The organism is Paenibacillus sp. Soil750 (assembly GCF_001428045.1).
GTDB lineage: Bacteria > Bacillota > Bacilli > Paenibacillales > NBRC-103111 > Paenibacillus_E > Paenibacillus_E allorhizoplanae.
This window is the reverse complement of the sequence record NZ_LMSD01000002.1, coordinates 812-116,154: the sequence shown is the minus strand read 5'-3', so window position 1 is coordinate 116,154 and position 115,343 is coordinate 812. Positions and strand designations below refer to the sequence as shown.

Genomic DNA, 115,343 nt, shown 5'->3' with positions numbered 1-115,343 from the left:
AGGCATGGAAGGTCATGACACAGGAATTGAAAGAAACGAAAGAACAACAGGGCTATAATCCACAAGCGATTGAACCCAAGTGGCAGGCTTACTGGGATGCGAAGAAAACATTTAAGGTGTTGGAAAATTCGGATAAGCCGAAATTCTATGCTTTGGATATGTTCCCATACCCATCAGGAGCTGGCTTGCACGTAGGTCATCCAGAAGGCTACACAGCGACAGATATCGTTTCCCGTTTTAAACGGATGAGAGGTTTTAATGTCCTTCACCCAATGGGCTGGGATGCGTTCGGACTTCCTGCTGAGCAATATGCCTTAGACACAGGGAATGATCCTCGCGAATTTACGAAGAAAAACATTGATACGTTCCGCCGTCAAATTAAGTCACTTGGCTTCTCCTATGATTGGGATCGGGAGATCAGCACAACGGATCCGGAGTATTACAAATGGACACAATGGATTTTCATCCAACTATATAATAAAGGACTTGCTTATGTTGATGAAGTTCCTGTTAACTGGTGTCCGGCACTTGGAACGGTACTTGCGAATGAGGAAGTCATTGACGGTTTAAGTGAACGTGGGAACCATCCAGTAATTCGGAAACCGATGCGTCAGTGGATTTTGAGAATTACGGAATATGCGGAGCGTTTGCTTGAAGATCTTGAGGAACTTGATTGGTCTGAGAGTATTAAAGATATGCAGCGCAACTGGATTGGTAAATCGACTGGTGCTGAGGTTCAATTCGCGATTGAAGGTCATGCGGAGAAAAGTTTAACGGTTTTCACTACGCGTCCAGATACACTCTTCGGTGCAACTTATTGTGTATTAGCGCCGGAACATGAGCTTGTAGCGCAGATCACAACTGAAGTGCAATCAGCTGCGATCAAAGAATATCAAGAGAAAGCTTCACGTAAGAGCGACTTGGAGCGTACAGATTTGGCAAAAGACAAATCCGGTGTGTTCACAGGGGCTTATGCGATCAATCCGGTTAATGATACAAAGGTGCCAATCTGGATCGCTGATTATGTCCTTGGCGGTTACGGTACTGGGGCGATCATGGCAGTTCCTGGACACGATCAACGTGACTGGGAATTTGCGAAGCAATTTGATTTGCCAATTATCGAAGTGGTTCAAGGCGGAGATGTGGAGAAGGAAGCCTATGCAGGCGACGGCAAGCATGTGAATTCCGGTCCAATCGATGGATTGAACATTGAGCAAGGCATTAGCCACATGATCGCTTGGTTGGAGCAAAATAGCAAAGGCCGCGGCAAAGTAACGTATCGTTTGAGAGATTGGCTGTTCAGCCGTCAACGCTACTGGGGTGAGCCGATTCCGATTCTTCACCTTGAAGATGGCACCATGAAACCTGTTCCTGTGGATCAACTGCCATTATTGCTTCCACAAGTGGATGAAATCAAACCGTCCGGTACTGGGGAGTCACCGCTTGCTAACGTTTCTGAATGGGTGAATACGATTGACCCAGAAACGGGTATGAAAGCTCGTCGTGAGACGAATACGATGCCGCAATGGGCGGGAAGCTGCTGGTATTACCTGCGTTTCATCGATCCAAAGAATGATGAAGCCTTCTGTTCAGATGAGCTGCAAAAGCAATGGTTGCCAGTTGATCTATACATTGGTGGAGCGGAGCACGCAGTTCTTCACTTGCTGTACGCACGTTTCTGGCATAAAGTGCTTTATGATCTTGGTTTTGTGCATACCAAAGAGCCATTCCATAAGCTTGTTAACCAAGGGATGATTCTTGGCGAGAACATGGAGAAAATGAGTAAATCACGCGGCAATGTTGTGAATCCAGATGATATCGTGAGCGATCAAGGTGCGGATACACTTCGTATTTATGAAATGTTCATGGGACCATTGGAAGCGACTAAACCGTGGAATACAACGGGTGTAGACGGAATCTACCGTTTCTTGAATCGCGTGTGGAGACTGTTCGTTGATGATAACGGTCAGGTTCACGCCAAAATTAGCGGGGATGAAACGCTGGGCAGTGACACATTCAAACGCACATGGCACCGTTCGATCAAAAAGATTACGGAAGATTTCGATGCGCTTCGCTTTAACACAGCGATTAGCCAAATGATGATTTTTGTCAACGAAGCTTACAAAACAGAGCGCCTGCCACTTGAAGCAATGAAAAATTTCGTGCAAATGCTTTCCCCAATCGCTCCACATTTAGCAGAAGAGCTTTGGGAGAAATTAGGCGGCGTAGAATCCATTACGTACGAAGCATGGCCAGCTTATGATGAAGCATGGACTGTGGATAATGAAGTTGAAATCGTTGTTCAGATCAATGGGAAAATTGTCGATCGCGTGATGATTTCCAAAGATACAGATGAAGCAGCGATGGAGAAAATGGCTTTTGAACTCGACAAAGTCAAAGAAGCGACCGCCGGAAAGGCCGTTCGCAAATTGATTGTTGTAAAGGGTAAATTAGTCAATATCGTTGTTGGTTAAGAAATGAAGGTATAATGCGTTGGGAAGGCTACTGTTTTTGCTTTAAGGTGAAAAGCTGCTCAGCCTTCTCAATGTCTTCTTCATATTTCGCATGTGTAGCACTAATTACTTGAGAAAAAACTCCGCAAAGCTCCTTTTCCAATATACGCAAGCCCTCTGCCGTAATGCCCCCAGGAACAGATACCCGCTTTTGTAAGCTAACAGGGTTGAAGCCTCCAGTTGTAAGCAACTTTCCTGTACCTAACGTCATTTCACTTGCCAGCAATGTAGCCTCTTCTGCAGAAATACCCGTTTCCTCTACAGCCGCATCAATGAATGCTTGAATAAAGCTAGCTAGAAAAGCAGGGCCACAACTAGATAAATCTGATGAAATTCTCGTATAATTCTCAGATACACGTATGGGTGTAGAGATATGTGTGAAAATATTTTCAAGCCATTCTTTATCTTCGGGCTGCATGCGATTTCCATGAATACACAACGTAGCACCACTTAAAACGTAGTTCGTGATACTCGGTATGATTTTACTAATTTTAGCTGGTAAAAGACCTTCTAAATGCTTAATCAGAATAGGACTCGTGATGGATATTATAAATTGAGAGGAAAGCACGTCCTCTTTGATTTCATCAATAACCTTTATGAATTCAGATGGTTTCACACATAAGAAAATCAAATCACTTCCACGCACGACTTCTCGATTCGTTTCAGCCACGTGCAGGCCAGGATAGTTCTCCGCAAGTAGTTCAACTTTACGTGATGTGCGATTGCTAGCAATAATTTGCTCGGGATTGAATGCCCCGGAATGAATGAATGCTTCAATCAGTATACTTCCCATACTCCCAGTACCGATGAATCCAGCTTTCATCAAGTGATCCCTCCCGATAAAATCAGTCTTTATACGAATACCAACCTATAATCGCGGTCGCTCAGCCATGAAAGGCAAGGATAGAGGTCCAAGCATCGTCTCATCCGTATTGTGACTAGTCGTGTGGTCAATGGGACGCTTTTTCATGTATATGGTTGCCGAAACGCAAATATGCTAAGAAAGAAGGTAGTATGTGGATTTATTTGGAAATAAAATAAAGAAAATTGGGCTGATTCTTGGTGCTGTCTCGCTTTTTGTTTGGGTTGTGTGGCCATTTCTACGTGGAGGACAGGCAACCATTCAAACAGCGTTCATGCCGATCAATGCCCAGATGGAAGAATTGCTTGTGCAAGGGGAGAATGAGAAAAAAGCGGCAACTGGGAAAGCTGTGCCCGTCGGTAATGAAAAAGCTAAAGTAACACCAAAGGCGAGTTCGAATGAATCATCGTCATCTTCAGAAGTGATATCCACATCCTCAAGTTCAACGGGAGCAAGCACGCAAACTTCGCCTCCATCTTCAGAGACTCATCCAACCTCCGCTGCTAGTCCTGTACCTCCTCCAATACCTGCACCTCCGTCGAATGAAGCTCAAAAGGGACTTTTAGATTTAAACACGGCTACGTTGGAGCAGTTAGATAAACTGCCTGGGATCGGTGAAAGTAAAGCGAAAACTATTCTCGAGTATCGGATGAAAAAGGGACGTTTCAAGCGAGTCGAAGAACTCAAGGACGTGAAAGGGATCGGAGATAAGATGTTTGATAAGCTGAAAGGGTTCATATATGTAGGGCCAGTCTAGCACTGTCTTTTCATTTCTAGCAAAATATGAGAAAATACTAGAAATCGTTTTAACTTCGAAAATAGTAATGGAAAATCTAGTCATCAGGAGGGAGTCAATCATCATGAGCATCCGGAAAGATTGGGATACGTATTTCCTCGATATTGCCTATATGGCCTCCACACGCTCACGGTGCAACCGTAGACATGTTGGAGCGGTACTAGTTCAAGGGAAAAAGCTGCTCGGAACAGCCTATAATGGCGCACCGATGGGCGTAGCAGATTGCACGGAAGCGGGTTGTATGCTTGTTGAAGAAATCGAGCTGAAGCTCGTTGCTGATGTAGAGGAAGTCGTAAGGAAGCACCGTTGTATTCGCACTATTCATGCGGAACAGAATTTGTTGCTGTTTACCGATCGGGAAGATCGTGAGGGTTCTACCGTTTATGTCACGGATCAACCTTGCTGGACCTGTGCGAATATGCTGGCTAACAGCGGGGTGACAGAGATCGTGTTTCATCGGGGGTATCCGAAGGATCATGAGAAAGTTAGCGAGTTAATGGGAGCTAGAGGCATCTCGTTCCGTCAGATGACCACATATGAGCCGCCTGCAGGTACGGTATCGGAGGTAGTGAATTAATTAGCACGCTGTCAGCTTTGACGAAGCCTAGAAAGCACGCGTTCATGCAAATGTGCTTGTTTGATTCGTATTCCACAGCTAGGGAAATAGTCATTGTGTTGACAATTCCCATAGCTGCTTATACGGCAGTGCCAAAGCTTGAGCGACTACGTATAAAGGTTTTACAACATTACGGCCTGTTCTTTGTGCTTTTTAAGTTGTCGCTGTATACGAATAGCGAATAAAGCGGCAATGAAGCAGGTAAGACCTGCAATAAAGAATGTTTGTGAGTAGGTGCCAAGCCAGTCTCGCATTACACCTGCTCCGTACGCGGCAAAGGAAGCCCCGATCTGATGAGCCACTACAATCCAGCCGAATATCATGCCAGATTTTTCTTTACCGAAAGTTTCTCCTGCAAGTTTAGCGGTTGGTGGTACGGTTGCGATCCAATCGAGTCCGTAAAATACGGAGAACACGACTAGCATGTACGGTGTAGTAGCTAAGGCATACGGTAAAAATATGAGGGATAAACCGCGCAGACCGTAGTACCAGAAAAGTAGCCAGCGACTGTCGAATCGGTCAGTTAACCAGCCAGATATCGTTGTTCCGAATAAATCAAACGCGCCCATCATGGCTAGTAGTCCGGCAGCGGCAACTTCCATCATCCCGTAATCTCCGCAAGCGGCAATGAGGTGTGTGCCAATCAAACCATTTGTCGAGAATCCACAAATGAAGAAGGTGCCCGCGAGCAGCCAAAATGTTTTATTTTTACTTGCAATAACGAGGTTCTGGATAGGGGTAAGAAATACATTGCCCTTGAAAGGCTCTGGCTTTACAACCTCTGTGGTACCGTATGGCGCTGCTCCAACATCTGAAGGATTATTCTTCATCCATATGGCTACCAAAATAAAGACAACTATGATAGCGGCAACCGCTGCATACATCGCATACCGCCAGCCGTAATCGGAAGTCACCTTTGCAATCAAAGGGAGGAATAGCAACTGACCCGTTGCTGCACTTGCTGTCAGTATGCCAACTACGAGCCCCTTACGTTTGACGAACCATAGATTGCTGACAGTGATACCAAGCACGTTGGCCATCATTCCACTTGCAAGTCCGGAAACGACTCCCCCACAGCAAATCGAACTGCCACAAGGAATTAATCAGCGGCGTAACGGCAAGGCTGGCACCTAGAACGGACAGTGCGAGCAGTACAACCTTGCGGATACCGAATCGTAATAACAGTGCTGCAGAAAACGGACCAACAAGTCCATATAGCAAAATTCCGATAGAGGCGACACTTGATATAGCCGCGCGGCTCCAACCGAATTCCTCTTGGAAAGGGATCATCAAGACGCTTGGCATGGAGCGTATGCCTGCTGACACAAGTAATGTGACGAACGTTAGCAACACAATAATCCAGCCGTAATAAAACTTGCTTTTTGTTTGATTCATAATCTACACCTCATCTTATATTTCTAATTTCTCACTGGCTGATTCCAAGGATTGCGTCAATAGAGTCGCGATTTCATCTCCAAGGATAGCCTTATAAGAACGAAGAAGTTCCTTCGATGCTGCACGAAGGTATGGCTCGAGTTCAATTGCTTTGTCCGTGGGGAAGACGAGTACAGTTTTTCCCTTTACTTGGCGCTCCACGAGTCGTTTGTTTTCTAGCTTATCGATAAATCTGGTGAGAGTAGATGGCGTAATATAGAGTTTTTCTGAAAGCTCTTTCTGTGGAATTCCAGGTTTTGCAACAACCAGTCTGAGTAAATAACCGTAAGCAGGTGCAAGCCCTGTTGTTGCAAATGCATCGTCGGCCATTCGGCTAATGGCCCGACTTAGCCGATTTGTAGTGAAGTATAAGCATTCATGCAGAAAAGCTGCATTGTTATCCGTTTCTGTTACTTGAGCTTTTTTGTTAGTCATATTTTGCCCTCCTCTTATTTTGTATGTACAACGAATATAATCCAAGTGATTTCGCCTGTCAATTGTAATTATGAATCAAGATGGATTTAGAAATGTGAACGGAATGTAGTTAAGGGGAAGAACCTCTTTCTATTGCAGCCATTGTGGGTGCGTTAGAAAGAGGTTTTTTGTTTGGGATCGTAAGAAAGTGAAAATGAAGGAGAGATCTCCCATGAAAAGATCAGTTGTTCAAGGATGCTGTCTGTGGATAAGTGGCTATGTACTCGCGATCTATACTGAGCTCCCGTGGCTGACATGGATGACAAGCGCGCTGCTGGTAGCCGCGCTCGTCATCCTCTACGCGCTGCGCCTGCCTGGCCGGCAGCAGCTGGGCGCTTTGCTGCTGGTCGTAATAGCCTACGGCTATTATCAAGGGACCGACCAGCGCAACATCACTGCGCTGCCGCTGGCGCAGCAGCAGATCAGCCCTGACGGCAGCGAGGCCATGCTGCTCGGCCGGTTTGCCAGCCCTGTCACCCTTGAAGGTGACAGGGCCAGCTTCACCCTGGAAGCGGAGTCCGTCCGCTTCCAAGACAACACCGCTTTCCCGCTCGGCGGGGAAAGCGTGCAGGTCTCGCTGCGCCTGATGGAGCAGGCGCAGCAGGCGATCGCGTCGGGCTGGCGCCGCGGCGACGCCATCACGCTAACGGGGACGCTGCGCAGCCCGTCCCCGGCCCGCAACTTCGGCGGCTTCGACTACCGCCGATATTTGCGCCTTCACCACACTCATTGGCTGCTTTCAGCCAAAGGGGTGGATCAGGCGCAGGTGCAGCCTGCGGCAGCGCACCTCAGCGTCGTCCAGCTGCTGCGCTGGAACGACGAGCTGCGCGCAGCGCTCAGCAGGCGCATGGATCTGATCTTTCCCGCGTCGCAGGCGGGGTTCATGAAAAGCATGTTGATCGGCCTCACGGACGATCTGGACCCAGACCGCTTCCAGCAATTTTCACAGCTAGGACTGACACATATTTTAGCAATCTCAGGCTTGAATATTGCCGTGTTTCTAGGTGTATGCATTTGGATCTTGCGCCGTTTTAAAGTCACCAAAGAAACTTATTTGCTCATCTGCATGGGCTTGCTCCCTTTCTATGTCCTCGTGACTGGGGCATCGCCGTCCATAGTCAGGGCAGGGCTAATGTCGATGATCGCCCTGTACGCAGCTCGGCGTGGAGGTATGAAAGAGGTTTTGCACATACTAGCCGTAGCAGCGTGGGCTATGCTGGTATGGGACCCTTACTTTTTGCTGGATGTAAGCTTCCAGCTTTCCTTCCTAGTCACACTTGGACTCATCCTCGGTGTGCAACGAGTAACGGTATTGCTCACACCTTACTTAACTTCTCCTACACTCCGAAACACCCTCGCCATCACACTCGTTTCCCAATCCGTCTCTTTTCCGGTCTCCATTTACTACTTCAATCAGTTTTCCTTGTTATCTTGGATAGCGAATGCCGTGTTAGTCCCCGTAATCAGCATGATTGTGTTTCCAGCAGGTTTGGTTGCGTTAGCGCTTGGTCTAGTTTACATTCCTTTAGGTCAAAGAATTGGTCAACTCATCACTTGGCTGAATCAAGCTATTTTCTGGATTACCGATCAACTTCAGCAGATACCTCATCTCACTATGATTTGGCCATCTCCTAGTATGCCTTGGATCTGTTTTTACTATGGATTCTTAGTTATGATCTATCTACTCTGGCAGCGAAGTTACCTACATTCGAAAGATGAGATACCTATTATATTGGAGGTTAGTACGAGGAAAAGCACACAGGGAATGCCAATTAAACTCAGTCTACTTCTTGCAATAAGCGGCTTTCTCATCCTGTTATGGATGGGGTATTCACCGAATCGTTTTCAACGAACAGGGCTTGTGCAATTTATCGATGTTGGACAAGGTGATGCAATTCTAATTCGAACGCCTTACGGTCGTCAGTTATTAATCGATGGAGGAGGGACACTCACATTCCGTAAGCCAGGTGATGATTGGAAAATCCGCAAGGATCCGTATGAAGTAGGGCGTAAACTGCTTGTTCCTCTCCTCAAGAAACGAGGGATACAAAGATTAGATCTTCTCGTGCTTACACATGAGGATGCTGATCATAGCGGCGGTTTACAGGCTGTTATTGAACAAATACCAGTGAAGCAATTTCTATTTAACGGAACATTTAAGGAAAGCAGCTCTATGACGACCTTTTTTTCCACATTGGTTCAAAAAGAAGTCCCCTTATTACCCGCCCAAGTAGAAAATTGGATTGACATCGACCCCGTTACGAAATTGCAGGTGATATATCCACTTGAAACGAATCCAACAATGATTGAAGTTGTCAAAGAGCAGAATGCGAGATCTGTTGTCTTCTTGCTTGAAATGGAAGGAACACGTTGGCTGTTCACTGGGGATATGGAGAAAGAATCCGAAGCGGCAGTGCTGGATTATTTACGTGATCATCCTGCTTTAGTAGATTCCTCCAACTCTGCCGCCAAAATCAGCAGCAGCAATAACAAAATCGATGTTCTTAAAGTTGCCCACCATGGTAGTAAAACCTCAACGACCTCAGAGTGGTTGACCTACTGGAAACCAGCTGTGGCAGTAATCTCAGTGGGTGCCATGAATACCTACGGCCATCCTTCTCCAGAAATTACAGATCGCTTGGTCAATGAGAACGTAGCCATATATAGGACTGATCGAATGGGGGAAGTACAGATGGAGGTGCGGAAATCAGGGATTTTCACACGAATGAAATTATGGAAATAGAAAGAGGAAGGTTTAAACTATCACTCCCACCGCAAGTATAGTCCTAGAAGCAGCATTTCCTGATGGAATGTTCTTCTAGGGCTTTTTCTGTTGTAAAAATCAACTATTGTGAAACTAATTTTCATTTTTTACGTCTAAAAGATGTTATGTGGCTCATTATTTGTTATTCTGATAGATGCAAGTTATTAATATATTTATTCTAAAAAAATTGCAACCTTATGAGATGCGAGCGCGTCTGTAAGAATGCAAGGGGGAGGGATCCCAGTGATAGCACCCGAACTGGTAAGATCAGCACAAGCCGGTGACCGTGATGCGCTCATTACCCTATTGCGAGAGATTGAGTCTCACGTTTATCGGACGGCTTTTTATATTTTGAATAATGAACAGGATGCGCTTGATGCTTCGCAGGAAGCTCTTCTTCGGATTTATACCAAAATTAATTCCTATGAAGAAAAAGCCTTGTTCAAAACGTGGGTGCAGCGGATTGTTACGAATATCTGCATCGATAAATTTCGCAGAGCGAAGCCAACGGTTTCAATGGATGAACATGAGATGACTTTTACAGCTGATAATGATGTAGAACAGGAAATATTGACAGGCTACCTAGCTCAGGATATTAGAGAGGCAATTGAAAAGCTTCCCGAACACCATCGCACTGTAGTTGTTCTACGTTATTTGCAGGACTTTTCGTATCATGAAATTGCAGAATCGCTTAATTTACCACTCAATACGGTGAAGTCTTACTTATTCCGAGCTAGACACACCTTACAGTCGTTACTCCAAGATTATCAGAAAGGAGGTGTTCGGGGATGAAATGTCAAGAGGTGATGATGTTCATGCAAAGACAGCTAGATGGAGATTTAACTCCAAAAGAAGAAAATGAGCTGCATGCTCACCTTATGCATTGTTTGGACTGTGCACAGATGTTTGAGCGTCTGCAGGCATTGTCGAACGAATTGTCCCAGCTTCCTAAGGTTATGCCGCCTTTCAGTTTGGTTGATGCTATTATGCCACAGCTACTTGAATTGGATAAACAAAATGCGATGGAAGTGGCGGATAATGTTGTTGTCTTCCCATCGAAGGTTGCTAGGATTGAATCAGTAGAAGACATGCCTAAGCGCTCAGGGGTGAGCCGATTTAAAGAACAGTTCTCGTGGAAAATCGCAAGCGGCGTTGTTGCCGCGGGATTGATTATTGGATTTTTCGCATTTAATATGCAAAAGCCTGTTATCGACAATGCGGACGGTATTATGTCTCGTTCAAGCTCTGATTCCAAAGCTGCGGCGGAGAAGCGTGTAATGGCAACTTCAGAAACGAATCAACAAATAGGCAGCGATGACATCGCTAAAACCAAGGAAACAGCTGCGACAAATGAAGGATCGCTAGTTGCACCTACGGCCGATTTATTTGCAAAAGGGGCAGACACAGCAAACACTTCTACTGGCAACGGTGGGAATTCGCCGCAGGCTACTTCCAAGGCACAGCTAGAAAAACCAGGTGCATATATTTCGCCAACGAATGGCGGTGACATGCAGACGAACAAGGTATCACCATCTACATCTGCTCCAGAGCGGTTGAGAGATCCTGATGCATCTGTTCCAAAGTCGGATAAGATGGATTCCAATGCTGAGGCCGCTACGCCTGCCGCTGGCTTAAGCGTACCGCAATCATCGTTAGAGCCGAAGTCGACGGAGTCACCAGTCAGGAAAACAGCGCCGACACCAACCGTTGATCCTTCGAGTTCAGACCGAATAAGTGCGAGTCAAGGTATTCTCTCATATACCGTTCCTCAAGGGGAGGCTAAGCTAAAGTCAACAACGGGTACTTATGAGGCAACGATTGAAGACCGACACGTGGTCATTCGAAACACCCTCACGCTTGAGCTTGTATTTGCTTCCAAGCATGTATGGCAAGCAGAAGATCAAATTAGGTTGTTGGAATGGTCGAAGGATGACAAGCTGTTCTATGAGGTTATTAGTAAAGGATTGCTTCAAACGATTCTTATCGATGTCAAAGAGAAAACAGAAGCCAATAAATAAAAAGAAATTTCGTTGCACCAATTTGGCTGAAATTGCGTAAACTATCTTAGGGAATATGGAACAGTTCATTCATCCACACGAGTTAAGGTTTCTAGGGCCTTGAATCGGTGTTTAAATAGACTGGCGAAGGGATTGCATCAAAGTCTTCGGGCTTTGACGTAATCCCTTTGTTGTTGTTAAAATAAACAGGAGGGGTGAATGCTAGTCATGGATGCCAAAAGAGCATTAAAAGATATACAAGCAGGCCGCCCAGCGCCCGTTTATTTATGCTACGGACCTGAGAAATATAAAATGCGCGAATTTATTCAGATTTTAACAGATTCATTAATGGGGCCAGAAGACCGGGAATTTGCAGTGAGTAAATTTGATTTGAGTGAAATGCCACTTTCATCTGCGCTAGATGATGCAGAAACGTTACCTTTTATGGTGCCGAAGAAACTGGTTATTGCTAAAAATGCGATGTTTTTCACTGGAGCGAAGGAAAATACGAAGCTAGAGCACAATATGGATCGCTTAACAGACTATTTGAAATCACCAGCGGAACATACGGTCGTGGTATTCACAGTGGATGCCGATAAATTGGACGAGCGTAAGAAGATTGTAAAGGCTTTAAAGGATATGGAGGCAGCTGTGCCGTTCCTTTCTTTGAGCGCAGAGGAATTGACGGATTGGGTTGCTAAACAAGCCAATACGCTTGGCTTTACATTCTCAGGTGGCGCGGCAGACCAGTTGATCTTGTATACTGGAGGCAATTTACAATCGCTATCGGCCGAACTTGAGAAGATTTCCTTATATGTCGGTGCCGAGGGAGTAGCTTCACCTGACGTTATAGATCAATTGGTCGCTCGGAGCACGGAGCAGAACGTATTCATACTTATTGAAGATATCGTGAATGTGCGGTTGGAGCGGGCATTTGTGATCTTAGAGGAGCTTCTGAAGCAGCGAGAGGAGCCGATCAAAATCGCGTCGCTTATCGCCAGACAATTCCGGATCATGTTGCAGGTGAAGGAGCTTGGCAAGCAGGGCTATTCACAGCAACAGATGGCTTCACAAATTGGCTTGCATCCTTTTGCGGTTAAAGTTGCCGAAGGGCAGGCACGAAAATACGATGGGCAGAAGCTGAGCCGAATTATGGGTGAGCTTGCTGATCTTGATTTGCAGATGAAAACGGGGAAAATTGATAAAGTGTTAGGGTTGGAATTATTTCTTCTTAGGCTGGCTGCCTAGGAAGAACAATGGAAAAAAGACTAATTCTCCTAGGAGAATTAGTCTTTTGCTTTTATGTCCGTGAATTACGCTTGAGCCGAAAGAGCGTTTAGCTTTTTAGCTAGACGGGACTTCTTGCGGTTAGCGGCATTTTTATGAATTAAACCTTTAGAAGCAGCTTTGTCTAATTTCTTAGAAGCAGAAACTAAAGCTTCAGGGGTCAAAGCTGTTTCGAAAGCTTTCACAGCAGTACGCAAAGCGGACTTGTGGGAAGCGTTGCGAAGACGACGCTTTTCGCTAACTTTTACTCGTTTAATAGCGGATTTAATGTTTGGCATGAAATTCACCTCCTACTTACAAAACACGTTCAACGTTACATTTGTATGTTTGCTGACAACTTTAAGTATTCTACCACGCAATATTTCAAATTGCAAGAGCTGTCAATAGGTTTTCAGTGGTCTTTATCTCTGCATAACGCCGCGGCATCTGTCACACAATAAGCAACACAGCGCAAGTATGAAAGGGGAACTCCAATGGACTTAGGCATATTTAACACACAGACCGATCTTGCACTCGATGCAAGGGATATGGCCCATGCAGCCAATCAGGGGCAACCGATTCCTGGTATTGAACAGGAGTTCACACGGGAAAACGGGATTCGCGTAACCAAAATAAACGTCCTAAACGAAGAAGGCTCCAAAGCGCTAGGTAAGCTTCTGGGTCATTATATAACGATTGAGGTACCCGCACTCCGGGAGAAAGACAGTCAGCTTCAAGATCGCGTGGCGACGAAGCTCGCTCAGGAGTTTGAGCAGTTTTTACGACAAGTCGGTATTCCGAAAAATGCGAAAGCCCTGATTATTGGACTTGGTAATGGAAATGTTACTCCCGATGCCTTGGGGCCACTCGTCGTTGAGAATATTATGGTGACGCGTCATTACTTTGAACTTGTACCTGAAGATGTGAGTCCGGGCTATCGAGCTGTAAGTGCTGTAGCCCCAGGGGTACTCGGCACAACGGGGATCGAAAGCAGCGACATCGTGCAAGGAATTGTGGATAAATCCAAGCCTGATTTCATCATCGCTATAGATGCGCTGGCATCTAGATCCTTGGATCGTGTTAATACGACCATTCAGATCGCAGACACCGGCATCCATCCAGGTTCAGGAATTGGCAATAAGCGTAAAGGCTTGACGAAGGAGCAACTGGGTATTCCAGTTATTGCGATTGGGGTCCCTACCGTTGTGTATGCCTCAACAATTGTGAACAATGCTTTTGATCTCATGCAGAAGCATTTCAGCGGTCAAACGAGCAATACGGGGCAGATATTCGGACTTCTGGACAATATCAACGAAGACGAGCGGCTGCAACTGGTCAAAGAGGTGCTAAACCCCGTAGGACACGACCTACTCGTTACTCCGAAGGAGATTGACCAATTTATTGAGGATATAGCCAATATCATTGCCAGCGGCTTAAACGCGGCTTTACATGACGCTGTAGATGTCGATAACGTAGCTGCGTACACGCATTAATGAAACGAGAGAACTGAGCCTACTTACGTGGGGGCAGTTCTTTTTGGCGTTCATGCTGCCTATCAAATCAAGTAGAGAACCTTCCATCCTTTCTATGATAAAAACTTCTATCGAAGCCCTTCGAGGATGAGCGACCGGGTTTTAAAGGTTGTTTTTATCGCCAATAAGAATTTGTTCTTCCGAATCTCGGAAACTTGTAAATTCTTATGTGGTCAAAAAAATCTAGTGAAAACTAGTTCTATCGTTCGGGCTCGTTTCATAGATTGAATTAAGATAGTTTAGGAGGAATCAAACTATGAAATGGACATCAGCCACATGGAATTTCAGCCAAGTTCGCAAAACCTTTCAGAGCGCCAGTTCCGTCGGGAAAACGTTTATGGTTCTTAGCACCTCGACCTTAGCTCTATTCGTACTTATTGGTCTGGGTGGCGTCCTACAAAGCAGATTAATGTCTACATCGCCTGTATCATCCATGAAAGGTCTCGCCGCCTCTGTCACGAATCAGTTTTTTATCGATATGTTGGGTATGGAAGTCCCTCATTTAAATAAGGATCAGAAAAAGTTCACTTTCTCCCAACACAACGTGTTTCACTTCGCTTTTCAGATGATGACGGATATTAATCCAAGTGATCCTAAGAGTTTAGTCGCAAGTGAAGTGCCCGGCATGGAGTTGAATAAGTCGACGGTATTAGTAAGAGGGAGCGAAACGAATCCAAGTGCCCCCTATGATCTAAATCCAATATCCAGTGATTTGGAAGCGGAAGCTAGATTTCCACAGCCAACGCCGTCAGTGGAGCCGACACCGATTAGCTCTTCAACCCCTTCTCCTAATGCAGTTGCACAACCACCGAAAACAGCTGGCGATAATATCGCTTTTATCTATCAAACACACAGTAATGAGTCCTTTCTACCAGAGCTGAAAGGTGTATCCGATCCAGATAAAGCCTACAGCGATAAAGTGAATATCATCTCCGTCGGGCAACGGTTAGCTCAGAATCTAGAAAGAGATGGCATTGGTGCTGTGCATTCTTCAACTGTTTATCCGAGTACTGTCAAAGGGTTTGAATATCCGTATTCCTACAAGTATTCAGCCAAAACGCTTCAGGAAGCGATGGCTTCGCATAAGGATTTACAGTACTTCTTCGATATTCATCGCGATTCTGCAGCGCGCAGCAAAACAACAGCAACGATCGAAGGCAAGGATGTCGCACAAGTCTATTTTATAATCGGCGGAAAAAACCCGAACTGGAAAAAGAACGAAGAATTTGCAAGAAAAATTCATCAAGTGCTGGAAGAGAAGCACCCCGGGGTCTCGAAAGGGATTCATGCGAAAGAAGCCAGCGAGGGCAACGGGTTGTACAACCAGAACATTTCGCCGAATAGTATTTTGATCGAGGTGGGAGGGCCTTACAATACCCTCGAGGAGTGCTATCGGACGACAGATTGGCTGGCTGAAGCGATATCCGAAGTAATTTTGAACGCGAAAAAAGTGGATGCACCCGTGACTACACCTAAAAACTCGTAAGCGAGTTAACATTGGAGGAGGGAATAAAATGAGGCTGAGGCACTTTTATATCAAGGTTGGCTTGTTTGGACTCTTGCTGTTGTTTTGTATCTTGTTCGGCGTCAGTCTAGCTTCCAGCGGCATGGAACGCATAGAAGGTCCTCAGCCTTCCTCCAAAGCAGCCCAACAAGTTGCGCCAACGAAGGCACCGGGAAAAGTAGTAACGACGGTTGCCCAAGCATCGTCTACGCCTACACAAGCTAGTAAAGACACGGTTGTAAAAGGGAAACAGGCGACAGAGCCACAAGCTGAACCTGTTGCCATTCATGATAATTCATTGAATCGTGTAGGGAATAAATTAGGCGAACTTTTACAGATAACGGCGCACCATGGCATTAAATTGTTTATTTCTTTGTTTGATGCTGTTTTAGGCAAAGGCTAGGTGTGCATTGCTCCGACTTCCCACAACTGCTATAATGAAAATTATTTGCATGTAGTGGGGGTTAGTCTTTAGCATGACGGACATTCGAGAAAGACAACAAAGAATTCGCAACTTTTCAATTATCGCTCATATCGATCACGGTAAATCAACGCTAGCTGATCGCATTCTGGAATATACAGGTGCATTGTCTTCACGTGAGATGCAAGAGCAAGTTCTCGACCAGATGGATCTGGAGCGTGAACGCGGAATTACGATTAAACTTCAAGCGGTGAGATTAGGTTACCGCGCAGACGATGGTGTCGATTACATCCTTAACTTGATTGATACACCAGGACACGTAGACTTTACTTATGAGGTTTCACGAAGCCTAGCGGCTTGTGAAGGCGCATTGCTGGTTGTTGATGCGGCTCAAGGGATTGAAGCTCAAACATTAGCAAACGTATATCTCGCATTGGAAAATAATTTAGAAATTTTACCAGTTATCAATAAAATTGATTTACCAAGTGCGGACCCTGATAAAGTAAAGCAAGAGATCGAAGACGTGATCGGGCTTGACGCAAGCGATGCTGTACATGCATCAGCTAAAGCGGGGATCGGTATTAAAGAGATCATTGAGCAAATTTGCTTAAAGGTACCGGCACCACAAGGTAATCCTGACGCACCACTGAAGGCATTGATTTTCGACTCCCACTATGACAGCTACAAAGGTGTTATCGTATACGTGCGTGTTGTGGACGGCGCGATCAAAGCAGGCTCCAAAATCAAAATGATGGCAACAGGCAAAGTATTTGAAGTTATTGAAGTAGGTGCGTTCAAACCTAGAATGTCATCGGTTCCTTCCCTAGAGGTTGGAGATGTTGGTTTTATCGTTGCCGGTATTAAAAATGTTGGAGACACCCGTGTCGGTGACACGGTAACGGAAGCAGATCGCCCTTCACCTGAAGCGCTGCCAGGTTACCGTCGCATTAACCCAATGGTTTTCTGTGGATTGTATCCAATCGAAACGACCGATTATAACGATTTGCGTGAAGCGCTGCAAAAACTTGAACTGAATGATGCTTCCTTGCGTTTCGAGCCTGAAACCTCAACAGCATTAGGCTTCGGTTTCCGTTGCGGATTCTTAGGACTCTTGCATATGGAAATCATTCAGGAGCGGATCGAACGTGAGTTCAACATCCCATTGATTACAACGGCACCGAGCGTTATTTACCGGATTACGTTAACGAATGGTGATGTCATGGAAATTGACAATCCATCGAACTATCCGGATCCACAACGAATTGATTTCGTTGAGGAGCCATACGTGAAAGCTTCTGTCATCGTGCCTAATGATTATGTGGGTACCATTATGGAGCTTTGCCAAGGTAAACGCGGTGAATATATGAATATGGAATACTTAGATACGAATCGTGTTACATTGACTTACGAAATCCCGCTATCTGAAATTGTCTACGATTTCTTCGATATGCTGAAGTCACGGACGAAGGGCTATGCTTCCTTCGACTATGAAGTTAGTGGCTACAAGAAATCGAATCTCGTGAAAATGGACATCTTGCTTAATTCTGAGCAAGTGGATGCACTTTCCTTCATCGTTCACAGAGATACAGCTTATCATCGTGGCAAAATCATTTGTGACAAGCTCAAGGAGCTTATCCCGCGGCAAATGTTTGAGGTGCCGATTCAAGCGGCAATTGGACAGAAAATCGTGGCGCGTGAGACCGTAAAAGCGATGCGTAAGAACGTACTTGCGAAGTGTTACGGTGGTGACATTTCCCGTAAGCGTAAATTGTTAGATAAGCAAAAAGAAGGTAAAAAACGCATGAAGCAGGTCGGTAGCGTAGAAGTGCCGCAAGAAGCGTTCATGGCTGTTTTGAAAATCGACGAATAGATGCATGGAACTCAAAGCTGGGGTGGCAGCGTACGCTGTCCCTTGGCTTTTTGTCAATTGTGACCGTGGAAAGGAATACCCTTATGTTAGTTACTTATACAACGCCTACGGCGGTGTACATTCATATCCCTTTTTGCACAAATAAATGTCATTACTGCGACTTTAACTCGTACGTGCTCAAAGGCCAACCTGTGATGGAATATCTAGATGCGCTTGAGCGTGAAATGGAGCTCACGGTAAGGAACCATCCTCCTCAGAAGGTGGAGACGATCTTTGTCGGCGGGGGAACGCCAACGGTGTTGCTTCCAGATCAAATGGAACGTTTCTTACGTATCGTACGCACTTATTTCCCAGCGGACAGTACAGAAGTCGAATTTTCGATGGAGGCCAACCCGGGAACAACGGACGAAGATAAACTTGCTGTCATGAAAGCTGGCGGTGTAAATCGCATCAGCTTTGGTGTGCAATCGTTTAACAATGATATTCTTGCGGCGATCGGCCGTATTCATAATACAGATGATGTGCATAGAAGTATTGCCAATGCGAAAAAGCTAGGCTTCGATAATTTATCGATCGACCTGATGTTCGGGCTTCCGAAGCAAACGGTGGAAATCATGCAGGCTACATTAGATGAGGCGCTATCGCTTGATTTGCAGCATTATTCAATATACAGCTTGAAAGTAGAAGAAAACACGTTATTCCACACCTTGTTCAACAAAAATCAACTGCCGCTCCCGAGTGAAGATGAGGAAGTCGATATGTACGAGTTGATTATGAAAAGGCTGGAGGGAGCGGGTTACAAGCAATATGAAATCAGTAACTTTGCCAAACCGGGCCGCGAAAGCAGACATAATACGATGTATTGGCGCAACCGTTCTTATTACGGATTAGGCGCAGGTGCACACGGGTATATGAATGGTAAGCGTCATGTGAATGTGAAGGGCATCCAACCGTACATTGATGCAACGAAGCTTGGTTTACCGATCATGGAGCAATTCGATGTTACTCCACAAGAAGCGATGGAAGACTTTATGATGGTTGGCTTGCGCCTGCTAGAGGGTGTGCGAAGCAACGACTTCATGGATCAATTCGGAGAGACGATCGAATCCCATTTTGGAGCTACCCTGCAAAGCTGGATAAACAAAAAGCTGATTGAGCAAACGCCAGAAGGATATCGTCTGTCCAAGCACGGCATTTTGTTAGGAAATGAAGTCTTTGCCTCGTTCTTAAGCTAATCCGAAATAGCGCAAAAAACGCTTGTGCATTTATACGTATTGTTGTATATTTATACATGAATCCACAAGCGAAACAGCGGAAAGCCGCAGGGCGCTAGCGTGGCTTTTATGCATTTTTGTGCGAATGGTGGGTGGGGAAGCGTGAATACATCAACTACGGTGTCCGTAAGAAAAGCTTCAGTGGATGATATCGATAAACTTTTTGAAATTATACAGGGGTATGCCAAGCAAGGCATCATGCTGCCGCGGAGCAGGGAAATGCTCCAAGATCAAATTGATACGTTTGTTGTCGCTGAATTTGATGGCTTATTAATAGGCTGCGGTTCATTGACGAGACTAGGACCAGATCTTGTTGAGATTCGCTCACTTGGGATGACGCCTGGCTACAAGGGTCAAGGGATCGGTGGCAAGCTGGTTGATTTCTTAGTTGAAGAGGCAAGAAGTCAAGGAATTATTAAAGTTATGGCACTTACTTATGAAGTGGCTTTCTTTCTGAAAAACGGCTTTACACTCGTTCCGAAGGAGATTTTTCCTGAGAAGGTTTGGAGAGACTGCATGCATTGCAAAAAACAGTATTGTTGCGACGAAATCGCCGTACTTAAACGTTTGGATTGACTTGACAACAGACCTTAGGGTCTGTTATTTTTGTATTAGGATTTAGCACTCACTAAATACGAGTGCTAACGAAGGTGGCAAATAGTGAGAAGTGAGGAGGAGGGGTACTCATGTTGACAGAGCGCCAACGCATGATTTTAAGTGCAATCATTGATGATTACGTTCGTTCAGCGGAGCCAATTGGTTCGCGAAGTATTTCGAAGCGTGGGAATGTTGGTTTTAGTCCAGCGACCATACGTAATGAAATGTCTGATCTCGAAGAAATGGGCTATCTTGAGCAGCCTCATACGTCCGCAGGTCGTATTCCTTCACACAAAGGTTATCGCTATTATGTCGATCATTTGTTGAAGCACGGCTCCTTGCAAAGTCATGATTTGGACTCCATGAAGGGGGCTTTCGCAGAACGTATTCAAGAGATGGAAGGTGTTATTCAGCACGTTGCTGGCATGCTCTCCAGTCTTACGAATTACACGTCTATTGTGCTCGGTCCTGAAGTATTTAGCACGACATTGAAGCATATCCAAATTATTCCGATCTCGGATACAACGGCTGTTGCGATCCTAGTGATGAATACGGGTCATGTTGAAAATAAGACTGTAACGATACCCGAAGGGATTCCGATGTCGGAAATCGAGAAGGTCGTTAATATTCTGAACACTAGGCTTAAGAATGTGCCATTGGTTCAGTTTAAATCGAAGCTCTACAATGAAATTTCTAACGAGTTAAGCAAATATGTCACCGGCTATCAAGAGCTTCTTGGTTTGGTGGAAAGCGTGCTTCAAAGTGATGAGAAGGACCGTGTATTCCTTAGTGGGATGACAAATATGCTTACACAGCCTGAGTTTAAGGACGTGGAGAAAGTAAAGAGCATTTTTGATCTGCTGGAAGAAGCACCAACCCTAATCAAGTTATTTACTCCGTCAAATGAAGGCATTGAGATTAAAATTGGTGCTGAGAATAGTATTGAAGCCATATCGAATTGCAGTTTAATTACAGCTTCTTATTCCATTGGCGGTACGCCGCTTGGAACGATTGGTATTTTGGGACCTACTCGCATGGAATACGGTAGAGTCATTGGTTTAATGGAACATCTATCGAAGCATATGGAATTGGTCCTAGGACGTTGGTATGGCAAATGACAGGAGTCAAACCCATGCACGGTGAAAGTGAAGAACGGTACTCTACGTTAGTGAATAATGCTGCGGCAGTCAGAGCGATTTGTTCTGCTGTCGAAGGAACCCTAGGTCCTAAAGGACTAGATACCATGTTAGTTGGCGGCCAAGGTGATGTCATCATTACTAACGATGGTGTAACCATATTGGAAAAGATGGATGTTACTCATCCTGCTGCTAGGCTAATGATTCAAGTCGCTCGCAGTCAACAACGCCAAATTGGCGATGGCACAACGACAGCCACAGTGCTTGCCGGAGCCATGGTGCAAGAAGGCGTCGCACAAGTTACTCGCGGCGTCCCTGTTGCCAAGGTTGTCACTGGCATGCTACAGGGCATTGAATTGGCCGTAGCGAGCTTACAGGGCCGTAGTCGTCAGATTGTAGGCCTTGGAGATCGCGCGCTGCAGCGGATTGCTTATACGGCGGGGCGCGAGCAAACAGATATCGCTAAGCTTATCATTCAAGCAGCGGAAGCGGTCGGTGAGGCGAAGCTGCGCGAAGAAGGCTATCGCTTCGCGGACAGCGTGATCGCACATGAAGAAGCGAGTAGCGAGGTTTGGACCGGCATTCTGCTGAACCAGAAGCCGATGAACCTACATCTCGAGCATGAGCGGCGAGATGCGCGCATTCTCGTGCTGCATGATGCCCTGGAGCCTGAGGCGGTCAGCGAAGAATCGCTGGTAACCGAGGCAGGCTTCCAGCGCTACATGCAGCTCCGGGAGCTCTTCCGCAGCAGCCTCGGCTCGCTGCTGGAGCTTGGCGTCGGGCTGATTGCATCAGACCGCGGGGTTGACCCTGAGGCGGAGCAGTTCTGCTCCGACCATGGCATCCTCGTGCTGCAGCGGCTGTCCCGCCGGGACTTGCAGCTGCTGAGCGAGCACACCGGCGCTAGGCCGGTGCGGCGCACGGCGCTGCGCAAGAGCGCGCCGGAGCTGAGCGCTGCTCTCGGTCACGCGGGCTATGCCGCGTATGACGAGCGGTTAGAGCGCGTACGCGTGGCGCGCGGTCACGGCGAACAGCACGTGACCGTGATCGTTGGTGCCGCGACGCGCGAAGCGGCGCATGAGCGCTCGCGCATCGCGAAGGACGCTGCGTCAGCCGTCCAAGCCGCCGTGCGCGGCGGGTACTTGCCTGGCGGCGGCGCAGCGGAGATGGCCGTCGCACATGATCTGGAGCGTGTGCGCGAGACGATGAAGGGCATGGAGGGCTTTGGTGTGGCCGCTGTCGCGGGAGCACTGCGCAAGCCACTGTCGCAAATCGTCGTGAATGCAGGCTACAATCCGCTCGAGAAGGTTGAAGAGTTGAAAGCGGCCCAGCTTGCGCAGGATACGGACAGCCTAGGGATCGATTGTGATACGGGGTTGATCACGGATTTTGTGGAAGCGGGGATCATGGATCCGACAGATGTGAAAATTCACGCTCTGCAAGCGGCTGGGGAAGTTGCTGCCGCGGTGCTGCGTATCCATACAGTGATTAAGATGAAGCAGCCTTTTGAAGAGAACTAAAGATGGGCAAACTAAACCCAAATCCATCGTGTATTATGTTTAGGAGGTGAAGGACAATTGAGTACTGGAGATAACAAAACAGTCGAACAAGACATTGACACTACATACGCAGCCGATAACGAAGCAACGACTGATGAAGCTGGTGTAGAAGTTTCCGAGGAAGCTACAGTATCTAGCGAATTGGAACAGGCGCGTGTGCAAGCCGAAGAAAACTATCAGCGTTTATTACGCGTTCAAGCGGACTTCGACAACTTCCGTCGCCGTGCAAGAGCGGAGAAGGAAGATTTCGCGAAATACGCTTCGCTAAAATTGATTGAGCAGCTATTACCGATTGTGGATAACTTTGATCGCGCGCTGTCTTCAAGCAAAGAGACGAAGGATTTCGACGCATTGGTGAAGGGCTTGGATATGACATACCGCGGTATCGATCAACTATTAACTGCTGAAGGGCTTAAGCCTATCGAAGCTGTTGGTCAACCGTTCAACCCTGAATTCCATCAAGCCGTGATGCAAGTGGAATCCGAGGAGCATGAAGAAGGTATTGTTGTAGAAGAATTGCAAAAAGGCTATATCCTAAAAGATAAGGTCATCCGACCTGCAATGGTTAAAGTTAGCGTATAGTTGATCTTATTCCATTCTAAAAAACTAATGACGTTCCTAGGGAACATAAGGAGGCATCTTTACATGAGTAAAGTAATTGGTATTGACTTAGGTACTACAAATTCTTGCGTTGCCGTTATGGAAGGCGGAGAAGCTGTTGTTATTCCAAATCCAGAAGGTAACCGCACAACGCCATCCGTTGTAGGTTTCAAGAAAGATGGCGAGCGTGTAGTTGGTGAAACTGCTAAACGTCAAGCGATCACAAACCCAGACAAAACAATCAGTTCCATCAAGCGTCACATTGGTACGAACCATAAAGAGCACATTGATGGCAAAGACTACACGCCACAAGAGATCTCTGCAATCATCTTGCAAAAGCTAAAAGCGGATGCAGAAGCTTACCTTGGTCAAACGGTTACGCAAGCGGTAATCACGGTTCCTGCTTACTTCAACGATAGCCAACGTCAAGCAACTAAAGATGCTGGTAAAATTGCTGGTCTTGAAGTACTTCGTATCGTCAATGAGCCAACTGCTGCAGCACTTGCATACGGTTTGGAAAAAACAGAAGATCAAACAATTCTTGTTTATGACCTTGGTGGCGGTACATTCGACGTATCCATCCTTGAGCTAGGCGATGGTTTCTTCGAAGTTAAAGCAACAAGCGGTGACAACAAATTGGGCGGAGATGACTTTGACCAAGTTGTTATGGATTACCTCGTTGCTGAATTCAAAAAAGAACAAGGCATTGACCTTTCCAAAGATAAAGCGGCAGTTCAACGTTTGAAAGATGCTGCTGAAAAAGCGAAAAAAGAACTTTCTGGTGTTTTGACTACGACGGTTTCCCTTCCGTTCATCACGGTAGCAGACGGCGTACCTCAGCATTTGGAGTTAAACTTGACGCGTGCGAAGTTCGAAGAGCTTTCCGCTGGTCTAGTTGAAAGAACATTAGGACCAACTCGTCAAGCACTTCAAGATTCTGGTTTGTCCACAAGCCAAATCGATAAAGTTGTTCTAGTTGGTGGATCCACTCGTATTCCTGCGGTTGTAGAAGCAATCAAGAAATTAATCGGTAAAGAGCCACACAAAGGTGTTAACCCGGATGAAGTTGTTGCCCTTGGCGCAGCTGTTCAAGCTGGTGTCTTGACTGGTGAGGTGAAAGACGTTGTTCTTCTTGACGTAACACCACTTTCCCTTGGTATCGAAACAGCAGGCGGCGTATTCACGAAAATGATCGACCGCAACACAACGATTCCTACTACGAAATCACAAGTGTACTCCACTTATGCAGATAACCAAACTAGCGTAGAAATTCACGTTCTTCAAGGTGAGCGCTCCATGGCTAGCGGTAACAAAACACTTGGCCGCTTCATGCTAGGTGACATTCCTCCAGCTCCACGCGGCGTTCCGCAAATCGAAGTAAGCTTCGATATCGATGCGAACGGTATCGTTAACGTGTCTGCTTTGGATAAAGGAACAGGCAAAAGCCAAAAAATCACGATCACTTCTTCCAGCGGCTTGAGCGATGCAGAAGTTGAACAAATGGTGAAAGATGCGGAAGCGCATGCTGAAGAAGATCGCGCACGTAAAGAGCTTGTAGAAGCTCGTAACGAAGCTGATCAATTGGTGTACTCCGTTGACAAAACGATCAAAGATCTTGGCGACAAAGTAGACCAAGGCGAGATCGACAAAGCGAATGCAGCGAAAGAGAAAGTTACAGCTGCTCTTGCTGGCAACGATCTTGAGACGATCAAAAAAGCAACAGAAGAATTGACTGAAGTCATTCAACAACTTTCTGTTAAATTATATGAGCAAGCTTCCCAAGATCAAGGCCCAGGTCCTGATGCTGGCGCAGGCGAAGCACCTAAAGGCAGAGAAAATGTTGTAGACGCGGACTACGAAGTGGTTGACGAACCTAAAAAATAAACATATTCTAACTAAATAGAAGTTTAAAGAAGTTTTTTAAACACTGTTTGTTACGCATGGAACGTTAGAGTCAAAGCCCACTGGAGTTTCTCCACGGCTTTGACTTTCCGTTTGTAGTCTTGAACATGGGAGTGGAACAAGTGAGTAAACGTGATTATTACGAGGTGTTAGGTCTCGGGAAGAATGCTTCACAGGAAGAGATCAAGAAGGCTTACCGTAAAATGGCACGTCAATATCACCCTGACGTGAATAAAGCGGCAGATGCAGAAGATAAGTTCAAAGAAGCGAAAGACGCCTATGACGTTCTGAGTGATGATCAGAAGAAAGCGCAATATGATCAGTTCGGTCACGTAGATCCGAATCAAGGATTTGGCGGCGGTCAAGACTTCAGCGGCGGCTTCGGGGATATTTTTGATATGTTCTTTGGCGGCGGTGGCGGTGGCAATCGTCGTAATCCGAATGCCCCACAACGCGGTAATGATTTGCAATACACGATGACAGTGGAATTCAAAGAAGCCATTTTCGGCAAAGAAATGGATATCAACATTCCGCGTACTGAAAATTGTGATACATGTCATGGTTCCGGTGCCAAAGCTGGAACAAAGCCAGAAACATGTGGCGGCTGTCATGGTAGCGGACAACAAGAAGTGGTTCAGAATACAGCATTTGGCCGTATTGTGAATCGCCGCGTATGTACGTCATGTAATGGTTCCGGTAAAATCATCAAAGAAAAATGCGGAACATGTCATGGCGCTGGTAAAGTGAAAAAGACTCGCACCATTCACATCAAGATTCCAGCTGGGGTAGATGATGGTGCTCAACTTCGCGTTTCTGGTGAAGGTGAAGGCGGAACACGTGGAGGCCCGTCAGGTGATCTTTATGTTGTGATTCGTGTGAAAAACCATGAGTTCTTCCAACGTGAAGGTAATGATGTGTACTGTGAAGTGCCATTGACTTTCATGCAGGCGGCGCTTGGTGATGAAATTGAAATCCCTACGCTAACTGAGAAAGTGAAGCTCAAGATTCCAGCAGGTACGCAAACCGATACGTACTTCCGTCTGAAAGGCAAAGGCGTTCCGCATCTTCGTGGATTCGGTCAAGGGGATCAACACGTGAAAGTCATCGTGATGACACCGACGAACTTGTCAGAAGATCAGAAGGATTTACTGCGTCAGTTCGGCAAGCAAAGCGGCGAGCATACGCATGAGCAAAGCCAGTCTATTTTTGAACGTATGAAAAGAGCCTTCTTAGGCGACTAGATGACTAAGGCACCTCGAGTGTGTGGATGACAGATTTAATCTGTGTATTCACACGTTTGAGGTGCTTTTTGCTTTGAAGTGAATTTCTATCCATTCAGTGGATGTATATCCAATGCAAACTTCTTCGCGATTTCTACCCGAACCCGAACCCCTCTTGACTAGAAACCAATCAGAAGACACGTAGCACCCAGCAGCAGCACCGCCTAACGGACATGGCAGACGCTATTTGTTTAAAATCAGGGGAATTGGAGCGCTAACGGACACAGAAGTCACTATTGGGGTGTAAATCAGCTTATATGTGGAAATTTTACCGAAATAGCTGCAATAGTGTCCGTTAGCCATAGAAAAGGTGATTTTTAAGCGAATTAGCGTTCGCTGTGTCCGTTAGGGGATGCAATCGATTATTGAGGAACCTGAGACATTGAAGACACTATTTTGTTTAAAATCATGATAGTTGAAACGCTAGTAGCCCCAGATGTCACCTAATGAAAGTTCATCTTCTCGCACCCATTGATCATCTCTTAACAAATCCTATCAAATTTACAATACCTTCATATGATTTTGACGTTCTCCGAATCTACGAGCCTTATGCTAGGAAGGTGAAATACTATTTTTGGAGGGAAGACATTTGAAAAAAGGGTTAAAGCAATTAATGGGTTCAGGAATGGCAGTTTCCTTATTAACTCTAAGTTTAGCAGGCACAGTATCCGCTGCAGATTCAGTAACACCATCAACAGCTCCGTCATCAGTTCCTTCTAAAAATTTGATCGTACTCATCGGCGATGGGATGGGGCCAGCTGAAGTGACAGCTGCTCGTTACTACGCGAAGAAATTCCTGGGTAAAGACCGTCTGGAATTGGATGGCGGCTATTATGTGGGGAAAGCGACTACATATTCACAATCAAGTCCTTACACAACAGAGTCAGGTGCGATTACGGATTCAGCTGCAGCGGCTACTGCTTTTTCAACAGGCAATAAAACATACAACAATGCGATCAGTGTATCCAATGGGGATGTAGCTAAGCCGTATGCTTCTGTTATTGAAGCAGCGATGAAGCAAGGCAAAGCAACTGGTTTAGTATCAACTGATAATATTACTGGGGCAACTCCTGCTGTATGGGCGTCACATGTTCGCCAACGCAGCAACCAGAATGCGATTGCTTCGCAATATTTGAACAGTGGTGTTGATGTTATCTTCGGCGGGGGGAAAGTTAACTTCACGACGAAAGAGGACAAAGGTAAGCGTACTGACAAAAATATCATTCCTGATTTTCAAGCAAAGGGCTACCAAACGGCTTTTGATAAAAAAGGCTTAGATGCTATCCCTGTAACCGCGGGCAAGGCGCTTGGACTTTTCGCAGATGCCGAAATTCCTTATGTACTTGACCGTACGGATACGGTGCCGTCGTTACCACAATTATCGCAAAAAGCACTTGATATTTTATCCCAAAATAAAAATGGCTTCGTCTTGTTAGTTGAGCAAGGTCGTATTGACCACGCGGGTCATGCGAACGATCTTCCTGCGAATATTCAAGAGATGCTAGAGTTGGATGCGACATTCAAAACGCTAGTGGATTTTGCTAAAAAAGATGGTAATACATCCGTTGTCGTATCAGCAGATCATGAAACAGGCGGTTTGTCTCTTGCAAGAGACAATGTATATGAATTGAATGTTGATTTGTTTAACAAACAGAAGCACTCGTATGAGTATATCGATGGCATCTTGAAAAAAGCTCAAACCGCAGATGATATCCGCAAAATCGTAGCAGACAACATTGGCTTCACGGATCTTTCTGATGAGGAAGTACAATTGATTCTGAACGGTGACGGCTCATCCTACGGTCGTGGTGGCGGTTATAATGCAGTCGTGTCGAAGCGTCTTGCTGTAGGCTGGACAGGACATGGTCATACAGGGGTTGATGTTGGTGTTTGGGCTTATGGTCCGATAGCTGATCTTGTCAAAGGTGATGTAGATAACACGGATATTGCTAAAAGCGGTGCGAAAGTGATTGGCGCTGATTTAGCAGCTGCAACGAAAGAGCTTCAAGATAAATATCTGTACCCGATGTTCAAAGTAACACGTGACTCCAAAACTTTGTTTACGGCAAGATCATTAGCAGAATCCCTCGGAATTCAAGTAGCATGGGATGAAGCGACGGGTACAGTTACTTTTACAAAGGATAGTCAAAAGGTTTCCGTTCTAGTCTCATCTGGTGCGATCACAGTAAATGGTACTGCAAGCGCATGGGTTGGTAATGTGGATAACGGCAAGTTGTATTTGCCACTAGAAGCTTTTAATCAACTGACTGGAAAAACGTACACATGGGATTCCTTTAATGAGCGTATTGTGAAAAATTAAACAGTGGAGCAGACGGACATGGGGAGCTCCTTCCCTGTGTCCTCTTTTCTTTTGGAGTCGAATGGAAGCGAGGGCCTACAGATGATTAGTCTACAAGGAATATCGAAATCTTTCGAACTGCATGGTCAAAGATTATCTATTTTACAGGTGACCCATTGGCATATTCAAAAAGGTGAAAGAATTGCACTGATGGGAGCAAGTGGCTGTGGAAAAAGCACGCTTTTACATCTGCTTAGCGGGGTCATAACAGCTGATCAGGGAGAGGTTTGGGTGGCTGGACGCCCCGTTCATCTCCTCACCGAAAGTAAACGAGATCGCTTCCGCGCGGAGAATATCGGTTATATTTTTCAGGATTTTCATCTGATAGCTTCGTTAACTGTTAGGCAAAATATTGAACTAATCATTCCGCGCACTGGGACGAAGCAGGAAAGAAAGAAAAAGCTCGACGATTGGTTGGAGCGTGTGGGCTTGCAGGATCGGGGGCATCATCTACCTTCTCAATTATCTCGGGGTCAACAGCAAAGAGCCGCCATCGTTCGGGCATTAATCACCAAGCCTCCCTTGCTATTAGCGGATGAACCTACGGGAAGTTTGGACTGGGACACAGCGAGTGAAATGATGACGTTGCTGCTTGATATTTGCAGAGATGAGGAATTGACTTTACTGACAGTCACACATGATCGGCATATTGCAGACATGTTCCCCAAACGTGTGTATATGCATGAGCTGAACGAACTACTTAGGAGTGTTTCCGTATGAAAGTAATTTCCTTACTTTGGAGTCACATCTGGCATCGCAAAACTTTGTCACTCTTGACCATAAGCTCTGTGGCAATTACAGCAGCACTTGTTGTATTTCTACTGTTATGCAGCCAAGGTGTGGAGCAAGGTGCTGAAAAAGGCTATGGCCCCTTCGAAGTCACGATTGGCGCGAAAGGCAGCGCTTCTCAGCTTGCACTTAATACCTACTACCATATTGGTGCGCCGACGGGCAATGTTCCGATTACGGTTTTAGAAGATGTTCGCAAAAATGAATTCGTCGAGTCCGCCTATGCCATGACCACGGGGGATAATTATAATGGTTTTCCGATTGTCGGCATGGAACCCGGTTATTTCTTAACTCGTTATGGTGCAGCGAAACAAATGGCGCAAGGTAAGTTGTACGGTGCGCTAGGAGAAACCATTGTTGGTTCCTATGTGGCTAGCTCTTTGGGTCTTCATGTAGGAGACACTTTCGCAGGTGCACATGGGCTTATACAAGGTTTGGAGGAAGAAGATGGAGAGGAAGAAGAGCATAATCATGCATTCACCTATACGGTGGTGGGGATATTGCCACCATTCCATACATCGGATGATCGAGCTGTTTTCACTACATTGGACTATGCGTGGGCTGTTCACGAAAGTCAGCCAAATTCGGCTAAAGAGATTACTGCGATTGTCGTTAAACCGAAATCACTGCTAGGAGCCCAGTCAATCAAAACGGTATTCGCACAATACAACAATGTGCAGGCTGTCTATACAAGCAAGGCGATTGCCGATGTTGTAAATGTTGTAGATCAAGGGACACAAGCGGTGAAGTTCGTGACGATGATATGCATTCTGTTAGCGGCGGGATCTATTCTACTGTCTCTGACTGCTGCGGTACATGAACGCAAGAGAGACGTCGCACTGTTACGACTCATCGGGAAATCAAAGTATTTCATCTGGCTTTCGCTTATTGGTGAGGGTGTTGTTTTAACATTGATCGGCTTAACACTTGGGCTTGCTGCTGGACATATCGGAGGATATGTGAGCGGTGATGCCGTCTTTGCAAATACAGGACTACAAATACAGGCGGGAGCTTTCGTGCCAGGGGAATCCTTACTAGTTGTAGTTACCTTGTTGATCGCGATTGTCGCGTCCATAGGCCCAGCAATTCAAGCTTATCGTGTGGATCCATTGCAATTATTCCGTTCTTGAGGTGACATGAGGATGAAAAATAAACATAGAATCACTGGGCTAAGCTTGTTTGCCTTGTTCGTTATCCTTTCGGGTTGTGGTCAAAAGCAGACAGAGCTCAGAGGGCAATCCTTCGGAAGTATCGTGTCGAATGTGGAGTCTGTTGCATCTCCGATACCGAACAGTAGTGTCTCCTCTAAGGAGACACCTACCGCAGGGCCTACAGAAATGCCTGGCGCAACACCTGCTGCAACTCCCATTGTAACCCCCATAGTGACTCCAAGCCCAAGCGCTGCTGTTCAAAGTGTGACTGCATCTGCATCCTCCAATGCTGCCCCTTCCATAGTTCCAACGCCTTCCCCACGGGCTCAGATAGAAAGTGGTAATTCGAGCACTGGAGTGGTAACATCTAAGCCTCCAGAGCCTATCACAGCGTTACCAGCGAAACAACAGCAATTGTCAAACGAACTGAAATGGGATGAGTTTTTCGATTCAGATAAACAAGATACACCATCTAATAAGTTTTGGGATTTGAATGGAAAAACCGTACAGATCAAAGGCTTTATGGGAGAGGTGTTATCCTTTGATAAACATTGGTTTCTACTGATTCCTAAGCCTGGTGCCGAGTGTCCATTTGATAATGGCGATGAAACATACTGGAATAAGATCATGATTGTATACGTGCCTGATTCAATGAAACTCAGGTATACCTCCGGCCCTTTGCAACTCACAGGAAGGCTTGATGTTGGCATTAAGCTTGATGAGTCGGGTTACAAAACGATGTTTCGCCTATATGATGCTTCTTTTGAGAAAATAAAAGAATAAACGTGATCTGGCTTTTGCATAAAACGATGCCCGTTCGCAAATGATATATGGGGCTATCATGAAAGAAATTAGGAATATATTGGAGGCATGACAACATGAATCAGAAAAACAACAATCAAGGACAAAGCAATCTACCCGTTGCTAAGCAAGAGGATGTAGAATTTTCAGCGGAAGTAGCGGATAAAGACGATTTCGAAGCTGCTGAGCGCGCACAAGCGGCGGATGATCGTCAGGAAGATCAGTAATGGCGGAAAGAGGGATTCTTGCCTATTTTCATTCTCCCGAACAAGCGGAAGGTGTTGCTTCTAAATTGAAGGCCTTGCGCGCTGTAGATGTGCAGGTTGACCGCTTCACAAATGATATCGGCAGTGGATTTGAGACGTCGATGGCAGACAGTATGATTAGTCAAGATCATGAGATCGATGCGGTAGGACTTGATATTGTATTGGCAGCAGTCATTGATGAGCAGTGTTATGAACAGGCAATCCGTGTGATTGAAACAGCGGGGGGCTCGGTTTAAACAAGAAGCACCTGTTCCATTGGACCTCAAGTTTCGGGGCCGACGGGACAGGTGCTTTTTAACTGTGGAGATAGTGGAAAATTATTCAACGCTCATCAATTTGACGAGCTTATCCGGATTATTCGTAATAATGCTAGTCACACCAAGTGCCAACATGCGTCGCATCATCCGTGTATCATTAACAGTCCAAACATAAACTTCTTTATGGCGATTCTCGGCGAGTCTCATGAAAGATTCATTCACAAGAGGGTAGGCCGCAGAAATGACTTCATAATCAGAACTTTTCATTAGTTCATCGAGATTTTCTGTGTTTTGACCAACGATGAGGCCAGTCTTTATGGAGGCGTTAAGTGATTTTACTTTATGCAAAAGATCCGCATCGAAAGAGGTCACCGTACATTCTTTAACAAAATTATGCGATTGGATGATGTCCACTGTTTTTTGTGCAAGCTCCACTACATGGCCATTATTTTTCAACTCGATATTCAGCTTCATATGACCTTTGACGAGAGAAATAACTTCATCCAGCGTAGGGACATGCTCATCTTTGTAATCCTTATGATACCAATTTCCTGCACTTGCTTGTTTGAGTTCAGTTGAGGTGACATCCCACATGTTTTTGTTGATACCGGTTGTCCTATACACACTATTGTCATGCATGAGCATGACGACACCATCAGCGGTTTCTTGCACATCTAACTCTGCGTACCCTGCGTGATCAGTAATGGCTTGTTGAAATGCAGCTAGTGTATTCTCAGGTGTATTTCCTGAACTTCCGCGATGTGCAGTAACTTGACTATAATTATCAGCCATCATGGTTTTGGTAGTCAGTGGTGCGATGAGTGCCATTGCAAGGAAAATGGGAAGAACCATGAGTGTTTTGCGCATAAGATGTCTCCGTTCTTACGATACATAATGATGATGACAAATTCAATGTAACACCTAAGTGTTAGAACTGTGTTAAGAAAATAAAAAAGCGCTTACATGAATGACTTCATTTTACCCCAGAAGCGAAGTGTAGTACAATACTCTTTGTGAAAATAGACCTATTAGGTTCATTTTACATAGGGAATAACCGACAGGAGGAGCAATACCGATGCTTTGGCAAGAATTAACTGTACATACGACAGAAGAAGCGATTGAAATGATAACCAACTTTGTTCATGAATTGGGAGCCGGAGGTGTTTCCATTGAAGAATCCGGTACCTTAAATAAAGAGAGAGATACGTCGTTTGGCCAATTATACGAAACGCCATTTAACGATATCCCGGAAGGTAGAGCAGTCATCAAAGGTTACTTCTATCACGGCACTGACATGGAGCCTATTCTGGCTAATTTGAAGGCTTCTGTGGAACAATTGGCGGATTTTGATATTGATACGGGGAACCCGACGTTTGAGGTTGTTGAAGTCGATGATGAAGACTGGGCGCATGCATGGAAAACATATTTCAAACCAATTCGTGTATCCGATCGCTTGACTATTAAACCTACTTGGGAAGAATATACGGCTTCACCAGGCGAATTGATCTTGGAGCTCGATCCAGGTATGGCGTTCGGGACAGGCACGCATGCAACAACTTCACTTTGTTTGAAAACGTTGGAGAAAGTTCTTCAGCCTGGTGATGATGTGATTGATGTAGGAACGGGCTCAGGTATTCTTTCCATTGCAGCGGCTAAGCTTGGTGCGAAGCATGTACTTGCTGTGGATCTGGATCCCGTTGCGGTTACTAGTGCGTTGGATAATACGAAGCAAAACCAACTCGAAGATCAAATCACTGTGAAACTTAGTGATCTTCTTGGCGTAATTAAAGAAAGCGAGTCCGAAGGGGATGCGGGATTAGGTGTTTCCATTCCTGTTCAGCTCGTTGTTGCGAATATTTTGGCTGAGGTCATTGTCATGTTCGTTGATGATGTGTACGAGGTGTTGCAACAAGGCGGTTATTACATAACTTCAGGGATTATTACGAACAAAGAAGCGGATGTAGAAAAAGCACTGGTTGCAGCTAAATTCACGATCGTAGAGAAAAACTATGATTCGAATTGGGTTGTGATCGTAGCTAGAAAGCTGTAGGTGTTGGCTCATGGGAGGCTTATTATTTTACGAATGGAATACATTGCCGTTTGTGATTTTGGCTTTAGTTATTTCATTTACATTACACGAATGGGCGCATGCATATAGCGCCTATAAATTAGGAGATTCTACGGCTTATCAGTTCGGTCGCGTTTCCTTGAACCCAATGGTCCATCTGGACCTCTTCGGGACAATTATGCTGCTGATTGCCGGATTTGGCTGGGCAAAGCCTGTACCGGTCAACCGTGGCAACTTTAAACGCCCTCGGTTATACGGGATTATTGTTACTGCAGCTGGGCCGCTTAGTAACTTGCTTTTGGCATTTATCACGATTGTTATTGCCGTATTATTTCAGAAATACGGCTGGCTCGAGGGGATGTCCAAGGGAAGTGGAGATGCAATTATTCAGTTCCTCAATAAAATGCTGCAAATTAATATCACACTGTTTTTATTTAATTTAATTCCAATTCCTCCGCTAGATGGGTACCGAATTATTCAAGATTTGGTTGATTTCAAATATACTGAAGCTGTTCAGAAGTTTGAACAATGGGCATCAGTTATTTTCCTTCTAATCGTGTTTATTGGACCTTTGCGTAGGGTTACACTGGATCCGTATTTGAGTTTGGGAAATGATATAGTTAACTACTTCTTTAAAATTATTACAACCATCTTAGGCATGTAATCCTAACCAGATAGTTCCATATGGATTTTCGGGATCAAACGAGGTATGATGGTGTGTGGAAGTTCTACTTGCAAGAAACAAACGGTTCAAATGAAGTTCACATGAACGAAGATAGAGAGGCTTTGACTATGCAACGTTATTTTCTCCCGCCTGAGCAGTTCCATGCTGCTACACAAACGGTCACCATTGAGGGTGACGACGCGCATCATCTTGGTCGCGTCATGCGAGCAGAAATAGGAGATAAAGTGATCTGCAGTAATGGTGTGGATCGTGAGGTTCTCGTTCGGATCACTCACCTGGATAAGGGAGCTGTTACAGCGGAGATCGTGGAAGAGCTTACGATGGATGCGGAAGCGTCAGTTGACGTATGGATTGCACAGAGCTTACCCAAAGGCGATAAGATGGAGCTTATTATTCAAAAAGGGACTGAGATCGGGGCAGCCCGGTTTCTTCCTTTTTTATCGGAACGAACCATTGTACAGTACGATGCGAAGAAAGAAGCTAAGCGCACGGAGCGCTGGCAGAAAATCGCGAAGGAAGCGGCAGAGCAAGCCCATCGCAACCGTGTACCACAGATTGAATCCGTCTACTCGTGGAAGCAACTGCTGCAGCGGGCGAAGGAAGCGGATGTCGCTTGGATTTGTTATGAGAAAGAAGATGGTCAACAACTGAAACCTGCGATTCAGTCCGCGATAGCAGCAGGGCAAATCGAACCAGGTAAGCAAGTGTTGATTGCGGTAGGCCCCGAGGGTGGATTCACAGAGCAAGAAATTAAGCAAGCTGAAGAAGCTGGCTTTCGCTCGGTTTCGCTGGGGAATCGTATTTTACGGACGGAGACGGCCGCGATGGTCGGCCTTACGTGTCTGTTCTATGAAACCGGAGAAATGGGAGGATAAGCGAAAATGGCAACGGTAGCGTTTCATACACTAGGATGTAAAGTAAACTTTTATGATACAGAAGCAATTTGGCAGCTTTTCAAAAATGAGGGCTATGAGCAAGTTGATTTCGAAAATACAGCGGATGTCTATGTGATTAACACATGTACGGTTACGAATACAGGGGATAAGAAAAGTCGTCAAATGATTCGTCGTGCGATTCGTCGTAATCCAGAAGCAATTGTAGCTGTAACTGGTTGTTACGCACAAACATCACCGGCTGAAATTATGGCGATTCCAGGCGTAGACATGGTGATCGGGACGCAGGATCGTGAGAAAATCATTCCGCTCGTGAAGCAATTTGAGTCGGATCGTCAACCGATTAACGCCGTTCGCAACATCATGAAAACCCGTACTTTCGAAGAATTGGATGTGCCTGATTTTGCTGATCGCACAAGGGCTTTTCTGAAAATTCAAGAAGGCTGCAACAACTTCTGTACCTTCTGTATTATCCCGTGGTCACGTGGACTCATGCGTAGCCGGGAACCGCAAAGCGTAATAGCACAAGCGGAGCAACTGGTTGCAGCAGGCTATCAAGAAATCGTACTCACAGGTATTCATACTGGGGGCTATGGCGAAGATATTGAAGACTACAGCTTGGCGAAGCTTTTGAAGGATTTGGATAAAGTGGAAGGCTTGAAGCGCATTCGGATCTCTTCCATTGAAGCTAGTCAAATTACGGATGAAGTGATTGATGTTCTGAAATCTTCGGACAAAATGTGCCGTCATCTGCATATCCCGTTACAAGCGGGCGATGATCAGGTGCTTGCGCGGATGCGTCGGAAATATACAACTGCTGAGTTCGCTCGTAAAATTGAGCGACTGCACGAAATTATGCCGGATGTGGCGATCACGACGGATGTAATCGTTGGTTTCCCAGGTGAGACAGAAGAGATGTTCCGTGATGGCTACAAGTTTATGGAGCAAATGAAGTTCTCTGAAATGCACGTTTTCCCTTATTCCAAGCGGACAGGTACGCCTGCTGCCCGGATGGAGGATCAAGTGGATGAAGAAATCAAAAATGCGCGTGTTCACGAACTTATTGATCTATCTGAGAAAATGCAATTGGCGTATGCGCAGAAATTTGTTGGGCAAGTCCTGGAAGTCATTCCGGAACGTACCTACAAAGGCGCTCCAGATAGCGGATTGTACAGTGGTTATTCTGACAACTATGTGCAGTTAGTCTTTGAAGGCTCGGAAGAGATGATCGGTCAAGTATGCCGTGTGAAGGTTACGGAAGCCGGTGTCAATGAAAGCAAGGGACAACTCGTACGCATTCTTGAAGGCGTAGTGAATTTGTAAGTGAAGTTGTAAGGCAATTCCCCACCTCTACGCGTGGTCGTTCCTTTAGAATGACTGCGATAGAGGTTTTCTCGATTACACCGGAGCTTACAGTAATGGATGAAATGACTAAATTAGATGAGGTGCTTCATAATGACATTGAACGCGAAAGAAATTGCTAGTTATATTGACCATACGTTATTGAAAGCAGATGCGAGCACAGCGGCGATTCACAAATTGTGTGAGGAAGCTGCGCAGCATCAATTTTTCAGTGTGTGTGTGAATTCGCAGTTTGTAGCAACTGCTGCCAAAGCTCTGGAAGGGACTGGAGTTAAGGTTGCAGCTGTAGTTGGTTTCCCACTTGGCGCTAGTTTGAGTGAAGTTAAAGCATTCGAAGCGGCTAAAGCTGTTGAAAATGGGGCAGCAGAAATCGATACCGTATTGCCGATAGGATTGCTTTTGGAAGGACAATTGGATGCGGTTCGTTCTGATATTAAGCAAGTCGTGGATGCGGTAAAAGGAAAAGCTATCGTCAAAGTGATCATGGAAACGGGTTTCCTAAATGATGAGCAGAAAGCAACAGCCTGTCGTCTTTCGGAAGAAGCTGGTGCTCATTTTGTGAAAACATCGACTGGTTTTGGACCTGGTGGAGCTACGGTAGAAGATGTTCGCTTGATGCGTCAAAATGTGTCCAACACAATTGGCGTTAAAGCATCTGGCGGCGTGCGCGACGTAGAGACGGCGATTGCGATGATTGAAGCGGGAGCAACTAGACTAGGGACTAGCTCTGGTGTAGCTATTGTGAACGGAACTCAAGGCGCTTCCACATACTAAGATAGCAGAGAGGCAACGCGATTAAGGAACCTACGATGTTGAAAATGGTTTGGGACCTTGCGATTTGCGATGCTGCATCATTAGCTAATAGAGCGGAAAGACTGACGAGCCAGTGGATGAATGGATAAAAAAGGATTGCCCCTCCCACATTCAGCAGCACATGTGACCAGGCGACATAACGCCCGGCGCGCGAGCTGCTCATGCCAGCGATCACTGCGGTGACACAGGTGCCAACGTTGGCACCAATGGTAATGGCAACGCCGAGCTCAACGGGGATCGCCCCTGTGGCGGCGAGGCTCATCGCCATTGCAATGACGGCTGCGCTGCTATGCACGAGCGCGGTCACCGCTGCGCCTGCGAGGATGCCCCAGAGCAGGCTCGTTTGCGCCTGGTGCACGAACCAGGCGAACAGACCGCGGGACTGCAGGGCAGGCCCGATGGTTTGCATGATCTTGATGCCGAGCAGCACGAGAGAGAAGCCAGCCGCCGCGAGCGAGCCGTAGCGGACGCTGCGCAGCCATTGGCGACCGCCGTCATGCACGGCGGTCTGCGGTAGTGCCGCGCCTGCGTGCGCGGCGTTGGAGCGGGGCTCGCTTGCCTGAGGCAGCGGCCCGGCCAGCCAACTCGCCAGCCACACGCTGGCGCTGGCGATCAAGATCGGCACGCCGATACCACCTAAGCTGAGCCCGATCAGCTCAGTGGTGAGGCACGTGCCGATATTGGTTCCGAGAATCACGCCAAGTGTTCTCGGGAAGGACAGGACGCCAGCGCCGACGAGGCCGATGGCGATGACTGTGATGGCGGTGCTGCTCTGCAGCGCCGCGGTGAGCACAGTGCCGGTGATAAGGCCGCGCACCGGTGTTCGGGTAAACCGCTCCAGCCATAGCTGGAGGCGGGGGCCTGCCCAGGTCTGAAGCGAGGTTTCCATTAGCTTCATCCCGAGCAGAAATAAGATAAAGCCTGTTGCAACAGGCAGTATAATAGCATGAATCATGAGAGGGATCTCCTTTCCGTGAGTGTACGACGTTTTCAACCAATATATGTGACCGTAAAGACAAGCATGACAAGCCAGATGGTATAGGTGAACGGTTTCACGCAAAGGACGGCTAAAATAATGGCAGCAGTATTTTTACATAAGAAACGCAAACCTCGCTTGGAGCAAGGACATCCGTGGGTGTATAAGAGTGAAATTGAGCGTACGGATGGGGACATTGTGCCTGGACAGCTTGTATCCGTTCAAAATCACCTAGGCAAATATCTAGCAACGGGCTATTATAACGAAGCTTCACAGCTTACGGTACGTATTGTATCGTATAACCCGATTGAGACGATGACGAAGGCGTTTTTCGTCGAAAGATTCACACGGTGCTTCCTACATCGTCAGCGCTTTGTGAAAGGAGCGCAGTCTTATCGTCTCGTATATGGAGAAGCTGATTTTCTGCCAGATCTTATTGTTGATAAATTCGAGAACACATTGGTTGTTCAGCTTTTGACTTTGGGGATGGATCTCTGCCGAGACAACATCGTCGACGCACTGGTACAAGTTATGAAGCCAGTAGGGATCTATGAGCGAAGTGACGTTTCCATCCGTGAACTGGAAGGTCTGAAGCAGACAAAGGGACTTCTGTATGGAGATTGTGCGAAGCATGTTGATATTTTAGAAAATGGCCTTCGCATTCGCGTTGATATTGAGGAAGGGCAGAAGACGGGTTACTTCTTCGACCAACGTGAGAATCGTGCGGCGATCGCACCGTTGATGACTGGCTGGGGGCATCGCAGTGGCATCAATTTGACGGAAGTTGAAGAAAATGGTGTAACGCAAATGCTCCCTGTGAACGCGAATGGCAAAGTAGTGACGTTTCCACTGTGGGACGGCGCTTCTGTGCTGGAGTGCTTCTCACATACGGGAAGCTTCACGCTTAACGCGTGTCAATTCGGAGCCAAAAAAGTAACTTGCCTCGATATCTCTGAGCATGCGATTGAAAGTGCACGCACGAACGTTGCGTTGAATGGCTTTGAGGATCGCGTCGAATTCGTTGTCGCGGATGCCTTTGAGTACTTGCGTACGCAAGTGAAAGGTTTGGATGAGCGCAAGCTTCGCGCTGTGGCTGGTGCAGCAGGTCAAGCTAAGATAGACACTTCTAAGCCTGTGGGCACTGGTGGACGTACGTGGGACGTCGTCATTCTCGATCCTCCTGCCTTCGCTAAGACCAAAAGTGCTGTGGAAGGAGCTTGCCGCGGCTATAAGGACATCAATTTGCATGGCATGAAGCTTGTGAATGAAGGGGGCTATCTCGTCACAGCAAGCTGTTCCTACCATATGCATCCTGAGCTATTCCTTGAAACGATTCATGCAGCAGCAACAGATGCAGGCAAGCTGCTACGCTTAATTGAGTTCCGTGGGGCAGGCATGGATCACCCGCGTATTCTAGGCGTAGATGAAGGACATTATTTGAAGTTTGCGATTTTTGAAGTGCGCAGCAAATAAACAGATTTAAGTGAGCGAAGCCGGTTAATCTGGCTTTGCTTTTTTTTGTTGAGTTTGATGGTGTTGGTGTTGGTACTGGTGGGAGGGGGCTGGCACCCAATAGTCCGATATCGACGTCAAGCTAATGTTGTGTAGAGTTGTGAAAGGCGTGTATCAGATAGTTTTCATAGCGTATCCCTTTTTGTTTTTTGCGTTCCATGCTATACTAATAGAATGTATGTTCGTAAATGGTTCCGCCAATTAAACCCCTTAGATCCTCCTCCATCATCTACCACGCCGACTCACAACCAAAAATATGCTAGAATAGAGAGATAGAATACGAGAATTGCTTACGAAGCAAGCTTTCCGACGGAAAGTGTTAGGAGGCCTTGAATGTCCATTCGATTCGTGATTGGTAGAGCCGGAAGCGGCAAGAGTGAACGTTGTCTGACTGAAATGAAGCAGCAGCTGGCATCGGCGCCCGAAGGTGATCCGTTGATTTTGCTTGTTCCTGAACAAGCTACATTTCAAGCTGAGCATGCACTAGTATCGGATCCAAGTATTCGTGGGATGATCCGCGCGCAAGTATTAAGCTTTCACCGTTTAGCTTGGCGTGTCATGCAAGAAGAAGGCGGGACAGCTCGGCTGCCTATTGATGATACAGGAAAGAAACTGCTGTTAACGAGCATTTTACATAAATACAAGGATAAACTCCGACTCTTTGGTCATTCTGCTGAGCAAATGGGCTTTGTTGACCGATTGAATCAGCTCTTTACGGAAATGAAACGCTATTGTGTGACGGCTGAACAGCTGGAAACGCATGAAAATAAACGAGTAACTAATCTGGGTGAACACGGTTTACTGAGGGACAAAATGCATGATATTCAGCTGGTGTATCGTCAATTTGAGGCAGAGCTTGCGAGGCAGTATTTGGACGGTGAGGATTACTTAACGCTACTCGCAGAGCAAGTTCAAAGCTCAGTTTATTTGCGTTCAGCATCAGTCTGGATTGATGGATTTCATGGCTTTACACCGCAAGAATTCAAAGTGATTGGTGCGCTATTTGCTGCTTGTAAGCAAGTAACGATTACATTATGTCTGGATCGCGAACTGCAGGCGGGGGATACACCGGATGAATTGGATTTATTTCATCCCACAGCTACGACGATGGTACGTTTACAGGATTTGATATGGCAACTGGGTCTTGGTGCGGCTGAAGTTCTTCTTCTCGGTCAAGAGCGTTCACCGCGATACGAGGATAGTCCTGCGCTTGCCTATTTGGAGCAGAATTTTGACCGTCGAATCGGTGGCGGAGCTCCGAAATATAAGCCTTCTCCAGGAGAGAAGATTGGCGACCAGCTCGTCATTAGGGAAGCCGTTCATCGTCGCGCAGAAGTTGAGGGTGCAGTGCGTGATATGCTTCAGCTAGTTCGAGAACATGGTGTGCGTTGGCGTGAAATGGCTATCATGGTACGGAATATGGAAGGATATCAAGATCTGTTAAACATGGTACTAACGGATTATGAGATCCCGCACTTTTTCGATCAGAAGCGTTCGGTGCTGCATCATCCACTCGTGGAATTCATTCGCTCTGCGCTCGAGGTTATACAGCATAATTGGCATTATGATGCCGTTTTCCGTTGTATCAAAACGGACTTACTGCTGCCTCTTGATGCGACAACGCAAAGGACTGAGCTAGATAAATTAGAGAATTATGTACTTGCATTCGGGATTCAAGGTTATAGATGGACGGATGGCAAGCCATGGTCGTATAAGTTTCGTGCCAATTTGGAGCAAGCAGAAGATGGGATAAATGAACAAACCGCGGAGCTTCAAGCTTTAAATACGAGCAAATCGTGGGTCGTTGGTCCCTTGTTGGCGTTATCCAATCGCCTTACACAAGCGCGTACGGTAAAATATCAGGTCGAAGCGGTTTATGAGTTATTGGTAACCGTTCAGGCGCCAGAGAAGTTAGAAGCGTGGACGCAGCAAGCAACACTTGATGGAAAGCCAGAAAAGGCTCGCGAGCACGGTCAAATGTGGAACAGTGTCATGGATATGCTTGATCAATTGGTAGAAACCATGGGCGATGATGAACTTTCCTTAGAGCTGTTTAACGGACTGATTGAAACAGGGATGGAAAGCATGAAGCTGGGGTTAGTTCCGCCATCGATGGATCAATTGCTGATCGGAAGTATGGATCGAACTCGCTCAAGCGGGATTCGGTATGCGTATATATTAGGTGTGAATGACGGGGTTATTCCTGCGCAGATGGCTGAAAAAGGTGTGCTCACAGAAGCGGAACGTAGTGTTCTCATGGACTCTGGATTACCAATGGCGGATGGAAGCCGTCGTAAGCTGTTAGATGAGCAATTTATCGTTTATACATCGTTGACTGTGCCAGGTAAGAGGCTTTGGATGAGTTATCCATTAGCAGATGAAGAGGGGAAATCCTTATTGCCTTCGGAGCTGATCAGACAGATGCGACAGCTGTTCCCAGGAACGGAAGAACCTCTGCTTCTTGCCGAACCTTCAGCGGAAGCCCCTGAAAGTGAGCAAGCTGCCTATCTGTCGCATCCGACACAGGCGATCTCCTATTTGGCTGTACGCATGAAGCATTGGATGCTAGGTGGCCGTATTTCAGAGCTATGGTGGGATGCGTACAATTGGTACGCGGAACAACCCGCTTGGCAGATGAAACTACAATCGCTGGTTCTGGCGTTGCAATATACAAACAAAGAGAAGGGGCTTTCCACTTCTACTAGCAAACTGTTATATGGGCAGCACTTACGTGCCAGCGTTTCGCGCATGGAAAAGTATGTGGCTTGTCCGTTCTCGCATTTCATTTCTCATGGCTTAAGGCTGCAAGAACGTCGCGTATATCGTTTGGATGCTCCGGATATTGGTCAATTGTTCCACGCAGCATTGAATCAGTTCGTTCAGAAGCTGCAGCAGGACCAGCTAGATTGGGGTTCGCTTTCCGCAGAGCAGTGTATGGAGAGGTCTGCACAAGTTGTGGACGAGCTCGCACCTAGACTCCAAGGAGAAATTCTCCTTAGTTCAAGTCGTTACGCTTATATAGCTCGGAAACTTAAGCAAGTGGTTGGTAGGGCGGCTGTTATTCTCGGTGAACACGCCAAACATGGTCAATTTCAGCCCCTTGGATTGGAGATTGATTTTGGACCAGGTAAGGATTTGCCGTCGTTGACGTTTGAATTGGAAAACGGTTGTACGATGGAGATTATAGGCCGAATCGACCGGGTAGATCGAGCGGATGGTGAGAACGGTGTGCTTTTACGAGTCATTGACTACAAATCCAGTCAAACAGCTTTGCAGCTCTCCGAAGTGTACTACGGACTATCGTTACAGATGCTGACTTATTTGGACGTTATACTTACGCATGCAGAGACATGGCTTGGCGCCCAAGCGAAGCCGGCAGGTGTACTTTATTTCCATGTGCATAATCCGATGCTCCAACAAAAGAATGCTCTTGATCCTGCCTCTGTCGAAAAGGAGCTGCGTAAACGTTTCAAAATGAAGGGTTTGATTACGGCTGATGCTGAGATAGCTGGATTGATGGATGATGAGCTTATCCATAGCTCGGGGCATTCACAGCTCATCCCTGTTGCTTTAAAGAAAGATGGGAGTTTTTACTCGACTTCATCGGTAGCGACGGACGAGCAGTGGGATACGCTGCGGACCTATGTACGCAAACAAGTAAAGCAAATTGGTACGAACATTACGGACGGACACGTTGATATTGCTCCATATCGGTTAGGGAAAAAATCTGCCTGTCAGCATTGCTCGTATACGTCGATTTGTCAAATAGATCCCTTATTTGAAGGAAATGAAATCCAAGTCTTTCGACCACGTGCGAAGGATCAGGTTTGGACGGAGTTGGCTGCACAGGCAAGCCAGTCGTGAAGGTAGAAAGGAGCGTACAAGGTGACACATCAGCAAGAACCTAAGCCTATCGGTAGTACATGGACGGACGATCAATGGGACGCGATAACCCTTAAGGGGCAGAATATGCTGGTTGCCGCTGCTGCGGGCTCTGGCAAGACAGCCGTACTCGTAGAACGAATCATTCGACGGATCTCCAATGAGTGGGAGCCAATTGATGTAGACCGATTACTCGTTGCTACCTTTACGAAGGCAGCAGCTTCAGAAATGAAGCATCGGATTCGAGAAGCACTTGAGAAGGAACTCATGAAACAGCCGCATTCCCAGCATCTGCGAAAGCAACTTGCACTCATGGGTAAAGCGTCCATTACTACGCTGCATTCCTTTTGTTTAGAGGTTGTACAACGGTATTTTAGTCTTATCCAGTTAGACCCTGGCTTTCGGATAGCGAATGAAACAGAAGCTGAATTGCTTCGTCAAGATTTGCTTGGAGAGATGCTTGAAGAATATTACGCGGAAAGTAATGAGAACAGTGCGTTTTGGCAATTGGTAGACTCCTTCAGTGGTGAACGTAACGATAGCGCGATTATGCAGCTCATTCAGAAGCTATACGATGTATCTCGCAGTCATCCTTGGCCAGAGCATTGGTTAAGAGGAACAGCTTCTATGTTCGGTCCGCGAGCAGATCAAGCTGACCAAGTGAGTGTGGGTGAGGCAAACGCAATAGTTGAAGAGGCCCTGCCTTTTGTTGCCGCGGCATCTGCACCAGTGGATTATTCACTTTGGGAGCAAAGTCTTATTCGTGATCTTTCCCTTGAACTAGAGGGGGCAGCGGACTTGCTAGGACAAGCCATGTATATTGCTGAATCCCCGGGAGGACCTGCTCCTTATATCGATAATCTTCGTGATGATTTATTGCTCGTTCAGAATTTACTGGAAACAACGACATATCCCTGGTCCGTCTTGTATCTTGGTTTTCAAACGGTAGAGTTCGGCAAGCTCAAAGCCTGTAAAGGCGATGATTTTGATAAAGGACTACAAGAAGAAGTTAAAGAACTACGGAACAAGGCGAAGGATCAAATTAACAAATTAAAAGAAGAATTGTTCGGACGGACACCAGAGCAATTTCATCAAGAAATTGCAGAAATGGCTCCTTTATTGCATGTCCTTGTCGATCTTATCGTTGATTTTGGCAAAAGATATCAAGCTGCTAAAGCAGCGAAGGGTCTGATTGACTTTGCTGATTTGGAGCATTACTGCTTGCAAATTCTTAGTGCACCTGGTTCCATGCCAGGTGAATTATACCCTTCAGAAGCTGCTCAAGCGTATCGGAAACAATTTGCTGAAGTGCTCCTGGATGAATACCAGGATACGAATCGTGTTCAAGAAGCCATTGTTGAGCTGATTTCAACAGCTAAGCCTGGGAATCGGTTTATGGTTGGCGATGTAAAGCAAAGTATTTATCGGTTTCGATTGGCAGAGCCAGGTCTGTTTTTAGAGAAATACAAAGCGTATCGATCTAACAAAGAGTTAACATCTGGTGGAGAAATGACCGGTGGAAGAATTGACTTAGCTAGAAATTTCCGAAGTCGTCTTCAAGTCGTCGATGCAGTTAACTTTATTTTCAAACAAATGATGAATGAAACTGTCGGTGAAATTGCTTATGATGAGCGTGCGGAACTGGTGTACGGAGCTGGGTATCCGCCTTCCGCATCCGATTGTTCTGTGGAAATGCTGATCATAGACCGTGCGAAAGACGGAGCCGACAAAAGCGATACATTCGTGGAAGAATCGGAAGAAAATGGGGACGAATCGAACGTTGATGGTGCTGAAAGCGGGACTGATCCTGCCTTGGAAGCAGAAGAGCTGGAAACTGCGCAGTTGGAAGCACGTACCATTGCTCGTCAAATCAGGGGTTTATTAGGTGCTGAGAATCAAGAAGCTTTTCAGGTGTTTGATAAAAGAACTGGCGGCAATCGGCCGGTAACCTACAGGGATATCGTGATTTTACTCAGAGCAACCCAAGCGTGGTCTCCCATTATAATCGACGAGCTGAAGAAGCAGGGAATACCTGCTTATGCTGAGCTCAGCACAGGGTACTTCTCGGCAACCGAAGTCGAGACAATGCTCTCCTTATTGAAGGTCATCGACAATCCTTATCAGGACGTACCCTTGGCTGCTGTTTTGCGATCGCCGATGGTGGGGCTAACTGCTGAAGATTTAGCACAAATTCGAGTTGCGGATAAATCCGTAGCTTTCTATGAGTCTGTACTGCGGACTGCCGGGCAAAATACCCATAATGAGAATGAACAGTTGTCGATGAAATTGACTGTGTTTCTTGAACAATTAGAACAATGGCGAAATGACGCGAGGCAGGGCTCTCTTGCTGACTTAATCTGGCGTATCTTTAGACAAACCGGCTATTATGATTTCGCTGGCGGCCTGCCTGGCGGCATGCAAAGACAAGCCAATTTAAGGGCGCTCTATGATAGAGCTAGACAATACGAGAGTACATCCTTGCGTGGATTATTCCGGTTTTTACGATTTATTGAGCGGATGAAAGAAAGCGGTGGCGATCTTGGAACCGCGCGTGCGTTGGGTGAACAGGAAGACGTTGTACGAATTATGTCTATTCATAAGAGTAAGGGTCTGGAATTTCCTGTGGTATTCGTGGCGGGTATGACGAAAATGTTTAATCAACGCGATTTGAATGAGGCATTTTTATTGCATAAAGAGCTTGGCTTTGGACCGAGATTTGTAGACACGACGCTTCGTGTCAGTTACCCGACGTTACCTTCTCTTGCTATTAAAAAGAGGCTGAAACTAGAGCTTCTAGCTGAAGAAATGCGTGTTCTATATGTAGCTCTTACGAGAGCGCGCGAGAAGTTGTACCTATTAGGCACTGTGAAATCTCTTGATAAACTTTTGCGCGGATGGGGACGTCACTTATCAAGAGAGGCTTGGTACTTGCCTGATTTTGAGTTAGCGAAAGCGAAGAGCTATCTGGATTGGGTAGGACCGGCGTTGCTTCGTCATCCTGATGCAGTCTTGTGGCGAGAAAGACTTGGCATTAGTGAGATGTCTTCAGATGTACGTTTGCTGCGTGATTCCTCGCAATGGAAACTATCTATCATTACGCCAGAAAGCTTGCAGCAGTTGGATGTTTTAGAAGATGCGGCTTTCGAGCCAGATCAAGATCGATTTATGGCCATTCAGCAACGAGAGGTTGTCACTACATCGGGGAAATGGAAAGATGCTTTAGATGAGCGTTTATCCTGGCAATATGATTTTCCAGGTGCACCTAAACATTTTGCCAAAACCACAGTTTCGGAGATGAAACGATTATCTGAAATCAACCGAATCGCAGATGAGTTGGAGTCACCGAACTCTGTGGATACCACATCTATACTGGGGCCTGCGTTAGAAACCAGTCAACAAGCTCCTTCGATATGGCGTAGACCGAGATTTATGGAAGAGAAGAAGCTGACTGCGGCAGAGAAAGGGACTGTCGTTCATGCTGTTATGCAAAATATGTCCCTATCGGAATTGCCTACAGTGGCAAGTATCCAATCGACACTTCAGGAGATGTTGGACAAACAAACCATGACGCAGGAGCAGCGTGATGTGGTAGATATTCCTGTCATATTGAAGTTTTTTGAGACGTCGGTTGGCAAAAGAATGCTTCAGTCACATCATGTTCAGCGTGAGGTTCCATTTAGCTATGGACTTCCTGCAGATGAGGTTTATTCGGAGACGGATCCATCAACGCTTGGTGAGACTGTACTTATTCAAGGGGTCATTGACTGTCTATTTGAAGATGAACTGGGACTCGTTCTCGTAGATTATAAAACAGATGCTGTTAGAGGAAGTACGGAATCAGAACTTCAACTACGCTATGAGAAGCAAATAGGCTTGTACGCACGAGCTGTGGAACATATCTGGAAACGTCCGATACACGGGAAATTCCTCTATTTCTTTGATGGTGCGAAGTTGGTGGAAATGTAGTCATAGAAAACGAAGGCCAAACCAGGGTTAGGAAGGAGATGAGACATGCGAATTTTACACACAGCGGATTGGCATTTTGGACGAGCCTTGGAAGGTCGAAGTCGGATGGATGAACAAATCGCGTTTATGGATGAATTGGTGCGCATCGTGGAAGATCAAGCCATTGATCTGGTGTTGATTGCAGGAGATATTTATGACAGTGTGAATCCTCCTGCTGCTGCGGAGCAGTTGTTTTATGAAGGCATTGCGAGATTAGCTGATGGCGGGAAAAGACATGTAGCGATTATTTCAGGCAATCATGATCATCCGGATCGACTTGCAGCTTCGGGTCCGCTTGCAGCAACGCAAGGAATCACCTTGATAGGTTTGCCAATTCAAGAAATTCAGTCGATTGGAATCGCGCGTACGGGTGAGCTTGCACGACTAATCGCTTTGCCGTATCCTTCGGAATCACGTTTGAAGGAGTTGTTGTCCGAGGTTGCGGAGGAAGAAGTGCTGCGCAGCAAATATTCGGAGCGAGTAGGGGCACTCATTCGCAAACAGGCAGCTTCCTTTGAAGCTAGTACAGTGAATTTGATTATGAGTCATCTGTATGTCCTTGGAGGGCATGAAACGGAGTCTGAGCGACCTATTCAAGTAGGCGGCGCTTATACGGTTGATACAACGGCATTGACAGCGGGAGCACAATACGTTGCGCTAGGCCATTTGCATCGTCCGCAAAATGTGAAGGCAGCATCACCCATTCGATATAGTGGATCGCCGTTAGCCTACAGCTTCTCGGAAGAGGGTCAAGCCAAATCGGTTACGATACTTGATCTTGCCCCTGGGCAGGTAGCCGAACCCAAGGAGATTTTCTTGAACTCCGGACGCCCTTTAGTGAGTTGGAAGGCAAAGGAAGGCATTGGGCAGGTTCATCAATGGTTAGATGAGCAACGGGATAGCACGGCATGGATCGATTTGGAGATTACGATGACATCGGCTATGTCCATTGAACAAATACAATCGTTACGTAAAGCGTACGAAGGATTCATTCACATTCGGCCCATCTATCCGGAAATGGAAGTTGTACGTTCGGCGATGCCGAGAGCAGCTTTTTCGATGGAAGAGCATTTCACACGCTTCTATGCGCGCCAAACAGGAGGCGCACAGCCTGAGCCTGCATTAGTTCAATTATTTTTGGAGCTGCTGCAAGAGAAAGATCTTGGGGATACCACTGGCGGCGATTAATTGAGCAGGGATGGATGTACGTGAACAGCTAGCAAGCAAATTGTTTTCCCCAACTAATGCTTGTGGATAACTTTGTGATGTGAATGAAAGGAGGAAATTAATTGCGTCCAATTCAGTTACAGATGTCAGGTTTGCAAAGCTATCGAGAGCTGCAAACGATCGATTTTAGCCAGCTCGTAGATGCGGGTGTGTTTGGTATTTTTGGACCAACAGGCAGCGGGAAATCATCGATCTTAGATGCGATAACGCTATCGCTCTATGGCAAAGTAGAAAGGGCAAGCGGTGGCACACAAGCGATCATGAATCATGCGGAGCAAACGCTGTTCGTTTCTTTTACATTTGAACTGACGAACGCATCGAGCACAGCGCGATACCGAGTAGAGCGGCAATTCAAGCGCGGAGCTGAAATGTCCATTAACGGAACGATTTCACGTCTCTTACATATACGCGATAACGAAACGATTGTGCTGGCGGATAAGGCAGGCGAAGTCAATCAACAGGTCCAGAATATACTCGGTCTGTCTATGCAGGATTTTACAAGAGCAGTCGTGCTCCCGCAAGGAAAGTTCGCAGAGTTTTTGACTTTGACAGGCAAAGATCGCAGGCAAATGCTGCAACGTCTTTTCCATCTTGAAACCTATGGGGATCAATTAAGCTCAAAAGTCAGCTCTAAAGTAAAAGAAACGGACAGTGCCGTTAAACAGCTTGCTGCTGAACAGCAGGGCTTGGGCGATGCGACCACAGCAGCTTTGGAGGAAGCGAATAGAAGACTTCTTGAAACGGAACAAGAGGCGGTTCGAAGTCGACTTCATTTGGAGCAACAGGAGAAGGCCTACGAAGAAAACAAACAAGTCTATCAATGGATAAAGGAATCGGAAGGTATTGAACAAGAGCAGCGAAAGCATCATGAACAAGAAGAACTTATTGCTGAAAAAGAACAGATCCTAAAGCTGGCTGAACAAGCGGAGCGGGTTATACCCTACTTGGATCAACATAAACTGGCTGCTAAAGATGTGTTGTCAAGCAAAGCACTTCTTGAAACGGCAACGTTATCCCTGGCCAGCTCGGAAACTGATTTTCAGCGAGCATCGCTTGCTTTTGATAAAGCGGGGCAGGATCTAGTCGCACAAGAAGGGCCATTATTGCTGCGTTTGGATCAATTGGAACAAGCGCTTGTGATAGGACAGGAGCTCGAACAAGTACAGTCGCAAATTCAAGCAGCACAAACACAAGAAGCTGAAGTGAAATCAGCCTTATTAAGTTTGCGTGCGGATATGTCGAAAGCGCATGAAACGAAGCAAAAAGCGGTTGCCAAACAAACAGAACTGAAAGCTCAATTAAAACTGGTTGAGACGGATGCTGCGAAGAGGCAACAATTGCAATACGCTGTGCAGGAGAAAAAGGCTATACTTCTTCTTCAGGCTCAAGAGCTAGAAGCACAACGAAACAAAGTTGACAAAGTGAATGCATGTAACACTGTGGAGCAATCGAGAGCATTGATTTTGGACAAACAGAGAGTGTTGTATGCTCGGTTTTTAAGTTGGTTTGAAGCTAGTGCTTCGATTGAATGGCAATTACAGAAACAACAAGGCTTATTTACAGCTTTCTCGACTGGTCTGCAAGGGTGGTTGGAAGAGCAAAGAAAGCAATTGAAGCATCAAGAACGTCATGCCTTGGCTGCTTTGTTGGCTTCAGAATTGGAAATGGGAGAATCGTGCCCCGTGTGTGGTGCTCTAGAGCATCCAGCGCTGCATAAGAGTAGCGTAAACGCAGAGGATTCGGATAAGAACAGCGTTTCTGAAAACTTACTGCATCAAATCGAACCGTACTTGCAGCAAGCGAAAGAAAGTCAGTATCAAGGGTTGCAACTCATTCGAAGTATGGCGGATCAACATAAGCAGGCTGCAGCTTTGAGTTTCCCTGATGAAGCGATAAGTAAACAAATAGAAGAAGTTGCTGGCCGGGACCTTGCGCTTCAAGAAGCTGCAGCAGGTCAAGAAATCGGTGATCAAGTAAGTCCACTTAGTTCGCTTATGGTCATGAGCTTGGAAGATTGGAACAAGGCATGGGAGAGTGTGAATTCAGCTTCTCAAAACCTTGCTTCTCAAGTGGAAGCATCTGGGAAGGCATATGAACATTTGCTCAAAGAACACGTACAATTGACACAACAAGATTTAGTCCTAGGAGCGCAAGGGCAAGCGGCTGCTAGCTTGGTTGTAGAAGCTGAAGCTAGATTAAGTGGCCTGACGGCTGCTATCCAAGATCAAGTTCTCCAGTGGCAAGAGCGATTCGCAGAGCTGAGCTGGGAAATTGTTGAAGAACAACTCCAACAGATCCTGGATCATGAGCGGATGGCGGATGAGCTGCGTGGCCGAATTGAGAAAAGCATCCCTTTCCTCGAGGAGCTGCTCGTCAACATCGACAAGCTGCAACTTGCTGCGCAGGAGCGCGAGCGTACGGCTTTGCAGCTCCATGAGCGGCTGCAAGGGCTCGCGCTGCTCGCCGCCGACAAGTCGCGGCAGCTCGCTCTGCGCGCGCCTGGCGCGGCGGTGCCGCAGCTCATCGCGGAGGCGACCTCCGCGCTTGCACAGCTGCGGCAGCTCGCGCAGATGACCAAGCTCGCGCACGCTGCTGCGCAGCGCGAGCAGTCCCTGGCGGCGCAGCGCTACAGCGCCGCCACCGAAGCAGCTGCCGCCGCGGCGCGGCAGCTGGCGCAGACCGAGCGCGCGCTGGCCAGCGCGCTCGAGAAAGGCGGCTTCGCATCGCGCGAAGCCGCAGAGGCCGCGGCGCTGGCGCCTGAGCAGCGCCGCCAGTGGACGCAGCTCGCGGCGGAGCACCGCGAGCGCGAGCAGGCGCTGCGCGCCCAGCTGGCGCAGCTGGCAGCGAAGCTGCAGGGCCGCGTGCTGAGCGCGGCCGAATGGGCGCAGTCGCAGGCGCAGCTGAGCGACGCGAAGGCCGGCGCCGAGGCCGCGCTGGAAGCGCGCGCTAAGGCGGCGCAGGGCGCCAGCGAGCTCGCTGCGCGGCACTTGCGCTGGTGCGAGCTCGAAGCGCAGCGCGTTGAGCAGGCGACGCTGCTAGAACGGCTTGGCAAGCTGCAAGCCGTGCTCAAGGCGAATGCCTTCGTCGAGTACCTTGCCGAAGAGCAGTTAATGCAAGTAAGCCGCGCGGCATCTGAGCGACTGGGTGAGTTAACGCGTCGACGATATGGGATTGAGGTCGACTCTGGCGGTGGCTTCGTCATTCGTGACGATGCGAATGGTGGGGTGAAGCGACCAGTTGGCACGCTTTCTGGTGGGGAAACCTTCCTTACCTCGTTAGCATTAGCGTTAGCCTTGTCCGCTCAGATTCAGCTAAAAGGCGAATATCCTTTAGAGTTTTTCTTCCTCGATGAGGGCTTCGGCACACTGGACCAAGAGTTGCTAGACATGGTCATAGGAGCGCTAGAGAAGCTGCATACAGATCGATTAGCTGTGGGTGTCATCTCTCACGTACCCGAACTCCGTGCACGACTCGTACGTAAATTAATTGTTCAACCCGCAGAACCATCTGGCCGCGGGAGTCGTATTTCTCTTGAAGAACTTTAATTGAATTGTTCAATAAGTCTATTTTTGAACACGGAATAGTCGATGGAGCACAGCTTTCACTACGCTGCGCTCCTCATTTCTATCACCTAAATGAAGGCTAATGACCCGCTATCGGTCATTAGCCTTTTTTTTGTTTCCTGCCAGCTCCTTAGGTAAAGGCATCATGCCGAATCGTACAAGTTGGCATACACTGCACCAACATGACGAAAAGGGGAATGTGAATGGCAACATTTCATGAAGCACTGAAACATAAGAATCGTCTCTCGCCTGTATTATTGAAAAGGGCAGAGGTTATGGGCGTCGGCGTCGGATACGCAGATCCCAAAAAACCAACCGCGGGTGCGAGTGTCATTGTGTACACCAATCAAAAAATCATGCCATCAGGATTAAATAATTTGAAAAGCGTTGCTTCTAAATTAGGTTCGTCTGTTCCTGTGCGTTTTCTCTCTGCGGATTCTTTCAAAGCACATGTGTTAAAGGCTCCTAAACCCAAAGTGTACAAGGCAACTACTTTTCAAAGTAGAAATCGTCCAGTCCCTGGCGGGGTGAGCATTGGTAAGACGAATCCCTCCTCGACAGGGACTGCTGGTTTAATCGTAATCAAAAATAATCAACTTTACATCCTAAGTAACAACCATGTACTGATCAGAAATAATTCTTCTGCATTCTCCGAAACGGTTCAACCTGGTCCGGCAGATGGCGGAACATCGGGGGCTGATCGTGTAGGGAGAGCGTATCAATTTGTGCCATTACGTCCTGGTGAAGTTAATTTTCAGGATTCGTCTATTGCCCTTCCAACCTCAAACAGTCTATTAAACCCAAAATATTTACGCAGTGCATCGGGCGACTTAATTACAGTGCCAGGCCATCTTCTAAGCTATCCTGTTGGACTTCAAGTGTTTAAATCAGGTCGTACTTCAGGTGCTGTAAGAGGAACTGTGGAGTCTAATAATGTCGATGTGCGTGTTACTTATGGAGGCAGCTTAGGTACGCTGTTGTTTCGCAATCAGACTGTCATTGTAGGAACTTCGGGTCCCGTATCACTTCCAGGTGATTCAGGCTCTGTATGGCTCCGTTCCAGTGATCGCTATGCGGTAGCGCTTAATTTCGCTGGTCCAGCGGATGGCTCTCGTTCAATAAGTAATCCGATCGGTGTTGTTATGGCATCTTATGGGGTACGTACGGCTATTCCAGCTGCGGGTGGCACGTATACGGCAGGTAAAATAAAAGGAGCTGCACCTCATGGCGATGCCTCTTATGTACAGCCTTTGACGGCGCAACAACGGAAGCGTACAAGAGCTATTTTGGTAAAATCCCATAAATAAAATAAGTATTAGAACTGGAATTCCGAAGGCTATTCACATAAAACGAGGTGATCGCAATCCTTGTTTCTGTTTCATAGCCAGCGGCAGTTCCATTTACATAGTTCCACGACTCAATCATTTACTGGCGATCCCGATTTCTGGTCGAATCGTCTGCCCCTCGAGTGCCACCCCATAAGAGATAGATTTCAAATAAGCTAATTGCTTTTCTTCGTACACGGAACCTTTGGGGACGATTTGATTTTTTTCAATGTAAAAAGGTTGAAACGACATCTCGATTTGTTCTTCATCGAGCTTCAAATGGAGTAGACCTGTGTCCGCTTTGGGACCAGTGACATAGTCAGGGAATAGGAAATTACCGATCGAATAGGCAATGGGCTTGCCTTTGTAATATTCAAAACCTTGTAACACATGCACATGACTCCCGATGATGGCATCTGCACCTGCATCTATCATTTGTTTGGCAAATTCGCGCTGCCATACCTCAGGGCGATTATTCATCTCCACTCCCCAATGCAAATAGACAAGAACGTAATCGGCACTCTCGCGTTCCCGAGCAATCGCATCAAGCACTGGCTTTCGATCATAGGCCTGAGCAATACCAGGCTTGTTCTTACCTGCAAACCAATCCCCGGTTGGGATGAACCGAGAGAAGGCGAGAAATTTCACTGTTTTTCCTTTCACATTAACGCTCTTTGCTCGGTACGCCTCTTGTGCATTCAGACCACCTCCCACATAAAGCAGGCCAGCTTTATCTAGATGGGTAAGTGTGTCGAGAAACCCCTTCTGCAAGAAATCCATGGAATGATTATTGGCAACAGATACCATATCAAAACCAGCATTTTTCAAACCACTAAGGGATTCGGGATTCGATTTAAAATTATAGATCTGATTGGTATCCTTTTCATTCTCCAGGGTTACTGCCGTTTCAAGATTGACGAAAGAGAAATCAGCTTGTTCGATCTCGGATTGAATATGTAAGAAGGGATAATCAGGGCCATATCGGTTAATTGCTTCTTTGACTGACCAATCGAACATCGCATCGCCGGCATAAAGAATATGCAAGGGTTCTGGTCTGTCTTGTTTGGTTGGTGTTGGTTGTACATATACGACACTTGGAGAACTGTCAGTTTCGATTGTACCGAGAATAGAGGGAGGTGTTTGACTAATTTCTTCAATGTATCCTGTCGGTTTTGCCGTTGGTAAGGGTTCCAAAACGTGTTCGATGTTTACTTCCTGTGCAGATTCAGATGATCTTGATTCAATAGGGATGGACTTCATTCCAATGGACAAGGGGTTAAGTGTGGCTTCACAACCAACAAATAATGAACTTATACAAACTGCCAACAGGAGAACTACCCCTATATTTTTCATACGATGCAAACCCTTTCGCACTCTTTTTTCTATATTTTAACAATGGTTAATTGCAAAAGGGATCGAACCATCGTGTTGAAATCATGAAAATCGAGCCAACTTTATCTGAAAGGTAGGGGATTTTGTAATTTTTTTGAGGAATATGCTACTTTTCCGCTTCTGATAACGTATCAAGTACAAGCGAATATTTTAGAACACCTTGAAAGGGAGTATGTATCTCTTGAAAATGAATAAACGAATAGGAATTCTATCACTGGCTGTTAGTATTCTTGCAGCGGGTATCGCGGGATCTCCTGCACCAACTCGTGCGGACGTTGTATGGGATCATTGGACACAAGCAGAGTCGTTGCAAGCGTCTGGAAATTCCAAAGCAGCTGTACCCCATTGGGTATATCTGGCTGACTACTATGCAAGTGCAGGTGACTGGGAGAATGCGGCCCTTTTCAGTGGCAAATTAGACAAGTATTTTGACGATATCGGTGATTATGATCAAGCAATTCATTATTATGAGCAAGAAAATCAATATTGGGTCAATGCAGGGAAGGATTGGGGCGCTGTCAAATTGCAGCGTGCAGATCAAATTCGGACAACCGTTGAATTGTATCGAGAAGAAAATATCGAGAGCATCATTCAGGAGCGTTCCCAATCAGTTAGCTTACGCTTAGCTAAGTTTGAACCAGTCTACGGCACATATTTAGGTATGTATTCCGAGCAAGATCCTAAAGTCGGTAATACATTTACAAAAATGCAATCTGTCTATGGCAAAAAGCATGCGATTTACTTAGCTTATGCTCACTGGGGTCAAAGCTTTCCAGTCTCTTATGCGAAGCGTGCTAAAGATGCTGGCGGTGCCTTGCAAATCGCTTGGGAGCCAGACAATGGACTAGATCCTGTTACAGATGGAGCTTATTTACGGAGCTGGGCGAAAGAGGCGAAAGCCGCTGGAATTCCAATTTTTCTACGATTTGCAGGAGAAATGAACGGTGCATGGGTGAAATGGCATGGGAATCCTGCACAGTATATCGCGAAGTTTAGAATGCTTCATGATGTTTTTGCGACGGACGCGCCTAACGTGGCTATGGTATGGAGCCCGGGAGATGTACCGGCCAATGATATCGATCCCTACTATCCAGGTGATGCGTACGTGGACTGGGTTGGTGTCAGTTTATACATTGAGCCTTACGAAAATGGTGATCCATCACTGCCATCCATGCTTGCGACAAGCAACGTTGAAAGACTTACAAGATTGTACAACACCTATGCGGACCGTAAACCTTTGATGCTGAGTGAGACTGGCGTTCCACATTACTCACATTCGGCTGGTGAAGATTACACGGAATGGGCGAAGTTGAATCTACAGCGTTTGTATGAAATTATGCCTTACAAGTATCCAAGATTGAAAGCTATTACGTATTTTAATGTAGATCAGCAAATGAATAATGCGAAGAATGACTACTCGTTATCGACATCCTCTGATATTCAAACTTATTACAGCCAGTTGATCGCGAATCCTTATCTACTTTCTGAAGTGAAAGACGCAGCTAAACCAGCTGACCGTGTAGGTTATGTGCCGATCGATGCTGATCATCAAGCATTTACGAAACAGACGAGAATCATTCCTTTTATCAAAATACCTGAAGTGTACATTGGTAAAGTGGAGTATCTTCTGAATGGTCGAGTTATTGCTTCTCAAACGAGTTTACCTTACGGACTAGATCTTAAAGCTGGCGAGGTGCCAGAAGGCTCTGTTCTACAGCTGCGTGTCTTGAATAAATCCGGTCAACAAGTGGCGTTCCGCACGTTTGGAATTTCATCACAAGTTTCAGTGAATATCAATGGTACTGTACAGCAGTTTGAACAAGCCCCTGCCATTGTAAATGGATCGACATTTACGCCACTTCGAGCCATTTTCGAAGCAATGGGAGCTAAAGTTGATTATGAAGCGGCTACCCGTTCCGTCACGGCAACCAAAGGGAACACTACCGTAAAGCTGACACTTGACCAAAAAACGGTCTATGTGAATGGCAAGCCGATTGAATTGGAAGAACCAGCCAGACTAGTCAATGGCTACACACTTGCGCCTGCTAGATTCGTAGGTGAAACTTTTGGTGGGATCGTCAACTGGGATGGGGCAACTAGAACGGTGTCCATTACCAGCAAATAATTCGTAAATAAAAAGCTGCTTCAATTTCTGACGACAAGTCAGATCTTGAGCAGCTTTTTGTTTATTGTTTCATTTGTGCAAGATTATACGTTCTGCAAAGCTTGCTCCACTTCCTGTACGATGGATAAAGCCGCGCTGCGTGCACTCGAGAATGCGCGTTCAGCAAGCTCGCCTTTTCCTGTGCAGCCGTCTCCACAGAAGTAGAACGGAATATTTTCCACGCGAGTTGGCAAAAGTCGGTTGGTTGCAATATTTTTCACACTGGAAACCATCGCTTTCTTGGATACACGCTTAACCGCAGTGACATCGCGCCAGCCTGGGTAGTGCATGTCGAATAGGGCTTCCATTTGCGAGGTTTTATTGTCCAAATAGGCCTTGCGTTCCTCGTCGTTATCGAATTTATCACTTAGGTAAGCGATACCTTGCAGCAATTGTCCACCCTCTGGGACTAGTGTATGGTCTGTTGCAGAAACATCGCTGATGAATAGTTTATTATCCATGTCACTGATGTAACTGAATGGTCTAGCGACGACGCGGCTCAATCCAATATCATAAACCATAACTTCGGTTGCTGTATTGGACTCATATGGGGCAAGGAACGGCTCCCAAGCCGAACCTTTAAGTAGTTTTACTACTTGTTGTACCGGCATTGCGAAGATCACTTTATCAAACGCCATTTCACGTGTTTTCGTTTTTAATACAAATTTACGATCTTCATAACGAAGTCCGTCGACACCTTCCTGTAAGGCGATTTCCCACTTGCCAGAAGTGGTCAACTTTTGTTTGAGCTGATTTGTGATAACAGCCCAGCTGCCCAAGACATAATTAACAGGCTTACTAGACAAGAACAAGTTGTGATAATACTCGCTGATTACAGCGCCGGACACGTTGCGAGCATCCTCAGGCGTAATGAAGAAGTTGGAGCAAACCAAATGCTCCCATAGTTCTTTAACATCTTCATCTGCGTTAGATTCGGCAAGATAGTCGGCTAAGGTAGCGTAGTTCTTGATATTGTGGATATTAGCAATAATGGCCGCGATTTCGCCTACAAAGCGAACTTTTTGAATCGTGCTTAGCAAATCAGTTTTGAGTAAATTAATGGCATCCAGCGGTGCGGTTGTAAGTTGATTATGCTTCGCATAGACGACTTTCCGTTTATCTACTTGTTTAGATGAGAAGGAAAGACCAAGTTCACGTTCCATCGTAGTCAGTGTATGACGATCAATGCCGTAGATGGCATGCGCACCGTAGTTGAGCGTGAAACCTGCTTTTTCATACGTAAATGCTCGCCCTCCCAGCTGTGGACTGCGTTCAAATAGAATACCTTCTACGTGTGGATTTTCTGATAAATATGCGGCTGCTGTTAAACCAGCTAAACCTCCGCCGATAATGGCTACTTTCATTCGCTTTTCCTCCTTGGGGACGGGTTCTACCTGCAACGATGCGTAAGGTTCTTCAGAACGAAGTCCTACCCAAAGCCAGGCTAAGTTGTTTTTCATCATGGAGAGCAGGTCGGCATCATCTTGATTGCACCAAGTGAGAATCGTTCCGGTATACATGCATACAAGCAGTTCAATCTTTTTAGGCTCCGGGAGCCAGTGCATTAAGCTTTGTGTCAGGACTTTCAATTGCTGAAGTTCCTCTGATTTTACCGTGTCATTTTGTAAAGAAAGTGCCTGCAAACTACGAATTAGTCGTGGTGACATTTGAATATTCGACGATAAGTCTAAAAATAGACGATTAATATGACCTTCTAGCGATTGTACCTTCGAGGGAGGCTGTTTCACCCAATCCTGAATCAGTTGCGTTTGTTTACTGTATAGTGCTGAAATAATGGCATCTTTACTTTTGAAATAATGATAAAAGGTTCCTTTGGAGGTGCTGGTTGCTGCGATAATATCATCGACAGATACGTTCTCGTAGCCTTTCTCCATGAACATCGTTAAAGCAACTTCCATCATTACATCACGCTTTTTGCGGGTCGAGGCTCTCATGAATTGACTCATCCGCTCACTCCATTCAAACAATCCATTTACATTTATTATATGCAAAAATAGACTTGCAGTCTACAAGTGAATTGACCGGTGTCAAAAAGGATCCGCGGATTAAATAATCTAACTCATTCTTTCCCGTGTGGAACTCTTCAGCTCGGTATATACTTCACCTTAGAACACCTTGAGAGGATGAAATAACCACTTGAATAAAGCAGATTTAGGATGGCATGTAAGTTTCGAAAAAGCCTTTGAACCCTATCTTAACGAAGAAGGATTTGTCGCAGGTCGCGTCTCCTTAGAACATAAACATATGTATCGCGTTCAGACGGAAGTTGGCGAAGTGTTGGCTGAAGTTTCTGGCAAAATGCGTCATCAAGCGCTACATCGCGAAGATTACCCTGCGGTAGGGGATTGGGTCGTGATATCGCTACGTGAAGGCGAGCAGCGTGCCGTGATTCATGCCGTGCTTCCTCGTCGAAGTAAGTTTTCCCGTAAAGTGGCTGGACAAGTCACGGAAGAGCAAATTGTTGCAACTAATGTAGATACCGTATTTCTGGTAAATGCGTTAAATCAAGATTTTAATGTTCGCCGCATTGAGCGTTACTTAGTCTTAGCATGGGAGAGTGGCGCTAATCCTGTCATCGTATTAAGCAAGGCTGATCTATGCGCGAACCCAGACGAGTTGGCGGCTGAAGTGGCCGCTGTTGCCATTGGCGTACCCATTCACATTATTAGTTCTGCCGAGAATCGTGGCTTAGATGAACTTGCTGGCTATATGACTCGCGGACAGACAGTTGCGCTGCTAGGGTCGTCAGGGGTAGGGAAATCAACCTTGGTGAACCGTATTTATGGCCGAGATATACTGAACACGGGAGATATTCGATCAGGTGATGACAAAGGAAAGCATACGACAACGCACCGTGAGCTGATTTTATTGCCAGATGGCGGTATTCTAATCGATACCCCAGGGATGAGAGAGCTGCAGCTTTGGAGTGCTTCTGAGGGATTGAGTACATCCTTCCAGGATATTGAGGAATACGCGGAGCATTGCTTCTTTCAAGATTGTAAGCATGAGAATGAACCCAAATGTGCGGTGAAATCCGCGTTGGACTCGGGAGCTTTGGCCGCGGAGCGTTTTCAGAATTATGTGAAATTACAGAAGGAACTGGCTTATTTGGCTCGCAAGGAGGACAAAGGACTTCAAGCAGCCGAAAAAGCTAAATGGAAGAAGATCCATCAATCCCTCAAGAGTCAACCTCATCGGTAACTCCGATAAGATTTGGATTGGATTTTTTGAGCGCTTTCCGATAAACTTAAAGGTAAGTAGGATAACACTGTCGGGAGGACGAATGGATCAATGAGTGATTGTATTTTTTGTAAAATCATTGCAGGGGATCTTCCCTCTAAGAAAGTCTATGAAGATGATCAGATTCTAGCTTTTCATGATATTCAGCCAGCGGCACCGATTCACGTCCTTATTATTCCGAAGAAACACTTTGCTTCTTTAGCGGCGGGACAGCCAGAAGATTGGGTAATCGTGGGGCAAATGCAGCGTGTAGCTGCTGAGATTGCTAGAGAGCTAGAGGTAGAAGATTCCGGTTATCGTGTGATCACGAACATTGGAGCAAACGCTGGTCAAATTGTTCATCATTTGCATTATCATTTGATGGCAGGTGCTAGATTGGCACCGCTTGGGGTTCATAACTAATCTTTCTAGTAGGAAAGATCAGTTTTGCGATTGACACCCTAATTACTATCACCTATAATGAGATTTGATGAACCGTTTTGTCTTAGATGGTCTGTTCGGAGGGAGGGAAAACTGTTGTCAGAAACTCGAGTTCGTAAGAACGAAACTATAGATGCTGCACTTCGTCGCTTTAAGCGTTCCATCGCTAAGGATGGCGTTCTTGCAGAAGTTAAGAAACGTAAGCATTATGACAAGCCTAGCGTTAAGCGCAAGCTTAAATCTGAGGCTGCTCGTAAAAGAAAGTTCTAGGAGGCAACATGAGCTTAAGCGATCGATTGAACGAAGATATGAAACAAGCGATGAAGAGTCGGGACAAGTTTAAGCTCTCTGTAATTCGAATGGTACGTTCTACGATTAAGAATTCTGAGATTGATCTGAAAAGACCCTTAGACGACAATGAAGTGCTTGATGTTCTAACTCGTGAGATCAAACAGCGTAAGGATTCCCTCCAAGAATTTAGCAAGGCAGGTCGTGACGATCTAGCCGACAACCTGAAGGCGGAACTTGTTATTCTAGCTGAGTACATGCCGCAACAGCTTTCTGAGGAAGAAGTGAAAGCCATTGTACAGCAGACCATCCAGCAAATTGGTGCTTCTTCCAAAGCGGATATGGGCAAAGTGATGACGGCATTGATGCCTCAGGTTAAAGGACGCGCTGATGGTAAACTAATCAATCAGTTAGTTCAACAATTATTAGGTTAATACCAAATATGTTTCGTGAAGACCAAGTGGATTATTCCATTTGGTCTTTTTTCTACATGATCAGAAGCTTTTTCAAAATTTCTACTAATTTCCGAAACAGTTCATAAGTTAATACGTACATACCTATTGAGTAGGAAGTTTGAAGGGAAGGAGTGAACGACGATGTTTCTCGATAATCTATCCGCGTTTCTGACTCACCCTGTGACAGGTACTGTATTATTGATGGTTGGAATTATTGGTATAGCGCTGGAGCTGCTTTTTTTCAGTAGTGGATTGTTGGCTTTGGCGGGGGTTGCTGGCTTTAGTTTATATTTCTTAGGTTTTTACTTAGCTGGCTTTGCGAGTTTTGGAGACTTAGCCGTCTTGGGACTTGGTTTGGTTCTCTTGATTTTAGAATTGGTTGTGCCAAGTTTCGGTATTCTAAGTGTTCTAGGGGCGATTTGCCTATTCGGCGGTGTGCTGATGGCTTCTTCAGATCCTAAGGAAGCAGCGTTCATGTTAGTTATTGCATTGCTAGTCGCCATTGTGGTTGTCATTGCAGCAATTAGAACGTTTAAACATCGCGGCGTTTGGAACCGTTTCATTCTCAAGGAGCAGCTAACCACGAGCAAGGGTTTTACATCGAGCCCAGATCGATCTAATTTAGTTGGTTTGACGGGGGAAGCCATAACGCCATTGCGACCTGCAGGTACGGCGTTGATTCAAGGAGAACGTGTTGATGTTGTCACGCATGGTAGTTTTATTTCCGTAAATAAAGCAATTATCGTTGTGGAAGTTGAAGGGGTTCGTGTTGTGGTGAAAGCCGCGGATGACCAACCTAATCATTAGGAGGATACAAACAAATGACGATTGAACCAGGCTTATACTTAGTGCTGCTTGCGGCCATCATTATCATCGTGTTATCGATTTTACTAAGTGTTGTACCAGTTATGCTATGGATATCTGCGCTGGCTTCCGGTGTAAGAATCAGCATTATTACCTTGATTGCTATGAGACTACGTCGGGTTACCCCAAGTCGTATTGTGAACCCAATGATTAAAGCAACGAAAGCCGGGATTGATCTTAGTGTCAATCAATTGGAAAGTCACTACCTAGCTGGAGGTAATGTTGACCGAGTTGTGAATGCATTAATTGCTGCACATCGTGCCAAAATTCATTTGGAGTTTGAGCGCGCGGCGGCCATTGACTTGGCGGGTCGTGATGTGTTGTTAGCTGTTCAGATGAGTGTAAATCCGCGTGTTATTGAAACGCCGAATGTTTCAGCCGTCGCGAAGAACGGTATTGAAGTAAAGGTTATTGCGAGAGTTACGGTTCGTGCGAACATTGATCGACTCGTAGGTGGAGCCGGCGAAGAGACAATTATTGCCCGTGTCGGAGAGGGGATCGTGACAACCGTAGGTTCCAGTGAATCTCATAAGGATGTCCTAGAAAATCCAGACATGATCTCACGTACTGTTTTAGGTAAAGGCTTGGATGCGGGAACAGCTTTTGAAATTCTGTCTATTGATATTGCGGATGTGGATGTTGGTAAAAATATTGGTGCTCATTTGCAAACAGAGCAAGCGGAGGCAGACAAACGTATTGCTCAGGCGAAAGCAGAGGAACGCCGCGCAATGGCCGTTGCAGCAGAACAGGAAATGAAAGCACGAGTTGTTGAAATGCGTGCTAAGGTTGTTGAGTCAGAGTCACAAGTACCTCTTGCCATGGCTGAAGCTCTGCGAAATGGTCAATTAGGCGTTATGGATTACATGAATCTCAAAAATATTGAATCCGATACGCAAATGCGTTCCTCTTTAGGTAAAGTAAACGATGGAAAAAATGAAAAAGAATAAGGTTTGTGAGGTGATCAAATGGAACAGCTTATCGCATTTTTATTTAAGAACTGGTATTTGGTCATTATAGCGTTAACCTTCTTCTATCAAATACAAAGCAGACGCAAGCGAGCTGAGCAGAGTGCGCAAAGGAAGGGGATGCCGACCTTTGGTAACGGCCCAAGCGACGCTAGAAGGCCTGCAGAAGCGAAGAAAGTACAACCAGGTCATATGGCTCCGTCTAGTCGTCCAGAGCGCACACGAGACGAATTTAATCAGTCTGGGCTTGGTAAAACAACCGCAACTGCTCAGAAGCAGAAGCCCTCACCCTTCACGCCACAAGTGGTGAAAAGTGGAACCCCAGCGAGTTCGCCCATCTATGCAGATGAGATCTCAACAGCAAGCCAATTTCCAGATCAACCGAATCGGGATCAAGTTCTTCAAGGTGTTGTTTGGGCAGAGATATTAGGCCCGCCACGCGCCAAAAAGCCCTACCGTCGATGACGACCATTTCATGAACGTCCACTTGCTAATGCGAGGAGACGTTTTTTTTTATGCCTCTTTTTCATAAAAGCGGCTACCGTCGCATAATTTGGTAGAAAGTCTATGCGCCTTTTCTGCATTCTTGATCTTCTAGTTAGAGGGGGTACTGCCCAGCTATGCGTCGCTTGACCCGCAAATGGAACCAGTTCACGGCCAAGATCCTTGATCTTCCCCAAGATGTTGTACAGGATTTGCCGCGAATCACGATGATCGGCAACGTACAGCTTTATGTTGAGAACCACCGGGGCGTACTGCATTTTTCCAGTGAGATTCTGAAGCTGGAGTTAGCGAAAGGAACGCTGGAAGTATGCGGCCAACAATTGGTCATAAGAGCGATTCTTTCAGAAGAGGTATTCATTGAAGGCATCATCGATCATGTGAAATATATGCCTTAATGTAGTGGTAGTGCGAATGAGAACTGGAGGCTGAGTCATGAAACAATCCCTATTCATTGCCCGTTTGCGTGGCTATGTACGCATACAAATTAGAGGCAAGGACTGCGAAAGGTTGATTCGTCCCATGGTGGAGGGGGGCTTCTCCATTTGGGATATTCAAACTGGCAAAGATGGGAAGCTGGAGCTGTACATCCTTATCAAAGATTTCTTCCGACTTCGGCCGCTTTTGAAACGGACAGGCTGCAGAATGCATGTGGTAGAGCGGTTTGGGCTGCCATTTTTTATGGATAAAATTGGACGGAGAAAAGTATTATTTGGCGGCATTGCTGCTTTCATTATTAGTCTCTATGTGCTCACGTCTTTGGTGTGGCAAGTGAGTGTGGACGGCAATGACCGTATTGCATCGTCTGACATTTTGCAGGCCGCATCCAAGCAAGGCATACATAAGTTTCAGTGGAAATTTAAGTTGGACAAGACCGAGGATCTCTCACGGGCTATTCAGCAGCAATTGCCTAGTGCAGCGTGGGTTGGTGTCGAAATTCGAGGAACGCACATCACAATAAAGGTTGTTGAGGCGACCATCCCAGGAAAAGGTCCATTGAAAAATCCGCGAAACATTGTGGCTTCCAAAAGTGCGCTCGTAACGGAAATACAATCGGTAAAGGGAAAGCCGATGGTTAAACCGAATACCTATGTCCGCAAAGGGGCTGTTTTGATCTCGGGTACGATTGGCGACGAGCAAAATAGTCAAATCGTGGTCGCAGATGGTAAGATAAGAGGAGTGGTCTGGTATACCTCCCGAATTGAAGCTCCGCTTACGAAACAATATAAGGTCTTCACAGGGGAAACAGAACATCGAAGTTATCTTGTAGTAGGTTCAAGAGCGTTACAGCTTACAGGCTATGGGAAGACGGCATTCGAACAATTTGAAACGATACCTGATCGCAAAACACTAGCTTGGCGCTCATTTTCAATCCCTCTAGGCTGGCTGCATGAGAAAATAATGGAGGTACATGTCGTTGAAGAGCCTGTGGAAGCGGCGAACGCTAAAAAGGTGGGTATCGAGCAAGCTAGAGCTAAATTATTGGCCGCTGCAGGCGAGGATGCGAGGATCGTTGGAGAAAAAATTTTGCATGAAAAAACAGAGAATGGTAAAATTTATATAGACGTTCATTTTGAGGTCGAAGAGAATATTGCTGAAGAACAACCAATTGTGACACAAGGAGAATGAGGCCCTGTTGATAGAAAATGCGCAATCTGTAAAAATTACATTGAAAAATCCAAACGAAGGACTAGCTTTGTTTGGTCCGCAGGATAAATTCTTACATGTCATCGAACGAGAAATTGAAGCTCAAATCTTTACGCGCGAAGCCGAAATAACAATTCAGGGCAGAGCTGCGGAAGTGAACTCACTTCAGCAGCTTTTTGAAGTTCTGCTGCAACTGATTCGCAATAATTACACGGTAACTGAGCGTGATGTTCTATATGCCGTTGAGTTAGCGAAGCAAATGAAAGCAGAGCAATTATTGGATCTGTTCAAAGGTGAAATTACATCCACACATAAAGGAAAGCCGATTCGTGTCAAAACGATTGGGCAGAAGAAGTATGTGGACACGATCAAGAAGAAAGATATTGTCTTTGGGATAGGTCCAGCAGGTACAGGTAAGACCTATTTAGCCGTAGTTCTTGCCGTGACGCGATTGAAAGAAGGGGCTGTCAAACGTATTGTTCTCACACGTCCAGCCGTCGAAGCAGGGGAAAGTTTAGGGTTTCTGCCAGGGGACTTACAGGAAAAAGTTGACCCTTATTTACGCCCATTGTATGATGCTCTTAATGACGTCCTTGGGCCTGAGCAAGTTGCGAAGTCACTAGAGCGTGGACTCATCGAAATCGCCCCTTTAGCTTATATGAGAGGGCGTACGTTGGATGATTCCTTCATCATTCTGGATGAGGCACAGAACACGACGCCAGAGCAAATGAAAATGTTCCTAACGAGACTTGGTTTCGGTTCCAAAATGGTCATTACAGGTGATGTGACACAGATTGATTTACCTAGAGGGAAGTCCTCTGGTTTGGTTGAAGCGTCCCGAATTCTAAGTGGTATTGAAGAATTGGGCTTTATTTATTTTGATGAAGGTGATGTTGTACGTCATTCTCTTGTTCAGAAAATAATTGTCGCCTATAACGCTGAAATGAATAAGTAATGATGCTAGGTTGGATAGATAGAGAGGAATGACCTCCGTAATGAAAAATGAAGTGCAAATGAAAGGCAAATTTCATTACCGGCTGAGCGGATGGAAATACAATACTGGCTTAAGAGTACTCTTGTTTCTCATATTGGGATTGATATTCTATGCCACCCTCTATGCTAAGCTCGTTCCACAAGTATTCGATATTACCTTAGGTATGAAGAGTGAGAAGACGATTTACGCACCAGAGCAGATTGAGAACGCTGTCGCGACGGAACAAGCCAAAGAAGACGCTGCAAAGCGCGTTCAGCCTGTCTATAAGATCGTTAATCTCAAAAATGAAGTCATTAGTGATGCTATTTTTGATAAGTTATCTCAGATCAACGCCGATGAAGAAGTGAAGTTCGATGATAAAGTTAGCATTTACCGTCGTGTCATTCCGCAGTTGATTAGTGACCTAACGAATGATGCTATCAAAACATTGCGCAATAGTGGGCAATATAATGATTTGTTACTGGAACAAATCCAACTCGGTCTATCGGATCAGAAATATCCGCTGCCAGAGGAAATTTATTTTAAACTGCCACGGTTGACCAAGGAAGACCTTGCTGACATGCGCCCCGTGACGAAAGAAATCGTGACTAAGCTTATGAATGATCAGATTCTCGACGCACAGACAGCGCGGGCAAAGGTAGCAGAGGTTGTGAATACGTCTACGCTATCGAAGAATACATCCCGTGAGATGGTTACCGAGATTGCCAGAGCGTTGATTACCCCGAATAAATTTTTTGATCAAAAAGGTACCGATGATGCGAAAGGACAAGCTAGGGGCAATATGAAGACCGTGTATATTAATAAGAATGATGTCCTGGTTAAAGCCGGAGATGTCATTACGGAAGAAATATACACGCGGTTGGAAAAGCTGAAGCTGCTAAAGGATAAAGCGAATCATCTGCCTCAGCTCGGTCTTGGCATCCTTTGTGCACTCTTGTCATTTGTGATCTTTATATTTGTTAGACAGAGTAACTTACAGGTCAAATACAATAATTTACAACTGGTTATGCTTGTTCTCATCTTCGTGATGAATATTGCTGGTATGAAAATCATTTCACTGCTCCAGAATTTTGATTATCCATTTATTGGGTATTTGGCTCCGACAGCACTCGGCAGCATCTTGATCGCTATCTTACTGGATGCACCGCTTGCTTTTATTTCATCTGTTTTGTTCTCAATCATTGCAAGTATTATTTTTAATACAGAGCATGATGCGTTATTCGATTTTCGGTTTGGCCTAGTTAGCCTAGTTATTTGTTTTAGCGGTGTCTTTACGATTCAACGTGCAAGTCAGCGTGCGACAATTTTGAAAGCGGGCTTAATGATCGCCTTTTTCTCCATGCTAACGATCACGGCGATGCTGTTGATGGAAGATCACTTTCAACAAAGAGAAGCACTGATGTCCTTGTCTTTCGCTACAGCTGGAGGACTTGTAACAGTCGTTTTCGTCATCGGATTGCTTCCGTTTTTTGAGGCTTCTTTCGGAATTCTGTCTCCGCTTAAGCTGGTAGAGCTTTCAAATCCGAATCATCCACTGCTACGCAAGCTGCTAACGGAAACACCAGGGACGTATCATCACAGCGTGATGGTTGGCAACCTGTCCGAAGCTGCTGCTGAATCCATTGGTGCAGATGGTCTTTTGTGCCGGGTAGGATCGTACTATCATGATATTGGCAAAACCAAGCGGCCTAGCTACTTTATTGAAAATCAAACGAATATCGAGAATCCGCATGATCGTATAGATCCGAATCTGAGCAAGTCCATTATTATTGCGCATCCGCGCGATGGTGTTGATATGCTGAAGGATTATAAAATGCCTAAACCGATCCGCGATATCGCTGAACAGCATCATGGAACAACACTATTGCACTTTTTCTATCATAAAGCGAAGAAGCAAGCTGAAGAAGAGAATAGTGAGAAAGGGATACGTGAAGAAGATTTCCGTTATCCTGGGCCTAAAGCACAATCAAAGGAAGCGGCTATTGTCGGAATTGCAGATAGTGTGGAGGCAGCGGTACGTTCATTACGTAACCCAACCCTCGAACAAATCGATTCCATGGTAACCAAAATTATCAAATCACGGTTGGACGATGGTCAATTCAACGAATGTGACCTCACATTGAAGGAGCTTGATAAGATTGCTAAAACATTGAATGAAACTTTGTTAGGCATCTTCCATTCTCGCATTGAATATCCAAGTGAATTAACGGCTAAGAAGCCAGGAGCATAAGAAGGAGGGCTTATCCCTATGGCAAGTGTAGATTTGACATTAGCATGGAGCAGTGAACAAGAAGAGAAAGAAATCTCGCCTGCGTTCATTGAAAAGCTAGAGGAGCTTCTCAAGCTTGCAGGTGAAATTGAAGGCGTATCAGAAGGTGAGGTTGCCCTCACGTTCGTTGATGATGAGACGATCCAAGATTTGAACAAGCAATACCGCAATTTAGACAAGCCTACAGATGTCCTATCCTTTGCAATGAGTGAATTTGGGGATGACGAGATTCCAATTAACTATGAAGATGATGGTGACGATTCTGAGGGAGAGCTAGAAGAAGGTGAAACCGTATCAGAGGCGTTCATAGAGCCGCTTGGCGATATTATTATTTCCGTACCACGTGCGATTGCGCAAGCGGAAGAGTATGGTCATTCCGTTGAACGTGAACTTGGATTCTTATTTGTCCATGGCTTCTTGCATCTGATTGGTTATGATCACCAGAGTGAAGAAGAAGAGAAAGTGATGTTCGCTAAACAGGAGGACATTTTGCAGAAGGCAGGCTTGACACGCTAATGTCAGGCGGCTTCCGTAAATGGCGCAGAAGCTTTCGGTATGCCTATGAAGGAATCAAATATGCACTAGATACGCAGCGAAATATGAAATTTCATTTTTCCGTTGCGTTTCTTGTGTTATTAGCAGCTCTTTTCATTCATTTATCCAAAACCGATATTTTGTTTATTTTGTTGGCCGTCACACTTATGATTGTCACAGAATTAATTAATACGGCTGTCGAGAAAACGGTGGATCTAGCTATGCCAGACCGCCATCCGCTAGCCAAAATTGCGAAGGACGTCGCCGCGGCGTCCGTATTGGTGTCTGCTATGTTTGCAATCGTTGTCGGTTTAGTTGTCTTCTATGAGCCTGTCGATCGATTGTTAAGGCACGCCAGACTCGAAGAAACACCGATGTCAGCGGGTGCGATATGGATCTTGATAGCATTAGTCATGCTAACAGTTATCGTGATTGAGACAAGGTTCTCGGACAAAGGGAAACTAGTTAGACCAAGTTTATTAACAGCTATCGCCTTTGCGATTGCTACTGTCATATTGGTATTAGTCACCGAAACGATCGCCGCGTTACTTGGGTATACGCTGTCTATTATTATCCTTATTGTCTTGTATGATAAGAAAACAAGGCCTTTCCCAGCACTCTTTTTGGGAGCAATGATTGGTATTGTAGTGACGATCCTCGCTTTTTCCTGCTTAAACATGCTATAACTTAACTATTACTAAATCAAAGGGTGGATGGCTATGAATCCGCAAGAACTCATTGAATTCGCTAAAGAAGCGATGAAGCGAGCCTATACGCCTTATTCTAACTTTCAGGTCGGTGCCGCATTATTGGATGCGAATGGACACGTGCACTTAGGGTGTAATGTCGAAAATGCAGCCTATGGACCGACGAATTGTGCCGAGAGAACTGCGTTATTCCGTGCTATTGCAGATGGGCATCCGAGGGGATCCTTTCAAGCAATCGCGGTAACTGGAGATACGGAAGGGCCGATTTCGCCATGCGGCGTATGTCGACAAGTATTAATTGAATTGTGCGAACCGGAAATGCCTGTTTATTTGAGTAATCTCAAAGGAGCTTTCGTTCAAACGACGGTGGCTGCTTTATTGCCAGGCGCTTTTACAACGAAAGATTTGCACACAAATGGAGGATAAGTAGAAGTGGCCAAAAAAGAATTTAAATCAGGGTTTGTCGCGATTATCGGACGCCCAAATGTCGGGAAATCAACACTAATGAACCAAATTATCGGACAAAAGATTGCGATCATGTCAGATAAGCCTCAAACAACTAGGAATAAGATCCATGGTGTATATACATCGGATAATGGGCAAATTGTATTTCTAGACACACCAGGTATCCATAAACCTACGTCTAAGTTAGGTGATTACATGAGTAAAGTTGCTCATGGGACACTAGGTGAAGTAGATGCTGTATTATTTTTGGTAGACGTTGCAGATGGTATAGGTGGTGGAGACCGTTATATTATCGAGCAGTTAAAGCATATTGAAACGCCAGTAATATTGGTCTTAAATAAAATCGACCTCGTTCAGCCTGAGGCGCTGCTTGCCATTATTACGAATTACAAAGACCTGTATAATTTCGCTGAAATCGTACCTGTGTCTGCGTTGAAAGGGAACAATGTAACGACGCTTCTAGAGCAAATTATTCGCTACTTGCCGGAAGGACCTCAATACTATCCTGCGGACCAAATTACAGATCACCCGGAGCAATTCGTATGTGCGGAGCTTGTACGTGAGAAAATTTTGCATATGACACGGGAAGAAATTCCACACTCTATTGCCGTACAGATTGAAGATATGCGTGTCGAACCGAATGGGATCGTTCATATCTCCGCGGTCATTTTCGTGGAACGTGAGTCGCAAAAAGGAATCGTTATCGGTAAACAAGGTGCGTTGCTGAAGGAAATTGGGCGACAAGCCCGTCGAGATATTGAAACACTTCTAGGCTCCAAAACATTCTTAGAATTATGGGTGAAAGTCAAGAAAGACTGGAGAAATCAAGATAGAGTCCTTCGTGATCTTGGTTTCCGTCACGAGTAATTTTTTTCCTAAGAGTACCAGTTTTTACATCGCATACTGAGGCGCCCAATGCACATCCTATGAACATCACGTTCGATGGGGAGGATGCTGAACATGAAAGATTTTTCGTGGACGTATTTTTCAAAGACCGGTGATGTGGACGCCTATCTGCTGTACAAACAAGTAACGGGAGAACCTGGCATGGATTCGGAAGTGCAAGAAGAGGATCAAAGTAACGAAGAGCCGCTTGATGGTCTGAATATGTGACAGTAAGAATTCATGTATTCAGAGAGCGGCATTCATGGGGGAAGCTATTTGCTGCATAGCGTTGAAGGAATTGTCATTCGTAGTATGGACTACGGAGAAGGCAACAAAATTATTCGTTTATTCACCCCTGAGCTGGGAAAAGTGGGAGTCATGGCTCGCGGTGCGAAGAAACTGAAAAGCAAACATGGCGCCGTTACGCAGCTGTTTACGTACGGCGATTTTGTTTTTTTCAAACAACGAGGTCAGATGGGATCTCTTAACGGGGCCGAAATTATTGAGGCACATCATGCGCTACGAGAAGACTTACATAAATCGGCTTATGCTTCGTATTTAGCAGAGATGACGGATCGCATGCTGGGTGATGAAGAGGGAAATAACTACATATTTGAACAGCTCAAGGCTGGTTTAATGGCAATTGAAGAAAATAAGGACATGCAAATTGTCACCCATTTATATGAAATGAAAATGTTTGATTTAGCTGGCTATTTACCAATAACGGATGCCTGTGTCGCCTGTGGTGAAACTACAGGAATCACGACTTTCGGTCCTAATATGGGTGGTACATTATGTAGTCGGTGTCGGTTTAAAGATCCTTCTGCGATTGCCATTGGTGAAGGAGCGCAGAAACTGCTTAGACTTTTTCCAAGAATGGATATGCGCAGACTGGGATCTGTTCAAGTGAAAGCCGAGACGAAAGAGCAGCTTAAGCAATGCATGCGTGCCTACATGGACGTTCATATTGGTGTACAGTGGAAATCAAGAGGTTTCATTGAACAAATGGAGAAATACAATATTTAAGTGACGATGGATTCAATTGACATGTGTTTCTCCCTTTGATATGATGTGGTGGAAAACACCTCGCCCTTGTGCTGTCCGCATATCGGTGAGGTTTTTCTCATGCTGTCGTTCTGTTCTAATGTTCTTTACATACAAATGCTAGTGTAGGGTCTGTCCCTGCTGAAAGGGGTTAGGAAGATGGAACATCCACAACCTACTCGTGTTTATGTTGTTTCTGATTCTGTGGGTGAAACAGGAGAATCTGTCGTTCGGGCAGCTGCTATGCAATTTCATCCAGTGCCTGTTGAAATCGTACGTGCTCCTTTTATTCACGATTTCGAGGGTATTGATAAAGTGATCAATGGGATTCGAACGCATGGAGGAATCGTTGTATTTACGTTAGTTATCCCCGAGCTGCGTGATGATTTGATTACGAAAGCGAAACAATATGATATTCCCTTTATCGATTTGCTTGGACCCGTTGTGACGACGCTAGGGAAAGCATTACGGCAAGAACCACGTAGACAACCTGGAATGATCCATCCATTGGATGAAGATTATTTCAAGAAGGTTGAAGCCGTTGAATTTGCGGTTAAATATGATGATGGTCGCGATTTTAGCGGCATTCAGAAAGCCGATATCATTCTATTAGGTGTATCGCGTACGTCCAAAACACCATTATCTATGTATTTAGCGCACAAAAGATTGAAAGTGGCGAATGTGCCATTAGTTCCGGAAATGCAGCCGCCTGCAGCCATTTATACTGTGCCAAAGGATAAGATTATTGGGCTGCGTATAGATCCTGATAAGTTAAATGTGATCCGTCAGGAACGACTTCGTACACTTGGTCTTGCAGAAAATGCAACCTATGCGAATGTAGAACGTATTAAAATAGAACTGGATTTTGCTGATAAAATTATGAGTAAAATCGGGTGTGTCATCTTTGATGTATCAAATCGCGCTGTTGAAGAAACAGCCAGTTTAATTATGGATCATATTGAACATATCTAGTAAGCTTTTATGTTCTGGCTTGCAGGATTTTTTGCAAGTCCATCGTATATAATAGTACGGTGAGATTTCTTCTGAAGGCAGGGGCTGTCACTTGAGTGCAAGAAGTATTATCGTTGATGCCGATGCTTGTCCTGTAAAGTCGGAAATCGAACAGGCAGGTAGACAGTTTGGCGTACAAGTTGTTCTAGTTGCTTCATTCGATCATAAGATGAAGGAAAATCCAGGTGTGAAGGTAGTTCAAGTAGATCGTTCCGATCAATCTGTCGATTTATATATTGCCAATCAGATTCGGTCAGGTGATATTCTGGTAACACAAGACTTTGGACTCGCCGCGTTAGGTTTAGCGAAGGGTTCGATTTGTTTGACGAATCGGGGGCAGGAATATACCGATAGTTCGATTGATTATCTGTTGGAACGCCGCCATGCCTCCGCCAAAATGCGAAGAAATGGTAAGCATACGAAAGGGCCAAAACCCTTTACAGAGACGGATCGTAAAAATTTTCTACATGGTTTGACAAATCTTTTAAAAAATTTGCAGGAAATCGAAAACAAGTAGCGAATAGTAATTAGTCGGAAAAGCGACCTGAATTGTAGGTGGATTGAAATGAGGTACGGACGCATACCTGAAGAGGTTATTGAGGCTGTACTGAAGCGCCATGATATCGTAGATGTCATCGGCAGGCACGTACATTTAAGCAAACAAGGGCATTATATGAAGGGATTATGTCCTTTCCACTCGGAGAAAAGTCCTTCGTTTACGGTTACACCAGAGAAACAGATCTATCGTTGCTTTGGTTGCCAGGCGGGCGGGAACTTAATTCGGTTCATTATGGAAATCGAAGGCTTAAGCTTTGCAGAAGCGATCACGAAGCTTGCAGAAGACGCAGATATCCCAATAACTTGGGAAGAAGTATCTGACGAGCAGAATGAGCAACAGCAAGAAAAAGCTACCCTTTTAAAGGCCTATGAATTTGCGGCTAAATTCTATCATTACGTCGTGGGTAATACCGATCAAGGTAAAGCGGCGAAAGGCTATCTAAGCTCTAGAGGAATCTCCGATAAGCTGATTGATACGTTTCAGATTGGTTACGCACCGTTAATGTGGGACACGCTTGTTCAACAATTGGACAAACGAGGATTTGATTTAGCTCTAATGGAAAAGGGCGGCTTGATTTCCGCCAAACATGAAGGTCATGGGTACGTGGACAAATTCCGTGAACGTATCATGTTCCCTATTTGCGACTCTACAGGCAAGGTCATCGCATTTGCTGGCAGAGCCATGGGGGATGCGCAACCCAAATATTTAAATAGTCCCGAATCCATCCTTTTCAATAAAAGCAGAACTTTGTACAATCTACACCTTTCTCGGCCGAATATGCGAAAGCTTCAGCAAGCCGTTATTTTCGAAGGATATGTGGATTTGATCAAAGCATGGGAAGCGGGCATTACTAATGGTGTTGCGACGATGGGCACGGCATTAACCAAAGAGCATGCAACCTTACTGAACCGCAACGCGGATGAAATCGTCATTTGCTATGATGGTGATAATGCAGGACAATCTGCAGCTTTCAAGAGTATTCCTTTATTGGAAGACACCGGAAGCCGAGTCAGTGTTGCGATGCTGCCAGATGGCAAAGATCCTGATGATTATGTTCGTCAATATGGGTTTGACCGATTCGCAAGGGAGATTATTGGAGCTTCCGTGCCATCGATGAAATATAAGCTATTATATATCCGCAAAAATTTTAAATTGCATGAGGACGGTGAACGATTACGTTATCTGCAATCCGCTGTGAAATTAATTAGCCAGTTGCATTCTCCAATGGAACGCGAACATTATCTCAAACAGTTAGCCTCAGAGTTTCCGGATTCTTCTTATGAAGCCATGAAGTTAGATCTCCATGAAATCTTATTACAATCGGAAAAAAACCGACCAGATGGGGATAATAAACCAATTCTGTGGAATAATGTTATGAATAATGGGAGACCAGCGGAACGAACAAAGAAAAAAACGCCCTCGCTACTACCCGCATATCATAATGCAGAGCGTTTGATTTTAGCTGTAATGATGCACGATCGTGACGTATGTGCTCATGTTGAAGCGCAATTGGGTGACCAGTTTAATGTTGAAGCTCACGCAGTCTTAGCTGCTTATTTATATGCTTACTACGCTCAGTATTTAGAGCCCGATGCAAGCCGATACATTGCCATGCTGCAAGACGAACAGCTGGAGAGCTTGGCTAGTTCCATCGTTATGATGGGAGCTGGTCATGGACTAAACGAACAAGTGATTGACGACTATATTCGCCAAATTCGCAAAGTTCCAATGCAAGAAGAAGTTGAACGAAAGAAAGAAGAACAAGCTCGCGCAGTACGCGAGGGAGACCATCTTAGAGCTGCACAAATTGCAATTGAAATTATTGCCCTAGAAAAACGGTTGAAGTCATCTTAGCTAAACTGATATGACTAGGGAGGAGGGAGTCCGTACCATGGCGAATGATCAGCGTACAGAATTAGAGACAGAATTGACCCTGGACCAGGTGAAAGACCAACTTATAGAGCAGGGGAAAAAACGGTCCTCACTAACTTACAAGGATATCATGGAGAAATTAGCTCCCTTCGATCAGGATCCTGAGCAAATCGATGAGTTCTTTGAACAACTTTCCGAGCAAGGTATTGATGTGGGGAATGAATCGGACGAAGATTCGATGAATCCGGAAGAAAATGAGCGCGATGAATTTAACTTCGATGATGATCTGGCTTTGCCGCCGGGGATTAAAATTAATGATCCAGTTCGGATGTATTTGAAAGAAATTGGTCGCGTACCGCTTCTTTCCGCGGAAGACGAAGTGGGGTTGGCAAAACGTATTGAAAATGGGGATGAGGAAGCGAAGCGTCGTTTAGCAGAAGCTAACCTTCGACTCGTTGTAAGTATTGCCAAACGTTATGTAGGTCGCGGTATGCTGTTCCTTGATTTGATTCAAGAAGGTAATATGGGTCTTATTAAGGCTGTGGAGAAGTTCGACCATACCAAAGGTTACAAATTCAGTACCTATGCGACCTGGTGGATTCGTCAAGCGATTACTCGTGCCATTGCGGATCAAGCGAGAACGATTCGGATTCCGGTACATATGGTTGAAACGATTAACAAATTGATTCGTGTATCTCGTCAATTGCTGCAAGAATTGGGGCGCGAACCTACGCCAGAAGAAATTGCTAAAGAGATGGATTTAAGCACGGATAAAGTTCGTGAAATCATGAAAATTGCACAAGAGCCTGTTTCTTTAGAAACACCGATCGGTGAAGAAGATGATTCACACTTAGGGGATTTTATCGAGGATCAAGAGGCGCTAGCGCCAGCGGATGCAGCGGCATACGAACTTCTGAAAGAACAGCTTGAAGACGTGCTGGATACGTTAACTGAAAGAGAAGAGAATGTGCTTCGCTTGCGTTTCGGACTTGATGACGGACGTACAAGAACATTAGAAGAAGTCGGTAAAGTATTCGGAGTTACAAGGGAACGGATCCGTCAGATTGAAGCAAAAGCTTTGCGGAAATTAAGACATCCAAGCCGTAGCAAACGTTTGAAGGACTTTTTGGAATAAAATCGCTTGGAGTGGGCCCTGCCAAATTCGGCGGGGTCTTTTTTTGCGGTTTTCAATAAAAAATTTACTAAAATCTGAGCATTGAATCACCGATAAAGTAGCTAGGAAGGTGAGCGAATAGATGGATGCTGAGAGAAGAAAAGTAATAGTAAGAGAAATCGATCATTGGCGCCGGAGCAAATTGCTTCCCGAGCATTATTGCGATTTTCTAATGAATTTGTATGTGGATGATATGACCCCTAAACCTGCTTCACTTTTAGGTGTTTCGGCTACGGCTGTAACAAACAGTAATTGGAAAATATGGTTGTTCGCATTAGCGGTAATTGCCGCTCTTGCCTTATCTGCTCTTAATTTTAACTCTTTTGGATTGCCAATGCAAATTGGTATTTCCACACTTTTTGTCATCATTTGTTATGCCGTCGCATACAGACAATTTAGTCGTACGCCTGTCATTGCCTATGTTTTGTGCGGCATAGCATCTATTGCTATGTTACTTTTGGGGCTACATATAATGGATTTGTCGGGTATTCACACGTCAACTACGTATATTGGTTATTTGGCATTTTGCAGTTGTATTTGGTTATTTAATGGTTTGATTGGTCGAATGGCGATTTTCCAAATTTGTGGATGGCTAGGGCTTGTAGGGACTTATAGTTGGTTGTTGATGCAAAAATTAGAGCATCCTGCTTGGTTTTCATTAGAATTAAGCTGGGTTCCTGTGAGTGTTGTACTCATATGGATGGCTTGGCTTGCGCATCACACGAATAAACAAGCGGCAAGCGTGCTCATGCTAGTAGGGGGCTTGGTTTGGTTTATTCCTGAGGCGATGACCTTCCTTGTAGATATAGAAATGAGCTCGCGTCTCATTCAAATATCATTTACGGCCAAATTAGTTTCGGTAGGCGTAGCATTATTTTTGCTGCGAAAAAAATGGGTAGAGTGGGTAATGTAGCATATGGTTAAATTATCGAAAAGACTTCAAATGATTGCTGACCGCGTGCCAGTGGGTTCGAAAGTAGCCGACATTGGATCGGATCATGCTTTATTGCCAACCTATTTGGCGCAGCAGGGGATTATTGTAGCTGCGGTAGCAGGGGAAGTAAACCCTGGACCTTTCGAGGCAGCGCAAAGACAGGTGCTCGAAAGTGGTTTATCTAAGATCATTCAAGTTAGATCGGGTGATGGTCTTGCCGTAATTGAGGCTGGCGAAGTGAATGTCATCACAATCGCTGGCATGGGCGGCAGCTTGATGGCGAGTATTCTAGAGGCAGGTAAATCAAAGCTTCCGGGTGTTCAGCATTTGATTTTACAGCCGAATGTGGGTGAAGATCATGTGCGCCGTTGGCTTCTGGGTAATGGTTGGAAGTTGGAATCAGAGACTATTCTTGAAGAAGACGGCAAAATCTATGAGATATTAACGGCGGTGACCGCTGATACAGAGGAGCGCGGAGCTTTAGAAGCGCTTTATGAGGAGCGTCTTCTTCCAGGTGGAGTTACTGTTTCGAAGGAACGCTTGCAACAAATGGGGCCTTATTTGATTAATGAGGCGCCTGAGGTCTGGTTTATGAAGTGGGAAAGTGAACTGAAGAAACTTGCCATGATCGTAGATCAGTTAAAGCTGTCCACGGCAGAAGCCTCTATTGCAAAAGCAGAGCAAGTTAGCCAAGAAATGCATGAAATAAAGGAGGTACTCGCGTGCTTGCAAAAGGTCAAACCGTAATCCAGCTGTTTGAACAGCTGGCTCCTAAGCATTACGCGATGGCAGATGATAAGATCGGCCTACAGCTAGGCTCTCTTCAAAAAGAGATCACGAAAGTGCTTGTTGCACTTGATGTGACAGATGCCGTTGTTGATGAAGCTATCGAAGTTGGGGCCAACCTTATAATCGCGCATCATGCGATTATTTTTAGACCTTTGGCTCATCTGCAGACAGAAACACCAGCAGGTCGTTTATATGAAAAATTAATTAAGAATGATATCGCGGTTTATATAGCCCATACGAACCTTGATGTGGCAGAAGGCGGCGTTAATGACTTGCTTTCGGAACAACTTGGCCTAACCGAAATGACGCACTTGGAAGATGTGCATACAGAGAAGCTGCAGAAGCTTGTAGTCTTCGTACCCGAGACGCATCATCAAGTCGTGCTGGATGCTCTATTTAAGGCTGGAGCAGGCGGCATTGGCCAATACAGCTCTTGCAGCTTCAATATCCCCGGGACGGGGACGTTCCTGCCGCAGGAAGGGGCTACTCCGTTTATCGGGGAAGTTGGGAAGTTGGAACGCGTACAAGAGGTACGCGTAGAGACGATCGTAACCGCTAGCGTGCAGCGCAAAGCGGTTACTGCTATGCTGAAGGCTCACCCCTACGAGGAGGTGGCCTATGACCTCTACCCGATGGACCTCAAGGGTAGAGTGTTCGGTTTGGGCCGCGTGGGCAAGCTGCCCGCGGCAATGACACTTCGCGAGCTCACGGAGCACGCGAAGGTTGTGTTCGACGTGCCGACGGTGCGCGTCGTCGGCGATCTATCACGGCCCATCCGCAAGGTGGCCGTGTTGGGTGGCTCTGGCGGCCGCTATATGCGGCACGCCATGTTTGCCGGCGCCGATGTGCTGGTCACCGGCGACATTGACTACCACACCGCGCACGATGCGCTCGCGGCAGGGTTAGCCCTCCTCGACGTTGGGCATAACGTCGAGAAGATTATGAAGCGCGGCGTCGCGGAATATCTCGCCGCGCAGCTTGCTAAGACGGATACGCAGGTGCACGCATCCGCGATTAACACGGAGCCGTTTCAATTCGTCTAGGCAGCTTAAGGTTGCTTCTGGAAAGAAAGGAAACGACCATGTGTTGTAATTCGAAGGCATTCCTAGTATACTAGCCTATGCAATGGAAAGTTTGACAGACAATCGCTGGCTATGGGTAAGCCATAGCGAGAGGAAAGTCCGGGCTTCATAAGGCAGGGTGCTGGATAACGTCCAGTCAACGCGAGTTGAAGGATAGGGCCACAGAAATGGACCGCCGATGGCTTGAAATATAGCACAGGCAAGGGTGGAACCGTGGTGTAAGAGACCACGAGGTTCTATGGTGACATAGATCCTGGTAAACCCCACTTGGAGCAAGACCTAATGGAACGCTAGCTGCTTTCGAGGCAGCAGTCTTAGCCTGAGACGCGTTCGGGTTGGTCGCTTGAGCTGTGCAGCAATGTACAGCCTAGATAGATGATTGTCGCTTCAATAGTGGCAGGGGAGCAGACGCCCGTTACGACCACTGGAAGTACAGAACCCGGCTTACGGCAAACTTTCCACTCAGTCGGTTACCCGCAAGGCTTCGGCTTTGCGGGTATTTTAATTTTAAAATGAATAAAAACCTTCAATCCCGCTAGGGTTTGAAGGTTTTTAACTGTGCATGGAAGGTGGTGAGTGTTCTATTTCTCAAGCCCCAAGCTGCCCGCATACTTCTTCGGTACAAGATGTAATTGGCGCGCTAATTCCTGTGGCCAGTAGGACAAAGGGGATGTATTCTGCTTCGCCATTTCAAGTGCTTTGACGACATCAATGACGCCATAACCAAAGTATTTGTCATGACCTTTGTCGCCTAGATCTTGAGCGGACTGCCTCATAATTTCATAAACGTCCGTATTTTTTAGACTAGGATTAGCAGATCGAATTAAAGCTGCGAGTGCTGTTACATGGGGACTAGCCATGGATGTACCTGATAAGGCAGCATATTGATTGTTCGGATACGTACTGGCGATGGTGACACCAGGCGCAGTCACATCAATATAGTCGCCATAATTGGAGAAGGGTGCTTTCTCATTCTGTGAATCTATAGCGGCAACTGCAAATACCTCAGGGTAAGCAGCTGGATATCCAGGTTGTTCGGTATTGTCATTTCCGCTAGCTGCGATGAGTGCAACATCCTTATCATAGGCATATTGAATAGCATCATGGAGAAATCCTGAATCTGCGTAATTGCCTAGACTGAGATTCATGACTTTTGCACCGTGATCCGTTGCCCAAATGATCCCTTGAGCTACCGAATATGTGCTGCCTGCACCTGTCTGATCCAGTACTTTAACGGGTAACACTTTATTAAACCAAGTCATCCCCGCAACGCCTAATTGATTGTTGACAAGAGCTGAAATAACGCCTGTGACATGTGTACCATGTCCAACATCGTCTTGTGGATTATCATTGCCACTGATGACATTGTAACCAGGCAATAATTGTCCTTGGAGGTCTGGATGTGCCAGATCTACACCCGTATCAACAACAGCTACAATGACATTGTCAGCGCCGCGGTTTAGCTGCCAGCCTTGTACTGTTTCGATCAGCGGCAGATTCCATTGATATTTTTGATATAAATTATCATTGGGTATGAAGTTTGTAGAGACTGGTGTTTGATTGCTATCTGAATTGGTGCTGGATGGGTTTGAATCTTTACGTTCTTGATCATCATAGTAATCATTGGTCATATAAAGAAAGTGTGGTTCAACATACACAACATTCCATTTACCGAAATAAGCGATCAATGATTTGGCGTCTCTATCATTCGTGCGGAAAACGTAGGTATAGCCTAATTTTTGCGCAGATGTTGCATGGATTTCCTTCTTGATTTGATTGAGCTCATCTTCTGTAGGATCTTTTTTGAAACGGACGACGACTTCATTCTGTTGATAGTGACTAGTCCCTTGATTATCTTCGGGATGATCGACAATCTTCTCTTTTAGTGTATTCGTTTCAACGGCTTTTACTTTCCAACGGTTCTCGTTGGGATAAGGTTCAAGTCTTAAATTTTTCATCTGATGATCGGTGACTTGTGCGAGTACATCTTGATGTATGACCCCGATAAGTGAATCCTGACCATTGGTTGAAGGAGTACCTTGTACGAAGTAAACGTGATGTCCAGCACCGAATTTAGGTGATTGATAAATCTCGCCCTTATCAACGGCAGCTTTCGCTTCTCTCAAATAGGTAGCGGCCTGGTCTGTATAAGTTGGAGGGAGTTCGCCAGATTTGATGCCTTGCTCCCAATTTTGGCCGCGCTTTGACCACACAAGCACATCCATTTTCTCATGGTGATTTCGCATGTTTTTTAACACATTGGTTACAGGTTCACCGCTTTCGATTTGACTGAGCATTGTCTTATAATCGATAGCGCATTGACTTCTGCAAAGTTCATCTGTAAGTTTTACATCTTGTTCTAATAGCGCAAGCTTGGACGTTGTTTCATACTTCGCACTGTAGACCTCAGGACCAGGTTTAGTACGATGTTGAGGCTGGTGAGGGAAGAGGACAACTCCTAATCCCAGAACAACCGCAATGGTGGAGAGATAACGCCACATGATCATGCCCTCCTTTTTGTTTGTAGAAAAAGGTCAACTCGTTAATGAAAAACATATTATCTAAGAGTAGGGTTAGGCGAGCGGGTATCTTTTATGCATGGTAACTGGTGTTTTACATATACCACTTCGGGATAAATTATGGTAGGATAGAAGTAGCGCAATTATAGGAGGTCTTCTAACATGGCTGTTTTTAATGTGAAAAATGTTTGTGATTCCACGCGTACGAAACTCAAAGAAACGACGGCCAAAATGGAACTGTTTCTTAATCAACATTCGCTCTCATTGTTAAATGTGGAAAATGATCCAGCAATGGATGAATTTTACCGCGGGTATTTACAGGATACTCGTCATCTTCTAGTTTTTTGTGAAGTGGCATATGAGAAATTGGGCGTTAGTTTAAGACGTCCTACTTTTAATGTTGATTTTTCGGAAAAAGTGCTCTATGAGGTATACCATACATGTGTTAATACCTTTTTCTATCCTAAGAATGAGTGCTACTCCGAAGATGGTCGTTACGCTTACACAGGACAAGATGCGATTCGTTTCCGCAAGAAACCATCACGTGAAGTACGTGATTTAACGATCGAATTGTCCAAGGTGTTCGAAGAGCTTCGTGAAGATCTTGCTTACTATGAAACAGATTACATTACACAACGCCGTATGCAAGGCGAAAAAGTTTAATCAATCACAAAGATACCTACAAAGGGATGCGGCCACAACGCATCCCTTTTCATATAAAAGGGAGGAAATCGTATGAAGCTAGAACACTTAGTCAGCGTTAGCAAGGACATCATTAAGCTGAATCAACATCCTAGCGGAGGTTACGTGGCTTCTCCTCTTTTTTCAACGTATTCCTATAGTTGGCTTCGTGATGGTACTTTTATAGCAAATGCGATGGATCGTGTAGGAGAAACGAAAAGTGCGGAGCAATTCTATCGTTGGGTACATCGAGTTCTGAAAGACAAACGTCCGCGGCTAACGGAGTTATTGCGAAAACACGAGAATAAGGAATGGATTGATCGTTCCGAGTTTTTGGGGACAAGGTATCACTTGGATGGGCGGGATGATCATTCTGAATGGGGTCACTTCCAGTTGGATGGTTACGGCGCATGGATCTGGGGGCTTGTTGAACATATTCGCATGACTGGTCATACGACACTTCTGGAAGAGTTCAGGGAAAGCATTGAAATAACAGTTGACTATATAATGACATTCTGGCACTATCCGAATTTTGATTGCTGGGAGGAATATCCCGATTATGTCCATCCCGCAACTTTGGCTTGTTTATATGGAGGACTGAAGGCGTTAGGCGAGCTAGAAGGGCGTCAGGACTTGATCGAGAAAGCTGATCTCATACGACATTTCATACATACCCATGCTGTTCATGACGGACGATTCGTGAAGTCAATTCATTGTGTGAACGAAGTTTGGCAGCCTGCTCTATTTGGTGTGGATGCAAGCCTAATGTGGCTCGCCTTACCATTTGGGGTATGTGAGCCCACTGACCCAATTATGCTTCGAACGGTGCTAGCGATTGAAGCAGATCTCAAACATAACGGGATTCAGCGCTACATCGAGGATCGATATTACGGTGGCGGTGAGTGGCTGCTACTGACCGCTTGGTATGGTTGGATCCAGCTTGAACTTGGAAATAAAGATGAAGCTCAGCGCTGTTTGGCATGGATAGCAAGTAAGGCTGATGAGCTCGGACGTTTACCAGAGCAAGTAGATGATCATCTTCGCGAAGCGGCGGTGTATAAGGAATGGATTGAGAAGCATGGTTATCCTGCAGTTCCGCTGTTGTGGTCACATGCCATGTTCTTGGTCTTATCTGACAGACTTAACTAAGCATAGTTCACTCCTGAGGCGGGCAAATTGTTAAGGGGGTGATAATGATGCCAGCAGTCAAATGCGCAGTAGCGAATTGTGAATATTGGACACAAGGAAACAACTGTCATGCGGACACGATTATGATTGAAATTGATCAACATGCTCATGCTAGCTACAATGAAGAATTTGCTTCAGAGGAATCGTTTGATACTACTCATCATGATACTGCAACTAAAGCAGCTAATACGTGTTGCCACACGTTTAAGCCTGCAACTAAACATTAGGTATGTGTAACGCGGAGGTAGCATGAATAAAGAGGACAGTTCTTTAGACAATGCCACCAAGGAGCGATTCCAGAAGAGTCAGCTTCATCTCGAAAGCGGACTCCATGCCCAAGAAGAATACGCAGCTGAGATTGCTGTACCTCAGGCCAGAATAAGCCGAGATTATAAGTCCAGTTCGACCTCGACAGTTTCTGATGAGGAAGTCGCTGAGCTCGTAGAAGCTGTAACACGCAATAAAGCAGTGGGGTATGTGGCACTCTTTGTTGCTCTGGCTTCTCTATTTGTATGGCCAGTACTGCTTGGGATTTCAGGTATTATTCTCGGTGTTATTGCTTTTGTAATGGGGAATAAGAGCTTGGGTTCTTGGTCCGTTGCTCTTGGTTTTATTGCCGTTGCCGCCTATTTTTTATTGATTCCATATTATTCCTAGCAAGCAAAGCAAGCTGAGAAATCGGCTTGTTTTTTATTTTTTTATGAAAAAAAGGTGAAAAAGAGCTTAAGAATGCCACTATTCCTGTGTAAAAGCGCAAGAAGGGCTCATTTTAATGTGTTTACGCCCATTTGCTCGTACTATTTGGCTTCAAGTGTCATATTCGCACCTTTGAATGATTACAGTATTATTATATAATGAGTAGTGATATTTAATAAAATTAAAATCGAAAATTAAGGGAGGTGTACCTACTCTCCTGGGTGCAGCTTTTGCACTTGTTAGGGGATAGGTAAGGTATTGGAAGATCCTTTGCCCGAAACGTTAATCAGTTTTCTGTTAATGTTTGGACTAGTGTTGTTAAACGGTTTTTTTGTCGCAGCAGAATTTGCAATGGTGAAAGTGCGTGGAAGTCGGATTGAATCGCTTGTCGGTGAAGGCCGGCGTAATGCGAAGTTTGCACAAGGTATTATGAATAATCTTGATGCTTACCTTGGTGCGTGTCAATTAGGAATTACACTTACCTCGTTAGGACTTGGTTACGTAGGTGAACCGACATTTGCCAAAATTTTAGAGCCTTTATTTGCTCCGCTGGGATTACCAGACTCAGTTTTTCACACGATTACATTTATTATTGCTTTTTCCTTAATGACAACTCTTCATATCACATTAGGTGAACAGTTTCCCAAAACGTATGCGATTCGTAAAGCGGAACAAATTACGTTGCTCTCTGCAGGACCCATGGTATTATTCTATAAAATGATGTACCCGTTCATTTGGACATTGAATGGCATTTCGAATTGGATGTTGCGCCGTGCTGGGATTGAGCCTACAACGGAACATGAATCTGCGCATACGGAGGACGAAATTCGAGTCCTGATGCAGGAAAGCCACAAAAACGGACTAATAGATAACACAGAGCTCACGCTTGTTGATAATATATTCGGATTTGCTGAGACGACAGCACGCGAGATTATGATTCCTCGTACTGAGATGGAATGCTTATATGCAGGACTTTCTTATGCGGAGAACCTTGCTATCGCGATCAAAGAAATGCGAACACGTTACCCTGTGTGTGATCCAGATAAGGATAACATCATCGGTTTTGTTCACATTAAGGATTTGCTAAAACCAGATGCCAACCTAAAAGGCATTAAGAAAATCATTAGACCGATTACCACAGTACCGGATTCCATTCATATCAGTGATTTGCTGAAAATGATGCAGAAACGCAAGAGCCAAATGGCTTTGCTCATTGATGAATACGGCGGTACATCAGGTTTAGTGACGCTGGAAGACATTATGGAAGAAATTGTTGGTGAAATCCAGGATGAGTTTGACGAGGAGCGCCCAACGATTGAAATGAAAGATGAGAATACTTTCTCAATAGATGGACTGTTGTTGATTGATGAAGTCAATGATTACTTCGGACTTGAAATCGAGTCGGATGACTATGATACGATCGGTGGTTGGATTTATTCTCAAACGGAAATTCCTCCTAGTCGTAATCAACAGGTAAGCTATAACGACGAGTTTATGTTTATCGTTGAAGAAACCGATCATTTGCGCATATCACGTGTCACAGTGAGAAGATCATTGAATGAGAATGAAATGCTGCAACAGAATATTTCTTGAAAGGCAAGAGGGGGCAGTCAATAGACTGTCCTTTTTTTTGCATGCGAATAAAAGTATAGTCGTCAGGGCTCAAAACGTGTACAATGAATACATCGAAAATGAAAAAGTGAGGTCTGAGAATGAACAGCATCACGAATACGCAAGGAATTGACCCTAGAGTGTTGAAGGAGCTGCTTCAGCTTCAGACGATGAGTAAATTAAGTCTTTTCGCTGATAACCCCTCAACTTCAAGCTCAGACGAAACCAGTGATTTTAGTGAGCTTTTGAACACATTGATGGGTCAAGGTGTGGGTACGGGGACTGATCCGCTAGATGCATCTGATCTTAATCAATCGCTAAGCAACCTGCCAAGCGCGTTAGGCGCTTTGAATAAATCATATACACCTCTGCAGTCCCTCTCACAGTCAACATCTGCTTCACAGTTTGAAGGGCTCATTGGGCAAGCTAGTTTAAAATATGGCGTAGATACCTCTTTGGTTAAAGCGGTCATTCAGCAAGAATCTGCTTTCAATCATCAGGCGGTTTCCTCCGCAGGTGCCAAAGGATTAATGCAGCTTATGGACGGGACGAGCAGCGGTTATGGGGTCACAAATCCATTTGATCCAAAGCAGAACATCGATGCAGGTACACATTTCCTTAGTGGATTGCTTAAGAAATATAATGGGAACGAAGGCGTTGCACTTGCTGCTTACAATGCTGGGCCTGGTCGTGTCGATCGCTTAGGGATAAAGACAGATGAGGATTTGGCCACTAAGCTTCAGTTCTTGCCAAAAGAGACACAAGCGTATGTGTCGAAAGTACTCGATCATCGTACTAATTTTGCTCAATAAATACGGTTCCAATGGGCTGGTTTTCGCATGTGTTATGCGGAGATCGGCTTTTCGCATTGTTGCCTACTTACTTGAGTTCTCATCGGATATACGTTTTAATAGGAAAAGCATCCCATGAAACATGAAACATTTAGTTTAGCGGTATGAAGGGGAATCTGCAAACCATGCTTTATATGGATTACGCGGCAACGTCGCCGCTTTATGAAGAAGTCATAGAAACGATCGCAGAAGTAATGAAATCTCATTATGGAAATCCATCCTCCATTCATCGGCTTGGTGTAGAAGCCGAAAAGCTTCTGCAGAGTGCGAAGGGAGTCATAGCTTCATCGCTTAAGGTATCGCCGAACGAAATCATTTGTACTTCTGGCGGGACTGAGAGTAATAACTTAGCGATCAAAGGCGTAGCCTACAACTACCAGCAACGAGGCAAGCATCTGATTACTACGCAAATTGAGCATCCATCCGTTAAGGAAGTATTTGCTGGACTTGAGCAGGAGGGCTTTCGTGTTACTTATTTGCCTGTCTCAAAGACTGGCAGCGTGCAGTTAGAGGATCTTCAAGCAGCGATTTGTGAGGATACGATCCTTGTTAGTATCATGTATGTGAATAACGAGATTGGTACGATTCAACCGATTCGAGAAATCGGTCAATACCTCGCGGGATTTCCGAAAATCATATTTCATGTGGACGCCGTGCAAGGGATTGCTAAGCTTCTTCTAGAGCCGAGGGCATGGGGAATAGATCTCTGCAGCGCTTCTGCGCATAAATTCCGAGGGCCAAAGGGTACAGGGTTCTTGTATCGGAGAGAAGGCGTACAGATCAAACCACTGCTTGCAGGAGGGGGACAAGAATTTGGTGTTCGTTCAGGTACGGAGAACGTCCCTTTGATCGTGGGCATGGCTAAAGCACTTCGAATCAGTATGGACAATCTTGCAGCGAAGATTGCTCACAAGCAGGCGCTTAGGCAGCAATTGTTGTCCGGCATCGGTGAAATACCTGAGCTTTCGATTTCTGGCTCTGAGCTAGAGCAGGAGATGACTCCCCATATTGTCCATTTTACTTTTGCAGGAATGAAAGCAGAGGTCGTCGTGCATGCCCTTGAGCAGAAGGGGATCTACATCTCTACGAGATCAGCTTGTACTTCTGGGGAGTCGGAGCCTAGTGAGGTTATGCTGGCATTGGGTTATCCGCGAGATGTGGCTGCTAGCGGCTTAAGAATAAGTTTTTCTGATGAACATCAAGAGCAAGATATAGCGCTATTCCTGCGCTCATTACAAGAGGTGGTCAAGGAGCTTGCTCCCATGAGAAATCCATCCGTCATTCATAGGGGGAAGCGAAATTGAAACCGGATTGTTTAATATTACGTTTTGGCGAAATGATGTTAAAAGGTAAAAATCGCAGACGTTTTGAACAGAGCGTTATGATTCAAATACGTAAAGTTTTAAGTTCTTTTCCTGATGTTAGGTATATTCCTGAGTTTGGACGCGTATATGTGGAGCTAGGGGGTGCCGCTTATGAACAGGCTTCTGCTTCCTTACAGCGTGTTTTTGGACTTGCATCCTTCAGTCCAGCTTATCATGCGCCATTGGAACTAGCGTCAATTCAGGAGACAGCGCTGCGGTTAATGCAGGCATTACCTAAGCAACCGGCGACATTTAAAGTGACAGTTCGCAGAGTCAATAAATCATTTCCACATGACTCTCAGCAGATGAATTACTTAGTTGGCGGCTATGTGCTTCAAGCGATTCCGGGGTTACAGGTAGATGTTCGAAAGCCTGAGGTCGAATTGCGAGTAGAAATCCGAGAGGATAAGGTGCTTTTATACGTTGAAGTCATTGAAGGGGCTGGGGGATTCCCGTCAGGTACAAGTGGCAAAGCGCTTCTCATGCTGTCTGGAGGTATTGATAGTCCTGTTGCAGGATGGTTAGCCATGCGCAAAGGATTGACGATGGAGGCCATTCATTTTCATAGTTACCCCTATACAAGCGAGCGGGCGAAGGATAAGGTCATTCAGCTTGCGAATCAGTTGGCAGGCTACACGGATTCCCTCAAGCTTCACATGGTGTCTTTTACGGAGGTTCAGACCTCCATTCATCGTGTGTATCAGGATAATCTGCTAGTCACGCTTATTAGAAGGGCTATGTACCGAATTGCCGAACGGATTGCTGAGCGTGAAGGGCTCGGAGCTATAGTTACTGGTGAGAGCTTGGGGCAAGTTGCCAGTCAAACCTTGCCAAGTTTAAATGCCATTGGTCGTGTGGTCACTTTACCGCTCCTACAACCGTTGATGATGATGGACAAGCAAGAGATTATTGGTCTTGCTGAATCGATTGGGACTTTTTCTATTTCGATTTTACCCTATGAAGATTGCTGCTCCTTATTTCTTCCGCCATCGCCTAGTACGAATCCTAATTTAACCTTGGTGGAGAAACTGGAAGCTAGCATGGGTTTTCTAAATGAGTTAATTGACAAAGCGGTTTTAGAAACAGAAACTATTGAAATCGTACATGGACAATTGAAACAGGAAACTAACGCCCATTTATTCTAACTCCTCGATGCTGCTGTGATCGCAACCTTTCCCATCACTTGCTCTCCATGTTCGCCAGGAGGTCGTGAAGCAATGATTGATGCGCTATTATTATTTCTACAGATTATGTTAATCAATATCGTTCTGAGCGGCGATAATGCTGTTGTCATCGCATTAGCCAGCAAGAATCTACCGCTCGAGCAGCGCAAGCTTGCGATTTGGTGGGGGGCGTTCGGCGCTATTGCTTTGCGCTTAATATTGACACTTGTTGCCGTAAGTCTGCTTTCTATTCCTTTTATTCAAGCGGGCGGTTCTATCTTGCTCTTATGGATAGCGATAAAGCTACTTACTGACGAAGAGGGGCATTCGAATGTCAAGGAAGCTTCAACGCTTGGCAAAGCGATTTGGACCATTATTGTTGCAGATTTCGTCATGAGTTTGGACAATGTATTAGCGATTGCAGCCAAAGGAAATGGCAATAATACAGTCATTATTTTAGGTATTGGACTCAGTATTCCGATCATTATTTGGGGGAGTACACTAGTGATGAATTTATTGCAGAAATACCCGATTCTGGTATTTATCGGAGCGGGGATTCTTGGTTATACAGCAGGGGAAATGTTTGTGAAGGATGAGAAAATGATTGATTGGCTGCTGCATGATTATGAGTTTTTACATGTTTGGATCCCCATTATGGCGACCATAGTCGTTATTGCGGCGGGTGGAATCGCCAAAGGGGTACGAACACTTCAATTCAAGACACGGAATGAATGAGTACAAAGCACGCTGACCATGGGTCAGTGTGCTGTTTTTTTATGCCAAGTGAAAGCCCAGAAGGACCAGCCATAGATCAAGAGGAAAAGGATAATTAATCCTGTGGAATACCGATACATCATGGCATAACTGCCACTCCAGTTAGCCAGAGCCCCTAGCGCCATGGCGCCTAGTCCAATGCCTAGATCGTTGGCTGAGAAGAAGGTTCCATTAGCGGCACCTCGACGGTCAGGGGAAGAACGCTGGATTGTCCACGCCTGCAGAGCAGGTTGTATGGAGCCAAACCCAACGCCATAGCATAAGGCCGCAATCGCAAGGCTAGTATTGGAGTGTGCATACGAAAGCAATAATAGGCCAGTAATCGTGAATGCCGCGCCAGGAAGCAGAACCCACTCAGGCCCTTTACGATCAAAGAGAACCCCTGTGAGGGGACGTACGAGCAGAACCATACTAGCATTACATAAGAAGAACAAACCAACGTTTGGAATACCTGCTTCTAAACCGAATAAGGTAATGAAAGTCACAATTCCTCCATAACAGATTGCGCTGCAGAGTAGCAGGGCAGAGGGGAGGAGCGCGCTCTGTTCCCATAGGCGATCGACAAAGCGAGGTCGCTGACGTGGTTTCACGGGTAGAAGGGGCTTCGGATATGTAATGAAAAGCGAGCTAAACAAAGATAATAGCGCAAGAATGGTTGAGATTAAAAGCACATAAGAAAACCCAATGGAATGCATCACCCACAGGCCCGTTAACGGTCCGAGGGCCATGGCCAAAGTGTTGGATAACCCGTAATAACCCATCCCCTCACCGCGGCGTTCAGGAGGGATGATGTCTGCTATTACGGTTCCGAGCGATGTCGTCGACAACCCCCAGCCGATACCATGAACAAAGCGTGCTGCTAGAATTAGTGTAACTGCTGCGATATACGAATAACCTGCAATCGTAAATGCGCAAATCGCTAAACCAACTAGAAGCACATGTTTTCTTCCTAAAAGATCTAATGCTCTGCCTGCGAATGGCCTTGTCAGGAGCGAGGAAATGGTGAAGATCCCAATGACAAGGCCGATCTGGATATTGTCTCCACCTAATTGTGAAAGATGAGTAGGTATCGTAGGGATCAGCATTTGAAAACTAAAAAAAAGCAATAAATTTGCGAGTGATGTGATTAGAAAGGCTTTGGTCCAAAGTGGTTTCCGTTGTGACTTGTTACTTCTAAGAGTTCGTTCCATGATACCTCCCCAGTTGAACTTCAGACGACCATTCGCCAGGGCAAATGGGTTCTTTGCGAGCTTTAGTATACCCAGTCAATTGGAATCAAACGCAAAGTTGTGTCCATTATAAACACCTAGCAATTTCATGCCATGTGAGCTAAAATATTTGTTGAAGGGTGTCGATTAATGAGCTGATTACCCTATTCAACCTATGCCCATTTGAGGAGGGATTCGTATCGCTAGAAATAGCTACTCCATTGGTATTGTATTTATTGGCTTGGCTGTCTTGTTGTTGCTAGGCAAATTGGGAGTCTTCCAGTTGTTGATATCCTTTTTTTGGCCGCTTGTATTACTCGTGCCTGGACTACTCTTTCATTTGTTGTATTTCAACCGTCGATTACCAGCGGGCGTTCTCGTTCCTGGCGGCATTTTAACCGTATATGCCCTTATGTTTTTCTTTTGCAATTTATTTGGTTGGGGCTCTATGGCCTATATTTGGCCAGGTTTCATATTAGGTCCTGCAATTGGTTTATATGAACTCCACTTGTTTGATCGGGGGAGTGATCGCGGTATTTGGATCGCAGCTATGGTGTTAGGAATCGTTTCGGCAGCGCTTTTTGCTTTGACTTTACTAGTCAAACTAGGGATTTATGTAATCGCTTTGATCCTTGTGGTTGTTGGACTTTCCATGATTTTCCGAAAGCGAAGATTATGGTGAACTTGCTTCTTTCCAGTTAAAAGTTTTGTTAAGTGTGCCTTTTGTCTTGCATAATGTCGAGAAACTGCGTATACTAAGGGTAAATGTCAAGCGTCGGCGCTTATGTCCGACGCTTGTTTTATGAACAGAGACGAAAATTATAGGGTAGAGAGGGTTTGACATTCATGCATGCAAGAGACAAGATTCGCAACATTGCCATTATCGCACACGTTGACCACGGTAAAACAACACTCGTAGATAAATTGCTTCAACAATCCGGAACATTCCGCGATAACGAAGCTATTCAAGAAAGAGCGATGGACTCCAATGATCTAGAGAGAGAGCGCGGTATTACCATCCTTGCCAAAAATACGGCGATTAACTATAAAGATTACTTGATTAACATTGTAGATACACCAGGACATGCTGACTTCGGCGGCGAAGTTGAACGGATTATGAAGATGGTAGACGGTGTATTGTTGGTAGTAGATGCTTTCGAAGGTACAATGCCACAAACGAAATTCGTTCTACGTAAAGCACTTGAGAGCAACCTTTCTCCAGTTGTTGTTGTAAACAAAATTGACCGTCCGAACGCTCGTCCACAAGAAGTTGTTGACGAAGTTCTTGACTTGTTCATCGAACTTGGTGCTACTGACGAGCAACTAGATTTCCACGTTGTATATGCTTCCGCATTGCAAGGGACTTCAAGTCTTGATCCAGAGAAACAAGATGATAACATGGAAGCTATTTATGAAACAGTTGTTCAGCACATTCCAGCTCCTACAGAAGATGTTGAACAACCACTACAATTCCTTGTTACATTGATGGATTACAATGAGTACTTGGGTCGTATCGGTGTAGGCCGTGTGAACCGCGGTAAAATCCGTCAAGGTCAGACAGTTACGGTTATGACTCGTGAAGGCGGACAAAAACAAGCTAGAATCGAGAAGCTTTTCGGATTCAGTGGTTTGAAGCGTATCGAGATTGAAGAAGCAGCTGCAGGGGATATCATTGCCATTGCAGGTATCAAAGATATTAACATTGGTGAAACGGTAGCAGATCCTGCGAACCCAGAAGCATTGCCAGTCTTGAAAATCGATGAGCCAACGCTTCAAATGACATTTATCGTAAACAACTCGCCATTCGCGGGGCGTGAAGGTAAATGGGTTACTTCCCGTAAAATCCGTGAACGTCTATATAAAGAGCTTGAAACAGACGTTTCCTTGCGCGTTGAAGATACAGACAGCCCGGATGCATTCGTTGTATCAGGCCGCGGTGAGCTTCACTTAGGTATTTTGATCGAGAACATGCGCCGTGAAGGCTTTGAATTGCAAGTTTCCAAACCAGAAGTTATCATTCGTCAAATCGACGGACAAAAAATGGAACCGATTGAGCATTTAATCATCGACGTTCCAGAAGACAGTATGGGTTCCGTTATGGAGAGCTTAGGTTCACGAAAAGCCGAAATGGTCAACATGATCAACAACGGCAGCGGTAACGTTCGTCTAGAGTTCAAGATCCCAGCACGAGGTTTGATCGGTTACAGAACGAACTTCTTGACATTGACTCGTGGTTACGGAATTATGAACCATGCGTTTGACAGCTACGGCCCTTACCAAGGAGCTGGCGTTGGCGGACGTCATGAAGGCGTACTTGTATCCAGCGAATCCGGTGTTTCCACACTTTACGGAATTCTTTCCGTAGAAGATCGCGGTATCTTGTTCGTACATCCGCAAACAGAAGTTTACGAAGGCATGGTTGTTGGTGAACATACACGCGACAACGATATCATCGTTAACATTTGTAAAGAAAAAGCGGTAAACAACATTCGTTCCGCGAACAAAGAAGAAACAGTAAAAATGAAAACACCTCGTTCGTACTCTTTGGAACAAGCGCTTGAGTATTTGAACGATGATGAGTATTGCGAAATCACTCCTAAATCGGTTCGTATCCGTAAAAAGATTTTGAACAAGAGCGAGCGCGAGCGTGCTGAGAAGCACCGCAAAACTGCGGAAGCTAACGTTTAATTCACAAAGTGTTCGAATAAAGGGAAATGTCGGCTATTCAGCCGCATTTCCCTTTATTTCTTTGTCGTTTTAAGGGATAATGAAGAATGACTAAGCGATGAGCTAACTTATTACTTATTAATGAAATGGAGTGTATGTTCGTTGACTGCCCTGAATGAATGGTTTGCCAATCACCTCTTGATCACGTATCTATTAATCTTTGTTTTCATGTCCTATGTGTACAATAAAGTGTTTCGTACACGCAAACTGCCTGTACTCAAAACGGCTCTAATCTATGTGCTGCTAGCAATCGGTTCCGTGATGCTCCTCGTCTTCCAAATCGTAGGCTTGCCTATTGTACTTTGTTTGGCCGTAGCGATCTCTCTAATGTTCATGGTGAGAATTCGTTATTTCATTGAAAAAAGAACTGGCAAAAGGCCGACTTAATTTAACGAGTAAGGAGCTCATGCCTGATGACGCGATATTGGTTAACACCTATTCTAAGTTATTCACCGCTCGTATTGGGGGCAGAGCGCATGAGTTGCATGCCAGACGCAGAATTCGAATCGTTCCGCCAGCTTGCAGGCCAACATCATCCTCGATTGCTCCAGATGTTTAAAGTGAGCCTCTTGCTGAGTGATGATGAAGAGATATGTGGATCAGACCTCGTAGAATTAGATTTAACGAATGAAGGAAACCTTGTATTTGATGGTGAGCCATTTCATCTTTCGCACTGCGCAGAAGCCTTTTTGGACCGTTTGTTGACTAGGCGGGAGTCGAAGGCACTGCTAATGGCAATGGATGAACACAGGGAAGCTAGTAATGGCATGCATGCCGTGTGGATCAAACAATGGTTGGATTGGTTAGATGCCGGTTATGATATTGTGTTACTAAGAGAGGATGGACGCTGAGATGAAGCTAGGGGATGCTTTTTTCAATTGGCTGCAGATGCATATTGTGTCCCAGGCTCGTCCTGAGGATGAAGCGGCGAAAGATACGTTGGATTTTTTTGCGCTTATTTTAGTCGAAGATCACGGGGTTAGTAATCTTGAAGTGCTGCCTATTGAAGATCCAATGAAAATATGGATTGGCTATGACCATGAAGGGGAATATCATAAACATTGTTTCGACCGCGAGAGTGCGGAAAAGCTGTTGGATGATATCAACTCGAATCCCATCTACAATAATCAATAGCGGTTTAACGCTGTGAATTAAGGACATAACTTTAACAAATCAACGTACACTTAAATATATCTGGGCAATAAGGAGTGCCTGTTGATTTGAAAATAGATACATAATGGTGGAACGCTTGGCACTCGCTATGCTATACTGTAAGTGTAAGGAGCGTTTTCAACCACCTAGTAGGAGGCGCAAACGATATGGCTGAACTTCTAACAGCTGCACCGATGCAATGGATAGATAGCGCCCACATGATGTATAAAGCTGAATATGCGAAAGCTTGTGAGAGCCGAGATGCCCTTTTTTCACTCGGCCAAGTTTTTGATGCGATAAAAAAAGCCTAGATCTGCGTATGCAGGCAGGCTTTTTGTCATCTTCAGCGATTTATCGGGCTGGAACCTGGGGGCTATTCCCATTGGAACCTGCGTTATCGATGTCTGGATCATTGCGGATATCTCGTGGCAGTTGTGGCATCACACGACCAACGATATCAGCCATTTGTTCTGCGAAGCCTTGTATAGGTCTTCCTGCTTGAATGTTATCCCGGATGTTGCGTAAGCGTTGATCTAAATCCATATCAGCCGTCACGATTGCATTGACACCATAAGGATCCTTCTTGAGTGCCTCGGCCACCGAATATTTAATGGTTCCGACTTTGGCTCGATCAAGTTCCTTCTTAATGTTAATGCCGACGACAGCTGTATTGCCGAAGACGACGCAATGTGCGCTTTCGACCTGCGGGATTCCCATTGCTAGGTTTTCCAAATGCGCTGCAACTGCCTTAGAATCTTTAATTTCTAGCTTTTGCGGAGCAATTTGTTGAACTTTTACTTGCTTTTGATTCGTATCTTGAGAGGGGGCACCACTTTTCGGCTCTTGACTGCAGCCTACCGCGAGGATCAGTATCAGTCCGCATACGTATATTAGTCTCACCAGAATCGTTCCCTTCTTTCCTTGAATCTCGCGTTTAGTTTGTCCTGTACGGTTAGGTTGTATGTATGAATATAACCAATGATCTAACGCCAAATCTGGGAGGGGACACACCAATGAAAAAAATTTACGTGTTAGATACCAATGTACTGCTTCAGGATCCCAATGCTTTATTCGCATTTGAAGATAATGAAGTGGTCATACCCGCCGTGGTGTTGGAAGAAATCGATTCTAAGAAACGAAATGCGGATGAAATCGGTCGCAATGCTAGACATGTCTCGAGATTACTAGATGGATTAAGGGCCAAAGGCAATCTATCCGACGGTATTACACTTGGACATGGCGGCAGCATTAAAGTGGAGCTTAACCATCGCAGCTTTGCGAAACTACAAGATACGTTTGCTGAATTAACGAACGACAATCGCATTCTAGCAGTTGCTCTTAATTACCATTTGGAAGAACAAGAAAATGATGTAGCTAGACCTGTCGTTATTGTCAGTAAAGATACGTTGGTTCGAATTAAGGCGGATGTACTGGGTATTCCGGCACAGGATTACTTAACAGATCGGATTGTGGCTCAAACCGATATGTATACTGGTTATATCACGCTCTTTGTTCATCCTTCGATCATTGATGAGTTCTATTCGTATCGCTTCTTGACCGTGACATCACTTAATTTGAGCTATATGCTGCACCCGCACGAATTCGTAATCCTGCGCGATGAGCTGGGCTCTTCCAAGTCCGCACTGCTCAAAGTTACACCAGATGCCAAAAAGCTTGAGCCGCTTTACATGAGTAATGATCCCATCTGGGGAATTGCCGCGCGCAATGCGCAGCAGCGAATGGCTCTTGAGCTTCTGCTCAATGACGATATCCCGCTCGTCACCCTAACTGGGAAAGCGGGTACAGGTAAAACGCTGCTTACGTTAGCTGCGGGGCTCATGAAAATTGAGGATGATCGTAAATATAAAAAATTGTTAATTGCTCGTCCGGTCGTTCCGATGGGCAAGGATATCGGTTACCTGCCTGGTGAAAAAGATGAAAAGCTGCGCCCTTGGATGCAGCCGATCTATGATAATTTGGAATACTTATTCGATACCAAAAAACCGGGTGATATTGAAAAAATACTTGCCGGTCTAGGTAGTATTCAAGTAGAGGCGTTAACGTATATTCGCGGACGTTCCATACCTGGGCAATTTATTATTATCGATGAAGCACAGAACCTCTCGAAACACGAAGTGAAAACGATCGTATCGCGTGTTGGAGAGGGCAGTAAAATCGTTCTTCTCGGTGATCCGGATCAAATTGACCATCCATACCTAGATGCATCAAGCAATGGGCTTACGTATGTGGTAGAGCGCTTTAAACAGGAAGGCATAAGCGGACACATCACTTTAGAACGCGGCGAACGCTCGCATCTGGCTCAATTGGCTGCAGATTTGCTCTAAATAGAGAAAAGCCCACATCGGCCGATGTGGGCTTTTTGCTGCATTTACCTAAGGATTTCGATGCTGCAGCGATAAGCTTTGGCAATTCCGTGCATGAGCTCTTCGAGCTGCCGATCAACGACGTACACGTCATGGTCGCCATCTTTGTACTGCGCGATGAGATGCTCTTCAACCTGAAGGGCTGCTTGATCAACCTCGGCAGCGGGACTATTGGTGGTGAAGCGGAAAGGGATCACGATTTTATCGTACAAATAGTTATGTTCTGCACGACTAGTGAACCCGTAGTCACTGAACAAATCAGTCAATTCTGCTTCTTCAACTAGCAAACGGAGCTCCATTATAGAGGTCTCGATATTAAAATGGGCCATGACTTCAAGCGCAGCACGTTGTTGCTCTTCGTTACTGACAATCAGCATTTCTTTATCGCGATCGAATAACTCGACTTTGCCGGCAAGCGCTTTGACGATTTGGGCATAGAAGCCAGGTATTTTTCCGTCGGGCAGATCCATCATTAGACCAATTTTGAATTCCATGGTTGTTGTCCTCACTTTGCGTTCATTATCCCTACTAGTTTACAGAGATAATTTGAGTTTCACAACTGCCACGCCTTTTTTGGTTTCTACACTGATCACATCGAGATAGCTTACTACTTTTTTCGGTACAAAACCTAATGAAAATTCCTTCGTAAAGTCTGCGATGGTCGTGTCTGGCAGCTTGAAGCTGTTAAATTCAAGATTATCAACAACAAAGCGGACTTCATTCAAGTTCTCTGCGTTCGTAAGAAGGACGAAGTTCCCTTGTATGGATATCTGCAACTCGCCTTTTTTGCCAGTTGCGACCATGGCTCCATCTTTGAATTCAAAATTCAACGTCTTCAGAAGCTCGCTCTTCGAGTGAAGATACGTATTGAAATCTGTGTCCGTCAGATTGACAACTGGTGTTGTGGATGTAATGCTAATATATTTACTGTCTGACATTAGAAATTGTGGCAGTTCGCGGAAAGCCAAAGATAAATTGTCCAGATAATCTCTGGCCAAAGGCAAGCCTTCTTGCTTCCATTGATCATTTAAACTCTTTATCTGGGTTGCAATAACCTGAGCTTGTGCACTGACAGCCAGCTGTTTGTCCAGCTCTTCTTGAAGCTTGACAAGCCGCTCGCGCTGCTCAAGGAATTTAGTTTTGGTATTCTGAAGCTCAGTTCGAGAATTCGCTAATTCCGTTTGTAACTTAGTGAGCTTCTGAAAGGAATCCGTGAATTGGGCTAGTGAGCGATGGTCATTCGTGATGATCATCTGTAAGTATTCGAACATGCGCAAGACGTCAGTAAAGGAGTTTGCCGCGAAAAGAAGCATCCAGATCGAGTCTCGATCTCCTGTATAATACGCTCGTAGCACTTTGCCTGCATGCTTGCGAGTTGCATCCACATTACCGCTTTGCTTTACGATATCTTGTTCATTCTGTTTAATTTGCTCACCAATTTTGGCATCCTGCTCGTTAAGACGAGCAACCTCTTTATCGATTTCGAAAATGGTGAGCCCTTTCTGGAGCAGTTCCTTAGCTTCATCTTGAGATGATGTCGTTTCTTCGGCCAAAGCGCCTCCAGAAGGCAATGTGATTTGTATGAGCAAAACAATGGACAACAGCAAGGCTGTGAGTTTTTTTGAATTCATTGATGGTATTCTCCCCCTATGAATAGATTATCATATTTCTATTAAATGAAGCACAAAAAAATACTTACCTTTGGGGAAAGGTAAGTATTTAACCTTATTCCTATTTTTTGGCGGCTGGTGTTAAGAGTTTGAGAATATCATCAAAACTCTTCACTTTAGCAGGAATTTCCTTTGTCAGAGGTGTGCCTTGATTAATCGCATCAGTGGTTTGATGGAGTGTAATGTGATTGTCGAGGACTTTGCCATCTAGCGTTACTGAGAACGTGATATCGAGTGTCTGATCACGAATAAAGCCTTGATCATCTATCGCGATCTTCATGCTGCTTGGTGCTTTCAGCGCTATAGAAACCATCCCATTTTTCTTGAGTGCTTCAGCTTTATCGGCTGTTAGTAAACCATTTGTTTGTAAGGTACCAATGAACTCTGGTAATTTGGCTTGAAATTGCGTATTTATTTCTTTTACATTTTTGGTAGTCAGATCAACTTGAATCGATTTAGCTGTGGACCCGTCAGTTAGCTTAACAGGATCTTTGGCTTGCTTAAACCACTTCGCATCCAATCCTTCGAAAATCAATTTCGTAAGAGCGGTGGAAACTTGAGGTGTATTTTTCAATGTGTCAGCCGTTAAAGGACTAGCCGTTGTGCTGCTCATTTTTTGTAAATCTATTGCATAGAACTCATCAGCTGTCTTATTTAAGGCTGGCATATTAAAATACAATTTGCTATCTTTAATGAGAATTGGTATATCGACGGGGGAAGTAGATCCCTTAGGTGTTATACGTAAGTCTGACTGATATTGGAGCGGGTCTGCTTGGCTAATACCCTTCCACGTAATCGTGCTCTCTCTGATCAAAGATAACAACCCGTTGGTAAGAGGATTTGCTGATTTCATTAAACCATCACTGATTGCGAGAGTCGTGCTTCCATCGAACGTATAAGATTTCAATTCCGATTGTTTGTTTACAGATTGTTGAAATGCTTCTTTGACTTGCGTATTGTCTGTGCAAGCGGTCAACGAGACTAGGCCAATTGCCGTTATCGCTGTTAGGGTAATCCACTTTTTTGTCATGCTGGGCTGTCTCTCCTTCCATAATCCTTTATCATTATAAGGGTTTCCTACTCATTTGTCTGTAAGTAAAGAACTGGGGGTTTTACAATCGTGAATCAACTAGAGCCTACTAGCGTTGCCGCTGCACTGAAGGAACATATTTGCTCGACACTAGATCAAAGAATATCCTTTCGAGACTATATGGAGATATGCTTATACCACGATACAGTCGGTTATTACCGAAAGGATCAAATAAAAATAGGTAAACAAGGAGATTTCTATACCAGCTCTTCCATAGGAACCGTAATGGGTGAAATGGTTGCTTCTTTCATTTATAACCATCTACGAACGCAATCCAATCTGCCTCCTCATCTTGAAATTGTTGAATGGGGGGGAGGCAATGGGCGAATGGCACGCCAGTTGCTTGATGAAATGAGGCTTGCTGCACCCGATCTATATGAACGATTAACGTATACGCTAATTGAATCGAGTGCCTATCACCGCCAATTGCAACAAGAAAGGCTTGTTGAACATGTGGATCGAATTCGTTTCGTGGATGAAACAGCTTGGTTAAGTGAGCCTCCAAGCGATCATGTGTATGTATTGGCCAATGAGTTGCTGGATGCCTTCCCGATTCACCGCCTACAATACAAAGATGGGGCATTTCGTGAATCGTTTGTGATCTGGCAGGAGCAAGCGCCTTATTTGCAAGAGATCTGGTTACCTCTTGGGTCTGGACGCATATTAGACTATCTAACTGCACTAGAAGTTCAATGGCAAGATGGTCAGATTAGTGAATTGAATCTTGAGGCAGTAGATTGGTATGTTCGTCTTTCGGGACGGATGCTAAGCGGGTGCGTTATGGCAATTGATTATGGTGATGTGGAGGAGGAGCTGTACGCCTCACATCGGCATCAAGGGACATTAATGTGCTATCGTAAGCACGAAGCGCACGATAATCCTTTTATCGACCCAGGTGAACAGGACATCACGGCACATGTTAATTTTAGCTTATGTCAAAAGGCTGCGGTTTCCGCAGGGTTTGAGCCCTATGTGTTTCAGACACAGCGTCAGTTCTTAGTTGAGCAGGGTATTTTGGAAAAACTGCAAAATCATTTCGATCCCAATCCATTTAGTGATGTGTCCAAAAGAAATCGTTCGATCCGACAATTATTGTTAAGCGATGGAATGAGTGAATTGTTTAAAGTGTTTATTGCCATTAAAAAAGGTGAACCGGCATAATTGCCGATTCACCTTTTTGCTCGTTATCTGCGTTAGACGGACATTTTGAAAAATGACCAATACGTAAATCCGCTGAAGGAGATAATCATGTATCCCCAGAACAGCAATATGTAAGTACGTTCTGACAAGCGCATATAGCCTAGAATGACGAATACGGCAGTTTGAAAAAAGAAAATCAGAGACATAGGTATCATATCGCCAGCTAAGCTCATTAGTGCGATAACAAGTGTCCAAAAACCTAGAACCCGAAACATGCGATCCATTCTCGTTACATCCCCCTCTCGTACCACGTTGCACAATAACTACAACACATTATACCGTTTGATCCAAGTGGTGTAAACCGTCAAACGGTGACGAAATTGAAAACATTTCATCATATAGACGTAGTATGTCTTTTTATACGAATCCCATGTATGAGGGTCAAAAAATTTGGCAATACCATTTAGTATCAAATAGATTCTATGAACTCTAGTACGGGCATAGAAATAGTAATAATGGCAACGAATCAATTGATACCTGTCTGACTAATTGATTCTTCTTTATGATGTATCCGCAGGTAGGAGAGAATTTGATCAGGAATCGAAGCTCCCGAAAAGGAGAGACTTTGCTCTCCGACCAAAGATCCCTATAATTTGTTAGGAGGTTTGGCCTTATGTCGGCAATTAGACAAGATGCTTGGAGCGATGAAGACGACTTAATTTTAGCGGAGTTGACATTGCGTCATATCCGAGAAGGAAGTACACAATTATCTGCGTTTGAAGAAGTTGGGGAGCGCATTGGACGAACCGCGGCAGCGTGTGGATTTCGCTGGAACAGCTTTGTACGGAAGAAATATGAAGCAGCCATTCAAATTGCGAAAGCACAGCGTCAGAAACGGACACAGCTGAAAAAGCATGCACCTGTTTCAATTTCCGGATCTTCTTCCATTGGTTTACTGGATAGTCCTGATGTATCTACTGGCAAGAATGAAGTATTTACTGAAGAAACGCTATCTATCGATGCAGTCATTCGTTTCTTACGGCAATGGCGCAGTACCTATCAGGATATGAATCGTCATATTAAAACGTTGGAAAAAGAACTGCAGGACAAAGAGGACGAACTCGATAGACTTGGCAGAGAAAATAATAAGCTGAATAAACAAGTGAATGAAGTTGAAACCGATTATCGCGTCGTGAATGATGATTATAAAGCGCTTATTCAAATCATGGACCGTGCCAGAAAAATGGCCTTCCTTGTAGAGGAAGAGGAAGAAGAGAAGCCGCGTTTCAAAATGGATGCAAATGGTAATTTGGAAAGAGTCGAATAATCTTTAGATGACTTAAAATGAAAAGCTGCAAATCAAGGGGAGCCTTGGTCTGTGGCTTTTTTGCTGTATAATAGTGGATACATGAATAAAGGTGGTTATTGCATGCATATCATGATCATCGGTGCTGGCTCTCTTGGCCTTCTTTTTGCTGCTAAGCTTGCCCCGAATTGTTCGCAATTAACAATAGTAACAAGATCTGAAGGACAAGCTAGAGAATTAGAGGAGCACGGCATCCAACTCGTTGGGACAGGGTCACTAGAGACGAAGCTTGCGAAGTCGATTGTATTTCAAAGCTATTCTGAGGAGATTAGTGGAAATGTGGCCGCAGTTGCGCGGGAAGTCGATTATATCTTCCTTATGGTGAAACAGACGGCAATATCACCAGAACTTATCACTTATATACAAAACAATATGACATGTCACACCCACTTGATATGCTTTCAGAATGGTGTTGGTCATGAAGTGAAATTAGGCCAAGCCATCGGGTGGGACAAGCTATTATTTGCCATTACAACAGAAGGGGCTAAGCGAATTGGGCCTACATCCGTTAAACATACAGGGCATGGAATCACATATGTGGGGGAGTTAGAATCGAATAATCTTGCTGTCACAAATCATCAACATATTTTCATTGTGCAGTTGCTGGAGTTAGCAGGATTTCGTGCGGAATTGTCGAAAAATATGGAAGTTAGAATCTGGACTAAATTAGTCATCAATGCGGTCATCAACCCACTCACAGCCATTCTACGTGTTCAAAATGGTGAATTGCTACGTTCGGTATGGACCCTTTCAATTATGCAAGATCTTTATCAAGAAGTGCTTCGATTGGCTGCTGCCAAAGGAATTGAACTTCCGGTTGACTTATGGGATACCGTTCAGGCTGTTTGCGAAGCGACAAAAACGAATCATTCCTCTATGTTGCAAGATATTGAGGCTTCGCGTCATACGGAAATTGACTATTTAAATGGCAGTTTAGTGAAGATGGGCAATGAAATGGGCCTCGATCTACCTGCAAATAGCATGGTGTATAGAATGATTAAAGCGATAGAAAATTAAGAGGTGAAACTTTTTGTTGAATAGTTTCGTTAGTCTATTATCTACCTTATATGCCATGTTGGCTGTAGCGCCATTTATCACGTTTGTTTTAGTATGGTTTCTAATCTTTCTATTTCTGAAGGATAAGAAGATGACCACGAGGTTTACTATGGATATCACAACTTTGTTTCTGCTAGGATCCGTATCCTTGATGTGGAACAAACTTTTTCATACCCAATTTGGTTTTTGGTTAATTGTCCTAATCTTATTAATTGCATTTGGTATTATAGGGGGTTATCAAAATCATTTGAAAGGGGAAACTAATTTAATCAAAGTAGGCAGGCTGGTATGGCGTCTTAGCTTTGTAGGCTTATCGGCATTATATATTCTGTTATTTTTCGTTCATATAGGTAAAAACTACCTTTTTTCAACATGAATCTCTTTGCGTTTCCCTGATTTTGGATATTATGGGCATTAATTAAACGGATCTTTGTAATATTTATTTGAGATTTGTAGAAAATAACAAACAAAATCGTCTAGATTTTATTAACCGTTGGTTGTATAATTAAAAACCGTGAGAGTAAATTTTTTTACCAGTTATTTAGACAGAGGTAAATTAATTGTGGACAAACTCATCGTTTATGTTATAATTCCTTGCGTAGACTCTAGTAAATTTTTTTACCAGAGGTTCGAGGGATATAATATAACATTAAAGAAGCGGTTTCATTGTTCTCCGGGTTAAAGGTGTAATGCTAATGTTAGAAAAGCTGACAAATCACCTAACCATAGATGTCTAGACATACATATTTTAAAGGAGGAGTTTATATGAAAGCGACAAAGTGGGTTACTACAGCAGTAGCATTAACGCTTATGGGTAGCGTAGCAGTTGGTTGTGGAAAAAGTGAGGAAACACCAGCGGTATCACCAACAGATGGTACAAAAGGTACAACAGCACCAGCTTCCAACAAACCTCAAGAAATTAAAATCAATTTCTCGGCAGAGCCTCCTGTTATGGATAGCTCCAAAGCTACAGCGAATGCTGCTTTTACATTTATTAGCGCATTTAACGAAGGTCTATACCGTACAGATAAAGACGGTAAAGCAACTCCAGGTCTTGCAAAAGATTTCCCTAAAATTTCTGCAGATGGTCTAACTTACACAATCGACATTCGTGACAATGCGAACTGGTCAGATGGTACACCGGTTAAAGCACAAGATTTTGCTTATTCCTTCAAACGTACATTGGATCCAGCTACAAAAGGGCAATATAGCTTTGTAGTAGCATGGATTAAAGGTGGAGAAGCTGTTACTAAAGCTAAAACTCCTGAAGAAGTGAAAAAAGCGCAAGACGCTCTAGGAGTTAAAGTTCTTGGCGACAAACAACTAGAAATCACACTTGAAAAACCGGTTGCATTCTTTACACAAATGCTTGCATTCGGAACTTTCTTGCCACAACGCGAAGATTTCGTAACGAAAGCTGGCGACAAATATGGCGCAGAAGCTGACAAAGTAATCGGTGCAGGTCCATTCATTTTGAGTAAATGGGATCATGGCCAAACACTTGAGCTTGTTAAAAATGAAAAATATTGGGATGCTGCAAATGTGAAGTTAACAAAAGCAACAGTCAATATCGTTAAAGACACAAATACAGGCCTTAACCTATATGAAACAGATGCGGCTGATTTGACTGAAATCAATCGTGATCAACTTACTTTGTACAAAGGTAAACCGGACAACCTGCCTAAACCAGAGTTGACGAACTCCTACTTGATGTACCAAGTGAAGAAACAACCAGCTCTTGCGAACAAAAAAATTCGTCAAGCGCTTGGTATGGCAATCGATCGTCAAGCTTATGTAGATACAGTTCTTGCTAACGGTTCCGTTGCTTCCACTGGTCTTGTACCAGGTGGTACTTCTGACGGTGCTGGCGGTGAATTCCGTAAAACAGCTGGCGAAACTCAACCGAAGTTCGATGCTGCTAAAGCGAAAACTTTGCTAGCTGAAGGTTTGAAAGAGCTTGGTCTAACAGCACTTCCAAAAATGAAAGTGAACGCGGATGATACAGAAACTGCGAAAAAATCACTTGAGTTCATCCTTGCACAATGGAAACAAAACCTTGGTTACGTAGCTGAAGCGAACCCAGTTCCTCATGCATTGCGTATCGAGCTTTCCTCCAAAAAAGATTTCGATATCGTTCTTTCCCTATGGGGCGCGGATTACAACGATCCAATGACGTTCTTGGATATGTGGGTAACTGGCGGCGAGTTTGATGAAGGTGACTACAGCAACCCAGAGTACGATAAACTTGTGAAGTCCGCTCAAACAGAAACAGATACTACGAAACGTGCTAAAGCTTTGGTTGAAGCTGAGAAAATCCTTATGGATGATCAAGGTGTAGCTCCATTGTACTTCCGTACTCGTGCGTATCTGAAAAAAGCATCCATTTCTGGTTTGATTCTTCCATCATTTGGTCAAGAGTGGGAATTGAAATGGGCTACAGTTAAGTAATCTTTAAAGAAGTTTTTTAGCAGAAGGGGCCGTTCGCACCTCGTGGGAGCGGCCTCTTCTAAGTTTCTTGTCTTATATTTTAATAAAGGAGGAGCAATATGATTAAGTTCATTCTTCGCCGTTTCCTATATGCGCTTATTACGTTATGGCTAATCGCAACATTTACTTTCGTTCTGATGAAAAACTTGCCAGGTAATCCACTAGGAGAAGGCGCTGAGAAGATTCCGAAAGCTACGAGAGATATGTTGATGAAGCAATACGGTCTAGATAAGCCGTTGTGGGAACAATACTTGACATTCATGAACAATATCATCCATGGCGATCTAGGAGCTTCCTTTCAATTCCCTGCTCACAAAGTAACTGATATTATCAAACAAGCTTTCCCTTCGTCCTTAGAACTTGGATTAATTTCAATTGTAATTGCAATTGTTGTTGGTTTAACTTTAGGGATTATTGCAGCCTTGAAACATAATAAAGTTGGCGATTACACTGCTATGTTCATTGCGATCCTAGGTGTGTCCATTCCGTCCTTCGTGCTTGGTCCCATGCTTTCTTATTATGTAGGTGTGAAGTGGGGAATTTTGCCTGCTGGTTTATGGAAAGGTCCAGAATACAAGGTATTACCAGCTATTGCTTTGTCCTTCGGTACAATTGCTATTTTGGCGCGGTTAATGCGTACGTCCATGTTAGACGTTTTGAATCAAGATTATATTAAAACAGCGAAATCAAAAGGTTTGTCAACTATAACAGTTGTAGTTAAGCATACAATTCGTAATGCGATATTACCGGTCATCACGATTATCGGTCCAATATTTGTAAACGTCATCACAGGTACGTTAGTTGTTGAACAAATTTTTAGTGTACCAGGTTTGGGTAAACATTTTGTGTCATCTGTATATTCGAATGATTATACGATGATTTCTGGATTAACTATCTTTTACTCAGCAATATTGATTGTCGTTATCTTTATTACAGACGTTGTGTATGGCTTAGTAGACCCTAGAATTCGTCTTGGGAAAGGCGGGAAATAATTCATGCAAACTCCAAATGAATCAACAGAGACTAACTACAAGTTTGCTCCCGTTTCAAATAAATCTCTAACTGGTGAAGTAATTGTACGACCTTCACTTAATTATTGGCAGGACGCATGGAGACGACTTAAGAAAAATAGACTGGCTATGGCTGGCTTAATTATATTGGTAACTTTAATCGTACTTTCGATTATCGTTCCATTTGTTTCAAGCTACGATTATCAGACGCAAAACTTAAAGCTTAAAAATGCGGTGCCAAGCAGTTCGCACTTCTTTGGAACAGATGATTTCGGTCGAGATGTGTGGACGCGTGTATGGTGGGGTACTCGAATCTCCCTATTTATTGGTATTACGGCGGCATTGATTGACTTAGTAGTTGGTGTTATTTACGGTGGGATTTCCGCGTATTACGGTGGGAAAGTTGATGAAGTGATGCAACGTTCCATTGAGATTGTCTACGCAATTCCTTTCTTGTTGATTGCCATTCTATTGATCATGGTTATTGGCTCAGGGGTTTCTTCCATTATTATCGCCTATAGTATTACAGGGTGGGTACCTATGGCCCGACTTGTTCGTGGACAAATGCTTACACTTAAAGAACAAGAGTTCGTATTGGCTTCGCGTACACTGGGAGCTTCTCCCATGAGAATAATTATGCGTAGTTTAATCCCCAATGCGCTTGGTATAATCATTGTACAGATCACATTCGTTGTGCCATCTGCGATCTTTACTGAAGCTTTCTTGAGCTTTATCGGTCTTGGTGTAAAGCCGCCGCTGGCATCGCTAGGTAACTTGCTGTCAGACGGTGCTAACTATATTCGGTTATATCCGCATCGCCTTATTTTCCCGACAATTGTGTTCAGCTTAATCTTGTTGAGCTTCAATCTACTCGGCGATGGGCTTCGTGATGCGCTAGATCCAAAAATGCGCAAGTAAGAAGGGGTGAATAATGATGAGCACCAAAGACAATTTGCTAGAAGTGAAAGATTTGAGAGTTTCATTCCAGACGTATGCGGGTGAAGTTCAAGCTGTTCGTGGCGTATCTTTTTCTTTGAAAAAAGGTGAAGTGTTGGCGATTGTAGGTGAATCCGGCTGCGGTAAATCCGTAACGGCACAAACGCTCATGCGTTTAATTCCTACTCCGCCTAGTTATATAAAAAGCGGCTCTATCATGTTTGATGGGAAAGTGGATATTACCAAACTTTCCAATAAGCAAATGGAGAAAATTCGTGGCTCAGAAATGGGTATGATTTTCCAGGATCCAATGACTTCATTGAATCCGACAATGAAAATCGGTGATCAGATCACGGAAGGTTTGATCAAACACGAAGGTTTAAGTAAAAGCGCTGCAAAAGATAGAGCTATCGAAATTCTAAAGCTTGTTGGTATCAACTCGCCTGAGGGTCGTATTCATCAATATCCACACGAACTTTCCGGTGGTATGCGTCAACGCGTTATGATCGCGATTGCTCTTGCGTGTTCGCCTAAGCTTCTGATTGCAGATGAGCCAACAACAGCGCTAGACGTTACCATTCAGGCTCAAATTATTGATTTGATGAAGAAGATCTCTGTTGAAACGGACTCATCCATTATCTTGATTACGCATGATCTTGGTGTTGTTGCTGATATGGCAGGGCGCGTTGTGGTTATGTATGCAGGAAAAATTATTGAACAAGGTACCGTAGATGAAATATTCTATGAGCCGCAGCATCCATATACATGGGGCTTGCTTCGTTCAGTGCCGCGGTTGGATACGAACGCGAATGAGGAGCTTGTGCCGATTCCAGGTACACCTCCAGATTTGTTCGCTCCACCGAAAGGGTGTGCCTTCGCAGCTAGATGTCCATATGCGATGAATCACTGTCTGGAAGAAGATCCGGCACATTCCGTGCTGTCTGAAACACATTCAGCGGCTTGCTGGTTACTTCACCCGGATGCGCCGAAGGTTGAACGTCCTGTAGGAGTGGGAGGTAATAGGCATGTCTAAAACATTGGCTAAGTCTGAGCAACCGATTTTGCAAATTCGCAATATGAAGAAACATTTCAATCTTGGAAACGGCAAGATCTTGAAAGCCGTAGACAACTTTTCTATAGAAATTAAACGTGGTGAAACGTTTGGTCTTGTTGGGGAGTCCGGTTGTGGTAAATCCACAGCAGGAAGAACCATCATTAAGCTTTATGATGCGACGGAAGGCGAAGTCATTTTCGATGGCGAAGATGTTCATAAGCTGACTGGGAAAAAGTTGAAGGAATTCAACCGGAATATGCAAATGGTATTCCAAGATCCTTACGCATCCCTGAACCCACGTATGACTGTCGGGAATATCATTGCTGAAGGTATTGATATCCATGGCTTATACAAAGGTGCAAAGCGTAAAGAACGTGTTATGGAATTACTTCGTGCAGTTGGTTTGAATGATGAGCATGCTAGCCGATTCCCACATGAATTCTCCGGTGGTCAACGTCAACGTATCGGGATTGCCCGTGCGCTTGCGATTGAACCGAAATTCATTATCGCAGATGAGCCGATTTCTGCTTTGGACGTTTCCGTTCAGGCACAAGTCGTTAACCTTTTCAAAAGATTACAAAAAGAAATGGGCTTAACTTACTTATTTATCGCGCATGATTTGGCGATGGTGAAGCACATCTCCGACCGTATCGGGGTTATGTATTTAGGGAATCTAGTAGAAGTTACAACTTCTGATGCCCTATATGCGAAACCGTTACACCCATATACACAATCGCTGCTTTCAGCGATTCCAATTCCGGATCCAGAAGTTGAGCGTACACGCGAGCGTATTATCCTTCAAGGCGATGTACCGAGTCCGCTTAACCCGCCTAGTGGTTGCCCATTCCGTACACGTTGTCCACAAGCGATGGCGAAGTGTGCAGATTCCATGCCGCCTAGCAAAGAAGTGGAACCGAATCACTTTGTTGCTTGTCATCTATACTAATAAATCTAGCCGTCCCTAAGGGGCGGCTTTTCCTCGTTATCTTAACCTTTGCACAATTGTAATTAGAAAAAATACAGTTTTGACGATTTCAGGGCTACCGTGTACAATCAAAGGATAGTTGTTTTATTTGTTATGAAGAGGAGACACTAGTCGCATATGCAAATGGAAACTTTTCAATGGAAGAAAAATCAGACATTGGCGGAAGATTATATAACGGGTAAAGGTAAGGCGAAGTCGTTGTTCCCTTATCATTTTGGAAACGCGGAAGATTGGCAGGCTCGTGTGAATTGGCTGGACGGAGCTAAGGATGCCCCGCATGTCGAGCGTGAGCGGCTTGTAGGGATGCTAGAAGCTTACAATCGACGTGTAGGGAATACAGATGTGGCTCTCGAGCATATCGCAGCATTAGGCGATCAGCAAACGCTGGCGATTGTTGGTGGTCAACAAGCGGGATTGTTTGGCGGACAGTTGATGATCCTTTATAAGGCCATCACGATTATTCAATTGGCGCGGGAGTGGCGTACTAAGCTGCAACGCATAGTCGTTCCGATTTTTTGGATCGCTGGTGAGGATCACGACTTCGATGAAGTCAATCACGTCCATGTTCTTTCGAATACGCAGCAGATTGAGAAGCTGAAGGTGGAGCATCCAACTGGTGTAAGGACGTCCGTGAGTCGCCTGCCACTGTCCTCTGAAGCCTGGGAAGAGGCATTGAATAAGTTAGATCAATCACTAATGGATACGGAATTCAAAGCGTCCTTGTTAGATAAAATGCGTTCAGCTGCAGGAGATGGCGCGACACTTTCAGATGCTTTCGCTCGTTGGATGGCGATGTTGTTTGGCGAGTATGGACTTGTGTTGATCGATGCGGATGAGCCTTCGGTTCGTGCACTAGAGTCATCTATGTTTGAGCAAATGGTAGTGCAAAATGAGTCATTTACCGCTTCCTTACTGCGCAGTCAAGCTGAAGTCAGTCAATCGGGTTATGGGATTCAAGCGGAAATTCATGAGGATGCTGCGAACCTCTTCGTTTTCGCCGAAGGTGCGAGATTGCTGCTTCATCGTGAGAGAGAGCACTTTACGGATAAGAAAAATACGGTTAGTTACACGAAAGCTGAACTTCGTGATAAAGCGGAGTCGACACCGGAACAGTTGAGCAATAATGTCATGTCTCGGCCGCTTATGCAGGAATATCTATTTCCAGTTCTGGCAACAGTGCTTGGTCCTGGGGAAATTGCTTACTGGGCGCTGACGAAGCAAGCGTTCGAGCATTTTCATATGCGTATGCCGATTGTGGTGCCGCGACTGGAGTTTACATTGATTGAGGGTACGATAAAGAAACAGATGGACAAATACGAGCTTACTTTGACAGACGTTCTGGAACGCTTTGATGAGAAGAAACAAGCTTGGTTGGATGCGCAAGATACACTTCAGCTCAACGAACGGTTTGAAGCTGTTAAGGAGTCCTTCCTTAGCGCCTACGCTCCCCTTGTGGAGTCTCTTAGTAGTATTAATCCTGGTGTCAAAAAGCTTGGAGATACGAATCTGGCTAAAATTGTGGAACAAATTGAATATTTGCACCATAAGGCAAGCGAAGCGTCACATACGCAATTCGATGCAGCAATCCGACAGTTAGACCGTGTTCGACTTACTATTTTTCCGTTAGCCAAGCCACAAGAAAGAGTGTATAATGGGTGTGCTTATCTGAATCGTTATGGGAATGTTTGGCTGCATCATTTACTTGAGACGCCAATACCTGTAGACGGCATGCATCGTATCTATTATTTGTAGGAGGAACGAAGATGACAATTGCAACAAACAGTATTGTAACTGACATGGCGTTAGCGCCAGATGGTCATTTGAAAATTGATTGGGTTCAGGCGCACATGCCTGTTTTGAATCGAATTCGTGAGCAATTTGAGAAAGAACAGCCTTTCAAAGGTTTGAAAGTAACGATCTCTTTGCATTTGGAAGCTAAAACTGCTTACTTAGCAAAGGTTGTTAAAGCTGGAGGAGCTGAAGTTACGATCACAGGTAGTAACCCGCTTTCCACGCAAGATGATGTATGTGCGGCGCTTGTTGAAGATGGAATCACGGTATTTGCCAAATACAACCCAAGTGCAGAAGAATACAAAGAGCTTCTTATTAAATCATTAGAATCCAAACCAGACCTCATTATTGATGACGGTGGCGACTTAGTTTCACTTCTTCACTCCGAGCGTAAAGATTTGGCTGTAAATGTGCGCGGTGGTGCAGAAGAAACAACAACAGGGATTCTTCGTTTGAAAGCGATGGAGAAAGACGGGAAACTTGGTTTCCCAATGGTTGCTGTTAATGATGCTTACTGTAAATACTTGTTTGATAACCGTTATGGTACAGGTCAATCCGTTTGGGATGGCATCAACCGTACAACAAACTTGGTGGTTGCAGGTAAAACCGTCGTTGTAGTTGGCTATGGCTGGTGTGGTAAAGGTGTGGCTATGCGTGCCAAAGGTTTAGGCGCTAACGTAATCGTAACTGAAATCGATGCGATTAAAGGCGTTGAAGCGTATATGGATGGTTTCGCAGTTATGCCAATGATCGAAGCTGCGAAATTGGGTGATTTCTTCGTTACGGTTACAGGTAACCGCGATGTTATCCGTGGCGAACACTACAAAGTGATGAAAGATGGCGCAATTCTTTCGAACGCGGGACACTTTGATGTTGAAGTAAACAAACCGGAGTTAGAGGCGTTGTCTTCCTCCAAACGTACAGTTCGACGTAACATTGAAGAGTATCAACTGACGGATGGTCGTAAAGTGTATATCTTGGCTGAAGGTCGCTTAGTTAACCTAGCTGCTGGGGATGGTCATCCTGCCGAGATCATGGATATGACATTTGCGCTTCAAGCGATGTCCTTGAAATATGTGAATGATGCTTATCAAACTCTAGGAAATACAGTTGTCAATGTTCCTTATGTGTTGGATGAGCAAGTTGCTCGCTTCAAGCTTGAATCACTAGGTACGAGTGTGGATGCTCTCTCAGATGAGCAAAAAGCTTACCTAGATAGCTGGGATGAGCACTAGAATATACATGATGTGATGATGATGCCCTTTGGTCCACTGTTGTGGATTGGAGGGCATTTTTCTTGAGTTTAGTCCAAGTCCCGATACAATAGATGTATTTTGTACAGTTAATTAAGTAGGAATTGGCTAGTTTATAACATTAACTGGATTTTTTACAGGTAATTTTTAGGGATTTTGTCAAACTGAGTAATAAAGTGCTCTTCTGTCAAGAAAGTGGACGTCACTAAGTTATGCGACTTGCTGGTAGTATAGCTGCTCAAATTGCTCAGGTGACATGTAACCAATTGTGCTATTCATGCTCTTCTGTCAAGAAAGTGGACGTCACTAAGTTATGCGACTTGCTGGTAGTATAGCTGCTCAAATTGCTCAGGTGACATGTAACCAATTGTGCTATTCGACCTTGTCCTGTTGTAAAAGAACTCAAGATATCGATACAGCTTCTGATGGGCTTCTTGTTTAGTCTTGAATTTTGGGTTGCTGTAGATGAATTCACGCTTCATAATGCTATGAAATGCCTCCATACAGGCATTGTCATAACAGTTACCTTTACGACTCATACTGGGCGTTATCCCATAGCTTTCTAGCTGACTGCGGTACT

Annotated in this window: 104 protein-coding genes and 1 other RNA gene; 88 read left to right on the top strand and 17 right to left on the bottom strand. The window is 45.0% G+C overall.

Annotated features, from left to right (window positions below):
* Positions 1 to 14 precede the first annotated feature (14 nt).
* On the top strand, positions 15 to 2,474 hold the full coding sequence (gene leuS / locus ASL11_RS03730; protein ID WP_056609821.1) for a leucine--tRNA ligase: 2,460 nt from the start codon (positions 15 to 17) through the stop codon (positions 2,472 to 2,474).
* A gap of 28 nt (positions 2,475 to 2,502) precedes the next feature.
* Here the strand turns inward: leuS and comER are convergent, their stop codons facing one another.
* Positions 2,503 to 3,336, bottom strand: a complete 834-nt coding sequence (gene comER, locus ASL11_RS03725; RefSeq protein ID WP_056609819.1) for a late competence protein ComER — start codon at positions 3,334 to 3,336, stop codon at positions 2,503 to 2,505.
* 193 nt (positions 3,337 to 3,529) lie between these two features.
* On the opposite strand from comER, the gene ASL11_RS03720 reads away from it, so the two are divergent.
* Positions 3,530 to 4,132, top strand: a complete 603-nt coding sequence (locus ASL11_RS03720) for a ComEA family DNA-binding protein (RefSeq protein WP_056609817.1) — start codon at positions 3,530 to 3,532, stop codon at positions 4,130 to 4,132.
* Between the two features lie 103 nt (positions 4,133 to 4,235).
* Complete coding sequence (locus tag ASL11_RS03715; protein WP_056609814.1) at positions 4,236 to 4,748, top strand: deoxycytidylate deaminase; 513 nt, start codon at positions 4,236 to 4,238, stop codon at positions 4,746 to 4,748.
* Positions 4,749 to 4,909: 161 nt separating this feature from the next.
* On the opposite strand, the gene ASL11_RS03710 is transcribed toward ASL11_RS03715, so the two are convergent.
* Genes ASL11_RS03710 through ASL11_RS03705 form a run of 3 tightly spaced genes read right to left on the bottom strand, consistent with a single transcriptional unit; the run spans position 4,910 to position 6,656 of the window.
* Positions 4,910 to 5,830, bottom strand: coding sequence for an MFS transporter (locus tag ASL11_RS03710; protein ID WP_235550366.1), 921 nt, complete (start codon positions 5,828 to 5,830; stop codon positions 4,910 to 4,912).
* The gene (locus ASL11_RS37315; protein WP_235550365.1) at positions 5,775 to 6,182 is read right to left on the bottom strand and encodes an MFS transporter; all 408 of its coding nucleotides are present in this window, start codon (positions 6,180 to 6,182) and stop codon (positions 5,775 to 5,777) included. The genes ASL11_RS03710 and ASL11_RS37315 overlap by 56 nt, the downstream gene beginning before the upstream one ends.
* A 15-nt stretch (positions 6,183 to 6,197) precedes the next feature.
* Positions 6,198 to 6,656 carry a MarR family winged helix-turn-helix transcriptional regulator gene (locus ASL11_RS03705; RefSeq protein WP_056609812.1) on the bottom strand — a complete coding sequence of 153 codons (459 nt, stop codon included), beginning with the start codon at positions 6,654 to 6,656 and terminating at the stop codon, positions 6,198 to 6,200.
* Positions 6,657 to 6,867: 211 nt separating this feature from the next.
* Here ASL11_RS03705 and ASL11_RS03700 point away from each other — a divergent pair, with 211 nt between their 5' ends.
* The 4 genes from ASL11_RS03700 to holA all read left to right on the top strand — a co-directional run bounded on the left by ASL11_RS03700 (position 6,868) and on the right by holA (position 12,704).
* Entirely contained in the window at positions 6,868 to 9,438 is a 2,571-nt protein-coding gene (locus tag ASL11_RS03700) for a DNA internalization-related competence protein ComEC/Rec2 (protein WP_056609809.1), read from the top strand.
* A gap of 264 nt (positions 9,439 to 9,702) precedes the next feature.
* Positions 9,703 to 10,251: an RNA polymerase sigma factor gene (locus ASL11_RS03695; protein WP_056609807.1), complete on the top strand. Its 549-nt coding sequence runs from the start codon at positions 9,703 to 9,705 to the stop codon at positions 10,249 to 10,251.
* Positions 10,248 to 11,477, top strand: a complete 1,230-nt coding sequence (locus tag ASL11_RS03690) for an anti-sigma factor family protein (protein WP_056609805.1) — start codon at positions 10,248 to 10,250, stop codon at positions 11,475 to 11,477. The genes ASL11_RS03695 and ASL11_RS03690 overlap by 4 nt, the downstream gene beginning before the upstream one ends.
* A 207-nt stretch (positions 11,478 to 11,684) precedes the next feature.
* Entirely contained in the window at positions 11,685 to 12,704 is a 1,020-nt protein-coding gene (gene holA / locus ASL11_RS03685) for a DNA polymerase III subunit delta (protein ID WP_056610145.1), read from the top strand.
* A 65-nt stretch (positions 12,705 to 12,769) separates the two neighbouring features.
* On the opposite strand, the gene rpsT is transcribed toward holA, so the two are convergent.
* Positions 12,770 to 13,021, bottom strand: a complete 252-nt coding sequence (gene rpsT, locus ASL11_RS03680; protein ID WP_056609803.1) for a 30S ribosomal protein S20 — start codon at positions 13,019 to 13,021, stop codon at positions 12,770 to 12,772.
* Between the two features lie 195 nt (positions 13,022 to 13,216).
* Here rpsT and gpr point away from each other — a divergent pair, with 195 nt between their 5' ends.
* From gpr to ASL11_RS03600, 17 genes are all read left to right on the top strand, one after another.
* Positions 13,217 to 14,215 carry a GPR endopeptidase gene (gene gpr / locus ASL11_RS03675; protein ID WP_056609801.1) on the top strand — a complete coding sequence of 333 codons (999 nt, stop codon included), beginning with the start codon at positions 13,217 to 13,219 and terminating at the stop codon, positions 14,213 to 14,215.
* 295 nt (positions 14,216 to 14,510) lie between these two features.
* Positions 14,511 to 15,740, top strand: a complete 1,230-nt coding sequence (spoIIP, locus tag ASL11_RS03670; protein WP_056609799.1) for a stage II sporulation protein P — start codon at positions 14,511 to 14,513, stop codon at positions 15,738 to 15,740.
* 28 nt (positions 15,741 to 15,768) lie between these two features.
* Positions 15,769 to 16,161, top strand: coding sequence for a DUF3679 domain-containing protein (locus tag ASL11_RS03665; protein ID WP_056609797.1), 393 nt, complete (start codon positions 15,769 to 15,771; stop codon positions 16,159 to 16,161).
* A gap of 73 nt (positions 16,162 to 16,234) precedes the next feature.
* The gene (gene lepA / locus ASL11_RS03660; protein ID WP_056609796.1) at positions 16,235 to 18,049 is read left to right on the top strand and encodes a translation elongation factor 4; all 1,815 of its coding nucleotides are present in this window, start codon (positions 16,235 to 16,237) and stop codon (positions 18,047 to 18,049) included.
* Positions 18,050 to 18,132: 83 nt separating this feature from the next.
* Entirely contained in the window at positions 18,133 to 19,284 is a 1,152-nt protein-coding gene (gene hemW, locus ASL11_RS03655) for a radical SAM family heme chaperone HemW (RefSeq protein WP_056609794.1), read from the top strand.
* A gap of 141 nt (positions 19,285 to 19,425) precedes the next feature.
* Positions 19,426 to 19,899 carry an N-acetyltransferase gene (locus tag ASL11_RS03650; protein WP_235550364.1) on the top strand — a complete coding sequence of 158 codons (474 nt, stop codon included), beginning with the start codon at positions 19,426 to 19,428 and terminating at the stop codon, positions 19,897 to 19,899.
* Between the two features lie 110 nt (positions 19,900 to 20,009).
* Positions 20,010 to 21,038 carry a heat-inducible transcriptional repressor HrcA gene (gene hrcA / locus ASL11_RS03645; protein ID WP_056609791.1) on the top strand — a complete coding sequence of 343 codons (1,029 nt, stop codon included), beginning with the start codon at positions 20,010 to 20,012 and terminating at the stop codon, positions 21,036 to 21,038.
* Positions 21,035 to 22,576 (top strand): TCP-1/cpn60 chaperonin family protein, encoded by a 1,542-nt coding sequence (locus tag ASL11_RS03640; protein ID WP_056609789.1) that lies wholly within the window; start codon positions 21,035 to 21,037, stop codon positions 22,574 to 22,576. The genes hrcA and ASL11_RS03640 overlap by 4 nt, the downstream gene beginning before the upstream one ends.
* A 57-nt stretch (positions 22,577 to 22,633) precedes the next feature.
* Positions 22,634 to 23,197, top strand: coding sequence for a nucleotide exchange factor GrpE (grpE, locus tag ASL11_RS03635; protein ID WP_056609787.1), 564 nt, complete (start codon positions 22,634 to 22,636; stop codon positions 23,195 to 23,197).
* A gap of 63 nt (positions 23,198 to 23,260) precedes the next feature.
* Entirely contained in the window at positions 23,261 to 25,099 is a 1,839-nt protein-coding gene (dnaK, locus tag ASL11_RS03630; protein ID WP_056609785.1) for a molecular chaperone DnaK, read from the top strand.
* 125 nt (positions 25,100 to 25,224) lie between these two features.
* A complete protein-coding gene (dnaJ, locus tag ASL11_RS03625) occupies positions 25,225 to 26,358 on the top strand; it encodes a molecular chaperone DnaJ (protein WP_420851923.1) in 1,134 nt (377 codons plus the stop codon).
* Between the two features lie 628 nt (positions 26,359 to 26,986).
* Positions 26,987 to 28,717 (top strand): alkaline phosphatase, encoded by a 1,731-nt coding sequence (locus ASL11_RS03620; protein ID WP_056609781.1) that lies wholly within the window; start codon positions 26,987 to 26,989, stop codon positions 28,715 to 28,717.
* A gap of 81 nt (positions 28,718 to 28,798) precedes the next feature.
* On the top strand, positions 28,799 to 29,476 hold the full coding sequence (locus ASL11_RS03615; RefSeq protein WP_056610140.1) for an ABC transporter ATP-binding protein: 678 nt from the start codon (positions 28,799 to 28,801) through the stop codon (positions 29,474 to 29,476).
* Positions 29,473 to 30,675, top strand: coding sequence for an ABC transporter permease (locus ASL11_RS03610; RefSeq protein ID WP_056609779.1), 1,203 nt, complete (start codon positions 29,473 to 29,475; stop codon positions 30,673 to 30,675). Before ASL11_RS03615 ends, ASL11_RS03610 begins: the two co-directional genes overlap by 4 nt.
* A 12-nt stretch (positions 30,676 to 30,687) precedes the next feature.
* Entirely contained in the window at positions 30,688 to 31,479 is a 792-nt protein-coding gene (locus ASL11_RS03605) for a hypothetical protein (protein ID WP_056609777.1), read from the top strand.
* A gap of 95 nt (positions 31,480 to 31,574) precedes the next feature.
* Positions 31,575 to 31,724 carry a YfhD family protein gene (locus tag ASL11_RS35585; protein ID WP_082595230.1) on the top strand — a complete coding sequence of 50 codons (150 nt, stop codon included), beginning with the start codon at positions 31,575 to 31,577 and terminating at the stop codon, positions 31,722 to 31,724.
* Positions 31,724 to 31,999, top strand: a complete 276-nt coding sequence (locus ASL11_RS03600) for a hypothetical protein (RefSeq protein ID WP_056609774.1) — start codon at positions 31,724 to 31,726, stop codon at positions 31,997 to 31,999. Before ASL11_RS35585 ends, ASL11_RS03600 begins: the two co-directional genes overlap by 1 nt.
* Positions 32,000 to 32,080: 81 nt before the next feature.
* On the opposite strand, the gene ASL11_RS03595 is transcribed toward ASL11_RS03600, so the two are convergent.
* A complete protein-coding gene (locus tag ASL11_RS03595) occupies positions 32,081 to 32,887 on the bottom strand; it encodes a glycerophosphodiester phosphodiesterase (protein WP_056609772.1) in 807 nt (268 codons plus the stop codon).
* A gap of 208 nt (positions 32,888 to 33,095) precedes the next feature.
* Here ASL11_RS03595 and prmA point away from each other — a divergent pair, with 208 nt between their 5' ends.
* From prmA to deoC, 5 genes are all read left to right on the top strand, one after another.
* Complete coding sequence (gene prmA, locus ASL11_RS03590) at positions 33,096 to 34,070, top strand: 50S ribosomal protein L11 methyltransferase (protein ID WP_056609770.1); 975 nt, start codon at positions 33,096 to 33,098, stop codon at positions 34,068 to 34,070.
* A 10-nt stretch (positions 34,071 to 34,080) separates the two neighbouring features.
* A complete protein-coding gene (locus ASL11_RS03585) occupies positions 34,081 to 34,752 on the top strand; it encodes a site-2 protease family protein (protein WP_056609767.1) in 672 nt (223 codons plus the stop codon).
* Between the two features lie 128 nt (positions 34,753 to 34,880).
* Positions 34,881 to 35,648: a 16S rRNA (uracil(1498)-N(3))-methyltransferase gene (locus ASL11_RS03580; protein ID WP_056610136.1), complete on the top strand. Its 768-nt coding sequence runs from the start codon at positions 34,881 to 34,883 to the stop codon at positions 35,646 to 35,648.
* 6 nt (positions 35,649 to 35,654) lie between these two features.
* The gene (mtaB, locus tag ASL11_RS03575; protein WP_056609765.1) at positions 35,655 to 36,989 is read left to right on the top strand and encodes a tRNA (N(6)-L-threonylcarbamoyladenosine(37)-C(2))-methylthiotransferase MtaB; all 1,335 of its coding nucleotides are present in this window, start codon (positions 35,655 to 35,657) and stop codon (positions 36,987 to 36,989) included.
* A 132-nt stretch (positions 36,990 to 37,121) separates the two neighbouring features.
* On the top strand, positions 37,122 to 37,802 hold the full coding sequence (deoC, locus tag ASL11_RS03570) for a deoxyribose-phosphate aldolase (protein ID WP_056609763.1): 681 nt from the start codon (positions 37,122 to 37,124) through the stop codon (positions 37,800 to 37,802).
* Here the strand turns inward: deoC and ASL11_RS03565 are convergent.
* Positions 37,765 to 38,796, bottom strand: a complete 1,032-nt coding sequence (locus tag ASL11_RS03565; protein ID WP_056609761.1) for a Na/Pi cotransporter family protein — start codon at positions 38,794 to 38,796, stop codon at positions 37,765 to 37,767. The two genes, deoC and ASL11_RS03565, sit on opposite strands and share 38 nt — an antisense overlap.
* Positions 38,797 to 38,916: 120 nt before the next feature.
* On the opposite strand from ASL11_RS03565, the gene ASL11_RS03560 reads away from it, so the two are divergent.
* From ASL11_RS03560 to ASL11_RS03535, 6 genes are all read left to right on the top strand, one after another.
* The gene (locus tag ASL11_RS03560; RefSeq protein ID WP_056609759.1) at positions 38,917 to 40,290 is read left to right on the top strand and encodes a class I SAM-dependent rRNA methyltransferase; all 1,374 of its coding nucleotides are present in this window, start codon (positions 38,917 to 38,919) and stop codon (positions 40,288 to 40,290) included.
* Positions 40,291 to 40,662: 372 nt separating this feature from the next.
* A complete protein-coding gene (gene addB / locus ASL11_RS03555) occupies positions 40,663 to 44,193 on the top strand; it encodes a helicase-exonuclease AddAB subunit AddB (protein ID WP_082595229.1) in 3,531 nt (1,176 codons plus the stop codon).
* A gap of 21 nt (positions 44,194 to 44,214) precedes the next feature.
* Positions 44,215 to 48,177, top strand: coding sequence for a helicase-exonuclease AddAB subunit AddA (gene addA / locus ASL11_RS03550; protein WP_056609757.1), 3,963 nt, complete (start codon positions 44,215 to 44,217; stop codon positions 48,175 to 48,177).
* Between the two features lie 45 nt (positions 48,178 to 48,222).
* Positions 48,223 to 49,404, top strand: a complete 1,182-nt coding sequence (locus ASL11_RS03545) for an exonuclease SbcCD subunit D (protein ID WP_056609755.1) — start codon at positions 48,223 to 48,225, stop codon at positions 49,402 to 49,404.
* Between the two features lie 101 nt (positions 49,405 to 49,505).
* On the top strand, positions 49,506 to 52,988 hold the full coding sequence (locus ASL11_RS03540) for an AAA family ATPase (protein WP_056609753.1): 3,483 nt from the start codon (positions 49,506 to 49,508) through the stop codon (positions 52,986 to 52,988).
* Between the two features lie 221 nt (positions 52,989 to 53,209).
* Positions 53,210 to 54,313, top strand: a complete 1,104-nt coding sequence (locus ASL11_RS03535; protein ID WP_063795469.1) for a hypothetical protein — start codon at positions 53,210 to 53,212, stop codon at positions 54,311 to 54,313.
* A 114-nt stretch (positions 54,314 to 54,427) separates the two neighbouring features.
* Here ASL11_RS03535 and ASL11_RS03530 read toward each other — a convergent pair whose 3' ends face one another.
* Entirely contained in the window at positions 54,428 to 55,657 is a 1,230-nt protein-coding gene (locus ASL11_RS03530; protein ID WP_235550362.1) for a CapA family protein, read from the bottom strand.
* Positions 55,658 to 55,910: 253 nt separating this feature from the next.
* Between ASL11_RS03530 and ASL11_RS03525 the strand changes: the two genes are divergently transcribed.
* Positions 55,911 to 57,848: a stalk domain-containing protein gene (locus tag ASL11_RS03525; protein ID WP_235550370.1), complete on the top strand. Its 1,938-nt coding sequence runs from the start codon at positions 55,911 to 55,913 to the stop codon at positions 57,846 to 57,848.
* A gap of 83 nt (positions 57,849 to 57,931) precedes the next feature.
* Here ASL11_RS03525 and ASL11_RS03520 read toward each other — a convergent pair whose 3' ends face one another.
* On the bottom strand, positions 57,932 to 59,854 hold the full coding sequence (locus ASL11_RS03520; protein ID WP_056609749.1) for an FAD-dependent oxidoreductase: 1,923 nt from the start codon (positions 59,852 to 59,854) through the stop codon (positions 57,932 to 57,934).
* A 190-nt stretch (positions 59,855 to 60,044) separates the two neighbouring features.
* Here ASL11_RS03520 and rsgA point away from each other — a divergent pair, with 190 nt between their 5' ends.
* The 25 genes from rsgA (at position 60,045) to rnpB (ending at position 81,069) form a co-directional block, all read left to right on the top strand.
* On the top strand, positions 60,045 to 61,109 hold the full coding sequence (rsgA, locus tag ASL11_RS03515) for a ribosome small subunit-dependent GTPase A (protein ID WP_056609747.1): 1,065 nt from the start codon (positions 60,045 to 60,047) through the stop codon (positions 61,107 to 61,109).
* 90 nt (positions 61,110 to 61,199) lie between these two features.
* A complete protein-coding gene (locus ASL11_RS03510; protein ID WP_056609744.1) occupies positions 61,200 to 61,550 on the top strand; it encodes a histidine triad nucleotide-binding protein in 351 nt (116 codons plus the stop codon).
* Positions 61,551 to 61,664: 114 nt separating this feature from the next.
* On the top strand, positions 61,665 to 61,838 hold the full coding sequence (rpsU, locus tag ASL11_RS03505) for a 30S ribosomal protein S21 (RefSeq protein WP_028558020.1): 174 nt from the start codon (positions 61,665 to 61,667) through the stop codon (positions 61,836 to 61,838).
* An 8-nt stretch (positions 61,839 to 61,846) separates the two neighbouring features.
* A complete protein-coding gene (locus ASL11_RS03500) occupies positions 61,847 to 62,290 on the top strand; it encodes a GatB/YqeY domain-containing protein (RefSeq protein ID WP_056609742.1) in 444 nt (147 codons plus the stop codon).
* A 162-nt stretch (positions 62,291 to 62,452) separates the two neighbouring features.
* Positions 62,453 to 63,118, top strand: coding sequence for an NfeD family protein (locus ASL11_RS03495; RefSeq protein WP_056609740.1), 666 nt, complete (start codon positions 62,453 to 62,455; stop codon positions 63,116 to 63,118).
* A 14-nt stretch (positions 63,119 to 63,132) separates the two neighbouring features.
* A complete protein-coding gene (gene floA, locus ASL11_RS03490; RefSeq protein WP_216626290.1) occupies positions 63,133 to 64,122 on the top strand; it encodes a flotillin-like protein FloA in 990 nt (329 codons plus the stop codon).
* 18 nt (positions 64,123 to 64,140) lie between these two features.
* A complete protein-coding gene (locus ASL11_RS03485) occupies positions 64,141 to 64,605 on the top strand; it encodes a hypothetical protein (protein WP_056609738.1) in 465 nt (154 codons plus the stop codon).
* A 155-nt stretch (positions 64,606 to 64,760) separates the two neighbouring features.
* Complete coding sequence (gene yqfC / locus ASL11_RS03480) at positions 64,761 to 65,039, top strand: sporulation protein YqfC (protein ID WP_056609736.1); 279 nt, start codon at positions 64,761 to 64,763, stop codon at positions 65,037 to 65,039.
* 37 nt (positions 65,040 to 65,076) lie between these two features.
* Positions 65,077 to 66,270, top strand: coding sequence for a sporulation protein YqfD (yqfD, locus tag ASL11_RS03475; protein ID WP_056609734.1), 1,194 nt, complete (start codon positions 65,077 to 65,079; stop codon positions 66,268 to 66,270).
* A 7-nt stretch (positions 66,271 to 66,277) separates the two neighbouring features.
* Positions 66,278 to 67,243 (top strand): PhoH family protein, encoded by a 966-nt coding sequence (locus ASL11_RS03470; RefSeq protein ID WP_056609732.1) that lies wholly within the window; start codon positions 66,278 to 66,280, stop codon positions 67,241 to 67,243.
* A gap of 40 nt (positions 67,244 to 67,283) precedes the next feature.
* The gene (locus ASL11_RS03465) at positions 67,284 to 69,512 is read left to right on the top strand and encodes an HD family phosphohydrolase (RefSeq protein WP_056609731.1); all 2,229 of its coding nucleotides are present in this window, start codon (positions 67,284 to 67,286) and stop codon (positions 69,510 to 69,512) included.
* Between the two features lie 18 nt (positions 69,513 to 69,530).
* Complete coding sequence (ybeY, locus tag ASL11_RS03460; RefSeq protein WP_056609729.1) at positions 69,531 to 70,067, top strand: rRNA maturation RNase YbeY; 537 nt, start codon at positions 69,531 to 69,533, stop codon at positions 70,065 to 70,067.
* Positions 70,067 to 70,771, top strand: coding sequence for a diacylglycerol kinase (locus ASL11_RS03455; protein WP_056609727.1), 705 nt, complete (start codon positions 70,067 to 70,069; stop codon positions 70,769 to 70,771). Before ybeY ends, ASL11_RS03455 begins: the two co-directional genes overlap by 1 nt.
* A 33-nt stretch (positions 70,772 to 70,804) precedes the next feature.
* A complete protein-coding gene (cdd, locus tag ASL11_RS03450) occupies positions 70,805 to 71,218 on the top strand; it encodes a cytidine deaminase (RefSeq protein WP_056609726.1) in 414 nt (137 codons plus the stop codon).
* A gap of 6 nt (positions 71,219 to 71,224) precedes the next feature.
* Complete coding sequence (gene era / locus ASL11_RS03445) at positions 71,225 to 72,124, top strand: GTPase Era (protein WP_056609724.1); 900 nt, start codon at positions 71,225 to 71,227, stop codon at positions 72,122 to 72,124.
* A 93-nt stretch (positions 72,125 to 72,217) separates the two neighbouring features.
* A complete protein-coding gene (locus ASL11_RS35580) occupies positions 72,218 to 72,370 on the top strand; it encodes a YqzL family protein (RefSeq protein WP_082593664.1) in 153 nt (50 codons plus the stop codon).
* A gap of 48 nt (positions 72,371 to 72,418) precedes the next feature.
* Positions 72,419 to 73,168: a DNA repair protein RecO gene (gene recO, locus ASL11_RS03440; protein ID WP_056609722.1), complete on the top strand. Its 750-nt coding sequence runs from the start codon at positions 72,419 to 72,421 to the stop codon at positions 73,166 to 73,168.
* A 177-nt stretch (positions 73,169 to 73,345) separates the two neighbouring features.
* On the top strand, positions 73,346 to 74,158 hold the full coding sequence (locus ASL11_RS03435) for a pyruvate, water dikinase regulatory protein (RefSeq protein WP_056609721.1): 813 nt from the start codon (positions 73,346 to 73,348) through the stop codon (positions 74,156 to 74,158).
* A 91-nt stretch (positions 74,159 to 74,249) separates the two neighbouring features.
* Positions 74,250 to 74,714 (top strand): YaiI/YqxD family protein, encoded by a 465-nt coding sequence (locus ASL11_RS03430; RefSeq protein ID WP_082593666.1) that lies wholly within the window; start codon positions 74,250 to 74,252, stop codon positions 74,712 to 74,714.
* A 48-nt stretch (positions 74,715 to 74,762) separates the two neighbouring features.
* A complete protein-coding gene (dnaG, locus tag ASL11_RS03425) occupies positions 74,763 to 76,610 on the top strand; it encodes a DNA primase (RefSeq protein ID WP_056609719.1) in 1,848 nt (615 codons plus the stop codon).
* 37 nt (positions 76,611 to 76,647) lie between these two features.
* A complete protein-coding gene (gene rpoD / locus ASL11_RS03420; protein WP_028558036.1) occupies positions 76,648 to 77,763 on the top strand; it encodes an RNA polymerase sigma factor RpoD in 1,116 nt (371 codons plus the stop codon).
* 121 nt (positions 77,764 to 77,884) lie between these two features.
* The gene (locus ASL11_RS03415; RefSeq protein WP_056609717.1) at positions 77,885 to 78,715 is read left to right on the top strand and encodes a hypothetical protein; all 831 of its coding nucleotides are present in this window, start codon (positions 77,885 to 77,887) and stop codon (positions 78,713 to 78,715) included.
* Between the two features lie 3 nt (positions 78,716 to 78,718).
* Entirely contained in the window at positions 78,719 to 79,483 is a 765-nt protein-coding gene (locus ASL11_RS03410; protein WP_056609715.1) for a tRNA (adenine(22)-N(1))-methyltransferase, read from the top strand.
* Positions 79,459 to 80,568, top strand: coding sequence for a Nif3-like dinuclear metal center hexameric protein (locus tag ASL11_RS03405; RefSeq protein ID WP_056609713.1), 1,110 nt, complete (start codon positions 79,459 to 79,461; stop codon positions 80,566 to 80,568). The genes ASL11_RS03410 and ASL11_RS03405 overlap by 25 nt, the downstream gene beginning before the upstream one ends.
* Before the next feature lie 86 nt (positions 80,569 to 80,654).
* Positions 80,655 to 81,069, top strand: an RNA gene (gene rnpB, locus ASL11_RS04285) — RNase P RNA component class A.
* 119 nt (positions 81,070 to 81,188) lie between these two features.
* Here the strand turns inward: rnpB and ASL11_RS03400 are convergent.
* A complete protein-coding gene (locus tag ASL11_RS03400; RefSeq protein ID WP_056609710.1) occupies positions 81,189 to 83,108 on the bottom strand; it encodes a S8 family peptidase in 1,920 nt (639 codons plus the stop codon).
* Between the two features lie 180 nt (positions 83,109 to 83,288).
* Between ASL11_RS03400 and ASL11_RS03395 the strand changes: the two genes are divergently transcribed.
* The 9 genes from ASL11_RS03395 (at position 83,289) to ASL11_RS03355 (ending at position 91,415) form a co-directional block, all read left to right on the top strand.
* Positions 83,289 to 83,789 carry a YpuI family protein gene (locus tag ASL11_RS03395; RefSeq protein WP_028558040.1) on the top strand — a complete coding sequence of 167 codons (501 nt, stop codon included), beginning with the start codon at positions 83,289 to 83,291 and terminating at the stop codon, positions 83,787 to 83,789.
* 72 nt (positions 83,790 to 83,861) lie between these two features.
* Entirely contained in the window at positions 83,862 to 84,956 is a 1,095-nt protein-coding gene (locus ASL11_RS03390; protein ID WP_056609708.1) for a glycoside hydrolase family 15 protein, read from the top strand.
* A gap of 44 nt (positions 84,957 to 85,000) precedes the next feature.
* Positions 85,001 to 85,222: a DUF1540 domain-containing protein gene (locus tag ASL11_RS03385; protein WP_436242635.1), complete on the top strand. Its 222-nt coding sequence runs from the start codon at positions 85,001 to 85,003 to the stop codon at positions 85,220 to 85,222.
* A gap of 22 nt (positions 85,223 to 85,244) precedes the next feature.
* Positions 85,245 to 85,652, top strand: coding sequence for a hypothetical protein (locus ASL11_RS03380; RefSeq protein ID WP_056609704.1), 408 nt, complete (start codon positions 85,245 to 85,247; stop codon positions 85,650 to 85,652).
* Between the two features lie 339 nt (positions 85,653 to 85,991).
* The gene (locus ASL11_RS03375) at positions 85,992 to 87,284 is read left to right on the top strand and encodes a hemolysin family protein (protein ID WP_056610123.1); all 1,293 of its coding nucleotides are present in this window, start codon (positions 85,992 to 85,994) and stop codon (positions 87,282 to 87,284) included.
* Between the two features lie 119 nt (positions 87,285 to 87,403).
* Complete coding sequence (locus ASL11_RS03370; RefSeq protein ID WP_056609702.1) at positions 87,404 to 88,114, top strand: lytic transglycosylase domain-containing protein; 711 nt, start codon at positions 87,404 to 87,406, stop codon at positions 88,112 to 88,114.
* A gap of 164 nt (positions 88,115 to 88,278) precedes the next feature.
* Entirely contained in the window at positions 88,279 to 89,457 is a 1,179-nt protein-coding gene (locus ASL11_RS03365) for a cysteine desulfurase family protein (protein WP_056609700.1), read from the top strand.
* The gene (thiI, locus tag ASL11_RS03360; protein ID WP_082595226.1) at positions 89,454 to 90,662 is read left to right on the top strand and encodes a tRNA uracil 4-sulfurtransferase ThiI; all 1,209 of its coding nucleotides are present in this window, start codon (positions 89,454 to 89,456) and stop codon (positions 90,660 to 90,662) included. The genes ASL11_RS03365 and thiI overlap by 4 nt, the downstream gene beginning before the upstream one ends.
* A 72-nt stretch (positions 90,663 to 90,734) precedes the next feature.
* Complete coding sequence (locus ASL11_RS03355; protein WP_056609698.1) at positions 90,735 to 91,415, top strand: TerC family protein; 681 nt, start codon at positions 90,735 to 90,737, stop codon at positions 91,413 to 91,415.
* A gap of 23 nt (positions 91,416 to 91,438) precedes the next feature.
* Here ASL11_RS03355 and ASL11_RS03350 read toward each other — a convergent pair whose 3' ends face one another.
* Positions 91,439 to 92,644, bottom strand: coding sequence for an MFS transporter (locus ASL11_RS03350; protein WP_056609696.1), 1,206 nt, complete (start codon positions 92,642 to 92,644; stop codon positions 91,439 to 91,441).
* A gap of 301 nt (positions 92,645 to 92,945) precedes the next feature.
* On the opposite strand from ASL11_RS03350, the gene ASL11_RS03345 reads away from it, so the two are divergent.
* From ASL11_RS03345 to ASL11_RS36270, 6 genes are all read left to right on the top strand, one after another.
* Complete coding sequence (locus tag ASL11_RS03345) at positions 92,946 to 93,344, top strand: hypothetical protein (protein WP_235550361.1); 399 nt, start codon at positions 92,946 to 92,948, stop codon at positions 93,342 to 93,344.
* Between the two features lie 164 nt (positions 93,345 to 93,508).
* Positions 93,509 to 95,350, top strand: a complete 1,842-nt coding sequence (gene typA, locus ASL11_RS03340; RefSeq protein WP_056609692.1) for a translational GTPase TypA — start codon at positions 93,509 to 93,511, stop codon at positions 95,348 to 95,350.
* Between the two features lie 150 nt (positions 95,351 to 95,500).
* Entirely contained in the window at positions 95,501 to 95,776 is a 276-nt protein-coding gene (locus ASL11_RS03335) for a YlaH-like family protein (protein WP_056610118.1), read from the top strand.
* Positions 95,777 to 95,802: 26 nt separating this feature from the next.
* On the top strand, positions 95,803 to 96,240 hold the full coding sequence (locus ASL11_RS03330) for a hypothetical protein (RefSeq protein ID WP_056609690.1): 438 nt from the start codon (positions 95,803 to 95,805) through the stop codon (positions 96,238 to 96,240).
* 1 nt (position 96,241) lies between these two features.
* Complete coding sequence (locus ASL11_RS03325; protein WP_056609688.1) at positions 96,242 to 96,523, top strand: hypothetical protein; 282 nt, start codon at positions 96,242 to 96,244, stop codon at positions 96,521 to 96,523.
* Positions 96,524 to 96,708: 185 nt separating this feature from the next.
* On the top strand, positions 96,709 to 96,852 hold the full coding sequence (locus ASL11_RS36270; RefSeq protein ID WP_157256809.1) for a hypothetical protein: 144 nt from the start codon (positions 96,709 to 96,711) through the stop codon (positions 96,850 to 96,852).
* Positions 96,853 to 96,892: 40 nt separating this feature from the next.
* Here the strand turns inward: ASL11_RS36270 and ASL11_RS03320 are convergent, their stop codons facing one another.
* On the bottom strand, positions 96,893 to 97,441 hold the full coding sequence (locus ASL11_RS03320) for a YhcN/YlaJ family sporulation lipoprotein (RefSeq protein WP_056609686.1): 549 nt from the start codon (positions 97,439 to 97,441) through the stop codon (positions 96,893 to 96,895).
* A gap of 113 nt (positions 97,442 to 97,554) precedes the next feature.
* On the opposite strand from ASL11_RS03320, the gene ASL11_RS03315 reads away from it, so the two are divergent.
* Positions 97,555 to 98,886 (top strand): PhoH family protein, encoded by a 1,332-nt coding sequence (locus ASL11_RS03315; protein WP_056609685.1) that lies wholly within the window; start codon positions 97,555 to 97,557, stop codon positions 98,884 to 98,886.
* A 44-nt stretch (positions 98,887 to 98,930) separates the two neighbouring features.
* Here ASL11_RS03315 and ASL11_RS03310 read toward each other — a convergent pair whose 3' ends face one another.
* The 3 genes from ASL11_RS03310 to ASL11_RS03300 form a co-directional block, all read right to left on the bottom strand.
* Positions 98,931 to 99,419, bottom strand: a complete 489-nt coding sequence (locus ASL11_RS03310; RefSeq protein WP_056609682.1) for a hypothetical protein — start codon at positions 99,417 to 99,419, stop codon at positions 98,931 to 98,933.
* A 39-nt stretch (positions 99,420 to 99,458) separates the two neighbouring features.
* The gene (locus ASL11_RS03305; protein WP_056609680.1) at positions 99,459 to 100,556 is read right to left on the bottom strand and encodes a hypothetical protein; all 1,098 of its coding nucleotides are present in this window, start codon (positions 100,554 to 100,556) and stop codon (positions 99,459 to 99,461) included.
* Positions 100,557 to 100,656: 100 nt separating this feature from the next.
* Positions 100,657 to 101,625: a hypothetical protein gene (locus ASL11_RS03300; protein ID WP_056609678.1), complete on the bottom strand. Its 969-nt coding sequence runs from the start codon at positions 101,623 to 101,625 to the stop codon at positions 100,657 to 100,659.
* A gap of 90 nt (positions 101,626 to 101,715) precedes the next feature.
* On the opposite strand from ASL11_RS03300, the gene ASL11_RS03295 reads away from it, so the two are divergent.
* Positions 101,716 to 102,846 (top strand): class I SAM-dependent methyltransferase, encoded by a 1,131-nt coding sequence (locus ASL11_RS03295; RefSeq protein WP_063795468.1) that lies wholly within the window; start codon positions 101,716 to 101,718, stop codon positions 102,844 to 102,846.
* 32 nt (positions 102,847 to 102,878) lie between these two features.
* Here ASL11_RS03295 and ASL11_RS03290 read toward each other — a convergent pair whose 3' ends face one another.
* On the bottom strand, positions 102,879 to 103,109 hold the full coding sequence (locus ASL11_RS03290; RefSeq protein ID WP_029196536.1) for a DUF2626 domain-containing protein: 231 nt from the start codon (positions 103,107 to 103,109) through the stop codon (positions 102,879 to 102,881).
* Between the two features lie 389 nt (positions 103,110 to 103,498).
* On the opposite strand from ASL11_RS03290, the gene ASL11_RS03285 reads away from it, so the two are divergent.
* The 10 genes from ASL11_RS03285 (at position 103,499) to ASL11_RS03240 (ending at position 114,745) form a co-directional block, all read left to right on the top strand.
* Positions 103,499 to 104,152, top strand: a complete 654-nt coding sequence (locus tag ASL11_RS03285) for an RsfA family transcriptional regulator (RefSeq protein WP_056609674.1) — start codon at positions 103,499 to 103,501, stop codon at positions 104,150 to 104,152.
* 102 nt (positions 104,153 to 104,254) lie between these two features.
* Positions 104,255 to 105,208, top strand: a complete 954-nt coding sequence (locus ASL11_RS03280; protein WP_063795471.1) for a ketopantoate reductase family protein — start codon at positions 104,255 to 104,257, stop codon at positions 105,206 to 105,208.
* Between the two features lie 55 nt (positions 105,209 to 105,263).
* Positions 105,264 to 105,623, top strand: a complete 360-nt coding sequence (locus ASL11_RS03275) for a DUF3397 domain-containing protein (protein WP_056610116.1) — start codon at positions 105,264 to 105,266, stop codon at positions 105,621 to 105,623.
* A 389-nt stretch (positions 105,624 to 106,012) separates the two neighbouring features.
* Entirely contained in the window at positions 106,013 to 107,695 is a 1,683-nt protein-coding gene (locus ASL11_RS03270) for a peptide ABC transporter substrate-binding protein (RefSeq protein ID WP_056609670.1), read from the top strand.
* A gap of 98 nt (positions 107,696 to 107,793) precedes the next feature.
* Positions 107,794 to 108,726: an ABC transporter permease gene (locus ASL11_RS03265; protein WP_056609668.1), complete on the top strand. Its 933-nt coding sequence runs from the start codon at positions 107,794 to 107,796 to the stop codon at positions 108,724 to 108,726.
* Positions 108,727 to 108,729: 3 nt separating this feature from the next.
* Positions 108,730 to 109,662 (top strand): ABC transporter permease, encoded by a 933-nt coding sequence (locus ASL11_RS03260; protein WP_056609666.1) that lies wholly within the window; start codon positions 108,730 to 108,732, stop codon positions 109,660 to 109,662.
* 13 nt (positions 109,663 to 109,675) lie between these two features.
* Positions 109,676 to 110,713, top strand: coding sequence for an ABC transporter ATP-binding protein (locus ASL11_RS03255; RefSeq protein WP_056609664.1), 1,038 nt, complete (start codon positions 109,676 to 109,678; stop codon positions 110,711 to 110,713).
* On the top strand, positions 110,706 to 111,680 hold the full coding sequence (locus ASL11_RS03250; protein WP_056609662.1) for an ABC transporter ATP-binding protein: 975 nt from the start codon (positions 110,706 to 110,708) through the stop codon (positions 111,678 to 111,680). The genes ASL11_RS03255 and ASL11_RS03250 overlap by 8 nt, the downstream gene beginning before the upstream one ends.
* A gap of 156 nt (positions 111,681 to 111,836) precedes the next feature.
* Complete coding sequence (gene bshC / locus ASL11_RS03245) at positions 111,837 to 113,471, top strand: bacillithiol biosynthesis cysteine-adding enzyme BshC (RefSeq protein WP_056609659.1); 1,635 nt, start codon at positions 111,837 to 111,839, stop codon at positions 113,469 to 113,471.
* An 11-nt stretch (positions 113,472 to 113,482) separates the two neighbouring features.
* Complete coding sequence (locus ASL11_RS03240; RefSeq protein ID WP_056609657.1) at positions 113,483 to 114,745, top strand: adenosylhomocysteinase; 1,263 nt, start codon at positions 113,483 to 113,485, stop codon at positions 114,743 to 114,745.
* A 329-nt stretch (positions 114,746 to 115,074) separates the two neighbouring features.
* Here ASL11_RS03240 and ASL11_RS36950 read toward each other — a convergent pair.
* A partial coding sequence (locus tag ASL11_RS36950) for an integrase core domain-containing protein (RefSeq protein WP_162261621.1) occupies positions 115,075 to 115,343 on the bottom strand: 269 nt, incomplete at its 5' end.

Excerpts from the sequence above, each read along its gene's own strand:
- leuS (WP_056609821.1), top strand. The coding sequence starts at position 15 with ATGACACAGGAATTGAAAGAAACGAAAGAACAACAGGGCTATAATCCA.
- comER (WP_056609819.1), bottom strand. The coding sequence starts at position 3,336 with ATGAAAGCTGGATTCATCGGTACTGGGAGTATGGGAAGTATACTGATT.
- ASL11_RS03715 (WP_056609814.1), top strand. The coding sequence starts at position 4,236 with ATGAGCATCCGGAAAGATTGGGATACGTATTTCCTCGATATTGCCTAT.
- ASL11_RS03710 (WP_235550366.1), bottom strand. The coding sequence starts at position 5,830 with ATGATGGCCAACGTGCTTGGTATCACTGTCAGCAATCTATGGTTCGTC.
- ASL11_RS37315 (WP_235550365.1), bottom strand. The coding sequence starts at position 6,182 with ATGAATCAAACAAAAAGCAAGTTTTATTACGGCTGGATTATTGTGTTG.
- ASL11_RS03705 (WP_056609812.1), bottom strand. The coding sequence starts at position 6,656 with ATGACTAACAAAAAAGCTCAAGTAACAGAAACGGATAACAATGCAGCT.
- ASL11_RS03700 (WP_056609809.1), top strand. The coding sequence starts at position 6,868 with ATGAAAAGATCAGTTGTTCAAGGATGCTGTCTGTGGATAAGTGGCTAT.
- ASL11_RS03690 (WP_056609805.1), top strand. The coding sequence starts at position 10,248 with ATGAAATGTCAAGAGGTGATGATGTTCATGCAAAGACAGCTAGATGGA.
- holA (WP_056610145.1), top strand. The coding sequence starts at position 11,685 with ATGGATGCCAAAAGAGCATTAAAAGATATACAAGCAGGCCGCCCAGCG.
- rpsT (WP_056609803.1), bottom strand. The coding sequence starts at position 13,021 with ATGCCAAACATTAAATCCGCTATTAAACGAGTAAAAGTTAGCGAAAAG.
- gpr (WP_056609801.1), top strand. The coding sequence starts at position 13,217 with ATGGACTTAGGCATATTTAACACACAGACCGATCTTGCACTCGATGCA.
- spoIIP (WP_056609799.1), top strand. The coding sequence starts at position 14,511 with ATGAAATGGACATCAGCCACATGGAATTTCAGCCAAGTTCGCAAAACC.
- ASL11_RS03665 (WP_056609797.1), top strand. The coding sequence starts at position 15,769 with ATGAGGCTGAGGCACTTTTATATCAAGGTTGGCTTGTTTGGACTCTTG.
- lepA (WP_056609796.1), top strand. The coding sequence starts at position 16,235 with ATGACGGACATTCGAGAAAGACAACAAAGAATTCGCAACTTTTCAATT.
- hemW (WP_056609794.1), top strand. The coding sequence starts at position 18,133 with ATGTTAGTTACTTATACAACGCCTACGGCGGTGTACATTCATATCCCT.
- hrcA (WP_056609791.1), top strand. The coding sequence starts at position 20,010 with ATGTTGACAGAGCGCCAACGCATGATTTTAAGTGCAATCATTGATGAT.
- ASL11_RS03640 (WP_056609789.1), top strand. The coding sequence starts at position 21,035 with ATGACAGGAGTCAAACCCATGCACGGTGAAAGTGAAGAACGGTACTCT.
- dnaK (WP_056609785.1), top strand. The coding sequence starts at position 23,261 with ATGAGTAAAGTAATTGGTATTGACTTAGGTACTACAAATTCTTGCGTT.
- dnaJ (WP_420851923.1), top strand. The coding sequence starts at position 25,225 with ATGGGAGTGGAACAAGTGAGTAAACGTGATTATTACGAGGTGTTAGGT.
- ASL11_RS03615 (WP_056610140.1), top strand. The coding sequence starts at position 28,799 with ATGATTAGTCTACAAGGAATATCGAAATCTTTCGAACTGCATGGTCAA.
- ASL11_RS03610 (WP_056609779.1), top strand. The coding sequence starts at position 29,473 with ATGAAAGTAATTTCCTTACTTTGGAGTCACATCTGGCATCGCAAAACT.
- ASL11_RS03605 (WP_056609777.1), top strand. The coding sequence starts at position 30,688 with ATGAAAAATAAACATAGAATCACTGGGCTAAGCTTGTTTGCCTTGTTC.
- ASL11_RS35585 (WP_082595230.1), top strand. The coding sequence starts at position 31,575 with ATGAATCAGAAAAACAACAATCAAGGACAAAGCAATCTACCCGTTGCT.
- ASL11_RS03600 (WP_056609774.1), top strand. The coding sequence starts at position 31,724 with ATGGCGGAAAGAGGGATTCTTGCCTATTTTCATTCTCCCGAACAAGCG.
- ASL11_RS03595 (WP_056609772.1), bottom strand. The coding sequence starts at position 32,887 with ATGCGCAAAACACTCATGGTTCTTCCCATTTTCCTTGCAATGGCACTC.
- prmA (WP_056609770.1), top strand. The coding sequence starts at position 33,096 with ATGCTTTGGCAAGAATTAACTGTACATACGACAGAAGAAGCGATTGAA.
- ASL11_RS03585 (WP_056609767.1), top strand. The coding sequence starts at position 34,081 with ATGGGAGGCTTATTATTTTACGAATGGAATACATTGCCGTTTGTGATT.
- ASL11_RS03580 (WP_056610136.1), top strand. The coding sequence starts at position 34,881 with ATGCAACGTTATTTTCTCCCGCCTGAGCAGTTCCATGCTGCTACACAA.
- mtaB (WP_056609765.1), top strand. The coding sequence starts at position 35,655 with ATGGCAACGGTAGCGTTTCATACACTAGGATGTAAAGTAAACTTTTAT.
- deoC (WP_056609763.1), top strand. The coding sequence starts at position 37,122 with ATGACATTGAACGCGAAAGAAATTGCTAGTTATATTGACCATACGTTA.
- ASL11_RS03565 (WP_056609761.1), bottom strand. The coding sequence starts at position 38,796 with ATGATTCATGCTATTATACTGCCTGTTGCAACAGGCTTTATCTTATTT.
- ASL11_RS03560 (WP_056609759.1), top strand. The coding sequence starts at position 38,917 with ATGGCAGCAGTATTTTTACATAAGAAACGCAAACCTCGCTTGGAGCAA.
- addB (WP_082595229.1), top strand. The coding sequence starts at position 40,663 with ATGTCCATTCGATTCGTGATTGGTAGAGCCGGAAGCGGCAAGAGTGAA.
- ASL11_RS03545 (WP_056609755.1), top strand. The coding sequence starts at position 48,223 with ATGCGAATTTTACACACAGCGGATTGGCATTTTGGACGAGCCTTGGAA.
- ASL11_RS03535 (WP_063795469.1), top strand. The coding sequence starts at position 53,210 with ATGGCAACATTTCATGAAGCACTGAAACATAAGAATCGTCTCTCGCCT.
- ASL11_RS03525 (WP_235550370.1), top strand. The coding sequence starts at position 55,911 with ATGAATAAACGAATAGGAATTCTATCACTGGCTGTTAGTATTCTTGCA.
- ASL11_RS03520 (WP_056609749.1), bottom strand. The coding sequence starts at position 59,854 with ATGAGTCAATTCATGAGAGCCTCGACCCGCAAAAAGCGTGATGTAATG.
- ASL11_RS03510 (WP_056609744.1), top strand. The coding sequence starts at position 61,200 with ATGAGTGATTGTATTTTTTGTAAAATCATTGCAGGGGATCTTCCCTCT.
- ASL11_RS03500 (WP_056609742.1), top strand. The coding sequence starts at position 61,847 with ATGAGCTTAAGCGATCGATTGAACGAAGATATGAAACAAGCGATGAAG.
- ASL11_RS03495 (WP_056609740.1), top strand. The coding sequence starts at position 62,453 with ATGTTTCTCGATAATCTATCCGCGTTTCTGACTCACCCTGTGACAGGT.
- floA (WP_216626290.1), top strand. The coding sequence starts at position 63,133 with ATGACGATTGAACCAGGCTTATACTTAGTGCTGCTTGCGGCCATCATT.
- ASL11_RS03485 (WP_056609738.1), top strand. The coding sequence starts at position 64,141 with ATGGAACAGCTTATCGCATTTTTATTTAAGAACTGGTATTTGGTCATT.
- yqfC (WP_056609736.1), top strand. The coding sequence starts at position 64,761 with ATGCGTCGCTTGACCCGCAAATGGAACCAGTTCACGGCCAAGATCCTT.
- yqfD (WP_056609734.1), top strand. The coding sequence starts at position 65,077 with ATGAAACAATCCCTATTCATTGCCCGTTTGCGTGGCTATGTACGCATA.
- ASL11_RS03465 (WP_056609731.1), top strand. The coding sequence starts at position 67,284 with ATGAAAAATGAAGTGCAAATGAAAGGCAAATTTCATTACCGGCTGAGC.
- ybeY (WP_056609729.1), top strand. The coding sequence starts at position 69,531 with ATGGCAAGTGTAGATTTGACATTAGCATGGAGCAGTGAACAAGAAGAG.
- ASL11_RS03455 (WP_056609727.1), top strand. The coding sequence starts at position 70,067 with ATGTCAGGCGGCTTCCGTAAATGGCGCAGAAGCTTTCGGTATGCCTAT.
- cdd (WP_056609726.1), top strand. The coding sequence starts at position 70,805 with ATGAATCCGCAAGAACTCATTGAATTCGCTAAAGAAGCGATGAAGCGA.
- ASL11_RS35580 (WP_082593664.1), top strand. The coding sequence starts at position 72,218 with ATGAAAGATTTTTCGTGGACGTATTTTTCAAAGACCGGTGATGTGGAC.
- ASL11_RS03435 (WP_056609721.1), top strand. The coding sequence starts at position 73,346 with ATGGAACATCCACAACCTACTCGTGTTTATGTTGTTTCTGATTCTGTG.
- dnaG (WP_056609719.1), top strand. The coding sequence starts at position 74,763 with ATGAGGTACGGACGCATACCTGAAGAGGTTATTGAGGCTGTACTGAAG.
- rpoD (WP_028558036.1), top strand. The coding sequence starts at position 76,648 with ATGGCGAATGATCAGCGTACAGAATTAGAGACAGAATTGACCCTGGAC.
- ASL11_RS03415 (WP_056609717.1), top strand. The coding sequence starts at position 77,885 with ATGGATGCTGAGAGAAGAAAAGTAATAGTAAGAGAAATCGATCATTGG.
- ASL11_RS03410 (WP_056609715.1), top strand. The coding sequence starts at position 78,719 with ATGGTTAAATTATCGAAAAGACTTCAAATGATTGCTGACCGCGTGCCA.
- ASL11_RS03400 (WP_056609710.1), bottom strand. The coding sequence starts at position 83,108 with ATGTGGCGTTATCTCTCCACCATTGCGGTTGTTCTGGGATTAGGAGTT.
- ASL11_RS03395 (WP_028558040.1), top strand. The coding sequence starts at position 83,289 with ATGGCTGTTTTTAATGTGAAAAATGTTTGTGATTCCACGCGTACGAAA.
- ASL11_RS03390 (WP_056609708.1), top strand. The coding sequence starts at position 83,862 with ATGAAGCTAGAACACTTAGTCAGCGTTAGCAAGGACATCATTAAGCTG.
- ASL11_RS03385 (WP_436242635.1), top strand. The coding sequence starts at position 85,001 with ATGATGCCAGCAGTCAAATGCGCAGTAGCGAATTGTGAATATTGGACA.
- ASL11_RS03380 (WP_056609704.1), top strand. The coding sequence starts at position 85,245 with ATGAATAAAGAGGACAGTTCTTTAGACAATGCCACCAAGGAGCGATTC.
- ASL11_RS03375 (WP_056610123.1), top strand. The coding sequence starts at position 85,992 with ATGTTTGGACTAGTGTTGTTAAACGGTTTTTTTGTCGCAGCAGAATTT.
- ASL11_RS03370 (WP_056609702.1), top strand. The coding sequence starts at position 87,404 with ATGAACAGCATCACGAATACGCAAGGAATTGACCCTAGAGTGTTGAAG.
- ASL11_RS03365 (WP_056609700.1), top strand. The coding sequence starts at position 88,279 with ATGCTTTATATGGATTACGCGGCAACGTCGCCGCTTTATGAAGAAGTC.
- ASL11_RS03355 (WP_056609698.1), top strand. The coding sequence starts at position 90,735 with ATGATTGATGCGCTATTATTATTTCTACAGATTATGTTAATCAATATC.
- ASL11_RS03350 (WP_056609696.1), bottom strand. The coding sequence starts at position 92,644 with ATGGAACGAACTCTTAGAAGTAACAAGTCACAACGGAAACCACTTTGG.
- typA (WP_056609692.1), top strand. The coding sequence starts at position 93,509 with ATGCATGCAAGAGACAAGATTCGCAACATTGCCATTATCGCACACGTT.
- ASL11_RS03330 (WP_056609690.1), top strand. The coding sequence starts at position 95,803 with ATGACGCGATATTGGTTAACACCTATTCTAAGTTATTCACCGCTCGTA.
- ASL11_RS03325 (WP_056609688.1), top strand. The coding sequence starts at position 96,242 with ATGAAGCTAGGGGATGCTTTTTTCAATTGGCTGCAGATGCATATTGTG.
- ASL11_RS36270 (WP_157256809.1), top strand. The coding sequence starts at position 96,709 with ATGGCTGAACTTCTAACAGCTGCACCGATGCAATGGATAGATAGCGCC.
- ASL11_RS03315 (WP_056609685.1), top strand. The coding sequence starts at position 97,555 with ATGAAAAAAATTTACGTGTTAGATACCAATGTACTGCTTCAGGATCCC.
- ASL11_RS03310 (WP_056609682.1), bottom strand. The coding sequence starts at position 99,419 with ATGGAATTCAAAATTGGTCTAATGATGGATCTGCCCGACGGAAAAATA.
- ASL11_RS03305 (WP_056609680.1), bottom strand. The coding sequence starts at position 100,556 with ATGAATTCAAAAAAACTCACAGCCTTGCTGTTGTCCATTGTTTTGCTC.
- ASL11_RS03300 (WP_056609678.1), bottom strand. The coding sequence starts at position 101,625 with ATGACAAAAAAGTGGATTACCCTAACAGCGATAACGGCAATTGGCCTA.
- ASL11_RS03290 (WP_029196536.1), bottom strand. The coding sequence starts at position 103,109 with ATGGATCGCATGTTTCGGGTTCTAGGTTTTTGGACACTTGTTATCGCA.
- ASL11_RS03285 (WP_056609674.1), top strand. The coding sequence starts at position 103,499 with ATGTCGGCAATTAGACAAGATGCTTGGAGCGATGAAGACGACTTAATT.
- ASL11_RS03280 (WP_063795471.1), top strand. The coding sequence starts at position 104,255 with ATGCATATCATGATCATCGGTGCTGGCTCTCTTGGCCTTCTTTTTGCT.
- ASL11_RS03275 (WP_056610116.1), top strand. The coding sequence starts at position 105,264 with ATGTTGGCTGTAGCGCCATTTATCACGTTTGTTTTAGTATGGTTTCTA.
- ASL11_RS03270 (WP_056609670.1), top strand. The coding sequence starts at position 106,013 with ATGAAAGCGACAAAGTGGGTTACTACAGCAGTAGCATTAACGCTTATG.
- ASL11_RS03265 (WP_056609668.1), top strand. The coding sequence starts at position 107,794 with ATGATTAAGTTCATTCTTCGCCGTTTCCTATATGCGCTTATTACGTTA.
- ASL11_RS03260 (WP_056609666.1), top strand. The coding sequence starts at position 108,730 with ATGCAAACTCCAAATGAATCAACAGAGACTAACTACAAGTTTGCTCCC.
- ASL11_RS03255 (WP_056609664.1), top strand. The coding sequence starts at position 109,676 with ATGATGAGCACCAAAGACAATTTGCTAGAAGTGAAAGATTTGAGAGTT.
- ASL11_RS03250 (WP_056609662.1), top strand. The coding sequence starts at position 110,706 with ATGTCTAAAACATTGGCTAAGTCTGAGCAACCGATTTTGCAAATTCGC.
- bshC (WP_056609659.1), top strand. The coding sequence starts at position 111,837 with ATGCAAATGGAAACTTTTCAATGGAAGAAAAATCAGACATTGGCGGAA.
- ASL11_RS03240 (WP_056609657.1), top strand. The coding sequence starts at position 113,483 with ATGACAATTGCAACAAACAGTATTGTAACTGACATGGCGTTAGCGCCA.